Genomic DNA, 113,445 nt, shown 5'->3' on the forward strand with positions numbered 1-113,445 from the left:
GGTCCTGCGCGTCTACCGACCCGGTCACGAGAGCGCGACCTCGCCGGTCGTCGACCAGCTCCGCGGGCTCTACGGCTTCTGGGACCGCAGCGTCCCGCCCGAAGCCCGCCGCCTCCGGCTCCCGCTCGTCCTCGACGCCGGCGTCAGCCACGGCTGCACGTGGACGGTGGACCGGCGGTTCGCGGGGACGTCGCTGGCGGACTGGCTGCCCACGGCCGACGTCGAGGCCCGACGGACCGCGCTGGCCGGCCTGCTCGACGCGGCCGTGGACGTGTCGCGGCTGCCGGCGCCGGTGCCCGGCTTCGCGCGGCTGGTCGGTGACGGGGCGCCGCAGACGTACGGGTCCCTGGTCGAGCTGCTCAACGCGATGCTGGCCGGGCCGACCTCGCGCAGCCGGGACGACCTGGCGCGCGACGTCCCCGACGTCGCCCGCGCGTGGGACCGGCTGCAGGAGGACCTCGCCGGGCGCAGCGTCGTCCCGACCGTGGTGCACGGCGACCTCTGCGCGCCGAACGCGTACGTCGAGCTGGTCGACGGCGTCCCGCACGTCACCGGTCTGGGCGACTTCAGCCCGCACACCCTGCAGGCCGACCCGCTGATGGACCTGACCGGGGCAGTCGCGTTCCTCGAGCTCCTCGCGTACGAGGGGGCCGTCGCCGACAGCGAGTGGCTGCTGGGCCTGGCCGTGCAGCGCCACGGCCCCGAGGTCGCGCGCTGGATCGGCGTCTACCGCCGCTACTTCGGCTTCTACTTCTCCGACACCGCCGAGGCCGACCCGCGCACGTACGCCTGGTGCCTGCGCCAGCTGGACGGGGCGTGACCCGAGCAGGTTGTGCGGGGGCCCGCCCCGTCGCACACTGAACCGCGAACGGCCCTGGCGGTACGAGAGGTGGTCGGCGATGCGCACGGAGGACGTCCGCACGCTGCAGCTCGGCCCGCTGTGGGTGCTGAGCGCACTCGTCGGGACGCACGCGAGCTTCGCCGAGCCCGACCTCGCGGCCTTCTGGGACGCCGTGGTGAGCGAGGGCCTGCGGGCGCCGGCCGAGGCGCGGGTGCTGCTGGGCACGCTGACCGTGGACCGGTCCGGGCTGCTGCTGGACCTGGAGCTGGACGGGCGGTCGGTGGTCTCCGGCCTGCGCGACGTCGTCACGGTCCTGGGCCCGGAGGACCGGGTTGGCGGGTACCGGCGGGCGCTCGTCCGGATCGGCGGGGCCGTGGCCCGGGCACGGGGACCGTACGGGCGCCAGATCAGCAGCGAGGACCTCAACCGCCTGCTGCTCGTCGCGCAGCTGCTGGACTACTCACCCTCGCGGGCCGACGCCGCCTGAGCCGAGCCGGCGCTCAGCGGCAGAAGGCCGCGCGGACGGCGTCAGCGAGCGCCGCGCGGCGGGCGGCGTGCACCGCCTCCGGCTCGTCGGCGGTGGCGGTGAACGTCAGCGAGGACTGCGCCCAGGAGCTGGCCATGCCGATGACGAGGCTGTAGATGTCCAGCGGTTGCATGGTGTCGACGAGGATCCCCTGCGCCTGCGCCATCTCGATGCGGGCCACCACCTGCACGTCCACGCCGCCGACCCGGGCGTACAGGTCGCCGGTCGGCGTGCGTTCCAGCCGGGCCCAGGTCGCGAGCCGGACCAGCACCGGGTCCTGCAGGTAGTAGTCGTAGACGCCCGCGGCGTACTCCGGCAACCGCTCCGGGTCGAACCAGCCGTTGGCCACGTGCGTCTGCACGTAGTGGCCGAAGACCAGGTCGAACAGCGTCTCCTTGTTGCCGAAGTAGTGGTACAGCTGCGCCTTGTTCGTCTGCGCCGTGGCCGCGATCCGGTCGACCCGGCCCCCGGCGAGACCGTGCTCGGCGAACTCCGCCGTGGCCGCCGCCAGGATGCGGGCGCGCGTGGCGTCGGCGTCACGGATCGGCATGCCCCGATCTTAGTTCCAACCAGTCGGTTGATTTCTCCTCGAGGCCGCCCTAGTCTTCTAACTATCCAGTTGGTTAGAGAGGTTCGACGCATGACCATGAACGACATCCGGGGCTTCACCAAGACCTCCACCGCCGACGACGTGCTCGCCGGCATCGACCTCGCCGGCAAGCGCGCGGTCGTGACCGGGGCCGCCAGCGGCATCGGCGTCGAGACGGCCCGCGCGCTGGCCAGGGCGGGTGCGGAGGTGACGATCGCCGTCCGCAACACGGTCAAGGGGCGCGAGGTGGCCGACGACATCGCCGCGAGCGTGCCGGGCACGAGCCCCGCCGTCCGCGTGGCCGAGCTGCACCTCGACGACATCGCCTCGGTCGACGCGTTCGTCGCCGCCTGGTCCGGACCGCTGCACATCCTGGTCAACAACGCCGGGATCATGGACACCCCGCTCGCCTACACGTCCGCCGGCTGGGAGTCGCAGCTCGCGACGAACCACCTCGGCCACTTCGCGCTCGCCACGGGCCTCCACGACGCCCTCGTCGAGGCCGGCTCGGCCCGCGTCGTCTCGGTCGCCTCGAGCGGTCACGGAAGCTCCCCGTTCCACTTCGAGGACCCGTTCTTCGTCCGCCGCGACTACACGCCGAACCTCGGCTACGGGCAGTCCAAGACCGCCAACGTGCTGTTCGCGGTCGAGGCCCAGCGCCGCTGGGGCGGCGAGGGCGTCACGGCGAACGCCCTGATGCCGGGCGGCATCTGGACGGGGCTGCAGAAGCACTGGGACCCCGAGCTGCTCGCGACGCTCAAGCGCGACGCGGTCGACCTGGTCAAGACGACCGAGCAGGGGGCGTCGACGTCGGTGCTGCTGGCCACCGCGCCGGAGCTGGAGGGCTACGGGGGCCGCTACTTCGAGGACAACCGCGAGGCCCGCGTCGTCCCCGAGATCTACGACGTGGTCTACGGCGTGCTGCCGTGGGCCGTCGACCCCGAGGCGGCCGCCCGCCTCTGGGACGTCTCGACCGCGCTGGTCGACGCCGAGCGGGTGCGGCTCGGGCTGGTCGCGGCGCGCTGAGGCGGCTGTCCCGCTCGTGGCCCGCCTCGCTAGGGTGCGGGTCATGAGCGAGGCAACGGCGGCCAGCACCCCTCCGGTCCTGGGGATCGACATCGGCGGCAGCGGGATCAAGGGGGCGCCGGTCGACCTGACCACGGGCGAGTTCGCGGCGGAGCGGCTGCGCATCGACACCCCGGAGAAGTCGACGCCGGAGAACGTGGCGGCCGTCGTGGCCCAGATCGTCGACCACTTCAGCGGCCAGATCGCCTCCGACAGCCCGATCGGCATCACGATCCCCGCGGTCGTCACGCACGGCATCACCCGGTCGGCCGCGAACATCGACAAGTCCTGGATCAACTGCGACGCGGAGAAGATCTTCGAGGACAAGCTCGGTCGCGACATCCTCCTGGTCAACGACGCCGACGCCGCGGGGGTGGCGGAGGTGAAGTACGGCGCCGCCGCCGGGCACCCGGGCCTGGTCGTCCTCACGACGCTGGGCACCGGCATCGGCACGGCGATCCTCTACCGCGGCGTGCTCGTGCCGAACTCCGAGCTCGGGCACCTCGAGATCGACGGCTACGACGCCGAGAAGCGCGCGGCCTCGAGCATCAAGGACAAGGAGGGCCTCTCGTACGCCAAGTGGGCCAAGCGCCTGCAGCGCTACTACGAGACGCTCGAGGCGCTGCTCTGGCCCGACCTGATCGTGGTCGGCGGCGGCGTGAGCAAGGACTCCGACAAGTTCCTGCCGCTGATCGACATCAACGCCGAGATGGTCCCGGCCAAGCTCCGCAACACCGCCGGCATCGTCGGCGCCGCCTGGCTCGCCGCCAACCGCCAGCAGCAGCCGGCGCTGATCCGCGAGGGCACGTCGGAGTCCGCGCTCGTCGAGTGACTCCGCTCAATCCGTAGCCCTCGATCGCCCTCAGGGCGTCCTACGGGGTCGTTCTCGTCATCGAGGGCTACGAAATGAGCAGGTTCAGCCGGCGTCGAGACGTGCTCACGCCTCGCCGGTGACCCCGCCGCCGAGCTCGGCCACGACGTCGAGGTGGCCGAGGTGGCGCGCGTGCTCCTGGAGCACATGCAGGAGCACCCGCTCGAGCGTCGCTGGCGGCTCCCCGTCCCACCGCTCGCTGGGCCGACCGACCTCGTCGAGGTCGTGCCGGCGCACGACGGCGTCGGTGGCCGCGGCCTGGCGACGGAAGTCCGCGAGCACGTCGGCGACGCCCAAGCCCTCGGGCACCGCCCAGCGACCGTCGACCGCGTCGCCGAACGGCTCGTCGACCGCCCGGCCCTCGAAGCCCCACACGAACCAGCGCCGCTCCATGAACGTCAGGTGGCGGACCAGCTCCAGCGGGCTCCAGCCCGACGGGACCCGGGACCGGCGCGCCTCCTCCTCGCTCATCGCCCCGACCCGCCGGATCACGCCGTCGCGGAAGTAGGCGAGGTAGCGGAGATAGACCTCGGTCCGGCTGTCCGCCGCCTGGGTCGGCGCGGGGAATCGCACGCTCACAAGCTCACCCGACGGATGCGGCAGCGGGGGCGTCGACGTCGAGGAACCAGCCGCCGCGCGGGTCGGGCACGAGCTCGCAGGGGCGGTGCTCGGCGACGAGGGCGGCGAGGGCCTTCGGCGTACGCGGGGTGCGGTCGGCCTCGCAGATCCAGCGGGCGACGAGGCCGCGGGTGTGCTTCGCCGCGTGGGAGACGACCGTGCGGCGGCCGGCGACCTCGCTGAACACCCGCACCCCCAGGTACGCCTTCGCCGCGTCGCCCGTCGGGCGCCAGACGGAGGCGTACGACGACGAGCGTCCGTCGACCACGACGCCGTCGCCGGCCAGCTCCGTCATCACCGGTGCGAGGACCGCGCGCCAGCGGGCCGCCACCGTCCCGACGCCCGGGAGCGACGCGGTCATCGGCAGGCGGTAGGGCGCGATCGCGTCGGTCGGGGCCACCGGGCCCCACAGCGCGCTCTGCACGCGGACCCAGCGGTTGGCCCGTCGGCGCCCGGCCGGGGTGAGCGTCGCGTGGTCCAGCGCGGCGTAGAGCACGCCGGTGTAGACGTCGATCGCGCGCCGGGCCGGGGTGGTGCGGAGGCTGACGTTCCGGGCGACCTCGTCCGCCAACCCGGGGCTGAGGCCGAGTGCCTCGGCGGCGCCCGGCCGACCACTGACGTCGGCGAGCGCGTCGAGCAGCTCCTCGCGCACCGGGGCGAGCACCGGGTGCGGCAGCGCGGCCGGGTCGACGGGACGGCCGCGGCGCGCCGGGGCCGCCTTGCCCTCCGAGGGGGGCAGCAGGATGAGCACCCCTACATCCGGTCGAGGGCCTCGATGCCGAGCAGATCGAGCCCGGCGGCGAGGACGCGCTTGGCGGCGCAGCAGAGCGCGAGGCGCGAGTCGCGCACCTCCCCCTCCGAACGCAGCACGGGGCACCGCTCGTAGAAGACGGACAGCGTCCCGGCCAGGTCGTAGAGGTAGGTGCAGAGCTTGTGCGGCTGCAGCGTCGCGGCCACCTCGGCGACCACCTCGCCGTACCCGGACAGCGCCAGCGCGAGCGCCTGCTCCTGCGGTTCCGTCAGCACGGTGACGGACTCGTGCGCGGGCAGCACGCCCTCGGCCTGCGCCCGGGCCAGCACCTGCGTCATGCGGGCGTGGGCGTACTGCAGGTAGGGGCCGGTGTTGCCCGTCGTCTGCACCATGCGCTCGACGTCGAAGACGTAGTCCTTGTTGAGCCCGTTCGACAGGTCGGCGTACTTGATCGCCGCGAGGGCCACCGGCGGTGCGGCGATCTCCTCGGCCATGTCGAGCAGCGTGGACAGGTGCATGGCCTTGCCGTCGCGGGTCTTGTACGGCTTGCCGTCGCTGCCGAGCACCATGCCGTAGCCGACGTGCTGCGCGGAGACGCTGTCGGGCAGCCAGCCGGCCATCCGGCTGACCGCGAACACCTGCGCGAAGTGGTCGCCCTGGCGCACGTCGACGACGTAGACCAGCCGGTCGGCGTGCAGGTCGCGGACGCGGTGCCGCAGCGCGGCGAGGTCGGTGACGTCGTAGCCGTAGCCGCCGTCGCGCTTGCGCAGGATCAGGGGCGCGTTGAAACCGGGCACGAAGACGCAGAGCGCGCCGTCGTCGACGACCGCCACGCCCTTGGCCTTGAGCTCGTCGGCCACGGACCCGAGGACCGCGTTGTAGATCGACTCGCCGGCCAGGTGCTCGTCGGTGAGGAGGAGGTGCAGCCGGGCGTACATGACGTTGTGGCTCGCGAGCGACACGTCGACCAGCTCGCGCCAGATGCGCAGCGTCTCCTCGTCCCCGGACTGCAGCTTGACGACCCGCAGACGAGCCAGGTCGGCGAAGTCGTGGTCGGTCTTGAAGTGGGCGGCGGCCCGCTTGTAGAGGTCCTCGACCTCGTCCAGGTTCAGCGTGGAGGCGTCGACGCGCTCGACCAGGATCTGCTCCACGAGCTGACCGAACTGCGTGCCCCAGTCGCCGAGGTGGTTCTGCGGCAGCACCTCGTGGCCGACGGCGGTCAGGACGCGGTTGAAGCAGTCGCCGATGATCGAGGTCCGCAGGTGGCCGACGTGCATCTGCTTGGCCACGTTGGGCGACGGGTAGTCGATGACGACGCGCTGCGGGTGCTCGGCCCGCTCGACGCCGAGCGTCGGGTCGGCCAGCTGGCCGGTGACGAAGTCGGCGAGCACGGACGAGCGCAGGCGGAAGTTCAGGAAGCCGGGACCGGCGATCTCGACCGGCTCGCACAGGTCGTCGACGTCGAGGCGCGCGACGATGTCGGCCGCGACCTCGCGCGGAGACCGCTTCTCCGCCTTCGCGAGGCGGAGCGCGACGTTCGACTGGAAGTGGCCGAACTCGGGCCGTGTCGCCGCACGCAGCTCCGGCTCGATCCCGGCGACGGCCTGCACGCGGGTGCTCAGCTGGGAGGGAAGAGAAGCCACGGTCACAGATTCTCCCACTCCGGTCGCGCGCGCCCGACCACGATTCCGGCCCGCGTCCGTCAGCCGCGCCCTCCGTGGGCGGCACGGCGGCGGGTCCGGCCGGTGCGTCGGAGGCCTGGCGGGCAGCATGGTCGGGTGCCGCAGCCGCTCCAGCCCTTCCTGCACGACCTCGTCAGCCAGGTCGCCGCGCCCACCCAGGTCTGGTCGACCCCGGACGGCCAGGTGGTGCCGCGGACGGACGGCGCGGCCGGCGTCCTCGGCCTCCTGCACGGCGACGTCCGGCTGCTGAGCGGCATCGAGGTCAGCGTCGACGGCGATCCGGGCGTGCCGGTCGCGCACCGGCGGCGGGCCGACGGCGCCGTGATCTTCACCTCGCTGCTGCGCCGGCTCGACGCGGCGCACGCCCGTACGGGTGACCCGCACGTCCGCCTCGACCGCGTCCGGGTCGTCGCTCCGGGACGGGTCGACGAGGAGCTCGTCGTCGGTTCCACGCTCGACGTCGACGTCGAGGTGCGCGTCGAGGTCCGGCTCACCCCCGACGCCAGCCCGATGGAGACGGTCCGCGTGGGCGGGCCGCTGGTCGCGGTGGACCTCCCGCCGGAGGGCGACGGGTGGAGCTCGGACGGCATCGTCGTCACCGTCCGGGCGCCGCGGTCGACCGTCGGCGTCGAGGACGGGCGCCTCGCGCTGCGCTGGACCGTCACCGTCCCGGCGCACGGTTCCGTGACCGTGGCCTGGTCCGCGGAGGCCGTCGACCCCGCGCCGGTCGTCGTGGCCGCGCCGCCGGACCTCGTCGCCGCCGACGTCCTGCTCGAGCCCGACATCGACCAGCGGCTGGCCGCCTGGCTCGAACGTTCCGTGGCCGACCTGGCCGGCCTCACCATGGCGCTGCCCGACAGCCCCGGTGACGTCTTCTACGCCGCGGGTGCCCCCTGGTACTTCACGCTCTTCGGCCGCGACAGCCTCTGGGCGGCCCGGCTCGCCCTGCCGCTCGGGCTCGACGTCGCGCGCGGCACGCTCCGGGCGCTCGCTCGCCTGCAGGGACGTTCCGAGGACCCGCGCACGGGCGAGCAGCCGGGCAAGATCCCGCACGAGCTGCGGCGGAACGCGTACGAGCTGAACGGCATGTCCCTGCCCCCGCTCTACTACGGCACGGTCGACGCCACCCCGCTGTGGGTCTGCCTGCTGCACGACGCGTGGCGGGCCGGGCTCGACGACGACGTGGTCCGCGCGCTGCTCCCGAACCTCGAGGCCGCCCTCGGCTGGCTCACCGCCCAGGCGGGACCGACGGAGGAGGTCGGTGACGTCGCGGGGTTCGTGCGCTACGTCAGCGCGGGCAGCTCCGGCCTGGCCAACCAGGGCTGGAAGGACAGCGACGACGCGGTGCGGTTCGCGGACGGGACGTACGCCGCGGGCGCGATCGCGCTGTGCGAGGTCCAGGGCTACGCGTACGAGGCCGCGGTGTCCGGCGCGGCGCTGCTCGACGGGTTCGACCGGCCGGGGGGCGACGACCTGCGGGCCTGGGCGCAGGGCCTGGCCGAACGGTTCCGCGCGGCCTTCTGGTGCGGCACGGACACCGACGAGCCCTACCCGGCGCTGGCGGTCGACGGCTCGGGTCGGCGCGTCGACGCGCTGAGCAGCAACATCGGGCACCTGCCCGGCACCGGCCTGCTGAACCTGGAGGAGGAGTGGCGCGTCGCCCAGCGCGTCACGTCGCCGGCGCTCGACTCGGGCTACGGGCTGCGCACGATGTCGACCCGCGACGCCGCGTACGCGCCCCTGAGCTACCACTGCGGCTCGGTCTGGCCCCACGACACCGCGATCGTCGTCGACGGCCTCACCCGCGCGGGGCTCGGCGACGCCGCCGCCGGCCTGGTCGAAGGCCTGCTCGCCGCCTCGGTCGCCTTCGACCAGCGCCTCCCCGAGCTGTGGAGCGGCGAGGGCGCCCCGGTCCCCTACCCCGCCGCCTGCCGCCCCCAGGCCTGGAGCGCCGCCGCGGCCGTCGTCGTGGCCCGCCGGGCGGGGGTGTTCGGCGGCGCAGCCGACGCCGTCGACGCCGGCTGAGGGCTCGCGGGGCGCCGTACCTCTGGCCCCAGGACTTTCACGTTTACGTGAAACTCCCGTACTCACCACGGCAGATCTGCCGTGCTCAGTACCGGTCTTTCACGTTTACGTGAAAGACCTGAGGTCCGGGCCGAGGGCGGGCCCGGGGGTTCAGAAGGCGTACGGGGGCAGCTCGAAGGTGTCGACCGAGGGGGCGAAGACCTTCTCGCCGACCCAGAACGGCAGGGCCGCGGCGACGCGGAGACCCGTTTGGAAGGCGGCGATGCCGACGCGGGAGCGGGGGTTCGCGAGGCGGGGGGTGCCGGGCGGCAGCTTCTGGGCCTGGGCGACGTACGGCCGCAGCACCCGCTCGTACGCCGCGAACGCCTCGCGGTGGTCGTCGTGCGTCGTCAGCTCGCCGGCCAGGATGTACGCGCCGACGAGCGACAGGCTCGTGCCCATGCCGCTGACGGGGGCCGCGCACCAGGCCGCGTCGCCGAGCAGGCCGACCCGGCCGCGGGACCAGGCCGGGGCGAACACCTGGCCGATCGACTCCGAGTAGAGGTCGTCCGCAGCGGCGAAGCCGGTCAGGACCCGTTCGGCCTGCCAGCCCGCGTCGCCGAAGTCGGCGCGCAGCCGCGCGACCAGGTCCGCCGACGAACGGTCCTGCACGCCGGCCCGGTCGCGACCGTCGGTCAGGCGGGTCAGCGTCGCCCGGGTCGTCCCGTGCCGGTCCGGCCTCAGCGTGACGCTGCGGCCGCCGGGCGCGTTGTACCACCGCCACCAGGGCTTGTCCGTGGTCGTGCGGGGGATGGTCCCGTAGGTGATCTGCAGGTTCAGCGAGCGGATCTCGACCTCGTCGCCGAAGACGAGGTCGCGGGTGGACGAGCCGATCCCGTCGGCGGCGACGACCAGGTCGAACGCCTCGTCCGGCCCGTGCTCGAAGGACACCAGGACTTGACCCGCCCCGCCGTCGCGCCCCTCCTGCTCGGCGAGCCCGGTGATCCGGTCGCCGAAGCGGTACTCGGCCGGCCGCTCGCCGGCGAGCGTCTGCCCGACGAGGATCTCGGACAGGTCGCCGCGAAGGATCTCGCGCTCCCCCGTCGCGCCGCCGGACTCGGTCGTGCCGGCCGGGAAGGCGGCGATCACCTGGCCCGCGCGCCCGATGAACTCGGTGCCCTCCTCGCCGGTCGTCGCCGCGACGACGGCCTCGTCGAGGCCCATCCGCCGCACCACCTCGCGGGCGGCGCCGCGGATGTCGATGTTCTGCCCGCCCCGGCGCAGCTCGGGCGCCCGCTCCACCAGCACGACGTCCCAGCCCGCTCGCCGCAGCCAGAAGGCCAGGGCCGGCCCCGCGATGCTCGCCCCGCTGATCAACACTCTGCTCATGCCGGTCACCCTACGTGCAGATCACCAACGTCGTTAGCAATATCCTTGGTAACCTCGGGGACGTGGACGACACCCCACCTCCCGACGCCATTCCTTCCCCGACGGACCGCGCCCGCGAACGGCTCGACGGGACGCCGCTTCGTGACCACGACCTGCGGTCCCGGCTCCAGCAGCTCGGCGTACGCCACCGGCACCTCGAGAAGCGGCTGGCCGGCGCGCTCCGCACCGACGTGAGTGGGCTCGAGGTCATGGACCACCTGATCGCCCTCGGCCCCACGACCCCGTCGACCCTCGCCGCGCGCCTGGGCACCTCCACGGCCGCCATGTCGCTCGTGCTGAACCGCCTCGAGGACGCCGGGCACATCACCCGCGAACGCCACCCCGCCGACGGCCGCAAGCTCGTCGTCACGGCAGCCGCCGCGAGCACCGACCGGGCCTGGGCCCTGATCTCCCCCCAGACCGACGCGATCGACCGCCTGATCGCGGCCTACACGCCCGAGCAGCAGGACCTCGTCGAGGGGTTCCTCGACGCCGTCCTCGCGCTGTACGACGACGCGGAGCGGCGGCTGAGCGCGGAGCGCAACGCCCCCTGAGCCTGTTGGAGGAGCCAACCCGTTCCGGGCCCTTCGACAAGCTCAGGGGGCGTTGGTGCCAGAACGCCCCCTGAGCCTGTCGAAGGGCCTCGAAGAGGTTGGTTTCTGCTCGCTCTGAGGACGAGAGCCAACCCGTTCCGGGCCCTTCGACAAGCTCAGGGGGCGTGGCCGCGCACGGGGTCAGGAGGCGGCGGGGCTGCGCAGGGGCTGGCAGTGGGGGCACCAGTAGCTGCGGCGCTCGACGCCGGCCGGGCCGAACTCCTCCGTCAGGATGCGGGTCCCGCAGCGGCGGCAGTCCTGGCCGGGGCGTTCGAAGACCCAGTGCGACCCGAGGCGGCGGTTGCCGGTGGTGGTCTGCTCGTGGTGGTTCTTGTTGGCCTCGAGCAGCTGCTTGGCCCGGCCGACGACCCGCGCCAGGTCCGGCACGTCGCCGACCGGCGTCCGGGGGTGCACGCCCTGCAGGAACAGCGTCTCGGCGCGGTAGAGGGTGCCGATGCCGGCGAGGTTCCGCTGGTCGAGCAGCGCCTCGCCGACGGTCCGCGCCGGGTCGGCCCGCAGCCGTCGCAGCGCCTCGGCCGCGTCCCAGTCTGCGCCGAGCAGGTCGGGCCCGATGTGTCCGACGACGGTGTCCTCGGCGTCGGTGCGCACCATCTCGGTGACCGGCAGCCGGTAGCCGATCGCGGCCGCCTCCGCGTTCGCCATGAGGACGCGGATCTGCCAGGCCGGCCCGCCGGTCCACTTCTTCCCGGTCGGGTAGACCCGCCAGCCGCCGTCCATCCGCAGGTGCGTGTGCAGGGTCCACCCGTTCGCGAACCGGGTCAGCTGGTGCTTGCCGCGCGAGGCGACCTCGCGCACCTCGACCCCGGTGAAGTCGGTCGTCGCCAGCTGCGGCACCCGCAGCTCGCAGCGCGTCAGCACGCGACCGGCCAGCGCCTTGTTCAGCTGCTGGCACGCCAGCCAGACCGTGTCTCCCTCGGGCATCGGTCCAGTCTGCCGTCCCGCTCCACGTCACCCGGGGGGACGCAGCCCCGCCCGACCCGACAGCGCCCGCAGCATCACCAGCACCCACGTCCGGTACGGCCGCCACGTCTCGCCGACCGCGGCCAGCTCCGCCGGGGTCGGCGGGTGGTCGAGGCCGTACGCCTCCTGCACGACGCCGCGGACAGGCAGCTCCCCGACCACCATCGCGTCGGTGTGGCCGCAGGCCCGGACGACGATCAGCGAGCTGTAGAAGGGCCCGATGCCGGGCAGCCGCTGCAGCCGCTCCTCGGCCTCGGCCTGCGGCAGAGCCCGCAGCTCGCCCACGTCCAGCTCGCCCCGCTGCGCCGCCTCGGCCACGGCGTGGAGCCGGGGAACGCGGTCGGCGGGCAGACCCGGTAGCGATTCGAGGCGGAGCAACGCGCTCGGCGTCGGCACGGCCTCCGTGGCCAGGCCCGCCAGCTGCACCGTCGCCCCGAGCTCCTGGGCGAGCCGACGCCGGACGCCGATGCCCTGGGCGCGGGCCCGGCGGGCGCTCACGATCGACCAGACGGCGGCCTCGTACGGGGAGTAGAAGAGCGCGGGACGGAAGCCGGGCGCGACCGCGTGCACCGGGGCCAGGACGGAGTCGGCCACGCAGAGGGCGTGGAAGGCCGCGCCGTCGTGGTCGACGGACACGACCCGCGCGACCTGGGCCGCGGCGGCGGCGACCTCGGCGTCGGTGAGGGGCTCGTCGCCGTCGACCGACCGGACCGTCAGGTCGAGCCGGTCGCCCTCCTGCCGCGCCTCCACCCCGACCTGGCGCTCGAGGTCGCCGTCCAGGCAGAACGCCATCCGCATCACGCCGTCGAAGGACGCCTCGTCACGGTGACCGAACCCCATCTGCGCGACCTCGCCCAGGTCGTACGGTCCGCTGACCGGCAACGACGTGGTCCGGCCCGTACCTGCGCTCATGACCCGATCCTGCCGCGACCCACTGACAGAAGCGCCTGTCAGGCTGGACCGCATGACGGGGTGGTGGCGGCGGGGTGCGTGGGTGCTGGTCGGCCTGGGGCTCGCCGCCGGTGCGGCCGTGCTCGGCTCGGCCGGCTGGGTCCGCGCCACCGCGGCCGGGCACACGTACGCCGGCGACGACCTCGAGGGCGTGCCCCCGACCCCCGTGGCCCTCGTGCTCGGCGCGCAGGTCTACCCCAGCGGCAGGCCGTCGGCCTTCCTGGCCGGGCGGCTCGACCTGGCGAAGCGCCTCTACGACGCCAGCCTGGTCCGGGTGATCCTGGTGTCGGGCGACAACATGGCGCGCGAGTACAACGAGCCCGACGCCATGCGCCGCTACCTCGTCGACGCCGGCGTGCCGGCGGACAAGGTCGTGGCGGACTACGCCGGCTTCGACACCTACGACTCCTGCTCCCGCGCGCAGCGCATCTTCGGGGTGGAGCGCCTCACCGTCGTGACGCAGGGCTACCACCTGCCCCGGGCGGTGGCGACCTGCCGGGCTCTCGGCCTGGACGCCGTCGGCGTCGGGGACGAGACCGTCCGGGGCGGCGAGGCCTGGCGCCGCGGGGCGCTGCGCGACCAGGTCGCCTGCGTCAAGACGGTCTTCGACGTCGTCACCCGCCGCAACCCGGTGCTCGGCGCACGCGAGACCTCGGTCGACCGCGCCCTCCGGGACTGACCCGACCGCCTGATCGCTGCGAGCGAAAGGGCTTTCGCACGTCTTCTTACCGGTGTAATCATGTAAGCAAAGCAAAGGAGCAAGCATGAACTGGACATCAGGGCACGAGGACGAGGGCCGCCGTCGGGGACGCGGTGCGCGTCCGGGCGGCTGGCAGAACGTCGACCTGCCGCCGGCGGACGACGCGCGGTCGTGGTTCGAGGGCCGGCTGCCGGACGGCTGGTTCAGCGCGGTCGAGGTGACCGTCGACCGCGAGGAGATCACGGTCGTCGGCACGCTGGCCGACGAGACCGCCGACGAGGCGGCCACGCAGGGGCGGATCAGCCGCTTCCGCGAGGAGACGCGGGACGCGCGCATGACCATCGCCGACGAGGCGCAGGCCCGCTACGGGCGCAAGGTCTCGTGGGGCGTGCGGCTCGGCGGCACCGCGGCGCTGTTCACGAACGTGTCGGTGCCGGTGATGACGCGGCTGCGTCAGCCGGAGCGCCGGGTGCTCGACACGCTCGTCGACGCGGGCGTCGCGCGGTCGCGCTCCGAGGCGCTGTCGTGGGCCGTCAAGCTGGTCGGCGAGCACACCGAGAGCTGGCTCTCGGGCCTGCGCACCGCGATGGAAGAGGTCGACAAGCTGCGGTCGCAGGGCCCCGAGCTCTAGCCGCGACCCGGGCGGTGCCGGGACCCCGGCACCCCCGGCCCGCGACGTCTGCTCGATATTGGTGAGCCTGCGCGCGTCCGTACGCGCGCAGGCTTCCCGAGATCGAGCAGACGGCAGGTGGCGAGGCAGATGACCAAGGAGCGCCGGTTCACGCAGGTCGACGTGTTCGCGTCGGAGCTCGGCTACGGCAACCCGGTCGCCGTGGTCCACGACGCGGACGGCCTCGACGATGCGGAGCTGCAGCGGTTCGCGGCGTGGACGAACCTGTCGGAGACGACGTTCCTCCTCCCGCCGACCGCACCGGGCGCCGACTACCGCCTGCGGATCTTCACGCCCAGCCGCGAGCTGCCGTTCGCGGGGCACCCCACGCTGGGCTCCGCCCGGGCGTGGCTCGAGGCGGGCGGGCGGCCCGCCGACCCGGACGTCGTCGTCCAGGAGTGCGGCGCGGGCCTCGTGCGCGTCCGCCGCGACGGCGAGCGCCTCGCCTTCGCCGCCCCGCCGCTGCTGCGCGGCGGACCCGTCGACATGCTCGACGTGGCCGAGATCGCCGAGGCCCTCTGCATCGACCCGATCGAGATCGTCGACGCCCAGTGGGGCGACAACGGCCCCGGCTGGGTCATGGTACTGCTGCCGACCGCCGAGGCCGTGCTCGCGCTGCAGCCGGACGTCCGGCGGATGTCCACCTTCACCGACATCGGGGTGGCGGGGCCGCACCCGGACGGGAGCGAGACCGCGTACGAGGTCCGCGCCTTCTGCGCGCCCGGACCGACCGAGGACCCGGTCACCGGCAGCCTGAACGCCGCCCTCGGCGAGTGGCTGACGCGGACTGGGCGCGCGCCGGACCGCTACGTCGCCGCCCAGGGCACGGCCCTCGGACGCCGGGGCCGCGCGCACGTCCAGCGCGTCGGCGACGACGTCTGGGTCGGTGGGAGCACCGTCGTCGGCATCACCGGCACGGTCGCCCTGGGCTAAGAGGCGCTGGCAGATCGATGCGGATCCGACCGCGACTGCCCGGTCAGATCCACCTCGCTGTCGGGGTTCAGCGCTCGCGGAACCGTGTCTGTGTGGGGGACGACCCCCACGCCCCCGCGGCGGTTCACCTCGCTAGCGCTCGCGGAAGCCTGTCTGTGTGGGGGACGACCCCCACGCCCCCACGGCGGTTCCCCTCGCTAGCGCTCGCGGAACCGGCGGTGCAGCTCGCGGACGCGGGCGGCCAGCTCCTCGTCGGGACCCTCGACCGGGATCCCGGGCGCGACGGTGGTGATCGGCAGGGCCGCCACCGGGGACGGCGGGCCGCCGAGCTCCGCGACCCAGCGCGCCGTCTGGGCGGACGAGGAGGCGTAGACGATCCGGCCGAGGCCCACCCAGGCGTGGGCGGCGGAGCACATCGGGCAGTGCTCGCCGGAGGTGTAGACCGTCGCACCCGTCCGGGCGTCCGGGTCGAGGTGGTCGCCCGCCCACTGCGCGAGCGTCAGCTCCGGGTGGATCGTCGCGTTGCGGTGCACGGCCTCGTTCACCGCCGTCCGGAGCACGGTGCCGGCGGCGTCGACGAGGACGGAACCGAAGGGTTCGTCCCCCGCCTCGAGCGCGGCCTCGGCCAGGTCGACCGCGTGCGTCAGGTGGCGCCGGTCCTGCTCGTCCACGGTGTGCTCCTCGGTGAGCGTCGTCGGGGCAGAAGAACGGGGAAGTCCTGACCGCGCAGTCGCGGTCAGAACTTCCCCGTACGTCCTCGGATCAGGCCCGGTGCTCGCGGTAGTAGCGGATCAGGGCCTGGGTCGAGCCGTCCTGCTTCGCCAGGGCCGCCTCGTCGCCGCCGACGGCCGGCGTGACCTGCTGCGCCAGCTGCTTGCCGAGCTCGACGCCCCACTGGTCGAAGCTGTCGATGCCCCAGACGACTCCCTGGGTGAAGGTGATGTGCTCGTAGAGCGCGATCAGCTGCCCGACCACCGACGGCGTCAGGGACGGCGCCATGATCGAGCTCGTCGGCCGGTTGCCGCTGAACACGCGCGCCGGCACGATCTCCTCCGCCGTCCCCTCGGCACGCACCTCGTCCGCGGTCTTGCCGAACGCCAGCGCGGCGGTCTGCGCGAAGAAGTTCGCGAGGTAGAGCTCCTGGACGTCGGTCTCGCCGTCCTTGAGCGGGTGCGCCGGCGTGGCCACGGTGATGAAGTCGGCCGGGATCACCCGGGTGCCCTGGTGGATCAACTGGTAGAACGCGTGCTGGCCGTTCGTGCCGGGCTCGCCCCAGAACACCTCGCCGGTGTCGGTCGTGACCGGGCTGCCGTCCCAGCGGACGCTCTTGCCGTTCGACTCCATCGTCAGCTGCTGCAGGTAGGCCGCGAAGCGGTGCAGGTACTGCGCGTACGGCAGCACCACGTGGCTCTGGGAGTCGAAGAACCCGTCGTACCAGACGTTCAGGAGACCCATCAGCATCGGGACGTTCTGGGCGGCGGGGGTGTCGCGGAAGTGCACGTCGACGGCGTGGAACCCGGCCAGGAAGTCGGCGAAGTTCTCCCGGCCGATCGCCACGCACACGCTGGTGCCGATGGCGGAGTCGACGGAGTAGCGACCGCCGACCCAGTCCCAGAAGCCGAACGCGTTCTCGGGGTCGATCCCGAACGCGGCGACCTTGTCCAGCGCGGTCGACACGGCGACGAAGTGCTTGGAGACGGCGTCGCGGGCCGCGTCGTCCCCCTCGCCGACGGAGCCCGAGGCGCGCAGGCCGTCGAGCAGCCAGGAGCGCGCCAGCCGCGCGTTGGTCAGGGTCTCCAGCGTGGTGAAGGTCTTGCTCGCGACGATGAACAGCGTCGTCTCGGGGTCGAGGTCGGCCGTGTTCTCGTACACGTCGGTGGGGTCGATGTTGGAGACGAAGCGGCAGGTCAGGCCCGCCTGCACGTACGGCTTGAGGGCCTCGTAGACCATGACCGGCCCGAGGTCGGAACCGCCGATGCCGATGTTGACGACGGTCTCGATGCGCTTGCCCGTGACGCCGACCCACTCGCCGCTGCGGACCTTGTCCGAGAAGGCGTAGACCCGGTCGAGGACCTCGTGGACGTCGGCCACGACGTCCCTGCCGTCGACCTCGAGGTGCTCGTCGCGCGGCATCCGCAGGGCGACGTGCAGCACCGAGCGACCCTCGGTGACGTTGATCTTCTCCCCCGCGAACATCGCGTCGCGCCGCTGCGGCACCCCGGTCTGCTCGGCGAGGTCGACCAGGGCGGCGAGGATCTCGTCGTCGACGAGGTTCTTCGACAGGTCGACGTAGAGGTCGGCCACGGTCCGCGCGAAGCGCGTCGCACGCTCGGGGTCGGCGGCGAACGCGCCGCGCAGGTCGGGCTCGTAGGAGGCCTTCAGCTCCGTCAGCCGGGCCCAGGCGGGGGTGGTGGTGGCATCGACCGGATCGCTCATGAGCGGCAGCCTAGTGAAACGGGCCGGCCGGGCTCGGCGGGGTGCGGGGCGCGGAACGACAGCGGGGCTGCATCGAAGGGCAGCGGCGAAGGGGCAGCGGCGTGCGGCTGGCCCGCCTACGCTTCTCCGACCGGGGAACCACCTGGTCGCCCGCGCGACCTCGACCGAGGAGCCGACACCGTGGTCGCGACCGCCCGCACCTCCCGTCCCGCACGAGCCGCCCTGGGCGCCGTCCTGCTCGTCCTCGCGCTCGCCCTGGTGCTGCCCGCCTGCACCCGGTCCGACACCGCCTCGGCCACGCCGCGGCCACCGGGTGCGGCGCAGGTGCCCGGAGGGATCGAGGACCTCGCCGCGTACGTCCCCGCGAACTCCTGCACGCCGACCACGCGGCCCGGGACCGACCGGCTCGGCAAGCTGCTCGTCGCGACCTACCCGGGCACCTCGTTCGGCGGCGCCCGCTCCTGCCCGGCGTCGCCGAACAGCGAGCACCACGACGGGCGGGCCGTCGACTGGATGAACAGCGTGCGCAAGGCCAAGGAGAAGAAGCAGGCCCAGGCCGTCATCGACTGGCTCTTCGCCGCCGACGAGCAGGGCCGCCCGTACGCCAACGCCCGCCGGCTCGGCGTCATGTACGTGATCTGGGACAACCGGATCTGGGGCGCCTACCGGACCGGCGACGGGTGGCGCGAGTACAACGGCTGCGAGGCGAAGAAGAAGCAGGCGAAGTCGCTCGACGCGGCCTGCCACCGCAACCACATGCACCTGTCGCTGTCGTGGGCGGGCGCCATGGGCCGCACCTCCTACTGGACCGGCGCCGTCGCCCCCACCGACTACGGGCGCTGCCGGCCGGCGGACATGAGCTGGGCGTACGGCTACAGCGAGCCCAACCCGGTGCCGTGCCCCCGGGTCGGCAAGGTGACCGCCCCGAAGGGCGCGTCCAAGACGCTGAAGACGATCGTCACCTACTCGGGCCGGTCGATGAAGCTCGGCAGCCGGTTCGGCGGGGTGAAGGCCGTGCAGAAGGCGATCGGGGCCAAGCAGACCGGCACCTACTCCGCCGCCACGGTCAAGAAGATGAAGGCCTGGCAGCGCGACCACGACCTCGAGGCGACCGGCAGGCTGAGCTACGCCACGTGGCGCGCCCTGCAGCAGGAGCTCGCCCCGTAGCGCCGGCGGGCGTCAGCCATCGGCCAACCTGAACTCCAGGCGCGTCACCCAGCGCGCGGGGTCCGGCTCCTCGACCGGGTTGGTCTCGTACCACTCGAGCCGGCTGGTCCACACGTCCCCGGCGTCGGACGGGTGCGCGTCGAAGCGGAGCCCCTCGGCGGCCGCGTGGTCGAGCAGGTCGCCGGTCACCGCCTCGAGCTCGTCGTACGGACCGACGTGGACGGTCGTCAGGTAGTCGCCCGCCGGCAGCACGTCCGGCTCGACGTGCCCGTCGCCCGGCACCGGGACCGCGACCGGGACCCCCGCCTGGACGACCATGTCGGCAGCCATGTCGATGACGAGGTAGCGCAGGAAGGCGGGGCCGGACGGCGCCTGGCCCCGCGCGGCCAGCCAGTCGACCAGCGGCGGGATCTCGTCCACGACCTCGTTCATCGTCGTCATCGTGACCGTCCGGGTGACGGTCACGGCGTGCTGGGCCGCCCGGTGCCGGACCTCGTAGGTCGGCGTGCTCGTGTCGCTCATGCACGGTGGACCGCCGGTGCGGCCCGGGCTCATCGGGGCGCCCGGCCCGCGACATCTACGGTGAACCCATGGACCCGCGACTGGCGCGTGCACGTCCGGAGTCGGAGCGCCCGTACGCGCCGGGCGAGTCGGAGTTCCGCACGGACCTGGAACGGATCCGCTTCGCGCAGTCCTTCTCGCGCCTGGCCGAGGTCACCCAGGTGGTCAGCGCCGGGGCGACGAACGGCGTGGTCCACAACCGCCTGACCCACACCATCAAGGTCACGGCCGTCGCCCGGGCGATCGCGGTGCGGCTGCTGCGCAGCGAGGACCGCGAGCTGCTGCGGGAGCTCGGCGGGCTCGACCACGTCGTCGTCCAGGCGGCGGCGAACGCGCACGACCTCGGCCACCCGCCCTTCGGGCACCTCGGCGAACGCGCGCTCGACCGCCTCGCCCGCGAGCGGTTCGGGCTGGCCGACGGCTTCGAGGGCAACGCCCAGACGTTCCGGATCCTGACCGAGCTCGAGGTGCACGGACCGGGCGACGAGGGCCTGAACCTCACCGCCGCCGTCCGGGCGGCCGTCCTCAAGTACCCCTGGGCGCGGAACCACTGGCCCGAGCCGCACCCGACCGGCTGGCCCGTCCCGCCCCGCGGCGCCGGCCACGGCCGCAGCGGGACCGGCGCGGCGAAGTTCTCCACCTACCTGATCGACCTGCCGGAGATGCGGGACGCGCTGGCCGCCTTCCCGCACCTGCCGCCGGGGCGTCAGACGCTCGAGTGCTCGGTGATGGACCTGGCCGACGACATCGCCTACTCCCTGCACGACGTGGAGGACTTCCACCGGTCCGGGGTGCTGCAGTTCTCGCCGGTGTCGAGCGAGTTCCGCTCGTGGGAGTCCGAGCTGGACACGTTCACGGCGCTGGACGAGCCGCGCCTCACGCAGATGGGCCGGACCCCGGGCGCCGGCCTCGAACGCCTGCGCCGCCGGCTGCGGAGCCGGGACGCCTGGACCTTCGACGAGGCGACCTTCGCCGCCGCGGTCGCCTCGGTCGGCGACGAGTTCGTCGACGGGGTGCTCGCCGTCCCGTACGACGGGTCGATGGTCAGCGACCGCGCCATCTCCGGCTTCACGTCCCGCTGGATCGACCACCTCGTCACGTCCGTGAGCCCGGACCCCGACCCGCCCGTGCGCTCCGGCTACGTGCGGATGACCACGCGGGCCTGGCACGAGGTCCAGGTGCTGAAGTTCGTGAACTCCTACTTCATCCTCGACCGGCCCGACCTCGCGATGCTGCAGCGCGGGCAGGAACGCACGATCGAGCAGCTGGTCACCGGGTTCGACGAGTGGCTCTCGGACCCGACCGACGCCTCCCGCGCGCCGAGGCGGCTCGTCGACCTGGTGAACGCGGCCGCGTACGGCTACGAGCGGCTCGTCCGCGACCACCCCGACCAGCTCGACGACCGCACCACCGACGCCGACCTCGCCCGGATGGCCCGCGGCCGCGGCATCGCCGACTTCGTCAGCGGCCTCACCGACGCCCAGGCCGTCGCCTTCGCCGCCCGCCTCGCCGGCGGTAGCGGGCTCCTCTGGACGACCGGCGCGCTGTAGCCCACGCCACCGCCGCTCGCGGTACCCGGCGCTCGCCCCTCGCGCCTCAGGACTTTCACGTTTACGTGAAACCCCGGTACTGACCACGGCAGATCTGCCGTGCAGAGCAGCAAACTTCCGTGGTCAGTGGGGGCGGCGGAAGGACTCGCGGCCCGTGGTGGCTGCGCGTCCCCTTGCGCCTCAGGACTTTCACGTTTACGTGAAAGTCCGGTACTGACCACAGCAGATCTGCCGTGCAGAGCAGCAGACTTCCGTGGTCAGTGCGCTCGCGGCAGGACCGGCCTGTACGACCCGCCGCAACTCGGAGCCGGCGCCGCACCACCCAAGAGGACGACGAAGGGCTCCCCTCCGAAGAGGGAAGCCCTGGTCGTCATCGAGCCGTCACCGGCCCGGGCGCGTCAGCGCAGGTCGGAGTAGTTGGCGAGGTGCTCCAGCTCGGTCCGCATGTCGGAGCCCGACGCCGAACGGAACGCACGAGCGAGCTCGCGCTCCCGACGGGTGGTCTCACGGTGGCGACGGATGGCCTGGCCGAGGCTAGTCATGGTCTTGCTTCCTTCCGGATGAAACTTTGATGTGGTCGTCTTGGGCTCGAAAGCCTTCGATATCGAACTGTACCAGATCAACGCTCCTGGGGAGGCTTTATTCCGAGGACCCCACGACCTCCCCGACGGGGGGCGTCCGGGCGCACGACGCAGCACCGCCACGACCTGTGAGGGTCGTGGCGGTGCTGGTTCATGTGGTGCCGCCCCGGCGGCACTGCGCTCCGAGAGGGAGCGGGCGCCCCCCGACAGGGCGCGCTCGTCGGGGCGGTCTCATCCTGCCCGACGCAACGCCTCAAGAGGGGGATTTCCCCCGAACTTTCCAGCATGGCTTCAGATGTAGCCCCCGAAGGAGCCCGGACGACGAACGAGGGCCCGCCCCGGCTGCTGCCCCCAGCGCCGGTGCGGGCCCTCGTCACCGCGGTCGACCCCCGACGACCTGCGGTTCCCCGTGCGGTGGCCCGGACCAGCCGGCCACCTCTTGACGAGCGTCCCCTCCGCCCCTCAAGCTTCCTGCTCCGACGGACGTCCCCACGTCCGTCGTCCCCCTTGCACGGCTCCCGGTCCCCCCTCCGGTCACCTGCCGGACGTCCCCACGTCCGGCGTCGAGCCCCGGTGAGGCCGGCCACACTCCCCCGACGGGTGTACGGCCGACGCTCCCGGGCGTCTGGGTCCTGCGTGGTGGTGCGGTGCGCTCAGCTGGAGCGGGAAGGCCCGGAGCGGTGCCGGAGGCCGTGGAGCGGGACCACCGAACCCTGCGTGGGCAGGGCGGTCGGAGCGGGGCACGAGCCGGCGGAGGGCTGGTCGGAGATGCGCACGGTGCCGAGCGCGCGGACCAGCGAGGCGACGGACGGGACCCTGCGCGGACGGCGGGTGGTCCGCAGCGTCGAGGCGAAGACGATCATCGGGGGCTCCTGACGAGTGGTCGAGGTCGTACGAGCCAGCCCCCGCCTGCTCCCCGGCCCCTCTGGGCTGGTGAGATGAACTCTGCCCAGGCCACCTCGGCGATCGCTCAGGGCCGGCGCCCCGGTTCGCTCAGGAGCAACGAAAGATTGAACCCTGAAGTATTGCCGCCTCAAGAACGGCTCAGGACCCGCTGAACGCCGCACGAGAGGCGGCTGTCACACCCTCAGGCAGGGCGGGGCGGGTGGGAACGGGTGGTGCGGCAGGAGGTCAGGCGGCCTGACCGAAGTCACGGTCGGTGACCGTGACGCCGGCCCGCTCGAGCTCGGCCTCGACGCGGAGGCGCTCGATGTCGCGCTCCATGCCGGTCGTCTCGTCGCGGAGCTCGTGCTCGATCTCGAGCATGGAGCAGGCCTGCATGAGGACCTGGTCGTACGCCAGACGGTTGCCGAGCTGCTGCGCCGCGGAACGGTGCGCGTCGGCCCGGATGACCTCGCGCAGGCGGCGGAGGTCGGCGGCGAGCCGCTCGAGGGGGGCACCGTGGATCCGGCGCAGCGCCTTGAGGGTCCGACGGTGCTCGGCGGCGTTGATCTGGCGCTCACGGAAGTGCGTGATGCTCTCGTCCCACCGACCGGCCAGCAGGTCCCACAGCAGGACGCAGCCGATCGGTACGAGGACCATGATGACGACGGCCAGGGCGCCGAGCACCACCTGGTACGTGTCCATCATGGGCAAACCCTAAGTCTGGTGCGGAGCCGCCACAAGCGGCCGTCGGAGTGAGCCGGCAGCTCTGCACGGCTCATCCAGACTTCGGACCCGACCCCGGCACGGATGCCGCTGGGCGCGGTCCGTAGCAGCCTGGCTGCTCCGGGATGACGGCCCCGGCACCCCGTGCACGGGGCGCGCGATCAGCGCGCGCGGTTGCCGTAGACCGAGACGTGCACGTGGTCGTAGTGGTTGGCCGTGGCGGACCCGCGGTCCGACATCGAGCGCCAGCCCTCGCGGCCGCGCTGCACGGTCCAGATCTTCTGCGAGTAGATGACCTCGCTGACCCCGAGCTCGGACGCGTGCGCCCGGACCCAGCGGGCCATCTCCCACCCGACCTTCGAGTCCGAGATCATGCAGTCCACGGCCTGGCCGGTGGCGTGGAAGCCCCCGCCGCCGCGCGTCCCGCCGAACGAGGTCACCTGCGGGAAGCGGGCGCAGAGCGTGCGGTGCACGAGGACCGCGTCCGGGGTGAGCCCGCTCTCCATCGACGAGCCCTTGCCGCAGGCCGCGTCCGTCACCCCGCCCGTGGTCGCCGGGTCGGGCTTCTTCTTGGAGACGTAGCCGGCGCTGACCCAGCGGCCCTCGCCCTTGAAGACCACCAGGCGGAAGCCGTCGCGCACCGTGGAGGTGGCGCCCAGCTTGGTGCCGGCGGCGACCTCGGCGACGACGTCCGACTTCTTCGAGGGGTCCGTGCGGATGTTCAGCGCGTCCGTCGCCCACAGCGTCGTCGACGCCTTCGCGTCCTCGGCGAGGTCGTCGGCGCTGGGCTTCTTCGGCTTCGCCTTGGGTGCCGCCTTGGCCGGGGCCGCCTTCGCGGGTGCCGGGGAGGCGGTCGGGGTGGGGGTGGCCACGGGCGTCGGGCTGGGCGTACGCACGACGTCGCGGCTCACGGGCTGCTCGCGCACCACGGGCTCGACCGGCGCGCTCGTCGTCGCGGCGGGCACGGCCGACGTCGCGTCCTGACCGGGCACCGCGAAGGCCACCACACCGCTGGTGGCCAGGCCGACCAGGGCGACGGGGACGGCGACGCGGGCCACGCGGACCGCGGCCGACGGACGCAGCGCCCGGCGGGGACGGGGTCGTGACAAGAGTTCCTCCGGGCGTCGTGATCTGATCGTGACCTGCGAAGTGGCGGAGTCTAGGCACAAGGTGGGGGCCCTGCCCAATCGGCGACGGCCTAGCGTGGTCGCGTCCGGGTGGCCGGGCGAGGACAGGACGGGAGAACGACAGGTGACGCGGTACGACGCAGTGGTGATCGGGGCGGGGCAGGCCGGGCCGAGCGTGGCCTTCACCTACGCCGGGCAGGGCAAGCGGGTCGCGGTCGTCGAGATGGCGCAGCCGGGGGGCACGTGCCTCAACCACGGGTGCCGCCCGACCAAGGCGCTGCGGGCCAGCGCCGTGGTGGCGCACTCCGCGCGGCGTGCGGCCGAGTTCGGCGTGCACGTCGGCGAGGTGCGGGTGGACTACGGCCAGGCGATCGGCCGGGTGCACACCCTCATCGACGGCATGCGGGCCTCGCTGCAGCACTCCCTGGACACCACCGAGGGCATCGACTACGTCCACGGGCGGGCCACCCTCGTCGGCGACCCGGAGGGCCGGGAGCACCGGGTCCTCGTGACCACGGACGAGGGCGAGCAGGAACTGACGACGTCCGAGGTCTTCCTCAACGTCGGCACCCGCGCCGCGATCCCCCAGATCGAGGGTCTCGACACCGTGCCCTACCTGACCGAGATCGAGCTGCTGGCGCTGACCGAGCTGCCCGAGCACCTGGTGATCGTGGGCGGCGGCTACATCGGCCTCGAGTTCGGGCAGATGTTCCGGCGCTTCGGCTCGGAGGTGACGATCATCGCCGGCGGCGGGATCGCGGCGCGCGAGGACCCGGACGTCCAGCAGATCCTGGCCGACCTGTTCGAGAGCGAGGGGATCACGATCGTCAGCGGCCGCCCCAGCAGCGTGCGCCGGGACGGGTCCGGGGTCGCGGTGGAGGTGCCCGAGGTGGGCACGGTCACCGGGAGCCACGTGCTGGTCGCGACCGGACGCCGCTCGAACACCGACCTGCTCGGCCCCGACACCGGCCTGGCGATGGACGAGCGCGGCTTCGTCACCACCGACGAGCGCTACGGCAGCTCGGTCCCCGGCGTCGTCGCCCTCGGCGACATGAACGGCCGCGGCGCCTTCACCCACACCTCGTACCAGGACGGCGACATCTACCTGCACCCGCCGCGCACGGTCGCCGGCCGGGTGACGACGTACGCGATGTTCACCGACCCGCCGCTGGGTCGCGTCGGCTGGACCACCCAGCAGGCGCGCGAGTCCGGCCGGAACATCCAGAAGGGCGAGATCGCCATGTCCAGCGTGAGCCGGGCCCGCCTGGAGAGCGAGGAGACCGGCGTCATGCGGGTGCTCGTCGACGTCGACACCGAGGAGATCGTGGGCGCGACGATCCTCGGGCTCCAGGCGGACGACGTCGTGCAGGTGGTCGGCGTCGCCATGCAGGCCGGGGTGCCCTACACCACCGTCCGCGACGCCCTGCCCATCCACCCGACGGTCTCGGAGTTCTTCCCGACGATCCTCGCCGCGCTCGAGCCGCTCGACGACCCCGACGCGGAGCCCGAGGAGGCGGCCGCCACGACGCCGAGCCCCGCCGGCTGAGGCCGGGCCCGACAGGGCCCTAGAGGGCGGCCGGCGCTCGGGGGCTGCGCTTGTACGCGGACACGTAGCGGCTGCCGGCCACCCAGAAGCGCCACGGCACGTCGGCCGCCTGCGACACCCCGACCCGGGGGCCACGGGCGACGTCCGCCGCGGGCACCTCCTCGCCCTCCTCGAGGCGGACCGGGCCGCCGGCGAAGAGGTCGGTCCCGCGGTGCTCGCGGGACAGCCCGAGCGCCTGGGTGAGGCGGCCCGGTCCGCGGGCGAGGTCCCGCTCGGGCGCCCCGTGCCGCCGCTCCCGCGCGATCTCCAGCCCGTCCACGACGCGGCCGGAGCGCACCAGGCACCCGCCCGCGGTGCCGTCGGGCCCGCAGACGACGTTCGCGGCCCAGTGCATGCCGTAGGAGAAGTAGAGGTAGAGGTGCCCGGGCGGACCGAACATCACCTCGTTGCGCGGGGTCGGCCCCCGGAAGGCGTGGGACGCCGGGTCGCGCGGGCCGGCGTACGCCTCGACCTCGGTCACCTCGACGGCCACCTCGTCGTGCCGCAGCACCGCCCCGAGCAGCAGCGGCGCCACCCGCTCGGCGGGTCCGGCGAGGAGGTCGGCGCGGAGCACCACCCGAGCGTAGGGACCCGGGGTCAGGCCCGGCGGTCGCGGGCCCGGACGAGCCGGGGCAGGAGGCCGAGCGCGACGAGGACGACCAGCGCGCCCGCAGCGGCGCCGACGGCGGCACCCCGGCCGGCCACGACGTCGAAGATCAGGACGACCGTGCCGGCCAGGACGAGCGCGACGCCCAGCAGCACGATCCGCAGCAGCACGTCGGACACGGTCACGAGCCGCACCTTGGCGTGGCGACGGAACAGGGCGCGGTGCACGTTGACCGGCGCGAGCGCCAGCGCGGTGGTGAGGACCGCGGTCACGATGAGCCCGAGGTAGAGCCGGTGCTGCCCGGCGGTGAGATCGTCGAACTTCTGCTGGAAGGCGACCGCGAGCAGGAAGCCGGTGAGGATCTGCGTCCCGGTCTGGGTCACGCGCAGCTCCTGGAGCAGCTCGACCCAGTTGCGGTCCATCCGCTGGTTCACGGTCTCGTCGCGGCCGTCGTCCGGGTCCGCGTCGTCGTCCCGCACGGCTCGGCCCGCGCCCGCACCGCGCGCCTGCGACGCGTCCTGGCTCACCGACGACCACCTCCGGCGGCGAGTGTAGGGGCGCCCGGCGCGGCCGTGCGCGGCACCGGCAGACTGCTGCGATGAGCGACCTGCCCGAGACGAACCAGTCCGAGACCAGCGAGGCGGAGGCGACCCGGCCCGACACGAGCACGGAGGACCCGACCAGGACCGAGGACGGCGGAACCGCCCTGGAGCAGGCCGGGGAGGCCATCCGCGAGGCCAAGGACGCCGGTGGCACCGTGGCCGCCAACGAGGACATCACGACGCTGGACGCCCAGCGCGCAGGCGAGTACAGCGAGGACCCGGGCGGGGAGGGCGGTCACCCCTGAGACGGCGAGGGCCGCCGCCCGTCCGATGAGGACGGAGCGGCGGCCCGACGACCGTGCCGGCTGCAGGTCAGCTGCAGGAGCGGGTGTCCTTCGACAGCTCGTACCAGCCGTTCATGTACTGGCTGTAGACCCGTCGCATCGGCTCGAGGTACTTCGCCGAGGCCGCCCGCGTGTCCATCGTGATGACGTGCTCCTCGTTGTAGCGGAGCCCGGCGACCGACATGTTCTGGGTGCCGGTCAGGACGCGACCGAGGTTGCTGTGCTCCGGGCCGATGAGGATCAGCTTGGTGTGCATGGCGACCGTGGTGCAGCGGGTCGGGATGTCGGCCTTCTTGAGGGCCTTGACCACTCCCGGCGAGATCGTGGTGCTGCCGCCCTGGAAGGTCAGCAGCATCGAGATGTCGCAGCCGCGCTTGCGCAGCCGGGTCAGCGAGTTGACCATCTGCTCGGCCTTCGCGTCGGTCAGCTTGAACATCGCGATCCGGATGTTCTTGTCCACGGTGCAGTCGACGTCGTCGAACTGCTGCACGTAGAAGTCGCGGGCGTCCTGCGTCGCCGGCGTGAACGACACCGTCGTGCCCCGGCCGGCGTCGGTGTAGTGCCGGTAGATCGGGTCGACCCAGATGCCGCGCTGCTTGGTCAGCTTCATCGACGCGGGGAAGCCCGAGGCCGACGAGCAGCCCTTCGTCGCGCAGTACTTCATCGCGTCGTAGCGGGCGTCGAACATGTCGAACATCTTGTGGTCGTCGTAGATCAGCGTGGTCTCTTGGTGGTAGTTCCGCAGCTGCGACCGGGCGAAGTTCCCCGACATCGACAGGATCGCCGGGTGCGTGCCGTCACCGGAGTTCGCCCAGGTCGTGTCCGAGATCGACAGGAACTTCTCGTGGTTGATCGCGTACGGCCAGACCTTGGCCTTGTTCACGTTGAAGCAGCCGTTGCTGCAGTAGTAGACCGACGCGATGTCCTGCAGGCGCTTCGAGACCTTGGTCTTCTCGCCGCCCGGCATGATCGAGCCGCCGTCGAGCACGAGGCCCACGGACACGTTGCGGTTCTTCTTGACCCAGTCGAGCGCGTTGTAGACGACCTCGGGGTCGGACTCGGGCCGGTCGCCCTGGGCGGTGCCGTCGATCGTGCCGAGCGCCCGGATGAAGAACATGCCGATCTTGATCTCGGAGTTCTTCGCGGCGCCGCAGATGATCTGCGAGACGTACTTGTAGTAGTCCCAGGGGCGGCTGTCGTCGGGGTTCACGAAGCCGCGACGCTCCATGTCGGCGATGTTGTACCAGGCCTCGTACGGCGCCGGCGTGGCGATCGTGGGGCAGCTGTCGCCGCTCGGCAGGGCGATGTTCCCGTTGCCGTCACGGTCGACGGTGATGGCGCTCGCCGGGCCCACGACCAGGCCGAAGGTCACCGCCAGGGCGCTCAGCAGGACCACCAGGCGCAGCCGCGCCGCACCTCTGGGACGGACGGACCGCCACGCTCGGATCGACACCCTGAAAAACCCTCCGACAGCTCAGCCCCGCGTCACCTGCACCGCTCACGTCGAGACGTCGACGGCGATGCCCAACCGTCGCACCCGCGCGCCGTGACGGGGGGAGCGACGCACCGAACCATACAATGATTTTCCGCCCGGAGGACTGGTCGCGACCGCACCCGCGGCGCCCGGCCGGGCCCGCAACCAGCCTCGGGAGGACCACGTGACGCACCGTCGCACCGACGTCGTCGAGCACAGCTCCCGTCCGACGTCGGCCCGCGCCCTGCGTCTCGGACCCGCCCTGGCGCTGCCGCTCGCGCTGCTCCTCGCCCTGCTGCTGGGCGCCGCGCTCGCCGCGCTGCCGGCCCCCGCCGAGGCGGTCACCCCCGTCGCCTCGGAGCCGCGGTCGAAGCAGAAGGTGTCGCAGGCGCCCGGCGCCGTGACCCTGGCCTTCGAGCGGGACGTGGACCCCAGCGTCGCCAAGGTGGTCGTGATCGGGCCGGGCGGCGACAACGTCACGAGCGGCCCGCTGATCGTCGAGGGCACGAACGTCACCAGCCAGCTGACCGACGACCTCGAGCGGGGCACCTACACCGTGCACTACCGCGTTGACGGGCGCGACGGCGAGCCGGAGGGCGGCGCCTACCAGTTCGCGTACGGCAGCGGCAGCTTCACCGACCTCCCCGACCGCTCCTGGTCCGGCGAGGACGACGAGCCCGCGGTCCTGGCCGGCACGAACCCGAACGGTTCCGAGGCGCCCGACCCGCCCTCGTCGGGCGACAACACCCCGGGCATCGAGGTGACGTCCCAGGCGCCGTCCTCCGACCCGCCCCCGCCGACGGATCCCCCCGCCACGGTGGACGCCCCGACCGGCGCAGCCAGCGACGAGCCGAGCGACGACCCCTCGGAGACGACCGCGGACCCGCCCAGCGCGACCCCGGAGGCCGACGGCGGCAGTGGCGGCGCCCCCTGGATCGTCGGTGGCGTCGTGCTCCTCCTCGCCGTGGCCGGCACCGTGTTCGGCCTGTGGCACAAGAACAAGGAGAGCGGCGCACCCGGTCACGACTGACCGCCGCCGTCGGGGAGAGAAGCGCCGACCCGTTCCGGGCCCTTCGACAGGCTCAGGGGGCGTTTCTCCAGCAGGCACGCCCCTGATCTGGTTCAACGGGCGGGCGCACGCCCCCTGAGCTCGTCGAGGGGAGCGGACCCCGTACGCGTCAGGCCGACGCGGTGTCGCCCCAGCCCTGGTCGTCGAGGGTGTGGAAGAGCTCGGACCAGCGGGCGACGAAGGACTCCTCGCTGAACTCGCGCCGCGGGCGGGCCGCGTTCTCGCTCAGCCGGCGGCGGAGGTTCTCGTCGGTGAGCAGCTCGACGACGCGGCGGGCCATCTGCTGCTGCATCGCGGAGCCGACCAGGAAGCCGTTCACGCCGTCGGCCACGATGTCGGCGGGACCGTACTTCACGTCGTAGCTCACCACCGGGCAGCCGTGGCTGAGGCTCTCGAGCAGCACCAGGCCGAAGCCCTCGAAGCGGCTGGTGAGCAGCGAGCAGGACGCCCGCTCGTAGACCCCCGCCGGGTCCTTCGTGTAGCCGGCGAGGGTGACGTTGTCGCGCAGCCCCTGCTCGTCGATGAGCTGCTGGAGCGCCTCGGCCTCGGGACCCTGCCCGTAGATCTCGAGCCGCGCCTGCGGCAGGACCTTGACCACGTGCCCGAACGCGGCGATCGCGTGCGGGATCCGCTTCTGGCTGTCGAGGCGCGCGAGCATCACCACGAGGTTCGGGTCGCGGTCCTCGAACGGGACCTGCGGCACGGGCGCCACCGGGTGCGGGATGACCGCGAAGTTCGCCTGCTCGCCGTAGACGACCTCGGCGTCCGCGCGCTGCGCGTTGGTGAGGAACACGACGGCGCCGTGGCGGTCGCGGGTGTCGAGCATCGGGCGGTAGGAGGGCCGGACCGCCGAGAGGTCGTCGAAGGGCGGCGCGATGTGCGGGTTGTGCAGCACGTAGACGTGCTTCACGTTCGGCCGCACGTAGGTGAGGGTCTCCCCGTCCGACCGGCGCGACTCCACGGTCAGGAAGGTGTGGTCGTCGCCGATCAGCCGGTCGAGGTAGGACTGGATCAGCTCGACGTTGCTGTTGAGGACCTCGTACGGCGCGCCCCGCTCGTCGAGCATGGTGATCCGCTCGACGCTGCTGGTCCGCGACACCGGGTCGACCCGCAGCCACTTGTTCATGTACGGGGTGCCGTCGGCCCGGTAGAAGATCTCCTGGCGCGGCTTGTTGTGGTGCAGGTCCATGTAGGTCGTGCGGCGGACGGTCCCGTTGTCGTTGAACTCGTCGCGCCGGGTGCGCCCGCGGTTCTCGTTGAACCAGTCCCGCACGATCAGCCGGCCGGCGTGGTCGAAGCGCTGGTAGAGCCGGTAGACGCCCAGCGCGTCGTAGTAGCGGTAGACCTCCTGGTCCGGGTCGCGGATCCAGGGCATGCCGGGCTCGTCGACCGGGTGCTCGACGGGGTCCGCGACGCCGACCGACTGCTCGTCGAAGTAGTCGTGCAGGTTGACGATCTCCACCCCGTCGACCAGCAGGCCGCGCCGGCGCAGGTCCGCGGCGATGTCGTCGACCTCGGAGGAGTAGTTGAGGGTGACGATCACGGAGTCGACGCCGCCGAGCTCCTTGAGCAGCCGGCACTTGTGCAGGATCGACGCGGTCCGGCCGCCGAAGTTGCGCGGGATCGCGCCGACGACGAAGACGTACTTCGCGTCGGGCAGCGGCCGCAGCGCCGGGAGGGGGTCGAGCCGGGGGGCCACGTCCGGCGCCCGCGGCGGCGCGCTGGGCGCCTTCACCACGGCCGGCCTGGGCGCGGGGCTGCTCGAGCCGGAGGCCGCGTCCCACACGCGCCTCGCTCGACGGACGGCCTGCCTGGCCCGGGACTTCAGCACCGCCGCAGCGTATCGCCGGGGCCGCGCTCCCCCGCCCATCCGAGGCGACGGGCCGGGCACGTCGCGCCGTCGGACGGGCCGCGGCATGCCCTAGACTCGCCGCCGTCCGGGCACGCTCTCCACCTTCTTCCCGACGTCCCGACACCGCCGGAGAGCAGCGGCCCGGCCGGGAGGAGATCATGTCCACACGGGTCATCACCTACGGGACCTTCGACCTCTTCCACGAGGGTCACGTCCGTCTCCTGGAGCGCGCGAAGGCGCTCGGGGACCACCTGATCGTCGCGGTGACGACGGAGAACTACGACAGCACGCGCGGCAAGCTCAACGTGTCGCAGTCGCTCATGCAGCGGATCCAGAACGTGCAGAAGAGCGGCCTCGCCGACGAGGTGATCATCGAGGAGTACGAAGGCCAGAAGATCAACGACATCCAGCGCTACGAGATCGACATCTTCGCGATCGGCTCGGACTGGCTGGGCAAGTTCGACTACCTCAACGACTACTGCAAGGTCGTCTACCTCGACCGCACCAAGGGCGTCTCCTCGACGCAGCTGCGCGACGAGACCGGGATCCTGCGGATCGGCGTCCTGGGGTCCGGGCGCATCGCGAACCGGATGGTCGAGGAGGTGCGCTTCGTCTCCGGCGTGAACGTCGAGGGCGTCTGGAGCCGGCAGGTGGCGAGCGCCCAGAAGTTCGCCGACGTCCACGAGCTGCGGGTGGTGGCCGAGACCGTCGCCGAGCTGCTGGCCGAGGTCGACGCCGTCTACATCGCCACCCCGCACGGCACCCACGGCGAGCTCGCCCGGCAGGCGATGGCCGCCGGCAAGCACGTGCTCTGCGAGAAGCCGCTGGCGCTGACCAAGGCCGAGGCCCAGGAGCTGTACGCCCTCGCCGAGCAGCACCAGGTCGTGCTGCTCGAGGCGATCAAGACCGCGTTCGCGCCCGGCTTCCAGCGGATGGTCGCGGTGGCGCGCAGCGGCTCCATCGGTCAGGTGCGGTCGGTGGACGCGACGTTCACCAAGCTGGTCACGTCCGGCCGCGAGCTCGAGGCCCCGGATGGCGGCTCCATCTCCGAGCTCGCCAGCTATCCCCTGGTCGCGATCGTCAAGCTGCTGGGCACCGGCTACACCGACGTCACCAGCTCGTCGCTGCGGCCGGAGGGCAGCGAGGTCGACACCTTCTCGCGCGTCGACCTGACCTTCCCCCACGCGCTGGGCACCGCCCGCGTCGGCCTGGGTGTCAAGGCCGAGGGCGACCTGGTCGTCGCCGGCACGAACGGCTACATCTACGTCCCCGCCCCGTGGTGGAAGACGGAGTACTTCGAGGCGCGCTTCGAGGACCCGGGCGACAACAAGAAGTACTACTACAAGTTCGACGGCGACGGCCTGCGCTACGAGGTGGCCGAGTTCGCCTGGCTGATCCGCAACGAGACCCCGGAGTCGTTCAAGCTGCGGTCGTCCGAGTCGATCACCATCGCCGCCATCATCGAGGCGGCGCGGGCCGACGCCACCGTCCTGCGGTGAGGGCGCGGACCCCCGACCTCGCCCGGGCCCGACGGCTGGCGCGCGAGCGCCTGCGCAAGGCCCTGCTCGAGGCGTCACGCTCGAGCAACCCGTACGTCGCGGGCGGCTACCGGCAGAGCCGGGCCGTCGCGCGCGCCGTCGGGACGCGGCTGACCGGCAAGCAGCTCGGCTGGGTCGCGCACCTGCGCACCGCCCGCTGGACCGGCCCGACCACCTTCGAGATCGGCGGCTGGGCGTACGAGCGCGGCTACGGCCACCTCGACGGCCCGCCGGAGACGCGCGTCTGGCTGGAGCGTGACGGCCGCCGGATGAACGCCGAGGTGGTCCACCGCTACGACCCGGAGGTGAACGCCGCGGCGCCGCCGGCGAGCGAGCACGACTACGGCAACACCGCCTTCACGGCCACCCTCGACCTCGCCCCGCTGCTGGCCGCGGGCGGCGACGGGCCGTGGGTCGCGCACGTCCGGGTGGTCGGCGCGGGCCGCGACCGCACCGGCACCTTCACCTCCCGCTACCGGCTGGGCTCCGTGCGGCACCTCTTCGCCTCGACGCAGCCGGACGACGTCCAGCTCGTCGCGCGCTGGGCCGGCGGGCGGGGCCTGACCCTGCGCCGCCAGCGCCCGGCCGCGCTCGCCCGGTCCGCCGAGGTGGACGGCCGCACCTTCACCGCCCTCGTCACGACCGACGGCCGCACCCTCACGGGAGCGTCGCTACGCACCGACGAGGACGGCGACCGGCAGGAGCGCACGGAGCTGACCTGCACGCCCGAGGGCCACGACGACGCGGGCCGGCCGCTGACGCGCGTCACCGGCCTGGTCCCGCGCACCCGGCCGGGCGTCGTCGACGGCGAGCAGGCGCTCTCGCTCGAGCGCGACCTCTACGCGCACCTCGACGACGGCACCGAGGTCCGCGTGTCGACCGCGCTGGACGACGCGGCGCCGGTGCTCACGCCGGGCTCGACCCTGATCTGCACCGCGTACGGCAACGGCGTGCTGTCCCTCGTCGACGCTCCCGGCCGGGTGCTGGTCGACGAGGTCACGGTCGACGAGCGGCCGCCGGGGCTGCGGTTCCGGGGGCGGTGGGTCCTCGGCGAGGACGTCGCCGAGGGCGACCGGCCGACGCTGGTCTTCACCGGGGCGCGCCAGACGCTGCCGGTGGAGGCGACGTTCGTCGAGACCAGCCGCGGCCAGGGCACGTGGGAGGGCTGGGCCCCGCTGCTCGCCTCCGTCTGGGGACGTCAGCCGCTGCCGCCGCGCGTCGGCGGCTACGTGCTCCGGGCCCGGACGCCCGACGGCGTCGTCCTGCCCGTCTCCAACGTCCCCGCGATCACGCGCCGGACGCCGGAGCTGCACCACCTCGAGGGGTTCCGGCTGCGGCTGCAGTCCGGTGGCGGGCGTTCCGTGCGGTTCAACGTGTCCCCGCCGCGCCGCGACGACGAGGTCGGGTCGTTCCAGCAGCGCCGGCTCGAGCGGCTCTACAGGCGCACGACGTGGAGCCCGCGCAACGCCATCTACCTCGAGAGCTTCTACGGCCGGGCCGCGACCTGCAACCCGTACGCCATCGACCGCGAGATCGCGGCGCGCTACCCCCAGCTCACGCGGTTCTGGGGCGTCGTCGACGCGTCCGTGCCGGTCCCCGAGGGGGCCATCACGGTGGTGCGCGGCACGCGGGAGTGGTGGCACGCGCGGGCGACGTCGCGCTACGTGGTCGCGAACGACTGGCTGCGCCGCACCTTCTCGCCGCAGCCGTTCCAGGTGGTGCTGCAGACGTGGCACGGCTCGATGCTCAAGCGCATCGGGCTGGACCGGTCGGGCCAGCCGAGGTCCAAGATCGAGACGATCCGTCTCGAGCAGTCGAAGTGGGACGTCCTGCTCTCGCAGAACCACCACAGCAGCGTCATCCTGGAGTCGGCGTACGACTGGCACCGCACGCTGTTCGAGGAGGGCTACCCGCGCAACGACCCGCTCACCCCGGGCAGCCCGTACGCCGGCGACGGCGCGGCGATCCGTGAGCGGCTGGGCATCCGCCCCGGGCAGACCGCCGTGCTCTACGCGCCCACGTGGCGCGAGAACATGACCTCGATGGTGACGTTCCTCGACCTCGAGCGGCTCAGCGCCGACCTCGGCGAGGACTACGTCATCCTGCTGCGCGGGCACTCGCGGACGGTCAAGTTCGGCGCGAGCCTCGACGACCTGCCCGGCGTGATCGACGTGACGACCTACCCCGAGGTCACCGACCTGTTCCTGGCCGCGGACGCGATGATCACCGACTACTCGTCGGTGATGTTCGACTACTCCGTGACCCGGCGGCCGATGATCTTCTACGTCCCGGACATGGACGACTACCGCGACTCGCTGCGCGGGGTCTACTTCGACCTCTCCGAGGTGGCGCCCGGCCCCGTGCTCTCCACCCAGGAGGAGGTCACCGCCGCCGTCCTCGACCTCGACCGCGCCGGCGAGCGCTACGCGACCCTCTACGACGCCTGGGTCGAGCGGTTCAACCACCACGACGACGGCCGTTCCGCGGAACGCGTCGTCCGCCGCCTGCTCGCGATCCGCAAGTAAGGGGACTTGCAGAACGCCCCCTGAGCCTGTCGAAGGGCCCCGAAGAGGTTGGCGCCGCGACCTAAGCCCCCTGAACCTGTCGAAGGGCCCCGAAGGGGTTGGCGTCCGCTGATCCACAGCCACGTCCTGATGCGCTCGACCGTCCATAGGCGAGGCAGACCGAGCGGCCGACACGTCCGACCAGCGCGATGCTGCCGCCGTGCCGTACGTCTACCTCCTGCGCTGCTCGGACGACTCGTTGTACGTCGGCAGCACGCGCAACCTCGAGCAGCGGCTGGGCGAGCACGGCTCAGGAGCCGTCGCCGGCTACACGGCGACCCGGCTGCCCGTCGAGCTCGTCTGGGCGCTCGAGACCGAGCGGATGGACGACGCGGCGGAGCTCGAACGCCAGGTCAAGGGCTGGCGGCGGGCGAAACGCGTGGCCCTGATCGAAGGACGACTGGCGGACCTGCCCGCGCTGTCTCGATCGGATGCCAGGCGGTCGTGCTGACGGTGTCGCTCCCTGAGCTCGTCGAAGGGGTGGACCTCAGAGGCCAACCCCTTCGGGGCCCTTCGACAAGCTCAGGGGGCGTCAGCGGTTCACGCCAACCCCTTCGGGGCCCTTCGACAAGCTCAGGGGGCGTTCTTGGTCACCGCGCTAGGGCAGGACCACCGTCGCCCGCTGGAGGTTGTGGTCGGAGGCCTGCTTGCCGACGTACGCGTGGCTGGCGGTCAGGTGGGCGACGTTCTCCCACTCGAGGACCCGGACCTTCTTCGACGTGAAGATGTAGTCGATGTAGGTGCCGTTGGGGCGGCGGCCGTAGTAGTTAGGGCTCGGGAGCGGCTTGAAGTCGTTGAAGCTGCTCAGCGGGGTGTTGATCCGCTTCTCGACCGTCGCGCCCGGAGTGGTGGTCGTCGAGCCCGAGCGGTTGCCCAGCGGCTCGACGTAGCCGTACTGGTCCACGAACACGTCCCACACCGGGTTGTCCTTCACCCCGGACGGGTTCAGCGTGTTCTTGTGCGCGTTCATGTCGCCCGTGATGAAGGTCGGCAGGTGCGACGTGTTGCGCTTGGCGACCTCCTTGGCCAGCGCCTTCGCCTCGCTGACGTGCAGGTTCCAGTTGCTGTCGGGCTCGAGGTGCGCGGTGGCGAAGAAGAACTTCTTGCCGGTGCTGCGCTGGGTGAAGATCGCCCACGCCATGTAGCGGTCGTCCTCCGGGCTGGGCAGCAGCTTGGAGCCCTGCTTGACCAGCGTGACCTGCCCGCGGTCGTAGAGGATCTTCGTGCCCTTCGACGCGCCCTGGTCCTTGTAGACGCACTTCGTCGGGGTCTTGGCCTTCACGCAGTTGTTGCGGTTCGCGTTCGCCAGGCGCCAGTCGCCGCCCAGCCGGTTGCGCAGGTCCTCGAACTGGCTCAGGTCCTGACCCTTGCCGCCCTCCTTGGCCGGCAGCCACGCCTGGCTCGCCTCCTGGATCCCCAGGACGTCGAGCCGCTGGGACTTGACGTCCCGCACGACGTCGGCCCGGCGGTCCCACCACGAGCGCTCGTTCGGGGCGTCGGCCTTGCAGTTGAAGCACTTGATGTTGAACGTGCCGAGCCGCAGCTGGCGCGAGGTCGGCGTCGGCGTGGGCTGCGCGGTGGTCGCCCGGGCCGTCGTGACCTTGACCGCGGCGGAGTAGGGGCTCAGGTTGTCGCCGTCGCTGTTGATGACGCGCACCTTGAACCAGTAGGGCGTCGCCGCCTTCAGCCCGGAGATGGTCCCGGACGTGCCCGTGAACCGCTTGTACGAGGCGCCCGACATCGCGGCGTCGTCCGCCCACTGCACCCGGTAGCGCACGCCCGACCCGCGGCTGCCCCACGTCAGCGCGACGCTGGAGGCCTTGACGCTGGTCCGCGCGAGCCCGCTGGGCGCGGCGTACCCCTTCTTGGTGGTCGCCTTGACGGCCTTGGAGTACGGGCTCAGGTTGGCCCCGTCGGCCGTGATGACGCGGACCTTCACGTAGTAGGCCTGGCCCGCCTTCAGCCCGGTCAGCCCGGTCTTCGTGCCCGTGACCCGCTTGTACTTCGCCTTGCTCATGGAGCTCTTGGTCGAGTACTGCACGCGGTAGCGGGGAGCCCCGGAGACGGCCTTCCACGACACGTCGAGCGTCGTGGTGCCGCTCGCGGCGACCTTGACCGACGACGGGACCGCGGTCGCCGCCTGGGCAGGCAGGACCGTCGTGAGGACGGCGGTGAGGCCGAGGAGCGTCGCCACCACCAGTGCGGTGAGGCGGCGTCTGCTCGGCGGGGTGGGCTGCGGACGTGGGTGGAACTGGGCCATGCTGCTGGGCTCCTCGAATAGAGATGCGTATCCGTCAAGCCCCCCGGTGCCGGAAACCTTAACCAATCGCTCAGGCTTCAGCCACCCCACCTGTCAACAACCGACACACCCTCAGCAGATTCTTTGTTCAACTCCTCAGAATAATTCCCTCCTCTCAGGCCCCTTCCGTCCCGGGCGCGCGTCGTTCCTGGCACCCCTGGGAGCCCTGCGTTGGTAGAGTCCGCAGCGGTTGTAGGTCGAGGAGTGGAGTGGGAACTGTGACGAGCGCGGACGGCACCACCGTCAAGAAGGTGCGGACGAGCCTCGGAGCACTGGTCGCGATCGCCCTGGTCGGCACCGGTCTCACGACCAGCACCGCGACGGCCGACGTGACCAAGCCGAAGGTCGCTGCGGACACCACCACGGGCACGGCCCTCAAGGTGGACTGGACCGACGTCAAGGGCGCGGCGGGCTACCGCGTGCAGTACTCTACGAGCAAGAGCTTCGGCAGCGGCACCACCACGCTGCCCGCCAAGGGCGACCCGGCCATCACGAAGAGCGACACGACGCTCACGGGCCTGTCGACCGGCAAGACCTACTTCGTCCGCGTCGCGGACGTCTCGGACAAGGGCAAGGTCGGTACCTACAGCGCGGCGACCGAGGCGAAGGCGACGTACAAGTTCGACGAGCCGGGCGACCTGTTCCGCAGCAAGGTCGACCGCGACAGCATGACCGTCTCCTGGAAGGCCGTCAGCGGCGCACCGGGCTACACCGTCCGCGTGTACTCCAAGGGCAACCCGACGAAGTACTTCACGACGACGACCAGCTCGGTCAACCTGACCGGCCTCAAGGCCTCGACGACCTACTACATCCGCGCGTACGTGGTGCAGCCCGCCGCCGGGAGCACCGACGAGGTGCGACTGAGCGAGGACTCGCTCGAGGTCATCCAGGCCACCACCAAGTACAAGCTGGCCACCCCGGACGGCCTCAAGGTCACGAGCCAGAGCCCGACCTCGGTGGGGCTCGACTGGACCGGCGTCGCCGGCGCCCCGAAGGACTCGGCGTACAAGGTCTCGTACGCGTACAACTACGCGCAGACCGACCACCAGAAGACGTCCGGCGAGTTCACGGGCACCTCGGGCAAGCTGACCGGTCTCCGGAACGACACCACCTACTTCGCGATCGTCTACCTGGTCGACGCCGACGGCAAGCGCCTGACGGAGTCGAGCGCCCTCGTCACCGCCAAGTCGATCGTGCCCCGCGGGACGATCAGCGGCTCGATCTCCGGCGTCACCGGCAGCGACCTGACCGCCACCGCGTACACGACCTCCGGCGACATGGCCGAGGCCGTGACGGTGGGTTCGGACAACAAGTACTCGCTGAACGTCCGGCCCGGCAACTACAAGGTCCAGCTGCAGTACACCGGCGGCGGGAACAAGGCCTCCGCCTGGGCCCGGTCGGGCAGCGACGGCGGCTGGACGTTCGACGCGGCCTCGACGATCAAGGTCGAGCTCGGCAAGACCACGAACGCCCCCGACGTCGAGATCAAGGACGGCCACGAGGTCAAGGGCAAGGTCGTCACGACCGGCGGCGACCCGATCCGCGACGTCGACCTCACCGCGATCGCCGCGAACGGCGACGAGCGCGACGTCATCTCCCTGACCCGCAGCTCGGCCGGCAAGGACGACGAGGGCGAGTTCTCCCTCGAGGGCCTCGGCAACGGCACCTACTGGATCCGGGCCATCTACTCGGGCGACGGCTTCAAGACCGAGAGCGTGCAGCTCGAGGTGCGCAAGGACCTGGGCGTCAAGGTCGTCCTCGACAACCAGCCGTTCCGGAAGTCCTACAAGGCCTACATCAACGGCAGCGGCAAGGTCGGCAAGACGCTGAGCGTGCACGCCACGGCGTGGCTCGCCGGCTCCTACCCGACGACCCGCGCGTCGCTGAGCTACCAGTGGAAGCGCAACGGCGCGGCCATCAAGGGCGCGACCAAGAAGACCTACAAGCTGGGCAAGGCCGACAAGGGCAAGAAGATCACGATCACCGTGACCGCCAAGCGCTACGGCTACGTCACCGGCTCGACGACCTCGGGCAGCAAGAAGATCTCCTGACGCCGGGAGCGCCGGGCCGGGAGGCCTCGCCCGGCGCTACCGCTTGCGGAGGCTGACGTTCCCGTGGGCGGTGGAGTAGAGCTGGCCGCCCGAGAGCTCGACCCCGCTGGGCCCGTTGAGGCGCAGCCGGCGTACGGAGGAGCCGGCCGTCACCTCGAGGTAGACGTCGGCGACCCGCTCGCCGACGGTCACCGCCAGCGGGTCGAGCGCCCCGTCCAGACGTAGCGTCGCACCCTCCGGACCCGTGGTCGCGTCGACCGTCAGCGGCTGACGCCAGGGCCGGCCGCTGTCCCGGCCCACGAGCAGCCACCGCGCCGTCGGGGCGGGCGGCGGCGTCGGGTCGGTCCAGGTCTCGACGTCCCACGTGACCGTCGCCTCGGCCCCGAGGGCGAACCGGCCGTCCGCGGTGCCCACCTCGAAGGTCGGCACGCGCAGCGACGTGAGGCTGAGCCGCCGGGCGCGGCCGGCCACGGCGGCCCGCTGCACCTCGACCCACCGACGGAACACCTCGGCGTCGGTGAAGGCCGAGAGCCGCTCGCGCGCGTTGTCGCGCAGCTGCCGGACCCGGCGGGGCGGCAGCGCGAGGAAGCGGTCGATCGTGTCGGCCAGGGCCGACACGTCGCCGCCCGGCACGAGGAAGCCGGTCTCGCCGTCGACCAGCAGCTCGTCGGGGCCGTAGCGGATGTCGTACGCGATGGGCACGCAGCCGGCCGCCATGCTCTCGAGCAGGACGAGCGACTGGCCCTCGGTGGTGGACGTCATCAGCGAGAAGGACGCGGCCGCGAAGTGCCGGGCCGCGCCGGGCGCGTAGCCGTGCAGCACCACCTGCCCGGCGCTCCCGGTCGCGGCGACCGTCGCCTCGATCGAGGCGAGGCTCCCGGCGTCCTTGCCGTAGACGTCCAGCCCGAAGTCGGGGGCGCGCCCGCCCCGGGCCTGCACCAGCGCGACGGCCTCGACCGCGTGCTCGATCCGCTTGAGCGGCTTGAGGGTCGCGACGACGACGCCGCGCTCCGGGCGGTCGGGACCGGGCCGGAGCCGGGACAGCAGCGACCGGGGCTGCGCGGGCTCGGGCACGACCGGCGGACCGGCGTTCGGGACGGCGTGGAGGTTCGGGGCGTCACCGAACCGTTCCGCGACGTCGCGGCGCTGCTTGCCGGTGAGGAACACGACCGCGTCGAAGCGGTCCAGGTGCGGGATGATCCGGCGGTGCGCGACGTAGAGGTCGCCGAGGTAGGGGTTCGACGCGTCCGCGAGGTGCGACTCGTGGAAGACGTGGATCGTCGTGGCCCGCGGGTTGCGGTAGCGCGAGAGGAAGCGCGCCGTGCTCTTCGACTCGTTGACGACCACCGCCGGCCCGTCGCCGACGAGGTGGTCGAGCCAGAGGTAGTAGACGTCCCACGTGCTGCCGGCCAGGACGGTCGGAACGCCGTCGGGGCCGAAGAACTGCTGGTAGCGCTTCTTCTCCCCGTCGACCTCGACCGGGAAGTCGCGGGCCAGGAGGCTCCCGTCGGCGCGGAACATCTGCGAGTGCACGAGCTCGCGGTGCTCGTCGTACGTCCGCAGGCACCAGCGGCTGCCCTCCTCCTCCACCGTCGGCACGCCGGTGTCGGCCGCGGGCGGGGTGTGCGGGAGCGTCGCGAGGCGCTCGGTCAGGACACCCTCGGCGTCCCAGGCGCGCAGGTCGCTGAACAGCGTCCGTACGGTCACGCCCTCGGGCAGGCTGCCGCGGCGGGTGAGCCGTTCGGTGATCTCGGCGCTGTCCTGCAGGGCGCTGAAGGTCAGCAGGTCCACGGGCCGGCCGCTGCGCTGCACCTGCTCGCCGACCCGGCGCAGGGTCGCGGTCGTCTGACCCGCGTACTGCTCCGGGACCCACCAGGTGGTCACGAGCTGGCGGGCCGCTGGGAGCTCCTCGGTTGCCACGGCGACACTCTCCCACCGCGGGGCCCCGGCACCGCGGACCGCGTGGCTCCGGTCGTCGTCCGCGTCACCGCGGCGGGTCGAGTAGGTTAGCCGCGCTATGGCTGTGCTGCTGGACCTGACCCCCCTCCGCAGCGCACCCGCCTACCGTCGGCTCTGGCTCGGGCTGAGCGTCTCGAACCTCGGCACCCAGTTCACGGTCACCGCCGTGGGCCTGCAGGTCTACGCGATCACCGGCTCCACCTTCTCCGTCGGCGTGCTCGGCGTCTGCGCGCTCGTGCCCCTGGTCCTGCTCGGCCTCTACGGCGGAGCGCTCGTCGACGTGTACGACCGGCGCAAGGTCGCCCTCGTGGCCTCGATCGGGCTGTGGGTCGTCTCCGGGCTGCTCGCCCTGCAGGCCTGGCTGCACCTCGACTCGGTCGTGCTGCTCTACGCGCTCGTCGCGCTGCAGTCGGCCGGGTTCGCCGTGAACAACCCGGCCCGGTCCGCGATCATCCCGCGCCTCGTCGAGCCGGCGCTGCTGCCCGCCGCGAACGTCCTGCAGACCGTCTCCTGGAACATCGCCTTCGTCGTCGGACCGCTGCTCGGCGCGTTCCTGGTCGCGGGCGGGGACTTCGGGCTGGCGTACACGGTCGACGTCGTGCTCTTCAGCGCGGCGCTCTGGGCGCTGTGGCGGCTGCCGGACCTGCCGCCCGTCGAGGCCGTCGAGGGCGCGCCCACGAAGCGCGGGCTCGCGTCCGTGCTCGAGGGGCTGCGCTACCTCGCCACCCGCCCGAACGTCCGGATGACCTTCCTGGTCGACCTCACGGCCATGATCCTGGCCATGCCGCGGGTGCTCCTCCCGGCCGTCGGGGTGCTCTGGCTCGGCGGCGGCGCGGCCACGACGGGCGAGCTCAGCGCCGCGTTCGCGGTCGGCGCCGTGCTCGCCGGCCTGCTGTCCGGCGGCCTCGTCCGGGTGCGGCACCAGGGCCGGGTCATCGTCGGCTCGATCGTCGTCTTCGGGCTGGCGGTCGCCGCGTTCGGCCTCGTGCTGCTCGGCGTCGGGCCGACCTCGCCCGCGGACGTGGTCGTCCCCGCGCTGGTGCTGTCCTTCGTGTTCCTGGCGCTGGCCGGTGGTGCGGACGCGGTCAGCTCCGTGTTCCGCCAGACGATCCTGCAGGCCGCGACCCCGGACGCCATGCGCGGGCGGCTGCAGGGCGTGTTCATCGTGGTCGTCGCCGGCGGCCCGCGGCTCGGCGACCTCGTGCTCGGTACGGCGGCGGACCGGGTGGGCGAGGCCTGGGCCGCGCTCGGCGGCGGCCTCCTCTGCGTCGTCGTGCTCGTCGTGGTGATCGCCCTGCAGCGGCGCTTCTGGGACTACGACGCGCACGACCCGCAGCCCTGAGGCCGCCGGGTGGCGCGGAGGACGTTGTTAGGGTCGGACGCGTACGTGTGCCACCCAGGCGCCCGAGGCGGGGAGCCAGATGAGTGACATCGGCGGGGTGCTGATCCACCAGCGCCGTCGCGTCGTCGAGATCGTCGACGTGTTCGCCCGGTACGGGTTCACGCAGCTGGCCTCGGTCTTCGGCGCGGCCACCGGCGACGAGCCGTCGCGGATCCCGTTCCACCGGGCCGGGCTCCGGATCGCCGGGCTGGCCGACCCCGAGCTGGTGGCGATGACGACCGGCGAGCGGCTGCGCGCCGCACTGGCCGAGCTCGGCACCACCTGGGTCAAGCTCGGGCAGATGCTGAGCCTGCGGGCCGACCTCGTCGGCGCCGACATCGCGGAGGCGCTCAAGGGGCTGCAGAGCACCGTCCCCGCCGACGCCCCCGGGCTGGCGAGCGCCACCGTCGAGACCGAGCTCGGGCACCCGGTCGCCGTCGTGTTCGCCTCGTTCTCCGACGAGCCGCTGGCCTCGGGTTCCGTGGCCCAGGTGCACGCGGCGACGCTGCACGACGGCACCGAGGTCGTCGTCAAGGTCCTGCACCACGACGCCGACCGCAAGGTCAAGGGCGACATCGAGCTGATGAAGGTGCTCTCCCGGTCCGTCGAGTCCCTCGACCCCGGCCTGGCCCGCTACAACCCCGTGGCCATCGTCGACGAGTTCAGCGACCTGATGAGCGGCGCGGTGGACTTCACCGACGAGCTGGCCAGCCTGCAGCAGATCGGCGCCAACCTCGCGGTCGAGCCGGACATCGTCGTCCCGCACGCCTACCCCGAGCTGTCCACGTCCCGGGTGCTGACGATGACCCGGATCTACGGCGGTCCGGTGGACACCCGCGAGCACCTCGAGGCCTCCGGCTGGACCGTCGAACGGTTCGTCCAGCGGACCAGCGACGTGTTCCTGGCGATGATCTTCCGCGACGGCATGTTCCACGCCGACCCGCACCCCGGCAACTTCCTGATCCCCGACGCGGGGCACCTCGCGATCCTCGACTTCGGCGACGTCGGCTACCTGACGCCGAGCCGCCGTCTCGACTTCCAGGCGCTGCTGCTCGCCATCTCCGAGCGCGACGCGTCCGACTTCACCCACGCCCTGATGGCCGTCACCCGGGCCTCGGTGGAGGTGGACGAGGACGTCGTCCAGGGCGACGTCGAGGAGTGGATGCAGCGCTGGCTCGGCGGCGGCGTGAGCGAGCAGGACCTCGGCCCGGCGCTGGAGAACCTCCTGATCCTGATCCGGGCGGACCACCTGACGTTCCCGTCCGACCTGCTCATGCCGCTGCGCGTGCTGCTGCGCCTGCAGGGCCTCGGGCTCCAGCTCGGCAGCACCGTCCCGCTCGACGACATGCTCCGGCCGTACCTGACGCAGATGCTGGCCGACCGCTACAAGCCGGCCGCCCTGCTCAAGCAGGCCCGTCGCACGCTGCGCAGCTGGGAGCGTCTCCTCGGCCCGCTCCCCGACGAGCTCGCCGGCCTGGCCGTACGGCTGCGCCGCGAGGGCGCCCAGGTCGACGTCAAGGTCCACGACCCCGACGAGGTGATCGACAAGCTCATCGACGGCCTGCTCGCCTCCGCCTCGATCGTCGGCGCCTCGCAGCTCCTCAGCCGCCGTACGCCCCCGACGGTGCAGGACTTCTCCGTCCCGGGCGTCGCCGTCGGCGTCCTCGCCGCCTACACCTGGCGCCGCCTCCAGGTTCGCCGCGACTCCCACAAGCCGCTCCGGAACCGTGTGGTGGGGTTCATCAGCCGCCGCTTCTGACGCTCGCGTACGTCCAGACGCGAGCCGGGGCAGCGCCCGAGCAGTCGGGGTGCGCGAGTGGCGCCACTCGACACGCAACACGCCTCGTGCGCGTACCGGTTGGCGCCACTCGCGCAACCAGGGGTGGGGTGGCGGCCGTAGGTGTGCGCTCCCGCACCTCGACACGCCGCCCCCGCGTGCGGGCGCGCGCACTCGCGTACGAGCCCGCTCCCCGTTGCTGCGCCTGTGTCCTCGAACCCTGAAGCCGCGAAGCCCTGAAGCGCCCAGAACCCTCGAGTGCGTCCGGGCGCCCACCGTGCGCGTGAGTGGCGCCACCCGACACGCGACACGCCGCGTGCGCCTACCGGTTGGCGCCACTCGCGCAACCAGGGGTGGGGTGGCGGCCGCAGGTGTGCGCTCCCGCACCCCGACACGCCGCCCCCTGGTGCGGGAGCGCGCACTCGCGTACGAGCCCGCTCCCCGTTGCTGCGCCTTTGTCCTTCAACCCAGGGGCCGCGAAGCCCTAGGGCGAACCAGACCGCTCGAGCACGTCGCTCAGGCGGCCAGCTCCCGCAGCACCGCCTCGAGGGCGTCGAGGCCGGCGTCGAGCTGGGCCTGGGTGATCACCAGCGGCGGGGCGAGGCGGATGGTCGAGCCGTGGGTGTCCTTGGCCAGGACGTGGCGGCGGGCGAGGGCCTCGCAGACGTCGCGGCCGGTGCCGAGCGCGGGGTCGACGTCGATCCCGGCCCACAGTCCGCGGACGCGGACGGCGACGACGCCGTGCCCGACGAGGCTCTCCAGCCGCTCCCGCAGGTGGTCGCCGAGCCGCAGGGCGCGCTCCTGGAGCTCGCCCGTGGCCAGCATCGCGACGACCTCGTGGCCCACGGCGCAGGCGAGCGGATTCCCGCCGAACGTGCTGCCGTGCTGGCCCGGCTGCAGCACGCCGAGGACGTCCGCGTCCGCGACGACGGCCGAGACGGGCACGATGCCGCCGCCGAGCGCCTTGCCGAGCAGGTAGACGTCGGGAACGACGCCCTCGTGCTGGCAGGCGAGGGTGCGCCCCGTACGCCCGAGCCCGGACTGGATCTCGTCGGCGATGAAGAGGACGTTCTGCTCGCGGGTCACCTCGCGAACCCCGGCCAGGTAGCCGGGCGGCGGGAGGCGCACGCCGGCCTCGCCCTGGATCGGCTCGAGCAGGACGGCCACCGTGTCGTCGGTGATCGCCGCGCGCAGGGCGTCGAGGTCGCCGTACGGGACGGTGACGAAGCCGGGCGTGTACGGTCCGAAGTCGTCGCGCGCGTCGGGGTCGTCCGAGAAGCTGATGATCGTCGTCGTGCGGCCGTGGAAGTTGCCGCCGGCCACGATGATCTGCGCCCGGCCGGCCGGCACGCCCTTGACCCGGTAGCCCCACTTGCGGGCGACCTTGATGCCCGACTCGACGGCCTCGGCGCCCGTGTTCATCGGCAGCACCATCTCCTTGCCGACGAGCGCGGCGAGCGCCGTGGCGAAGGGGGCCAGCTGGTCGTGGTGGAAGGCGCGCGAGGTGAGCGTGACGCGGTCGAGCTGGGCGCGGGCGGCGGCCAGCAGCCGCGGGTGGCCGTGGCCGAAGTTGGTGGCGGAGTACGCGGCGAGGAAGTCCAGGTACTCGACGCCGTCGACGTCGGTGAGCACCGCGCCCTCGCCGCGGGCCACGACGACCTCGAGCGGGTGGTAGTTGTGCGCGACGTGCTCGGCCTCGGCCGCCAGCAGCGCGCCGGCCTCGCCCGACGGCCCGGGGCCATCGAGGGCAGGGGTGTCGAGGACGGGGTGGTCCAGGAGGGTCATCGTGGGTCTCCTTCTGAGGTGGCTCCGGGCGTGCTGGGCGTCGGGCGGATCTCCTGCGTGCAGCACTTGACGCTGCCGCCGCCGAGGACCAGCTCCGACGTGTCGATCTCGACGGGCACGTAGCCCCGGGCCTCGAGGGCGTCGCGCAGGTGCGGGGCGCCGGTGGGCATGAAGACGTGGCGGCCGTCGCCGACGAGGTTGAGGCCGAAGGCGAAGGCGTCCTCGGCGTCGGCGAGCACGGCGTCGGGGAAGCGCTCCGCGAGCACCGCCTGGGCGGCGGCGCTGAAGGCTCCGGGGAAGTAGGCGACCTGGTCGGCCGCGGCGTCGAGGACACCGAGGGCGACGTCGAGGTGGTAGAACCGCGGGTCGACCAGCTCCAGGCTCACGACCTCCCGGCCGGTCAGAGCGGCGAGCTCGGCGTGCGCGGCGACGCTCGTCCGGAAGCCGTGGCCGGCGAGCACCACGGAACCCAGCACCGCGAAGTCACCCTCCGCCTCGTTGACGGCCACGGGCTCGGCCAGGCCGCGCCCGCCGTAGAGCACCCCGGAACGTTCGTGCCACGCCCGGTGCACCGCCGCCTCGGCCGCGCGCTGCGGCGTCGCGAACCGCGCGAGCAGCGTCCGCCCGTCGACCACGGTCGCGCCGTTCGCGGCGAAGACCAGGTCCGGAAGACCCGGCACCGGCTCCAGCAGGTCGACCCGGTGTCCGGCGCGCTCGTACGCGGCGACAAGGTGGGACCACTGCGCGTGCGCGCGGTCGCGGTCGACGGGGACGCGCGGGTCCATCCACGGGTTGATGGCGTAGGTGACGTCGAAGAAGGTCGGCGGGCACATCAGGAAGTGCCGCGGCGAGACCCGCCGCTGCGGGGTCTGCGGCCGGCTCGGCACGGTGGTCGTCACGTGTCCAGGGTATTTCGGTCGAGCCGCAACAGCCGTAGCATGACGTGCGAACTCTGGGGGAGAACGTTGCGTATTGATGACATCGACCGCAAGATCCTTGCGGCTCTCGGCGAGAACGGCCGGGAGAGCTACTCGACCCTGGGTCTCCGGATCGGGCTGAGCACGGCGGCCACGAAACGGCGCGTCGACCGGCTCCGGCAGGACGGCGCGATCCAGCGCTTCACGGCCGAGATCGCCCCGGCCGCGCTCGGGTGGACGATCGAGGCCTTCGTCGAGCTGTACTGCGAGGGCCGGGTCCCGCCGGACCGGATGGCCGAGATGGTCAAGACGATCCCGGAGGTCGTCCAGGCCTGGACCGTCACCGGGGAGTCCGACGGCATCCTCATGGTGCGCGCGCGGGACGCCGGCCACTTCGAGAAGGTGCTCGGGCACATCCGGACCTACCCGGGCGTGAGCCGGACGCGTTCGGCGATCGTCCTCTCCCACCTGTGATCCCCGCCGGGCCCGAGGGCGCAGCGGGATCCGAGGAGGCCGCCGGCTTCGCGCCGCTGGTCCTCCGGCTGCGGGCCGCGGGCTGCGTGTTCGCCGAGGAGGAAGCCGCGCTGATCCTCGAGCAGGCCGAGGCCGTCGGCGGGGGTGCCACCGAGGTCGACCGGCTCGCCACGGCCCGCGCGGGCGGGCTCCCGCTGGAGCAGGTGCTCGGCTGGGCCGCGCTCGCCGGGGTCCGGGTGGCGGTCGAACCGGGCGTGTTCGTGCCGCGGCGGCGTACGGAGCTCATGGTCGCCACCGCCGTCGCTCTCGAGCCGGCGTGGCCGGACGACCACGGCCCGGTCGTGCTGCTGGACCTGTGCTGCGGCTCGGGGGCCGTCGGTGCCGCCGTGGCGCACGGGTTGCGCGCGGCCGGGACGGACGTCGAGATCACGGCCGCCGACGTCGATCCCGTCGCCGTCCGCTGCGCCCGACGGAACCTGCCCGGCGCCCGCGTGCTGGAGAGCGACCTCTTCGCCGGGCTGCCCGCCGACCTCCGGGACCGCGTCGACGTCCTCACCGCGAACGTCCCGTACGTGCCCACCGACGCGCTCGCGCTGATGCCGCGGGAGGCCCGGGAGCACGAGCCGGCCTTCGCGCTGGACGGCGGCGTGGACGGGCTCGAGGTGCTGCGCCGGGTGGCCGCGGAGGCGCCCGCCTGGCTCGCTCCGGGCGGAACGCTGCTGGTGGAGACCAGCGAGCGCCAGATCGACGCCGCGCAGGAGGCGATGGCGGCGGCCGGGTTGACCCCGTCGGTTCGTACGGACGACGACCTGGGAGCGGTGGTCGTGCTGGGGTCTCGCGGCCGACGACGGGCCGGCCCCCGCCGGTAGGCTCGAAGGATGACCGACGCTGCCGGAGACCACGCCCCGACGGAGGCGCGACGGATCCGGTTGACCGACTTCGCGCGCGCCAAGCGGGAGGGCCGCCGCTGGGCGATGCTCACCAGCTACGACCAGTACACCGCCTCGATCTTCGACGCGGCGGGCGTCTGGGCGCTGCTCGTCGGCGACTCCGCCGCCAACAACGTCTTCGGCTACGACACCACGCTGCCGGTGACCGTCGACGAGCTGCTGCCGCTCGTGCGCGCCGTCGCCCGGTCCACCCGGCGGGCCTTCGTCGTCGGCGACCTGCCCTTCGGCTCGTACGAGGACGGCCCCTCCCAGGCGCTGGAGACCTCCATCCGGTTCATGAAGGAGGGCGGCTGCCACGCGGTGAAGTTCGAGGGCGGCGTCCGCGTCGCCGAGCAGATCCGCAAGGTGACGGGCGCCGGCATCCCGGTCATGGCCCACATCGGCTTCACCCCGCAGAGCGAGCACCAGCTCGGCGGCTACCGCGTGCAGGGCCGCGGGACCGGCGCCGAGCAGCTGCTGGCCGACGCGCGCGCCGTGGCCGACGCGGGGGCGTTCGCGGTGGTCATGGAGATGGTCCCGGGCGACCTCGCCGCCCAGGTCACCGCCGAGCTCGACATCCCCACGGTCGGCATCGGCGCCGGGCCGGGCTGCGACGCCCAGGTGCTCGTCTGGCAGGACGCGATGGGGCTGCGCCAGGGCACGATGGCGCGCTTCGTCAAGCAGTACGCCCAGCTCGGCCAGATCCTCGAGCAGGCCGCCGCGACCTACGTCGAGGAGGTGTCGAGCGGCGTGTTCCCGGCCGCCGAGCACACCTTCGGCGACCCCTCCGTCCCCGCCGCCGCCTCCGTCCCTGCCACCACGCCCGCCGACGGCCCGGTCGTCCCGACCGAACCGCCGGCACCCGCCCGCGCATGAAGGTCGCGCGCAGCATCGCCGAGCTCGTCGGGCTCCGCGCCGAGGTGCCGGCCGGGAACCGGGTGGGCTTCGTCGCGACCATGGGGGCCCTGCACGCCGGGCACGCCTCGCTGATCGAGCAGGCGCGGGCGCAGAGCGACACCGTGGTGGTGAGCATCTTCGTCAACCCGCTGCAGTTCGGCCCGGGCGAGGACTACGCCCGCTACCCGCGCCCGCTGGAGGCCGACCTCGACCGGTGCGCCGAGCTCGGCGTGGACCTCGTCTTCGTGCCGTCGGTCGGTGATCTCTACCCGCCGGGTCGCCAGGTCAGCGTGAGCGCCGGGACGATGGGCACCGTGCTCGAGGGGTCCGCGCGTCCCGGCCACTTCGACGGCGTCCTGACCGTCGTGCTCAAGCTCTTCAACCTCGTACGCCCCCAGGTCGCGGTCTTCGGCCGCAAGGACGCGCAGCAGCTGGCGTGCGTGTCCCGGATGGCCGTCGACCTCAACCTCGACGTCCGCGTCGTCGGCGCCCCGACCGTGCGGGAGCCGGACGGGCTCGCGCTGTCGAGCCGCAACGTCTTCCTCTCCCCCGCCGACCGCGGCCTGGCGCTGAGCCTGGTCGGCGCGCTCGAGGGGGCGGCCGCGCAGCCGACCCTGGCGGGCGCCCTCGACGCCGCCTGGGCGGTGCTCGACGAGGCCAGCCTGGAGCCGGGCTTCGAGCTCGACTACCTCGCGGCGGTCAACCCGGAGACGTTCGCCGAGGTGGCCAGCGACCACCCGGGCGACGTCCTGCTCGTGGTCGCGGCAAAGGTCGGCGCGGTGCGCCTCATCGACAACGTGATCCTGCGCCACCCGGAGCCGGTCGTCCCGCTCACCGTCCCCCGGCTGCCCTCCCCGCGCTAGGCGCCTTCCGGCAGCCATGACGGACCTCGAGGACGCGGCCACGGAGCTCTACGCCCTGGCTCCCGAGGACTTCGTGGCGGCACGGACCGCGCGGGTCAAGCAGGCGCGGGCGGCCAAGGACCGGCCGCTGGCCGCCGCGATCGGCGCGCTGCGCAAGCCGACCCGGACGGCCTGGCTCGTGAACCTCCTCGCCCGCGACGACCCCGACGCCGTCGGGTCGCTGCTCGACCTCGGCGACGCGCTGCGGGCGGCCCAGGACCAGAGGGACGGGGCGACGCTGCGGGAGCTCTCGGCCCGCCGGCGCAAGGCGATCGACGCCCTCGTCCGCCGCGGCACCACGCTCGGGCGCGAGGCCGGGCACCCTCCGACCGAGGCGACCCTCAACGAGGTGGCCCAGACCCTGCAGGCCGGGCTCGGCGACCCCGGCGTCGCGGAGCAGGTGCGGGGCGCGCGGCTCGCCGGTGCGGCGGTCTACGGCGGGTTCGGGGGGCCGGCCGAGCCAGGCGCGGCACCCTCCGACGGCGGCGGGGACCTCGCCGCGCTCCTGGCGGCGTCGATGCCCGCCGGGAAGGGCAGGTCCTCCAAGGACAAGGGCAAGGCGTCCGGCCCGAGTGCCGAGGACGAGGAGGCGGAGCGCGTACGCCGGGAGGCCGCGGAACGCCGCGCCGCGCTGGAGCAGGCCCGGGACCAGGCCCGCGAGGCCCTCGACGAGGCGCAGGAGGCGGCGGACCGGGCGACCGAGGAGGCCGACCGCCGGGCCGAGGAGGTCGATCGGCTCAAGGAGGAGCTCGCGCACGCGGAGGACGCGGAGCGGGAGGCGGGCACGGCCGCCCGCGCGGCCCGCGAGGAGGTCCGCAGCCGTCGCGCGGCCGCCGAGGAGGCCGAGGAGGCGTTGCGCGCCGACGCGGGCTGAGGCCCGCGGCGGGCCCGGCGACGACGGGGGTCAGGCCAGCGGGAGCACGTACGCCACGGTGTCGCGCAGCCGGTGCCCCTCGGGGAACCGCGGGTGCGCGAACCGCCCGTGCTCGACCATGCCGAGGCGACGCATGACGGCGAGGGAGCGGACGTTCGCGGGGACGGTCATCGACCAGAGCCGCGGCAGGCCCAGCCCGCGCGCGACGCGCACCGCCTCGGTGGCCGCCTCCGTCGCGTAGCCGTGGCCCCAGGCGGAGCGGGCGAGGCGCCAGCCGACCTCCCACTCCCCCGCGCCGGGCGTCCCGGGGGGCATCGGGTGGAGGCCCGCCCAGCCCAGGAGGGTTCCGTCGGAGCGCCGTTCGACCGCCCACAGGTCCACGCCGCGCTCCGCCCAGCCGGTCCGCAGGGCGTCCATCAGCGCGTCGCTCCCGGCCCGGTCGAGCACGCCCGCCAGGTGCGCCATGACCTCGGGATCGGCGTTCAGGGCGGCGAAGGCCGGGCGGTCGGCGTCGGTCCAGCATCGCAGCCGCAGCCGCGGCGTCAGCACCTCGGCGACCTCGGCGGCGTCCATGGAACCCACCGTAGAGATGGTGTCAGCCCCATATCCTTCGCCCATGATCGAGACCCGCTGCGCCGTCGTGGCCAACCCCACGAAGCTGGACGAACGGGGCGCAGAGCTCGTGCGGCAGCGCCTGGCCGAGGCCGGCTACGCCGAACCCCTCTGGCTCGAGACCAGCGCCGACGACCCGGGCCGGGCGATGACGAAGGAGGCCGTCGAGGCGGGGGTCGACCTCGTGATCGCCGCCGGCGGCGACGGCACGATCCGGGTGGTCGCGGCCGGGCTCGCGGGCACCGACGTGGCCATGGCGATCATCCCGGCCGGCACGGGCAACCTGCTGGCCCGCAACCTCGGGCTCCCGCTCGACGTGGCCGGGGCGCTCGACGTGGCCCTCGGGTCGGACGAGCGCCGCATCGACACCGTGGTCCTGACCGTCGACGGCGGCGAGCCCGACCGGTTCGCCGTGATGGCGGGCACCGGCATCGACGCGATGATCATGGACAACGTCGACGACCGGCTGAAGAAGTTCATCGGGCCGGGCGCCTACTTCATCGCGGCCGGCAAGGCGCTGGGCCGGCTGCCCGTCCCCGTCCGGGTGACGATCGACGGCCACACCCACAAGCGCAAGGCGATCATCACCCTGATCGGCAACTGCGGCGAGCTGACCGGCAACCTCAAGCTGATCCCCGGCGCGCAGCCCGACGACGGCCTGCTCTACCTCTACGTGGCCTTTCCGTCACGGCCCAGCCACTGGTTCAAGGCGCTGCTCCGGCTCGTCACCCGGCGCCCGCGCAAGGACGACCACGTGCGCGTCTGGTCCGGCAGGCACGTCGAGATCCACCTGCAGGAGAAGGACGCGTACGAGCTGGACGGCGACGTCGAGGGCGAGGGGCGGGTCCTCGTGGCCGACGTCGACCCCGGTTCGCTGCGGATCCGGGCGTCCGCGGCGCATCGTGCGGTCGAGGCCGGGGCGAACAACTCCTGACGGACCGTACGCTCGCAGGAGCCCGGCCGAGAAGAAGGAGCACGACGTGCCGCTGACGGTCACGGTCACCGGAGCCTCGGGCTTCGTGGGCTCCCACCTGTGCCAGGCGCTGGTCGAGGCCGGCCACAGCGTCCGCGCGATGACGCGGCACCCCGACACGTACGACGGCGCGGGCGACCCCGTCTACGGCGACGTCTCCGACGCCGACAGCCTCGGCCCGGCGCTGGACGGGGCGGACGCGGCCTACTACCTCGTGCACTCCCTCGACCGCGAGGACTTCGAGGCGGCCGACGCCGAGGCGGCGCGCGACTTCAGCCGGGCGGCGAAGGCGGCCGGCGTGCGCCGCATCGTCTACCTCGGCGGTCTCGGCCGCGAGGACCAGGACCTCTCGCCGCACCTGCGTTCGCGGCGCGAGGTCGAGCACCTGCTCGGCGAGGACGGCGTCCCCGTCACCGTCCTGCGGGCGGCGATCGTCATCGGCCACGGCGGCATCTCCTGGGAGATCACCCGGCAGCTCGTCGACCACCTGCCGGCCATGGTCGTCCCGCACTGGACGACCACGCGGACCCAGCCGATCGCGCTGGCCGACGCCGTCGCCTACCTCGTCGGGGTCCTGGAGCCGTCGGAGGCGGAGGGCCGGACCTTCGAGATCGGCGGCCCGGAGGTGCTCACGTACAAGCAGATGATGCAGCGGGCCTCGATGGTGATCAAGAACCGGCCGCTGCCGATGCTCGCGGTGCCGCTGCTCACCCCGCGGCTGTCGTCGCACTGGCTCGCCTTCGTCACCGACGTCGACACCGAGACGGCCCGGAACCTCATCGACTCGATGAGCAACGAGGTCGTGGTCACCGACGACGCCATCACCCGGGTCGTCCCCCGGCGTCTGCTCGGCTACGACGACGCCGTGCGCGCCGCGATGGCCGAACGCGAGCAGGCCCTCGCCGAGTCGTCCGCCGACTGAGGCGCGGGTGGCCAGCAGGAGCACGGAGGCCCGCGAGGCCCGTGCCGCCAGTCGTCGCGCACGCCTCGCCGAACGGGCCGTGGAGGTCGTCCGTCCCGTCCTGATCGACCGCGTCGAGCGGGACCACCTGCAGACGGACGCGCAGTTCCTGAGGCGGCGCATCGTCGTCGCCGTGACCATCGTGGTCGGTGCGACGCTGCTCGGCCTGTCCTTCTCCACCGAGCCCGGCGACCCGTCCTTCTACCCCCTGACGTTCGCCCTCGCCGCGACCTGGGTCGTCGGCAGCCTCGCCTCCGGGCCGCTGCACCTCGGGCACATCGTGTTCCGCAGCCGCACCCGCCGCCCGATCGTGACGCCGATCGTCGTGGGGCTGCTGCTCGCCGCCGTCTTCGTCGTCGGGGGCCTGATCACCCGCGAGATCCCGCCGCTCGCCCGGTTCACCAACGACGTGCTCGGCTACGCGAAGGCCGGCAGCCTCTGGCTGGTCGTCCTCGTCACCCTGGTCAACGGCGTCGCCGAGGAGCTGTTCTTCCGCGGCGCGCTCTTCGCCGCCATCGGGCGGCGCCACCCGGTCCTGATCTCGACCGGCCTCTACGCCCTCGCCACCGTGGCCGGCGGCAACCCCGTCCTCGTCTTCGCCGCCGTGATCCTCGGCCTCGTCACCGGCCTCCAGCGCCGCGCCGGCGGCGGCGTCCTCGCCCCGATCCTGACCCATGTCACCTGGTCGACCGGCATGCTCCTCGTCCTGCCGCACATCTTCCGCTGAGTCGTACGCGGCTCCGGCCACGGCGTACGTGGCGGTCGGCAGGGCGTGCGTCAGGTGCCGGGCGGGGCGTACGAACCTCAGGACTTTCACGTAAACGTGAAAGACCGGTACTCACCACGGCAGATCTGCCGTGCAAGGCATCAGACTTCCGTGGTCACCGCGGACTTTCACGTTTACGTGAAAGTCCTGGGGCCGGTGGGGCGGGCGCGCGAGGGCACCCGCGCGAGGGGTGAGCGTGCGGCTCACTGACCGCGGTAGCGGGTCTCCTGAACGTTCTTGGTCCGGCTGCGCTGGGCGTTCACGATGATCACCAGGACGATGGTCAGAACGCCGGCGACCATCAGGATGGTGCCGAGGACGTCATCGTCGACGTACGGGATGTTGCCCGTCCACGCGAACTCGAGGATCGCGCCGAGCACGATCAGCACGACGCCCGTCCCGATTCCCATGCGTCCAATCTAGGCGGGACGGGACGTGGGCCCGGTCAGGCCGACTTCTTGGCCGGGGCCTTCTTGGCGGCAGCCTTCTTCGCGGGGGCCTTCTTCTTGGCCGTGCTCTTCTTCGCCGCGGTCTTCTTGTCGGGCTCGTCCTTCGTGTCCTTGGCGGAGGACGACGACGAACCCGCGCGCTTCTGCCGGTTGGCCTCGACGCTGCGACGCAGGGCCTCGACGAGGTCGATCACCTGGCCCTTCTCCGGCGCCTCGCCCTCCTCCTCGCCGAACGTGGCCGCGGTGTCGAGGGCGTCGCCCTGCTCGAGCTTGGCGGCGACGAGCGTCCGCAGCTGCTCCTGGTAGTCGTCGGTGAACGACGCCGGGTCGAAGTCGCTCGACATGTTCTCGACCAGCGACGACGCCATCTTCTTCTCGTTGTCCGACACCTTCGGCGGCTTCTTCACCGCGTCGAAGTCGGCCTCGCGCACCTCGTCGTCCCACAGCAGCGACTGCAGCATCATCACGTCGCCGTACGACCGGAGCGCGCCGAGCCGCGTCTTCTGGCGCAGCGAGAACTGCACCACCGCGGTCCGGTCGGTCTCCTTCAGCGTCTCCAGCAGCAGCGCGTACGCCTTCGCCGCGTTGGCGTCCGGCTCGAGGAAGTAGCTGCGGTCGAAGCGCACCGGGTCGATCTGCTCGGTCGGCACGAACTCCACGACCTCGATCTCCCGGCTGCGCTCGACCGGCAGCGACTTCAGGTCCTCGTCGGTGAGGACGACGGTGGAGCCGCCCTCCTCGTACGCCTTGTCGATGTCGGCGTAGGCGACGACCTTGCCGCAGACCTCGCACTTCCGCTCGTAGCGGATGCGCCCGCCGTCGGCGTCGTGCACCTGGTGGAGGCTCACGTCGTGGTCCTGGGTCGCGCTGTAGAGCTTGACCGGCACGTTCACCAGGCCGAACGTGATCGCTCCGGTCCAGATCGCCCTCATCGCGTGCCTCCCGTCGAGGCCGCCCGGTCAGCGGACGGCGTAATTGCCCTTGTACGGCAGCGCGGCGGTGCCGGCCTTCGCGGAGCGCTGACCCGGGTTCGCCACCCGGCTGCCGTCGGGGTAGATACCCGTCTTCGACGTCGCCAGCACGAAGGTGGCGTGCGCCGCCGCGTCTCCGAGCTCGTAGAGGGCCTTCTCGTTCAGGTTCGTGACGTCGTCGCAGGCGGCGTGGTAGCAGGCGTCGTACGGCGCGTCCGCGGTGCCGCCGAAGATCTTGGCCTCGTCCTCGGTCTTGATCCCCTCGGCGCCGCTGAAGAGCCCGCCGGCCGGGATGCCCGCCGCGATGAACGGCCCGTAGTCCGACCGGCCGTCGAACGCGGTCGGCGCTGTCGCCAGCTCCTGCCCGGCGAAGTAGTCGGTGAAGATCTTCTCGATGCCCGCCGAGCCGGCCGGGCCGGCGTCCGGGGTGTCGGAGCCGTCGCCGTCGTAGACGAACCGTACGTAGTTGGGCGAGCCCACCATGTCGAAGTTGAGGTTGGCGTAGATCGTCGAGAGCTTCTCGGGCGACAGCGAGCTGACGTAGTGCTCCGAGCCGAGCAGGCCCTCCTCCTCGGCGCCCCAGAAGGCGAAGCGCACCTGGCGCTGCAGCTTGCCCTTCTTGGTGTAGCCGAGCTTCTTCATCTGCTCGGCGATCTCCAGGATCGTGGAGCTCCCGCTGCCGTTGTCGTTGATCCCGGGCCCCTCGAGGACCGAGTCCAGGTGGGCGCCGACGACGACCGTGGTGCCGGTCTTCCCCTTCGGGGTGTCCGCGAGGATGTTCTTGGTCTTGAGGGTCTCGGACCGGGTCGACGTGGTGACGCGGACACTCACGGGACCGTCCCCGGCCTCCGCAACGAGCGCGTTCCCGGTCGCGAAGCTGACCCCGACGACGGGGACCTCGACGGGCCCGCCCAGGGTGACCCCGGTCAGCAGCTCGTCGCGACCCGGCTGGCCCTCGTTGAAGATGATCACGGCGTCGTAGCCGGCCGCCGTCGCGTTCGCGACCTTGACCGCGAAGTCGCAGGTGCCGCGCTGCACCAGCGCCACGGCGGGCGTGCTCGGCGCGGTCGTGAAGTCGTCGGCCGCGCAGCCCGAGGCGCTGGAGGGCTCGGGGGTGGGCGGCAGCACCGTCCCGCCGGCGACGGCCAGGGTCCCGGTGACGTCGCCGCTGCCGGAGTAGTCGACGGTCGCCGTCTCGAGCTCGCCGGCCGTCGGGCTGACCTCGCTGAGGGTGGCCGGCGCGAGCTCGGTGTAGAGCGGGAACTCGAACGACTGCGTCTTGACCTTGAGCCCGGCCTTCTTGAGCTTCTTGGTCACGTACTTCACGGACTCGTCGTAGCCCTTCGTGCCCGAGGCCCGGTTGCCCTCGTTCTTGGCCGCGATCGCGTACAGCGCCCGTTCGTGCTGCAGGATCCCGTTCACCGTCACCGCCTCGCGCAGCTTGCTCGAGTCGACGGGGTCGGCGGCGGCGGCGGGCACGGTCGGGGCGACGAGCGCGGCGACGGCCAGGGCGGCCATGGCGGCGGCGGCGGGCTTCTTCACGGAGGGCTCCAGTTCCGGTGGGGCGGACGGTGCCCCGCATCCTGGCAGGGCCCGGAGCCCTTGGGAAGAGGCAGGTGATCACCGATCTGCAGGCCCGGAGCGAAGATCAACAGCCTGGCTAAGCAAGATCAGGTCGACCCCCGGACGCCGAGGACCGCGGCGCGTTACCCTCGCGTATGGCCCGAGCGGCGCCGAGCAGCGCGAAGAGCCAGACCGTCACGGTCGACGGCCGCACCCTCAAGCTCACGAACCTCGACAAGGTCCTCTACCCCGAGACGCAGACCACCAAGGGCGACGTCCTGGCGTACTACGCCGAGGTCGGGCCCACGATGCTGCCGCACCTCTGGCAGCGCCCGGCGACGCGGAAGCGCTGGCCGGACGGCGTCGAGGCCGCGACCGTCTTCTTCGCCAAGGACCTGACGGCGGGCACGCCGGACTGGGTGCGGCGGTTCACGATCCAGCACCGCGACCACGACAACGACTACCCCGTGGTCGACGACGTGGCCACGCTGACCTGGATCGCGCAGCTCGCGGGTCTGGAGATCCACGTGCCGCAGTGGCGCTTCGCCGCGGACGGCACGCCGCAGAACCCCGACCGCCTCGTCCTCGACCTCGACCCGGGCGAGGGCGTGACCCTGGCCGAGGCCGCGGAGGTCGCGCGCTGGGCCCGCGACATCCTGCGCGACATCGGCCACGACCCGGTGCCCGTGACGAGCGGCAGCAAGGGCATCCACCTGTACGCGCCGCTCGACGGCGGCCAGACCCCCGAGCAGGCCACGGCGGTCGCGCGGGAGCTCGCGCTCGCGCTGGAGGCCGACCGGCCCGACCGGGTGATCAGCAGCATGAAGCGGACCGAGCGCGACGGGAAGGTCTTCGTCGACTGGAGCCAGAACAACGGCGCGAAGACGACGATCTCGCCCTACTCGCTGCGCGGCCGGTCGCACCCCTGGGTCGCGGCGCCGAGGACCTGGGAGGAGCTCGAGGACCCCGAACTGGCCCAGCTGACCTACGTGGACGTGCTCGCGCGGGTCGCCGAGCAGGGCGACCTGCTCGCGGCCCTCGCCCCTGATCTCGGCACCGCAGACGCCCCCGGTCCGGACCGGCTCAGCACCTACCGGAGCATGCGCGACGCCCGCCGCACCCCGGAACCCGTGCCCGCCACCCCGCCGACGCCCGCCGCCGGGGACGGCGACCCGATCTTCGTCATCCAGGAGCACCACGCGCGGGCGCTGCACTGGGACTTCCGGCTGGAGCACGACGGCGTCCTGGTCAGCTGGGCCGTGCCCAAGTCGCCGCCGACGGACCCGAAGAGCAACCGGCTGGCGGTGTTGACCGAGGACCACCCGATGGAGTACGCCACCTTCGAGGGCGGGATACCGCACGGCGAGTACGGCGGCGGCCAGGTGACCATCTGGGACTCCGGCACCTACCGCCTGCACAAGTGGCGCGAGGGCAAAGAGGTCATCGTCACCCTGCGCGGCCGGCCCGACGGAGGTCTGGGGCAGGTCCGCCGGTTCGCCCTGATCCACACGGGCGGCGGCAAGAACGCGAAGGGGACCAAGGCCGACCGGAACTGGCTGATGCACCTGATGGAGACCGACCCCGACGACGTGCCCGCCGAGCCCACTTCCTCGACGCCTCCCAAGCCCATCTCCTCCTCCACACCCCCTGGGCCCGCTCCTGTTACGCCCCCTGAGCCTGTCGAAGGGCCTCGCAGAGGTCGGCTCCCCGCCCCGCCCCCTGCCGTCCACGACTGGGCCGACACCGACGCCGACAGCCCTGACGCCTTCCCCGCCGAGGTCGACCCGATGCTGGCGACGCTGACGGACGGCAAGAACTTCGGGCCGGAGGAGGGCTGGGCGTTCGAGATGAAGTGGGACGGCGTCCGGGCCGTGGCCTACCTGGCGGGCGGCCGCGTCCGGCTGCTGAGCCGCAAGGGCCGCGACGAGTCCGCGGCCTACCCCGACGTGGCCGGGCCGCTGTCCCGGCTCGACGTGCGCAACGCCGTCCTCGACGGCGAGATCGTCGTGACCGACGCCTCCGGACGACCCGACTTCGGGCTCCTGCAGAACCGCATCAACCTCAGCCGGGCGAGCGACGTCGAGCGGGCGACGCAGACGTGGCCGGCGCAGCTGATGGTCTTCGACGTCCTCGAGCTCGACGGCGAGCCCCTGCTCTCCCGCCCGTACGCGGAACGGCGCGAGCTCCTCGAGGGCCTGGGGCTCGACGCGCTCGGGGACCGGGTGCACGTGCCGCCGGTCTTCCACAGCGACCTCGAGGCGGCCCGCGAGATCAGCCGGCAGCTCCGGCTGGAGGGCGTGGTGGCCAAGCGGACCGACTCCCCCTACGCGCCCGGGCGGCGCGGGAGGACCTGGCTCAAGATCAAGAACTTCCTCACCCAGGAGGTCGTCGTGGCGGGCTGGCGGCCCGGGCAGGGCGGGCGGAGCGCGACCTTCGGGTCGCTGCTGATGGGCGTCCCCGGCCCGGACGGCCTGCACTACGTCGGCCGGGTCGGCTCGGGCTTCGACGGCGCGACCCTCACCGAGGTCCAGCGCCTCCTGGACGCCCGCGCCACCACGACCACCGCGCTGGTCGACGTCCCGCGCGAGGACGCGCGCGACGCGCACTGGGTGACCCCCGACCTCGTCGGCGAGGTCACCTACGCCGAGCTGACCGGGCCGGGCCGCATGCGGCACCCGGTCTGGCGGGGGCTGCGCCCGGACAAGGACGCCGCCGAGGTGGTCTGGGAACGCCCCTGACGGCAGTGGGGAGGATCTGGCACCGCAGCGGTGCCGGATCGTCCCCGATCAGGTCCAGGCGACGGCGGTGAGGCTGACGCCGCGGTGCGCGGCCAGCCGTTCGGCCTGCTCCTCGACCAGCGCGCGGACCACCGCCCCCACGGGCTCCCAGGCGTCGACCGTCAGCGCCAGCCTCCGGCCGGACGCCTTCGGCCGCCACGTCCCGACCACGTCGACCCCGACCAGCACGGCCCCCGGGCGCCCGATGGTCGGCCACAGCCCCTTGTGCCGGGCGCGGTCGGGCACGACGAGGTCGCGGTCGCGGGCCTGCAGCCACAGGTCGAACGGCCCGAGCAGCCGGACGAGCCCGTCGGTCACCGCCGGTCCCGGGAGGTCGGGCAGCACGGACGCCGGCGCCCCCTCCACCTCCACGGACTCGGCCTCCGCGGGCCAGTGCGCCTTGACCAGGGCCGGCGGCGCCTCCAGGAACGTGGCCGTCGCCGCCGGGGTCGTCGGGCCGCACAGCCGCACGTACGCGTCGACCACCCGCAGGTGCGGCGGCGCCTGGTCGGGGTGGCCGAGCACCGGCGGTCGGTCCCAGCCCGGCACGGGCCGCAGCACCGGGGGCGAGGTGCCGGGCTCCAGCTCGAGCCCGGCGGCCAGGGCGGAGAGCCGGAAGGGCTGCTCGTAGACGTGCTGCGCCTGGCACGGCCCGCACCAGCGCTGGTACTCCTCCGGCAGGCGGGCGTTCAGCGCGCCGGAGACGTCGCCCTTGACCGTCGGCTCCCGAACCAGCTCCCGCATCGCCGCCGCGACGACGCCCATGCCCTCGCGCATCCCGACGCCCACCGCGGCCAGCGGCCGGTGCGCGTCGAGGGTGCGCTTCCGCGCGTCGGCGTCGTCGTACGGGGCGGTGGCGTCGACCACGCCGGGCAGGTCGGCCCGCCGGTAGACGTGCGGCGCCCCGCGCAGGGTCCAGACCAGCGCGAGGTCCGGGCTCTGCGCGAGTGCCGCCGGGCTCTCGACCGGGACGCCGCGGTTGGCCAGCGCCCAGCTCGCGCCGTCCCGGCCGGTGTCCTGCACGCCGAGGTCGAGGACCCGGGCGTCGGACAGCGGGCGCAGCGCGGTCGGCCGGTCGAGCTGCTGGACGGCCAGCCGTCGCGCCAGGGCCTCGTACCGGTCCACCCGACCTCCTCGAGCCGTCCGTCCCGTGCCCGTCAGCCACCCGGCCGACGGGTCCGTCCGACCCTAGCGAGCGCGAGCGGCCCCGTCAGGAGCAGGATGACGTCGTGACTCCCGTCCCCGCCATCGGCCTCTGCTTCACCCCCGACATGGCGCCGGAGACGCTCGTGCACCTGGCGCGCAGCGTCGAGAGCGCGGGCCTGGACGAGCTGTGGGTGTGGGAGGACTGCTTCAAGCAGAGCGGTGTCGCGTCGGCCGCGGTCGCCCTGGCCAGCACCGAGCGGATCCAGGTGGGCATCGGCCTGATGCCGACCCCGCTGCGGAACGTCGCCCTCACCGCCATGGAGGTCGCGACCCTGACCCGGCTGTTCCCCGGGCGGCTGCTGCCGGGCGTCGGGCACGGCGTGCAGGAGTGGATGGCCCAGGCCGGCGTCCGGCCGAAGTCACCGCTCGGGCTCCTCGACGAGTACGCCACGGCGCTGCGGGCGCTGCTGGCGGGCGAGACCGTGACGACCGACGGGACGTACGTCCACCTCGACGGCGTCCGTCTGGACTGGCCCCCGGAGGTCGTGCCGCCCCTGTTCGTCGGCGGCGCCGGCCCGAAGTCGGTCGCGCTGGCGGCACGCCTCGGCGACGCCTACATGGCGCCCTGCGCCTGGACCGATGCGCACGTCGCCGACGTCAGCGCGATCGTGACCGACGTCCGCGGGCCCGGGCACCCTTTCGTCTACAGCGAGATCATCGCCACGGGCCCGGGCGCGCAGGAACGTCTCGACGCCGACCTGCCGCGCTGGGGCGGCGAGCCGGGCCAGGGCATCGGCACGGCCGGCGACGCCGACGCGCTCGTGGCCTCCGTCCGCCGGCTGGCCGGTCTCGGCGTGAACCACCTCGTCTTCCAGCCGACCGCCGACGAGCCGGACCTGGACGGGCTCGTGTCCCTGGTCGGCGAGGTGCGGACCGCGCTGCACGCCGGCTAGGCCGCCGGGGCCGGTTCGTCAGACGGGCCGGACGCGCACCTCGGACCAGCCGCGCAGGACGAACGTCGGCCGCCGGGTCGCCGACACGAGCGCGAGCCGCGGCCACCGGCGCCGCAGGGCCGCCACGGCGACCTGGAGCTCCAGCCGGGCGAGCGGGGCGCCGACGCAGAAGTGGATCCCGGCGCCGAAGGACAGGTGCGGGACCGTCCGCGTGGGGTCGAAGACGTCGGGTTCCGCGAACCGCAGGGGGTCGCGGTTGGCCGCGCCGAGCAGGGCCGCCACCCGTTCGCCCGGCACCAGGTCGACCCCGGCCACGGTGCACGGCCGCACGACCGTCCGCTCGAAGAGCTGCAGCGGGGCGTCGTGGCGCAGCATCTCCTCGACCAGCGGCGCGACCTCGGCCTCGGGCGCACCCGCGCCGAGCCAGGACACCAGCCCGTTGCCGAAGCCGTTGACGCTGGCCTCGTGGCCCGCGTTCAGGAGCAGCACCACGGTCGCCACCAGCTCCGCCTCACTCAGCCGGTCCCCGGCGTCGCGCACCGCGACGAGGTCGCTGACCAGGTCGTCGGCCGGCCGCACGGAACGCTCGCGTGCCAGCCCGACGACGTAGGCGGCGAACGCGTCGGCCGCCGCTCGGGCCGCCGCCTCCGCCTCCGGGCTCGGGTCCAGCTCGTACATCGCGACGATCGCCTGCGACCACGGCCGCAGCAGGTGCCGATCCGCCTCGGGCCAGCCGAGCAGCTCGGCGACGACGAGGACCGGCAGGGGCTCCGCGTAGGCCTCGACCACGTCGAACGACCCCTCCGCGGCCAGGGTCGCGGCGCCGTCGTCGAGCAGCCCCGCGGCGAGCTCCTCGACGCGCGGGCGGAGGCGCTCCACGTGGCCGCGTCCGAAGGCGCTCGCCACCAGCCGGCGCAGCCGGGTGTGGGTCGGCGGCTCCACCTCGAGCAGCGCGTGCTCGTGCAGTGCGTTGAACGTGTCCCACTCCCCCGCCGGCCGACCCGGCCGGGGGACGCGCATCGTGTAGGTGCGGCCGAGGTCGCGGCTGCGGAGCACGTCCTGCACCGCGTCGTACGACGTGGCCAGGCGGGCGCCCAGGCCCTCGTGCCGCGGCAGCGGGCCGAGGCCGCGCACGGCCGCGAGCGCCGGGTACGGATCCGCCCGGAACGCCGGGTCGGTGAGGTCCAGCAGCCCGTCCGCGTCCGCCACCCGCGCTCCTCCCGCCCGTCGGCGGGCCGGTGCCCGACGCGGCGTCGACCGTACGCCCGCGGAAGGGGGATGTTTGACTGGCGGCATGCCGACGGCCATGCAGCTGACGGGCCTGACCAAGGTCTTCGGCGCCAAGCGCGCCGTCGACGGCCTGGACCTCGACGTCCCGGCCGGCTGCCTCTACGGCCTCGTCGGCCCCAACGGGGCGGGCAAGACCACCACGCTCTCCATGGCCACGGGCCTGCTGCGGCCCGACGCCGGGACCGCCCGCGTCCTCGGCCACGACGTCTGGGCCGACCCCGTCGCGGCCAAGGCCCTGATGGGCGTGCTGCCCGACGGGGTCCGGCTCTTCGACCGGCTGAGCGGGCGGGAGCTGCTGGGCTACGTCGGCCGGCTGCGCCGGGTCCCGACCGCCGACATCACGTCCCGGTCCGGGGAGCTGCTCGAAGCGCTGGGACTGACCGCGGACGCCGACACCCTCGTCGCCGACTACTCCGCCGGCATGACCAAGAAGATCGGCCTGGCCTGCGCGCTCGTCCACGCGCCGCGGCTGCTGGTCCTCGACGAACCCTTCGAGGCGGTGGACCCGGTCTCCGGCGAGGGCATCCGCTCGATCCTGCGGAGCTACACGCGCGACGGCGGGACGGTCGTCCTCTCGAGCCACGTGATGGAGCTCGTCGAGAGCCTGTGCGACGAGCTGGCCGTCGTCGCCGAGGGGCGGGTGCTCGCCTCCGGCCCGCTGGACGCGGTGCGCGGCGGCCTCACCCTGCAGCAGCGGTTCCTGGAGCTCGTCGGCTTCCGCGCCGGCGGCGGCGAAGGCCTCTCGTGGTTGCGCTCCTCGTCGGGCTGAAGCTGACGCTGCTGCGCAACAGCCTGCGCCGCAGCGTGTGGCGCACGGTCGGCCTGGTCCTGGGCGCGGTCTACGCGCTGGGGATCGTGGTCGCCGCGTACGCCGGCCTCGTCGCCCTGCGCTGGACCTCCACCACGGTGACCACCCAGGTGACCGTGCTCGCGTACGCCGCCCTGACGCTCGGCTGGCTGCTGCTGTCGCTGCTCGTCTTCGGGGTGGACGAGACGGTCGACCCGGCCCGGTTCGCGCTGCTGCCCGTGCGCGCCCGGGAGCTGGTGCCGGGCCTGCTGGCCGCCGCGCTGGTCGGAGTGCCCGGTGCCGCGACCGTGCTGCTCGCCCTCGGTCTCGTCGTCACCTGGGCGCGGACGCCGGCGCTCGCGGTCGCCGCCCTCGTCGCGGCGGTGCTCGGCACGCTCACGTGCGTGCTGCTGGCGCGGACGGCGACGTCGGCCTTCGCGGCGAGCCTCTCGTCGCGACGGTTCCGCGACCTCGCCGCGGTGCTGCTCGCCGTCGTCGGTGCGGGCCTGGGCGTGGGGATCAACGTGCTCAGCCGTGCGGCGGTCGACAACCTCGACGACCTCGCGGGCGTGCTCGACCGGCTCGTGGCCGTCGCGTCGTGGACGCCCTTCGGGTGGGCGTGGGCGCTGCCCGGCGACGTGGCGCGCGGCGCCTGGGCTCAGGCGGGCCTGCACCTGGTGCTGGCCACCGCCCTCGTCGCCGGCCTGGCCGTGGCCTGGACCCACGTGCTCGGCCGGCGGCTCACCGAGCCGGGGACCGGGGGTTCCGGGTCGGCCACGGTCGGGCGGGCCGCGTGGGTCGAGCGGCTCTACCCGCCCGACGCCGCCGGTGCCGTCGCCGTGCGCTCGCTGCGCTACTGGCGCCGCGACCCGCGCCACCTCGCGACCCTGGCCAGCGCGCTCGTCACGCCGCTCGTCCTGTTCGTGGTGCTCGGCATGAACCCGGACGGCGCCACCCGGCTGACCGTCTTCGTGCCCGCCGTCCTCGCGCTGCTGATCGGCACCAGCGCGGCGCAGGACCTGTCGTTCGACGGCAGCGCGGTCTGGCTCCACATCAGCACCGGCGTCCCGGGGGCGGACGACCGGCGGGGCCGGGTGCTGGCCTCCCTCACCGTCTTCGGACCCCTGCTCGTCGTGATGCACCTGGTGGTCGCCGCGGTCAGCGGCGCCTGGTCGGACCTGCCCGGCGCGGTCGGGCTCAGCGCCGCGCTCACCCTCGGCGGGCTGGGCGTCGGCTCCTGGGTCGGCGCCCTCTGGCAGTGGCCCGGCCCGGCCCCCGGCGAGAACCCCTTTCAGCGCGGCAGCTCGGGCGGCCTCCCCGCGCTGGCGTCGGCGATGACCGTGCTGACGGGGACGTTCGTCGCGGGGCTGCCCGCCCTCGCGCTCGTCGTCCTCGGGGTGCTCGTCGACCCGCTCTACGGCTGGGCGGCGCTGCCCGTGGGCCTGCTCACCGGCCTCGTCCTGCTGCGCGTCGGGATGGTCCAGGGCGGCCGGCTCCTCGACCGCCGCTGGCCCGAGGTGCTGCGCGCGGTGTCCGAGCGCGCGGCCTGAAGGCGAGGACGCCGACCACTGCGTGGCCCTTTGACAGGCTCAGGGGGCGTCTCCGAGGGATGCCCCCTGAGCTCGTCGAAGGGCCTCGGAGAGGTCGGCTCGAACCGCTCAGGCGTACGCGCGGCGCAGGGCGTCGGTGCTCCAGCCGACCGCCCGGCGGGCCGACGGCAGGAACTTCGTCAGGTAGTGCGAGGAGTGCACGTGCCCGTGGGCGCGGTAGGTCTCGACGGGCACGCCGGCGTCACGGAGGCGGGCCGCGTACGCCTCGCCCTCGTCGCGCAGCGGGTCGCAGCCGGCGGTCAGCACCGCGGCGGGCGGCAGGCCCGTGAGGTCGGCGGCCGCGGAGGGTCCGGCGTACGCGTCCGCCAGCCCGGCCGTCCCGCCCGCGAGGTAGTGGCCCCACCCGGTGGCGACGTCCGCGCGGCCGATCCCGAACCCCTCCGCGTACGTGTCCAGCGAGCGCGAGCGCATCGTCGGGTCGAGCATCGGGATCTCGAGCAGCTGCAGCCGCAGCGCCGGACCGGACCGGTCGCGGGCCAGGAGCGCGACGGCCGCGGCGAGCCCGCCGCCGGCGGAGACGCCGCCGACCGACAGGCGCGCGAGGTCCACCCCGAGCGCCCCGGCGTGCTCCGCGACGTGGACGAGCGCGGCGTAGCAGTCCTCGAGCCCGGCCGGGAACGGGTGCTCCGGCGCCAGCCGGTAGTCGACCGAGAACACCTGGCACGGCACCGTCCGCGCGTACCAGGCGCACAGCGGTCCGTAGGACTCGACGCTGCCGGCCCAGTACGACCCGCCGTGGATCAGGACGTGCGCGGGGAGCGCGCCGGAGGCACCGCTCGGGCGGTAGCCGCGCAGCCGGACGACGCCGTCGCCCGTCGGGACCTGGTGGTCCACGACGGTGAGCGGCCCCCGGCCGGCACGGGTGACGTTCGGCATGGAGAGCGGGGACCGCTCCCCGGCTTCCCGGCGCTCGGCCACGGTCGTCGCGCGGGACGGCCGCAACCGCTCCGCGAGCCCGGTGACCGCGAGCGCGGCGCGCAGGACCGGGAGCGGCCGCTCGTCCGACCCGTCCGGCCGGCTTGGCGCGGTGCTCAGTCCCGGACGCTCGCCTTCTCGGCCCCGCGGACGTGCGACACGAGGTGCTCGCCGGGGCAGAGCACGAGCAGCGACTTGAACTCGTACGGGCCGAGCCGCACGCCGAAGCTGTAGAGGTCGTCGACGACGCCGATCTCCTCGTCGGTGAACATGTCGACGAGCACGCTGCCCGGGACCAGCTCCTCCGACCGCACGCCGCCCGAGACCTCCTCGCCCGAGAAGTTCAGGACGGTGATCTGCTCCGCGTCGCTGAGCTGGTGGACCATCACGAGCATCGCCTTGTTGGACACCGGCGGCACGTCGAGCTGGATGCCGGTGGCGATCCCGTAGCGCTTGCGCACGGCGAGGATGTCCCCGAGCTGGCGGGCGAAGGACCGCGGGTCCTCGAGCTGCGACGGCAGGCCGCCGTAGAGCGAGACGCCCTTGGGCATCTGCATCAGCGACTCGGTCGCGTCGGGCCGGTAGTCCATGAGGTCGTACGCCGACCGGTGGATCCAGCGGGTGTCGCCGTCGCCGAGGAGCCGGGCGATCTGGCGCCGGTCCAGGGTCAGCGAACCGACCAGGTCCCAGCCCGACAGCGCGAACACGCCGGGCTGCAGCGCGTTGAAGGCCGCCAGCAGCAGGTGGGCCTGCTTGATCCGCTCGACCTGCTCGTCGGTCAGGTCGGTGATCGAGGTGAAGCCCATGGACGCCGCGATGATCGTCGCCGTCGTGGACGCGATGCCGTTCTGGGTGAACGTCGCGTTGTACGGGCCGGCGTCGCCGGTCAGGTGCTCGAGCAGGTCGCCGCGGATCTTGACCGCCAGGTCGCCGCCCTTGATCGGGGCGCGGTGGTAGGTGAAGACGTCGTCGCGGTGCAGCGTCGCGAAGTGCACCAGCTCGTAGGTCATCTCGTCGTGGTTCTGCAGCGCGTGCACGAGGGAGGCGGGCTCGACGCCCATGTCCTTGGCCAGGTTCAGCGTCAGCCGTACGAACGCGGTGTCCCCCGTGGCCATGGCGTGGTGGTAGGCGGGCCGGTTCACGAAGTCGTACGACAGGTCGGCGCCGCGCTCGGAGGTCGCCTTGATGTCGTCGATCGTGAGGTTGAGCTCCTGGAAGGTGAAGCCGCCGACCTTGCGGACCATGCTGGCGATCAGCTGGTTGGCCGCCTCGGAGAGCGGGTGGCCCTCCGACCAGGCCGGGGAGTCCTCCTGGCTCTTCTCGACGCCGAGGAAGCCGTTGGCGTCGAGCCGCAGCGCGCCGCTGCCGAGGTCGCCGAGCGAGTGCAGGGCGTCCCCGATGACGAGCCGCATGCCGGCGAAGCTCGGGTCGAGCCAGTTGATCGAGGGCTGGCCCTCCTTGAAGTAGTGCAGGTAGACCCAGCGGTGCTCCTGGCCGTCGGGCCCGAGGACCGGCGGCGTGACGCTCCAGTTGGTGTCCTTGACGCCGGGCTCGTAGAAGATCACCCGCTGCAGGCGGCCGATGATGTAGCCCCGCTTGGCCAGCATGGACTCGCCCTCGGTGTCGAGGTTGATCGAGTCGCGGCCCTTGGGGACCTTGGGCAGCAGGTGCCAGTCCTTCTCGTCGATCTCCACCATGTGGTAGATCCCGGGGAAGTCGCCGACCTTCATCTCGGCCAGGCGGAAGTCCGCGCCCTTGCCGGTGTGGCCGGGGACGATGTCGTCGATGATCATGCCGAGGTGCGCCGCGGCGACCTCGGTCATCGTGCGGAACTCGTCCTCGGTGCCGAACGCGTCGTCGATCTGCGTGCTGATCCGGTCGAAGTGCCCGTCGACGCTGGGCGTCGACTCCCAGCCGAGGATGCCGCCGGCCTTCTTGAGCGGGCCGGTGTGCACCCCGTCGATGCCGATCGACTCGAACGCCGCCCAGAGGTCGTCGTCGCCGAGGGTGCCGAGGTAGGAGGTGCCCGGCTTGGTGATCATGGAGATCGGGTACGCCGTGAACCACACCGACGCCTTCTCGATCGCGGCGCGCGGGGCGGGGTTGGCGTACGGGTTCTGCCACATGCTCCCCTGCCCGGAGAACTGCTTGGCGAACTCGTACGCGTCGACGAGCATCGACTGCTCGGTCAGCCACGCGACGTAGTCCGGGTTGTCGCCCTTGGGGCGGCCGGAACGTTCCTTGGGGCGCCGGGGGAAGAGCCCGCGGAGCCGGCCGCGCGGCCGCAGCCGCTGGGGGCGGGCGGGGTAGCGCGCCTCGTCGAAGCTGATCTCGGGCTCGCGCACCTCGCCGTTCGCGTCCGGCGTCCGGGCGTCGGCCGTCTCCTCGGCGTCGGTCTCGGGGCGCGTGTCGGTCATCGATCTCCTGAGGCGTGCGAGGTGTCCGGTGCAGCGGGGTGGAAGGCGCGACGAAGGGCCTCCGCACGTCAAAAGTAGTGCACGCGGCGGACTTCACGGGGGCGGCGTCAGAACGGCGCCGGACGTGGACGGGGACGGGCTCCGACCGGTCCCCGGGCGGCCCCTCGGTCCCCCGCCGCTACTCCGCGGGCGGCGGGTTCTTCAGGGTCGACGCGTGCAGCTTGAAGGGCGCGCCGGTGGGGTCGAGGAGGTCGGCGATCCGCCCGAACGGCGTGTCCTGGGCGCTCATCAGCACCGTCGCCCCGTGCTCCACCGCAGTCCGCTCGGCCGCGTCGGCGTCCTCCACCCCGAGGTAGACCGCCCAGTGGCTCGGCACCGCGTCGGGCAGGAAGCGCGCGGAGTCCATCACCCCCGCGACCTCGGTGCCGTCCACCTTCGCCGTCAGGTAGCGGAAGTCGTCGGAGTCGCCGGTCACCTCGTAGCGCCAGCCGAAGACCGTCGCGTAGAAGTCGCGGCTCGCCCCGAAGCTCTTGCTGTGCACCTCGCTCCACACCACCGAGCCGGGCTCGCCGTGGCGGGTGAACCCCCGGTGCTCGTCCCCCTGCCAGAGCCCGACGACGGCCCCGGCGGGGTCGACGACCACGGCGGTGGACCCGAGCCGGCCGAGCGGCATGGGCGGGGCGAGCACGGTCGCGCCCGCCTCGACAGCCCGGGCCACGGTCGCCTCGACGTCGTCGGTCGCCAGGTAGGTGCTCCAGGTGTCCGGGCTGCCCGAGTCGCCGCTGTTGCGCATCAGGCCGGCGACCACCTCGCCGCCCGAGCGGGCCAGCGTGTAGCCGCCGAGCTCCTCGCCCAGGTCGGTGAGCTCCCAGCCGAGGACGGCCGCGTAGAAGGCGCCGCTGCGCTCCGGGTCGGAGGTGAAGAGGTCGACCCAGCAGGGCGTGCCGGGTGCGAACGGGGTGCTGGGGTTCGTCACCGGGTCACCCTAAGCGCGGGCGGACCCGTGGACGGGAAGGACGAAGCGCCTCCGTGGTCGACGCCCCCGGGGACGGCAAGAGGGTGACGGCTCGCGCCGTCACCCTCCGCGACCCGGGTCCCGAGGTCGCCCTCGTGACCGCTGAGCCGTTGCCGGACCCCCGAGCCCGGGTCCGCTCCCCACAAGCGGGTGCTCCGGGCTGCTGCTGTGGCCCCCCGACCGACAACGGTGCCAGCATCCACCCCGGGGACCTGGCCGTCAAGCGTTTCTGAGGCTTCTCAGGAACTGGACGTCTCCGCCGGCCGGCGGCCCACGAAGAACTCCCGCGGCAGCCGGTCGTCGGTGGTCACCTCGGCGACCGAGCGCGCCTCGAAGCCGGCGTCGGCCAGCACCCGCAGCCAGGTCTCGCGCGGGAAGAGCCCCAGCACGTGGGTGTCGTGGGCCACCCGGACCGAGCCGTCCGGCGAGCGGAGCAGGAAGGCGTACTCGGTGGTCGTCGTCGAGTCCGACGGGTCCGGGTCGGTCGACCAGGACAGGTAGCGCACGCCCCGGCCGTCGGCGGCGTCGCGTCCGCCGTGCTCGGTCCCCGGCTCGAAGTTCTCCGCGATGTCGTCGGGCACGAGCACGGCGACGCCCCCCGGACGGCAGTGCACGTACGCGGTCGCGACCGCCGCGCGCAGGTCGTCCTCGGTCGTCATGTACTCGATGGCGTCGTGCACGAAGACGGCGTCGAAGGTGCGTCCCAGCCGCAGCGTCCGCATGTCGCCGGCGAGGTGCTCGCAGTCGGGGTTGAGCTCGCGCGAGACCGCCAGCATCTGCTCGGACAGGTCCACGAGCGTCATGGCGAAGCGCTGCTGCAGGTGGTGGGCGTTGCTGCCGCCCCCGCTGCCCAGCTCGAGCACCGTCCGGGTCGGCGGCTCGGCCCCGGCCAGGAGCTCCGCGGCGAAGGCCGCCTCCTCGACGTGCTCGTCCGGGGAGGAGATGAGGGGCCACCAGGGCGCGAGGTCGCCGTAGAAGACGCCCCCGCCGACGGCCTCGACGGGCTCGGTCACGCCACGCCCGCCCGGTTGGCCAGGCCCTTGACGTACGCGGCCTGGCCCAGGTGCTGCAGGGCGTCGCCGATGACGCTGACGAGCCGGATCGACGCGGTGACCGGCGGCTTCCAGCTGTCGTCGACCACGCGCGCCAGCTCGGCCGAGCCCTCGCCCGCGTCGATCCGCTCGAGGTAGTCGAGGGTCAGCCGGTGCACGTCGGCGTGGTACCCGGCGAGCAGCTCGCCGCTCGCCCGGACCTCGGCGGCCTCCGCCGCGCTCTGCCCGTAGCCGGTCGCCCACGGCCCGAAGGGCAGCGCGAACCGGTCCCGCCAGCGCGGCCAGACCTGCTCCTCGTCCGCGATCCCGGCGACGTGGTCGTCCTGGATGCGGGTCAGGTGCCAGACCAGCCAGGCGATCGAGTTCGCCTCGTCGTCGGCCCGCCAGGTCGCGAGCTCCGGGCTCAGGCCGTGGGTGAGGCCCTCGACCAGGTCCTTGACCCGCGTGAAGGAGTCGACCAGCAGCTCGCGCACCGGGTCGTGGTTCGTGTCGCTCATAGCTCCTGACCCTAGCCAGCCCACCGCTAGCGTGGCGGCCATGCCCCCGACCCCCGTCACGCCCAAGCCGCCGAGGACCACGACCGTCACGCCGCGGGGGCTGGCCGCGTACGAGCCCGGGCCCCTGGACGACGACCTCGAGTCGGTCGAGCTGGTCGAGGTCGACCTCGGCGACGCCGACCTCGACGGGCGGACCGTGTCGGGCTGCCTGCTGCGCCGGTGCGCCCTCGACGGCGCCGACCTCGGGCGGGCGCGGGTCGTCGAGAGCGTCCTCGAGGGGTGCGAGGCCGCGCACCTGCGGGTGGCGCGGTCCGCGTGGCGCGACGTCGTCGTCGACGCCTGCCGGCTCGGCTCGGTCGAGGCGTACGAGACGGAGTGGCGCGGGGTGCGGTTCGAGGGGACGAAGGTCGACTACCTCAACGCCCGGGCCGGGACGTGGCGCGACGTGGACCTCGCGGGCTGCCGCATCGGGGAGCTCGACCTCACCGACGCGAAAGTCGAGCGCCTCCGGCTCGACGGCTGCACGGTCGGCACGCTGGTCGTCGGCCACGCCCGGCTCACCGACGTCGACCTGCGCGGGGCCCGGATCGACGTCGTCGAGGGCCTCACCGGCCTGGCCGGCAGCTGGCTGACGTCGGAGCAGCTGACGCTCCTCGCGCCCGCCCTCGCCGCCGAGCTGGGCATCCGCATCTCGGGCTGAGCGCACCAACGCCCCCTGAGCTCGTCGAAGGGCCTCGCAGAGGTCGGCTCTTCTCACGAAGGAGAGGAGCCAACCCCTTCGGGGCCCTTCGACAGGCTCAGGGGGCGTTCGGGCCCTTCGACAGGCTCAGGGGGCGTCCGGCCCTTCGACAGGCTCAGGGGGCGTCCGGCCCTTCGACAGGCTCAGGGGGCGTTTCCCCTGATCAAGCTCAGTGCTGGCTGGGCCGGGGCTTCGCCCCCGCGGGGTTCGGGTCGGGGCGGTTGGGGTTGACCTTGGCCCAGACGAGGAAGAGCACGCCGAGGATCAGCATCCCGATGCCGAGCCACAGGTTCATGTTGATCCCCGCCGCCTTGGCCAGCTCGGCCGCGGAGGTGAAGAAGCCGGCGATCGTCAGCATCAGGCCGTAGACGACGAACAGGCCGCCGATCATGATGCGGATGTCGAACAGCTTGGCTGCGGCCGACTGCGTGACCGGGGTCTGCTTCTGCTCGCTCATGAGGTTTCCTCCTGCTCAGGCGAAGACGATGGACAGGACGAGGACGATGCCGAGGGCGGTGAAGCCCAGCAGCTTCGGGGACTCCCACCAGCGTCGCACGTAGCCCTCGTGCGGGTCGCCGGCATCGGGGTCCGGGACGCCCCAGACCAGGCCACGCAGCTCGACCAGCGGCTTCGACTTCGTGGTCAGCGTGACGATCACGGTGACGACGGCGTCGAGGACGAAGGCCATGATGGCCGCGTAGAAGTTGATCATCTGCGCGTTGGCCTCTTTGGTCATGTCCCCGCCGGGGTACATGTGCGACCAGTTCGGGCCGATGAGGAACTGGTAGATCGCGGCGCCCGCCGTACCGGCGACCAGACCCCAGAGGCCGGCCTTGGCGGTCGTGCGCTTCCAGAACATCGCGATGATGAACGTCGCGAAGAGGGGCGCGTTGAAGAAGCCGAACAGCGTCTGGATGTAGACCTGGATGTTGTTGTAGCCCGCCGCGATGAACGCGGTCCCGACGCCGATGACGATGCCGACGATCGTGACGATCCGGCCGACGTTCAGGTAGTAGTGGTCCGGGAAGTTCTTCTTGATGTAGCTCTGCCAGATGTCGTACGTGAAGACCGTGTTGAACGAGCTCACGTTCGCCGCCATGCCGGCCATGAAGGCGGCCAGCAGGCCGGCCAGCGCGACGCCGAGGGCGCCGTTGGGGAGGTAGTGCCCCATCAGCGCCGGGATCGCGTAGTTGTAGTCGGTCTCGCCCTGCGCGTTCTTGAGCATGTCCGGGACGACGGTGATGGCCAGCAGGCCGGGGATGATCGTCAGTGCGGGGATGAAGATCTTCGGGTAGGCGCCGATCAGCGGGGTGCGCTCGGCCGCGGAGAGGTTCTTGGCGGACAGCGCGCGCTGGACCTCGGCGAAGTTCGTGGTCCAGTAGCCGAACGACAGCACGAACCCGAGGCCCATGACGATGCCGATCCAGTCACCGAGCGGGTTGCTCCAGTTCCAGCCGGTGCCCGACCAAGTCGAGAAGAACCGGTCCTGGCCCGGCTGCGAGACGACCTTCTCCTTCAGCCCGTCCCAGCCCCCGACGTCCTTGAGGCCGATGATCACCAGCGGGATCAGGCCCGCGATGATCACGAAGAACTGCAGGACCTCGTTGTAGATCGCGCCGGAGAGGCCGCCGAGGGTGATGTAGGCGAGGACGAAGGCGGCGGAGACGAGGATCGCCAGCCAGGTCGGCCAGCCGAGCAGCGCCTCGATGATGATCGACATGGCGTAGAGGTTCACGCCCGCGTTCAGCACGGCGGCGGCCGCGAAGCTGAGGCCGTTGAAGAGGTGCGCGCCGGTGCCGAAGCGTCGCTTCAGGTACTCGGGGACGCTGCGGACCCGGCTGCCGTAGTAGAACGGCATCATCACGAGGCCGAGGAACACCATGGCCGGCACGGCGCCGATCCAGTAGAAGTGCACGGTCGCGAGGCCGTACTGGGCGCCGTTGGCCGCCATGCCGAGGATCTCGATGGCGCCGAGGTTCGCCGAGATGAAGGCGAGGCCGGTCACCCAGGCCGGCAGCGACCGGCTGGAGAGCAGGAAGTCCTCGCTGGTGGCGACGGCGCGTCTGGCGAGGACCCCGATGGCGATGACGAGGATGAAGTAGATCGCCAAGATCGAGTAGTCGAAGATGTTGGTGTCGAGCCTGCCCATGACGCTCCTTCGCAGCGGTTCCGGCCGAACCTCGCCGGTCACGTTAGACCTGTCCCCCACTGGTCTGCGGGCAGGTCGCCGCGTGACGCGCGGGACGCGTGTGACCCGCCCCGGGCCGCTGGAGCCGATCCGCTAAGTTACTGGCCAGTAACATGGCGGGACCGTCCACGTTCCCGGGACCCCAGGAGTCAGATGTGAGCGCCGTGAGCCACTACCGGTCGAACCTCCGCGACACCGTGTTCACCCTCTTCGAGGTGCTGGGCCGCGAGGAGGTGCTGGGCACCGGGCCGTGGGCCGACCTGGACCGCGAGACGGCCGAGGCGATCCTGTCCGAGCTCGACCACCTGGCCCGGACGAAGCTGGCCGAGACCTTCGCGTCGACGGACCGGCACCCGCCCGTGCTCGACGTCGAGGCCCGTACGGTCAGCGTCGGCGAGCCGTTCAAGAAGACCTACCGGGCGCTGCTCGACTCGGGCGCGTGGGCGCTCGAGCTGCCCGAGGACCTCGGCGGCACGCCCAGCCCGCCGTCGCTGCAGTGGGCCGCGAACGAGCTGCTGCTCGGCGCCAACCCCGCCGCCTACCTCTACGCCGCCGGGCCGAAGATGGCCCAGGTCCTCTGGCGCGAGGGCACCGAGCGGGACCGGCGGCTGGCCCAGCTCATGGTCGAGCGCGAGTGGGCCGCGACGATGGTGCTCACCGAGCCCGAGGCCGGCTCCGACGTCGGGGCGGGACGCACCCGGGCGCTGCCCCAGCCCGACGGCAGCTGGCACGTCGAGGGCGTCAAGCGCTTCATCACGTCGGCCGAGCACGACCTGACCGAGAACATCGTGCACCTCGTCCTCGCCCGCCCGGTCGGCGTCGAGGGCCAGGGCGGACCGGGCACCAAGGGCCTGTCCCTCTTCCTCGTGCCCAAGTGGCGGTTCGACCCGGAGACCGGCGAGCTCGGCGAGCGGAACGGCGTCTTCGTCACCGCGCTCGAGCACAAGATGGGCATCAAGGCGTCGGCGACGGGCGAGCTGGCGTTCGGCACGGACGGCACCCCGGCGGTCGGCTGGCTGCTCGGCGACGTGCACGACGGCATCAAGCAGATGTTCCACATCATCGAGTACGCCCGGATGATGGTCGGCACCAAGGCGATCGCGACCCTGTCGAGCGGCTACCTGAACGCGCTGGCGTACGCGAAGGAGCGGGTGCAGGGCCCGGACCTGACGCGGGCGTCGGACAAGACCGCGCCCCGCGTGACGATCACGCACCACCCGGACGTGCGGCGCTCGCTGATGACGCAGAAGGCCGGCGTCGAGGGCATGCGCGCGCTCGTGCTGTTCACGGCGAGCGTGCAGGACCGGGTGGCGCTGGCCCGGGCCGAGGGGCGCGTCGACGAGGACGCCGTCCGGCTCAACGACCTGCTGCTGCCGGTCGTCAAGGGCTACGGGTCGGAGCGCTCGTGGGTGCTGCTCGGCACGGAGTCGCTGCAGACGTTCGGCGGTTCCGGCTACGTCGAGGACCACCCGCTGGAGCAGTACGTCCGCGACGCCAAGATCGACACCCTCTACGAGGGCACGACGGCGATCCAGGGCCAGGACCTGTTCTTCCGCAAGATCGTCCGGGACCGCGGGCGCGCGCTCGGCGACCTGTCGGCGCAGGTGCAGGGCTGGATCGACTCCGAGGCCGGCAACGGCCGGCTCAAGGAAGAGCGCGAGCTGCTCCAGACCGCGCTGACCGACACGGCCGGCATCGTCGAGACGATGATCGGCCACGCGATGGCGTCGCAGGCGCCCGGGCAGGAGCGCGACGTCTACCTCGTCGGGCTCAACACGACCCGGCTGCTGATGGCGCTCGGCGACGTGGTCTGCGGCTGGCTCCTGCTCCGCGGGGCCGAGGTGGCGCTCGCCCGGCTCGGCGAGGACCAGACCCCGGCGGAGCAGGCGTTCTACGAGGGCAAGGTCGCCGCCGCGCGGTGGTTCGCCCGGACCGTCCTGCCGCGCCTCACCGCCGAACGCATCGCCGCCGAGCGGACCGACCTCTCCGTGATGGACCTTCCCGAGGCCGCCTTCTAGCGGCGCTTCGACGCGATCTCGACGACGAGGCCGGCGTCCGGGAAGACGACGTCCAGGTAGAAGCGGTTGCCGTCGGCCCAGACCGGGTCGAGCGGCGCCACCGGGCACGCGTACGAGGCGTGTCGCACGCCGAGCGGCGCCACCGGTCACACCTCTTCTCGAGCGGTACGCCTTCCCGGTCGCGAGGCCGCAGAGAGCGGGAGGAGGTACCGCTCGCAGGAGAAGGCACCCGATGGGGCCCCTCGTTCAGGCTCTTCTCGTGCCGGGCACGACCAGCTCGGGGTCGACCTGCGTCCGGGTGCCTCAGCGACCTGCGCGGTAGCGGGCCGGGGTGACGCCGACGAGGGCGGAGAAGTCGCGGGTGAAGTGGGCCTGGTCGTACCAGCCGTGGGCGGCGGCGAGGTCGGCCAGGGAGCGGTCGTCGCCGGCGTCGAGCGCAGCGACGACGTCGTGCATGCGGTGGCGGGCGAGGACCCACTTCGGGCCGACGCCGACGTAGCGCGCGAACAGCCGCTGCAGGCGGCGGGTGGAGAGGCCGTGCCGCTCGGTCACCTGGGAGACGCGCACCAGGGTCCGGTCGGCGAGCATCTCGGCGACCAGGGCGAGCACGAGCTCGTGGTCGGGGTCCGGGCCGTGGGCGAGCGGCCGCAGGGCCGCCTCGACGCGCGCCCGGTCGTCCTCCAGCGGTGCGCCCGTGTCGTGCAGCGCGTCGAGCGCCGTCACGACCGCGTCGGGCAGCAGGTCGGCGGCGGCGAGGGTGCGTTCGGCGAGCCGCGAGGCGTCGAGCCCGGCGAGGGCCGCGAGCCCGCCCGGACGGAACCGCACGCCCCACACCCAGCCGCGTCCGGTCGTCTCGACGTCGAACCGCCGGGTGACGGGACCGGTGAGGAGCACCGCCACCGGCGGGGCGCCGACCCGCCGCACGCCCCGCTCGACCGTGAGGTTGCAGGTCGGGTGCGGCAGCACCTGGCTCGGGTAGGTGACGCCGTCGGGCAGGTCCCAGCGCAGCACCCAGTGGTTCTCGACCCAGGGCGCGAGGTCGGGTGCCGGCGGGAGGCGCCGCAGCGCGACGTGCCGCGCGAACTCCTCCGGCCGCAGGATCCCCGCCGTGCCGCCGGTCGTCCCCGTGCCGCCGCTCGTGGCGGCCGCGACGGGCGTCGCGTTTCTCCTATCCCCCACCGGCCGATCCTAGGGACGCTGGACCCATGACGACGCAGCTGAAGATGACGACCCTCGACTGCAGCGACCCGCGCGCGGAGGCGGCCTTCTGGTCGGCGCTGCTCGGCTGGCAGGTGGCGGTCGCGGAGGACGAGTACGCGATGGTCGTGCCGGCCGACGGCGGGGCGATGCTCGGCTTCGGGCGGGTCGAGGACCACCAGCGACCCGGCTGGCCGAACGAGCGCGGCACCAAGCAGTTCCACCTGGACCTGGCCTGCGACGACGTCGCCGCGAGCGAGGAGCAGGCCCTGGCCCTCGGCGCCACCCTCGCGGAACCCCAGCCCGGCGACACGTGGCGCGTGCTGCTCGACCCGGCCGGGCACCCCTTCTGCCTCACCGACGCGTCCCGCTGGTGACCCCGGGGGCGACGCGTACGCCGGCCCGGTCGCCGCCCGTACGCCCGCCGCGCGGCGTCGACCCGGCCGGATGAACCTCCACGACGCATCCTGGAGGGGTACCGGAACGCGTCGACGCCTCCGGCCCTCACCTAGGAGCCCCCGATCGTGCCCACCTCCCGCGTCCCGCGGCTGTCCGCCCTCGCCCTGTCCACGGCCCTCGCCGCGACGGGGATCCTGTCCGCCTGCAGCTCGACGGACGAACGCGTCACCGAGGACGTCTACTGCGCCGACGCCAACGGCAAGGTCATCGACGAGGCCAACTGCGACGACGGCTACCGCGGCGGCTTCCCCGGGTTCATCTGGATCGGCGGCTTCGGGCTCGGGCGTGGGCTCGGCTACCAGCTGCCGGTGAGCCAGCGGACCTCGATGGTCCCCTACAACGACCCGGTCGCGCGCCAGAACGCCGGCCTGCCGCGCACGGGGCGGGTGACCGGTTCGGGCGGGCTCGGCAGCACCGTCACGCGCAGCCGCTCGATGAGCGGCAACCCCGGCGGCACCAAGGCCGGCTCGTCCAAGGGCGGCGGCTTCGGCGGCACCCAGGGCGGGACCGGCAGCTGATGGAACGCCGACCCACCGGTGTCGAGCGCCCCAACTGGCAGGAGGTCGTCGCCGCCCAGGGGCTGACCTACTGGCAGACGCAGCTGCCCGACGGCCGGACCCGCTCCTACTGGAACGAGGGCGCGCACTACGCCTTCTCCGCGGCCGAGATCGAGCAGATGGCCGCGGACACGGCGACGCTGTTCGAGATGTTCGTGGTCGCGGGCGACTTCCTGCTCGCGCACCCCAGCCTCACCGACCAGATGGGCATCCCCCGCTGGACGCTCCCCCGGATCAACGCGACCTGGAACCGTACGCCCGAGTGGGGCAGCGTCTACGGCCGCATCGACGTCGTCTACGGCGGGAACCGGCTCCTCGACCCGATGTGCACCGACCTGCAGGACGGCGTCGACGAGGCGCTGGGCCGGATCCGGCTGTACGAGTTCAACGCCGACACCCCGACCTCGCTGCTCGAGGCGGCCGTCATCCAGTGGGACTGGTTCGACAAGACCCGTCAGGGCGACGACCAGTGGAACGGCATCTACGAGATGCTCGTCGAGGCCTGGCGGCGCAACCTCGCGGAGGCGGAGCAGGCGCTCGGCCATCGGCCCGTCGTGCACTTCGCGTGCACCTGGCAGGACAACCTCCTGCCCGAGCTGGCCCACCTGGTCCCGCCGGAGCAGCGCGCCGGGATCGACCTCGAGGGCTGCTCGTACGAGGACCTGCAGAACCTGCGCGTCATGCAGCAGGCGTGCACCGACGCCGGCTACGAGACGCGCTGGCTCTACGTCGAGCAGATCCACCTCGGCGAGGACGGCCGCTTCTACGACGGCAGCAGCGGCCGCGCCGGCGAGCACCTGGACGTCGTCTTCAAGCTCTACCCCTGGGAGCACATGGTGGCCGAGGAGTTCGGCCCCGCCGTCTTCGAGGACATGGCCCGTCCCGGCGGCACCGTCTGGATCGAGCCGCCGTACAAGATGCTCTGGTCCAACAAGGGCCTGCTCCCGGTCCTGTGGAAGCTCTTCGGTCGCGACCCGGAGAAGAGCAAGCTGCTGATCCCGGCCTGGTTCGAGGGCGAGCAGCCCGAGGGGATGGAGAGCTACGTGCGCAAGCCGATCCTCGGGCGCGAGGGCGCGAACGTCCGCGTGGTCGTCGACGGCCGGACGGTCCTCGACACCCCCGGCCCGTACGGCGACGAGCCGGCGGTCATCCAGCAGTACGCTCCGAGCCCGAACTTCGTGGGCCTGGAGGGTGACAACTTCGCCACGCTCGGGATCTTCGTCGTCGACGGCGAGCCGGCCGGCCTCGACCTCCGGGAGAGCCAGACCGTCGTCGTCGACAACCTGAGCGTGTGCGTGCCGCACGTCGTCCGGGGCTGAGACCTCTCCCCTCGGCGCCCGACCCGTACGAGCCCCCGGAGGACGTCTCGATGCTCGACTACCTGCAGGCCATCGCCATGAGCTGGCCGGCCGCGGCCGTCAGCCTGCTGCTCACCCTCGTCGTCGGCGGGGCGCTCTGGGCCACGCACAACGCCCTGACGCGGTTCGACGACCGCGAGGTGCTGTTCGTGCGGGGCAGCGTCGCCTACCTCGTGCAGCGCAGCTCCCTCGTGCTCGCGTTCGGCATCGCCTCGCTGCCGACCATCACGCGCGGCGAGGACGACCACCCCTGGAACGTCCTGCCGCTGCAGGCCGCGCAGCTCGCCTGGGTGTTCGTCGCGCTGCTCGGCGTGCGCTACCTCGTCGACGCGATCCTGCTGCGGGAGCGCAACACCGAGGAGCTCCTCGACGGCAACGTCGCGCTCGGGGTCGTCGAGGCCGGGTTCTACGTCGGGTTCGGGTTCGTCCTCAACGGCTCGCTGACGGGGTACGCCCCCACCTTCGGCCTCAGCCTGGCCAGCACCGTCGTCTTCGGCCTGCTCGGCCTCGCCGTCGTCGTCGGGGTGTTCTGGCTGCACGAGCTCGTCACGCCGTGGTCGGTGCGCCAGCTGGTCCGCGACCGCAGCCTGACCGCGGGCTTCGAGGCCGGCGGCGTGCTCGCCGCCGTCGGGATCGTCGTCCGCGAGGGGGTCGCCGGCGATTTCACGACCTGGACCGACGGGCTCGTGGCCTTCGCCGCGACCAGCCTGTTCGCGGTCGCGATGCTCTACCTGTTCCGGTGGCTGACCAACCGGCTGATCCTGCGCTCGGCGACGCTCGACCAGATCCAGGACGGGCAGCTCGTGGGCGCGTCGGCGTTCAGCGCCGTGCTGCTGGTCGTCGTCGCGATCTCCGTCGCGACAGTGGTCCGCACCCAGCTCTGAGCGCGGACCCCCGTTCTCCGGCGGCAGGTGTCGGTCAGAAGAGCAGGCCCAGCCCCGGGTCGGTGAGGATCTGGGCGACGGTCGACAGGAACACCGAGCCCTGCTCGCCGTCGACCAGCCGGTGGTCGAAGGACACGGCCAGGGTCGTCACCCAGCGCGGCTCGATCCGCTCGTCACGACCGGCCCCGACGACCCAGGGCCGCCGGGCGATCTGACCGACGCACAGGATGCCGGCCTCGCCCGGGTTGACGATCGGGGTGCCCGCGTCGACGCCGAACGTCCCCACGTTGGTGATCGTGAACGTCCCGCCCGCCATGTCCGACGGCGACGTACGCCCGTCGCGCGCGGTGCTGACCACGGCGTTGATCGCCTGGGCCATCTCGAGCAGCGTCATGGCGTCCGCGCCCTTGAGGTTGGGCACGACAAGCCCGCGAGGGGTCGCCGCGGCGATCCCGAGGTTGACGTAGTGCAGGGTCGCGATCTCCTGGGCGGCCTCGTCCCAGTACGCGTTGAGCTGCGGCACGCGGCTCAGCGCCACGCAGACCGCCTTGGCGACGACGAGCAGCGGGGAGATCTTCACCCCGCGGAACTCCCGCCGGTCGCGGAGCCGCTCGACGAGGTCCATCGTCGCGGTCACGTCGCAGGTGACCCACTCGGTGACGTGCGGCGCCGTGAACGCCGAGCGCACCATCGCGTCGGCCGTCGCCTTGCGGACGCCCTTGATCGGGACGCGCGTCTCCCGTTCCGGGTCGCCCTGGCGGGCCGGGGCGGCCGGCACGACGGGCCGGACCGGGGCCGGGGCAGCAGGGGCCGACGCCGCCGGGGCGGCCGCGGGCTGGGCCGCCCGCTCCACGTCCTCGCGGGTGATCACGCCGCCGGGGCCGCTGCCGGTGAGGGCCGTCAGGTCGACGCCGCGGTCCTTGGCGAGCTTGCGGACGGGCGGCTTGGCCAGCACGGCCGGCCCGCCGCCGAGGAACGGCGCGTCCTCGCGGGCCGGGGACTGCGGCTCGGCGGGGAGCGAGTTCCCGGTGACCGGCGCGGTCGCCGGTACCTGCGCGGCGGCCCGAGCCGGGGTCGGAGCCGCCGGTGCCGGAGCCGCCGGTGCGGCAGGAGCAGGGGCAGCAGCCGCGGGCGCCGAGGCGTGCTCGGGTGCGCCCTTGCGCGGGCGACGGCGGGCCTCGGTGCTGCGCGGGCCGTAGCCCACGAGGTTGGCGACGCGGCCGTCGCCGGCCTCCGCACCACCCTCCGGAACCGTCGCCACGTGGTCGCTGCCGAGCGCCACGGCCGGGCTGGGCACGGGCTCGTCCGCCCCGTCGGAGACGGCGACGATCGGCGCACCGACGTCGACCATCTGGCCCTCGTCGGCGAGCAGCGCCGTGACCGTCCCCGCAAAGGGGCTCGGCAGCTCGACCAGGGACTTGGCCGTCTCGATCTCGACCAGGATGTCGTTGACCTTGACCACGTCCCCGACGGCCACGCGCCAGGTCACGATCTCGGCCTCGACCAGGCCCTCCCCGGGGTCGGGCAGGCGGAACTCGCTCGTCGCCACGTGTGTCCTTACGTCCTGGGTCTCAGTAGGCCAGCGACCGGTCGACCGCGTCGAGGACACGGTCGAGGTCGGGCAGGTAGTCCTCCTCGATGCGGCTCGGGGGGTAGGGCACGTCCATGCCCGCCACCCGCAGCACCGGGGCCTCGAGGGAGTAGAAGCACTCCTCGGTGATCCGCGCGGCGACCTCGCCGCCGAGCCCGACGCTGACCGGCGCCTCGTGCACGACGACCGCGTGCCCCGTCCGGCGCACGGACGCGAAGACCGGGCCCAGGTCGAGCGGCGAGAGCGTCCGCAGGTCGATGACCTCGAGCTCGCGGCCCTCGTCGGTCGCGGCCTCCGCGGCCTCGACGCACGTCTTGACCATCGGCCCGTACGCGATCAGCGTCGCGTCGCGGCCCGGACGGACGACCCGGGAGCGGTGCAGCGGGAGCGGCACCGCGGTCGTGTCGACCTCGGCCTTCTCGTAGTAGCGCCGCTTGGGCTCGAAGAAGATCACCGGGTCGTCGGAGGCGATGGCCTGCTGGATCATCCAGTAGGCGTCGACCGGGTTGGAGCAGGTGACGACCTTGAGCCCCGGCGTGTGCGCGAAGTAGGCCTCGGGCGACTCGCTGTGGTGCTCGATCGCCCCGATGCCGCCGCCGTACGGGATGCGGATGACGATCGGCATCGGCGTCCGGCCCATGGTGCGCCAGCGGATGCGGGCGACCTGGGTGACGATCTGGTCGAAGGCCGGGAAGACGAACCCGTCGAACTGGATCTCGCAGACCGTGCGGTAGCCGCGGACCGCCAGCCCGACCGCGGTGCCGACGATGCCGGACTCGGCGAGCGGGGTGTCCATGACGCGGTGCTCGCCGAAGTCCTTCTGCAGGCCCTCCGTCACGCGGAACACGCCGCCGAGCTTGCCGATGTCCTCGCCGGCCAGCAGGACCTTCGGGTCGTCCTCCATCGCCCGCCGCAGCCCCGCGTTCAGGGCCTTGGCCATGGTCATGGTGCGCACGGGTGCCAGCGCGGTGTCGCTCATCGGGCCTCCTCGAAGCTGTCGGCGTACGCCTGGTGCCGGGCGAGCTGCTCGGTCAGCTCGGGGGACTTCTCCGCGTAGACCCAGTCGAACGTGTCGGCCAGGGACGGCACCGGCAGGGCCAGGCAGTCGCGCCGCAGCTGCGTGGCCAGGGCGTCGCCGTCCGCGTCGACAGCGTCGAAGAACGCCGCGTCGGCTGCACCGGTCCGCTCGAGGTAGGCCCGCACCCGGCTCAGCGGGTCGCGCGCGCGCCAGTGCTCGAGCTCGTCGGCGAGGCGGTACTTCGTCGGGTCGTCGGAGGTGGTGTGCGCGCCCATCCGGTAGGTGTAGGCCTCGATGAACGTCGGCCCGTTGCCCGAGCGGGCCCGGTCCAGCGCCGCCGTCGTCACCGCGTGCACGGCGAGCGCGTCGTTGCCGTCGACCCGGACGCCGGGGAAGCCGAAGCCCGCGGCCCGGCGGTAGAGGGGGGCGCGCGACTGGCGCTCGCTGGGCTCGGAGATGGCCCACTGGTTGTTGGAGCAGAAGAACACGACGGGCGCGTTGAACGACGACGCGAAGACGAGGCCCTCGTTGAGGTCGCCCTGGCTCGAGGCCCCGTCGCCGAAGAAGCAGACGACCGCCGCGTCCCGCTCCGGGTCACCGCTGCCCACCAGCCCGTCCCGCTCCAGGCCCATCCCGTAGCCCGTGGCCTGCACGGCCTGGGTGCCGATGATGATCGAGTACATGTACGTGTTGTGCTCGAGGACGTCCCACGAGCCGGTGTCGACCCCGCGGAACATCGCCAGCAGCCGCAGCGGGTCCACCCCGCGGGTGATCGTCACGCCGTGCTCGCGGTAGGTGGGGAAGGCGTAGTCCTGCGACCGCATCGCGTACGCGGCGCCGATCTGCGCGCCCTCCTGGCCCAGGGAGGAGGGCCACAGGCCGAGCTCGCCCTGGCGCTGCAGGGCGATCGCCTCGGCGTCCACGCGCCGGACCAGCGCCATCCGGGCGTAGAACTCCCGGACCAGCTCGTCGTCGCCGGTGAACGCGTAGTCGGGGTGCTCCACCCGCTCGCCCTCGGGCGTCAGCAGCTGGACGGCCTCCGCGGTCTCGTCCGGGCCGCTCTCGCGCACGTCGCTCACGGTGCTCCTCTCGTCCGTCCGGCACCCGTGGAGGGCGGCGCCGGAGCGGTTCTCGTCAACGTACCGCCGGGTCCGGGGATGGGGAAAACAACTTGCGGTGCCTACTTCCTGCGTCCGGAGGACCGGGCGTCGCGGCCGATGAGTGCGGGGGACGCCGCGGGTCACAGGCACCACGACGACCAGCACGACCGGACGACGACAGAGGAGCACCATGACCGACTACGTGACCAGCCGCCGGGGCGACCGGGTGGCGTACGACCGCTACGGGCCGGTCGGCGGGGGCCCGGCCGTCGTGCTCGTCGCGGGCGCCGGCTCGCTGCGCGGCGACGAGGCGGTCGTGGCGGCGACCGCGCGGCTGGTCGCCGGGGAGGGCGTGGCCGTGCTCGTCCCCGACCGGCTGGGGCGCGGCGAGAGCGCGGCCGAGGGTCGGCTCGACCTCGACCGCGAGGTCGACGCGCTCCGGGCCGTCGTCGACGCCGCGGGCGGGCACGCGGTCCTCTGCGGGCACTCGTCGGGCTGCTCGATCAGCCTGTACGCGACCGCGCAGGGCGTGCCCGTCGACGGGCTGGTGCTGTGGGAGGCGCCCCTGGCCGCCGGCGCCGCGGCCACGAAGGACTGGGTCGACGGGCTCGAGGAGCGCATCGACGCGGGCGAGCTCGAGGCGGCCCAGGAGTGGTACATGAAGGACATGCCGCCGGAGTGGCTGGCCGGCGCCAAGGCGTCCCCGGCCTGGCCGGCGATCTACGCCGGGGTGGTCTCCCTGCGCGCCGACGGCCAGTCCCTGCGCTGGGCGAGCGCCCAGCTGGAGTCGGAGGCGCTGCGCGACCAGGTGGACGTGCCCGTGCTGTCCGTCTACGGCACCTCCACCGTCCCGGTGATGACCGCGGCCGCCGCGCGGATCAGGGCGGTGCTCCCGCAGACCGAGGTCCGCGAGGTGCCGGGCGCGCACCACACCTGGGAGCCGGCGGGCTTCGCCCCGGTGCTCGCCGGCTTCGTCCGGTCCGTCGCCGCCGGTGCGGACCGGGGCGACGGCCGGACAACCGAACCTCAGGCCAGCGCGTAGCCGCCGTCCATCAGCATCTCGGTGCCGACGCAGAAGGCCGCCTCGTCGCTGAGCAGCCAGGCCACGCCCGCGGCCACCTCGGCCGGGGTGGCGAAGCGGGCCACCGGCGTCCGCTCCTTCCACCCCGGGTGCAGGGGGGACGCGCCGGTGAGCAGCGGCGTGTCGACGTAGCCGGGCGAGAGGGCGTTGACCCGGACGCGGCCGGCCCACTCCAGGGCGAGCGACTTCGTCATGGCCACCACGCCGGCCTTGGACGCGTTGTACGCGACCTGGCGCTGGGGGACGTTCACGACGTGCTGGCCCGACATCGAGGCGATCGTCACGATCCGCCCGCCGGTCTCCTGCTCCAGCATCACCCGGCCGAACTCGCGGCAGGACAGGAAGACCCCGGTCAGGTTGACCCCGATGGTCCGCGACCAGACCTCGGTGGTCATGTCCTCGGCCCCGGTGTCGCGCTCGGCGACGCCGGCCGCCGCGACCAGGGCGTCGACCCGGCCGGCGCGCTCCACGACCGTGCGGACGGCCGCGGCCAGCGACTCCTCGGAGGTCACGTCGACCTCGACCGCCTCGCCCACCCCGGGCCGCGTGCCCGGGCGGTCCAGGCTGAACACCCGGGCCCCCCGCTCGGCGAACCAGGTCGCGACCGCGAGGCCGATGCCCCCGGCCGCGCCGGTGACGACGACCACCGCCTCTTCGGGCCAGCTCATGGACGCACCTCTCCCTCGGCCGGGGCCGGCGTCACGACGACGCCCGCTCCCGGGCTCTCCCGCTCGAGATCGACCTCGAAACGGCTGCGGTCGCCGCGGTGCAGCGCGACGAACACCTCGACCGGACGGTCGCCGGACCAGGACGTGCTGCGCAGCACCAGCAGCGGCTCCCCCGGTCGTACGGCCAGCGCCGCGGCGGCCTCGTCGGTGGCGGCCACGGCCTCCACGCTGCGCCGGCCGTGGGTCAGGACGACCCCGTGGCGCGCGAGGAGGGCGTAGAGCGACTGCTCGGCGAAGTCCTCGCCCACGAGGTCGGGCGCGACGTCGGCGGGCAGGTGCGTGGTGGTGAGCACCCACGGCTCGCCGTCGACGTGCCGCAGCCGCTCGAGCACCAGCACCGGGGCCCCCGCCTCCAAGCGCAGGGCGGCGGCGACGTGGCCGTCGGCGGGGACGACCTCCTGGCGCCGGACGACGCTGGTGACCCGGGAGCCGCGCGCGGTCATCTCCTCGTGCAGGCCGGTCAGCCGGTCGACGAGGTGCTCGGAGGTGCGGGGACGGGCGACGAACGTGCCCCGGCCCTTCACCCGCTCGACCACGCCCTCGGTCTCCAGCTCGGCCAGGGCCTGGCGCACCACGCTGCGCGACACCGCGAGCGTCCGGCAGAGCTCGTGGTCGCCCGGCACCCGGCTGCCCGGACCGAGGTCCTCCGCACGCACGCGGGCCAGCAGCAGCTGCTTGACCTGGTGGTAGAGCGGCAGCGGGGACGCCCGGTCGAGGTCCTCCGCACGCACGTCGCGACTGTAGTGCGACGAGGACTTGTCCGTACAGGCCGTTGACGCAGTTGTCCGGACAGGGCTAGGTTCCCGGGGTGACCGTCCCTCCCGCTCCCGACGGGACGCGCCCGGTCGTGCTCGCCACGAGCCGCTCCTTCTCCAGCGGCGACGCGGACCTGCGCGGCGAGCTGGAGGCGGCCGGCTGCGACGTCCGACCCGGCGCCCCCGACCACGACCCCGACGCCCTCGCTCCCCTGCTGGCCGAGGCGGTCTGCTGGATCGCCGGGACCGCCCCCGTGACCGCGGCCCACCTCGACGCCGCCCCCCGCCTGCGCCTCGTCGCGCGCTACGGCGTCGGCGTCGACGCCGTCGACCTCGCGGCCGCGCAGGCCCGCGGCGTCCTCGTCACCAACACCCCCGGCGCGAACACCGGGGCGGTCGCCGACCTCGCCGTCGCCCTGGCGCTCGCCGCCCTGCGCGACGTCGTGCCCGGCGACCGTGGCGTCCGTACGCGGTCCTCCCGCGTCACCCGCGGCCGCGAGCTCGGCAGCCTGACCGTGGGCGTGGTCGGCTTCGGCCGGATCGGCCAGGCGGTCGCCGCCCGGCTCACCGGCTTCGGCAGCCGGGTGCTCGCGTACGACCCGTTCCTCGCCGCCGAGCGCGCGACCGCCCTCGGGGCCGAGGCCGTCGGGCTCGAGGAGCTGGCGGGGCGGAGCGACGTGGTCACGCTGCACGCCCCCGGCGACGCGGTGCTCGTGGACACCGCCCTGCTCGAGCGGTTCCGCCCGGGCACGGTCCTGGTCAACGCGGCCCGCGCGGCCCTCGTCGACGAGCGCGCGGTCGCCGACGCGCTGCGCGCCGGCCGGCTCGGGCGCTACGCCGCGGACGTGCTCGACGACGACGGCCCCGACGCCCCGCTGCTCGCCGACGACCTCGCGGACCGCACGACCTTCACCGCGCACGCCGGCGCCCACACGGTCGAGGCCGTCGACGCCATGGGCCGGGGCGCCGTCGACGCCGTCCTCGCCGTGCTGACCGGGCGCGAGCCCGCCCACCTCGTGACCCCAGGAGGTCCCGCATGACGACGAACACCCGCCCCGACGAGACGTCCACGCCCGGCGGGGACGTCCTGGCGCGCCTCCGCGAGACCGTGGTCGTCGCCGTGCTGCGGGCCCCGTCCGCGCAGGTCGCCGTCTCCGCCGTCGACGCGCTGGTCGCGGGCGGCGTGACGGGCATCGAGGTCACCTACAGCACCCCGGAGGTTCCGGTCGTCCTGCGCGAGGTGCGCGACCGCCACCCCGGCGTGCTGCTGGGCGCCGGCACCGTACGCCGGCCCGAGCACGCCATGGAGGCGGTGGCCGCGGGCGCCGAGTTCCTGGTGAGCCCGGGCAGCCTGCCCGAGCTGACGGGGGTGATGCTGGGCACCGGCGCGACGGTGCTGTGCGGCGCGCTCAGCCCGACGGAGGTGATGGTGGCGCTCGACCTCGGGGTGCACGTCGTCAAGCTCTTCCCCTCCTCCCTCGGCGGCCCCGCCTACCTGAAGGCCCTGCGCGGCCCGTTCCCGGACGTGGACTTCTGCCCGACCGGAGGCGTCGACCCGGGCAACCTCGCCGACTGGCTGGCCGCCGGCGCGGTCGCGGTCGGGGCCGGCGGCGAGCTCTGCCCGGCCCGGGCCCTCGCCGTGGGCGACTGGGCGACGGTCACGGCCTCGGCCCGACGGTTCCGGGCGGCGGCCGACGCGGCGCGCGGGGTGCCGGCGTGAGCGGCGCGGGCGGCGACGGGCTGCGGATGGGCTTCGTCGGGGTGAGCACCGGGGGTTCGTCGATCCTCAAGGTCTTCCCGCTCTGGGCCGACGTGCTGGACCTCCCCACCCGGACGCTCGTCGGGCACGACGTGGCGCTGGACGCACCTCCCGAGCGGTACCGCGAGCTCGTCTCCGCGATCGCCGCGGACCCCGAGGAGCTCGGCGCGCTCGTCACCACGCACAAGGTCGCGGTGCACGACGCCGCGTACGACCTCTTCGACGAGCTCGACGCCGACGCGGAGGCCTTCGGCGAGGTGTCCTGCATCAGCAAGCGCGACGGTCGGCTCGTCGGCAGCGCCAAGGACCCGCTCACGGCCCGGCTGGCGCTCGAGGAGTTCCTGCCGCCCGACCACTTCGCGCGGACCGGCGCCACGGCGCTGGTGCTCGGCAGCGGCGGGGCGGGCACCGCGCTCAGCCAGCAGCTCGGCGTCCGCACGGACCGGCCGGGGGCGGTCGTCTGCACGGCGCTCGACGACCGGTCGCTCGACCACGCCCGCGCGGTCCACGAACGTTCCGGGGTCCCCGCCGGCCTGGTCCGCTACGTCCGGACCGAGGGGTCGGCGGACGTCGGCGCAATCGTCGCGACGCTGCCGCCCGGCAGCCTCGTCGTCAACGCGACCGGGATGGGCAAGGACCGACCCGGGTCCCCGCTGCCGTCCGACTCCCTGCTGCCCGAGGGCGGCTACGTCTGGGACTTCAACTACCGCGGCAGCCTCGAGGTGCTCGCGCAGGCCCTGGCCCAGCAGCAGGAGCGCGGGCTGCACGTCGAGGACGGCTGGCGCTACTTCGTGCACGGCTGGAGCCAGGCGGTGGCCGAGGTGTTCGACGTGCCCATGCCCCCGGAGACCGTCGCCGAGCTCGCGCACGCGGCGGCGGGGACGCGGTGAGCCCGGGGCCCCGTACGGTCCGCACCGTCCTGGGCGAGGTCGACGCCAGCGCGCTCGGGCGCGTCGACTACCACGAGCACCTCTTCCAGCGCAGCCCGCTGCTGCCCGGCGAGGACCTCGACGACGAGACGGCGAGCACGGCCGAGGCCGCGTCGCTGCGGGGCTCCGGCTTCGTCACCATGGTCGACGCGACGCCCACCGGCCTCGGCCGCGACCCGGCCGGTCTGACGCGGATCAGCGCCGCCACCGGCCTGCACGTCGTCGCCACGACCGGCGCCCACCGTGTCGAGCACTACGAAGCGGGCCACTGGCTGCTCGAGGAGCCGGCCGACCGGCTCGCCGAACGCTTCTGCGCCGACGTCACCGAAGGCCTCCCCGCCGAGGACGGGCCGGACCGGGGCCGTCCGGTCCAGCCGGCGGCCTCGGGCCCCGTCCGGGCCGGCGTGGTCAAGGCCGGCGTGGGCTACTGGCGCATCGGCGCGTTCGAGGGCCGGGTGCTGGCGGCGGTGGCCGCGACCTGGCGGCGGACCGGGGCGGCCGTGATGGTGCACCTCGAGCACGGGAGCGCGGGGTTCGAGGTGCTGGCCCGGCTGGCCGCCGACGGCGTGCCCGGCTCGGCCGTCTGCCTCGCGCACGTCGACCGCAACCCGGACCCGGGGCTGCACGCCGAGCTCGCGGCCGCCGGGGCCTACCTGGGCTACGACGGCTGGGCGCGTTCGGTGCGCTGGCCCGACTCGGTGCTGCTGGACTGCCTGCTCGCGGCGGCCGCCCGTGGCGCCGGGCCACGGCTGCTGATCGGGGGCGACGTCGCCCGGGCGAGCCGCTACCGCGCGTACGGCGGCATGCCAGGCCTGGCCCACCTGGGTGAACGGGTGCTGCCTCGGCTCGAGGCCGAGGCGCCGCCCGGGCTGGTCGAGGCGCTGCTGGTGACGAACCCGGCCCGCTGGCTGGCCGGGACGGACGGGACCGGGCCCGACGACGAGCCCGGAGAGGGAGCAGCACGATGATCATCGCCCACGACCTCGGCACGACCGGCGACAAGGCGACGCTGGTGAGCGCGGACGGCCGGCTGCTCGCGGCCTGCACGTCCCCGTACGGCACCGACTTCGGACCGGGCGGCAAGGCCGAGCAGGACCCGGAGGCCTGGTGGACGGCGGTCTGCCACGCCACCCGCGACCTCCTGGCGCGCACCGGCACGCGGCCCGCGGACGTCGAGGCGGTCTCCTTCTCCGGCCAGATGATGGGCGCGGTGCTGCTGGACGCCCACGGCGAGCCCGTCCGCCCGGCGACCATCTGGGCGGACACCCGCTCGGTCGCGCAGAGCGCCACGCTGGTCGAGCGCGTCGGCATGGAGCACGGCTACGCGATCACCGGCCACCGCCTGAACCCGACCTACTCCGCCTCGAAGGTCATGTGGGTCCGCGAGCACGAGCCGGAGGCGTTCGGGCGGGCCGTGACCGTCGTCCAGGCGAAGGACTTCATCGGCCACCGGCTGACCGGCGAGCTCGCCACCGACCCGTCCGACGCGTCGAGCACGAACGCCTTCGACCAGCGCACCGGCCGCTGGTCCGAGGAGATCCTGGCCGCGGCGGAGCTGCCCGCCTCGCTCTTCCCCGAGGTGCGGCCCTCCACGGCCGTGCTCGGCCGGGTCACCCGCGCGGCCGCCGAGGCCACCGGGCTGGCCGAGGGCACCCCGGTCGTGGTCGGCGGCGGGGACGGACCCATGGGCGCGCTCGGCGCCGGGATCGTGGACGCCGCCTCCGGCGCCTACTGCTACCTCGGGTCGTCGTCGTGGGTGTCGGTCGCGTCCGACGCGCCGCTCTACGACCCGGCGATGCGGACGATGACGTTCAACCACGTGCTGCCCGACCGGTTCGTGCCGACGGCCACGATGCAGGCCGGCGGCGCCTCGCTGGAGTGGGTCGTTGAGACGCTGGCCCCGGGCCAGGAGGACCGCTTCCCCCGCCTGCTCGGCGAGGCCGGCGCGGTCGAGGCCTCCGGCGACGGGCTCTACTTCCTCCCGCACCTGCTCGGCGAGCGCTCCCCCTACTGGAACCCGGCCGCGCGCGCCGTGTTCGCGGGCCTGGCCCGCCACCACGGCCCGGCGCACCTCACGCGCGCGGTGCTCGAGGGCGTGGCCTTCAACCTGTGGACCGGGCTGCTCGCGTTCGTCGAGAACGACGTGCCCATCACCTCCGTCGACGCCATCGGCGGCGCGGCCAACTCGCCCGTGGTGCTGTCGGTGCTCGCCGACGTCTGGGGCGTCCCCGTCGTGCGCCGGAACCTGACCGACGAGGCCACCGCCGTCGGCGCCGCCGTCGTCGCCGGGGTCGGGGTGGGCCTGTTCGACGACTTCTCCGTCGCCCAGCGCTTCTCCGCCGAGGTCAGCACCGCGACCCCGGACCCGGACAGGCACGCCCGGCTCACGGACGCGTACGCCCTGTTCATGGAGGCGTACGAGCGGTTGGAGCCCTGGTTCGACAAGCTCTGAGCCGAACGCCCCCTGAGCTCGTCGAAGGGCCTCGAAGAGGTCGGCACCCCTGCAAAAGGCGCCAACCCGTCCCGGGCCCTTCGACAGGCTCAGGGGGCGTTACCGGTCGACGTCCTGCTCCGCGCCGCGGCGGCGGGCGCGGTAGGCGGCGACGTTCGCGCGGTTGCCGCAGTTGCCGGTGTCGCAGTAGCGCTTGGAGGAGTTGCGCGAGAGGTCGACCAGGACGGCCTCGCAGTCGTCGGCGGCGCAGGTCTTGAGGCGGCCGAGGTTGTCGGTGCGGATCAGGTCGAGCAGGCCCATGGCCGACTCGGCGCCGATCCGGTGGGCCAGCGGGGCGTCCTGCTCGGTCATGTGCAGGTGCCAGTCGAGCGCATCGTGCTTGGTGAGGTAGGGCGTGGTGGCGGTGTCGCGCAGGATCGCGTTGACCAGGGAGGCCGCCTCGGCGCGGTCCGCGGCCGACCAGACCGCGCGCAGCCGCTCGCGGATCTCGCGCACGGCCTCGAGCTCGGCGACGGTGCCGAGGCGCTCCCCCGACATGGGCACCACCTCGAGGAAGGCGTCCAGCCCGGCCACGGTCTCGAGCTGGTCCGCCCCGTCCAGGCGCGTGTTCACCAGGCCCGCGGCCTCGGCCAGCGCGCCTTCCGTGTCACCGGTGAACAACATCTTGACTCCTGACAAGCCCGTCGCTTAGTGTCACGAGCGTAGAGCACTTTTGGTCATGACACCATGGCCGACCGACGACGAGGAGCGACCCGTGGCAGCCACCGAGACGGTCAGGCCCCCGGCCGTGACCGCGTCGAGCCACCGCACGACCGGCCTGCTCATCGGCCTCGGGTCCGCGGCGGCGTTCGGGCTCTCGGGCTCCTTCGGCCACGCCCTGCTCGACCTCGGCTGGTCCCCCACCGCCCTGGTGGCCGCCCGGGTCGGCGGCGCGTTCCTCGTCCTGCTCATCCCCTGCCTGCTGCTGCTCCGGCGCACCGGCCTGCCGAACCTCCGCCAGTCGGGCCGCGTCGTCGTCTACGGCGTCGTCGCGGTCGCGGGCTGCCAGCTCTTCTACTTCAGCTCGCTGCAGCACCTCTCGGTCGGCGTCGCGCTGCTGCTGGAGTACCTCGCGCCCGTCGCCCTGATCGGCTGGCGCTGGTCGCGCGGCGAGCGTCCGAGCGCCGCGGTCCTCGCCGGCGCCGGGCTCGCCCTCGTCGGCCTCGCGCTCGTCCTCGACGTCACCCACGGCTTCACCGTCTCGGGCGTCGGGGTCGCGTACGGGCTGGCCGCGATGCTCTGCCTCGCCGCCTACTTCGTGCTGTCCGAGTCCCGCGCGGACGCCTCGGAGCTGCCCCCGCTGGTGCTGCTGACCGGCGGCACCGGGGTCGGCGTCGTCGTGCTGCTCGCGGTCGGCGGCCTCGGCCTGCTGCCGCTGACGGTCGGCTTCGGCACCGCCGACCTCGGCGGCCGGGAGCTGCCGTGGTGGGCCCCGATGGCGCTGCTCGTGCTCGTCTCCGCGGTGCTGGCCTACCTCACCGGGATCATGGCCGTCCGCCGGCTCGGCGGCCCGGTCGCCTCGTTCGTGGCCCTCACCGAGGTGCTGTTCGCGATCGTCTTCGCCGCCGTGCTGGTCAGCCAGATCCCCACCGGCGGCCAGCTGCTGGGCGCCCTGCTCGTGCTCGTCGGCGTGGTCGTCGTCCAGGGCGGCTCGGCGACGGCGCCGCCGTGGGCCGCGGGACGCCTGCTCTACCGGGCGGCGCTCGGCCGCTTCCGCTCTACGATCAGACGGTGAGCCGAGCCGCAGCCCTGCGGACCCCCTCCGGAGCCTCCGGGCTGCTCGTCGCCGGCACGTCCTCCGACGCCGGGAAGTCCCTCGTCGTCACCGGCCTCTGCCGGGCGCTGGTGCGCCGCGGGATCGACGTGGCGCCCTACAAGGCGCAGAACATGAGCAACAACTCCGGCGTCTGCGCCGACGGGTCCGAGATCGGGCGCGCGCAGATCCTGCAGGCCGCGGCCGCCCGCCTCGAACCGACCTCGGCGATGAACCCCGTCCTGCTCAAGCCGGGCACGGACCGCCGGGCCCACGTCGTCGTCCGCGGCCGCGCGTCGGGCGTGCTGGAGGCCGGGCAGTACGCCACCGGACGACGGCACCTCGCGGAGGCCGCGTGGGCGGCGTACGCGGAGCTCGAGGCGAGCCACGACCTGATCGTCTGCGAGGGCGCCGGGTCGCCCGCGGAGATCAACCTGCGGTCCGGCGACTACGTGAACCTCGGCCTGGCGCGGCGGTTCGGGCTGCCCGTCGTCGTGGTCGGCGACATCGACCGGGGCGGCGTCCTGGCGTCCCTGTACGGCACCGTCGCTCTGCTCGAGCCCGAGGACCGGGCACTCGTGCGGACGTTCCTGATCAACAAGTTCCGCGGCGACCCGGACGTGCTGGCCCCCGGGCTGACCGAGATCACCCGCCGGACCGGCGTGCCCTTCGCCGGCGTGCTGCCGTGGCTCGACGGCGTGTGGCTGGACGCCGAGGACTCCCTCGAGGTCGGGGCGTGGCGGCGTTCGGTCCGCGGGGCCGAGACCGGCCGCCTGCGGGTGGCCGTGGTCCGGCTCCCGCGGGTCAGCAACGCCACCGACGTCGAGGCCCTCGCCGCCGAGCCCGGCGTCGAGGTCCTGGTCACCACCGACCCCGAGGTCGTCGCCGGGGCCGACCTCGCCGTGCTCCCGGGCACGCGGGCCACGTTCTCCGACCTGGCCTGGCTGCGCCGCACCGGCGTGGCCGACGCCGTCCTCGACCGCGCTCGCCGCGGTGCGCCGCTGCTCGGGATCTGCGGCGGCTACCAGATGCTCGGCCTGCGCGTGGAGGACCCGGACGGCGTCGAGGCCGACGCCCCCGAGGTCGAGGGCCTCGGGCTGCTGCCCGTGGTCACCGGGTTCGACGCGGAGAAGACGCTCGGCCGCCCCGTCGGCGCGTGGCAGGGTCACGAGGTGCGGGCGTACGAGATCCACCACGGGCGGGCCGACCGCGTCGGTTCGGTCGAGGCCGAGGCCACGCCCTTCCTGGACGGCTGGCGTTCCGGGTCGACGTGGGGCACGGTCTGGCACGGCACGTTCGAGAACGACGGGTTCCGGCGGGCCTGGCTCGCCGAGGTCGCCGCGGCGAGCGGGTCGTCCTGGACCCCGCGGCCCGACGCGCCGGCGTACGGCGCCCGCCGCGAGGCCATGGTGGACGCGCTCGCCGACGCCGTCGAGGAGCACCTCGACGTCGACCTGCTGCTGGCCGGCACCCGCGTCGGCGCGCCGAGCAGGGCGGTCTCGTGAGCGTCCGGGTGCTGGTCGTCGGCATCGGCAGCGGCGACCCCGCGCACCTCACCGGCGAGGCGGTGGCCGCGCTGAACGCGGTCGACGTCTTCCTCGTCGCGGACAAGCGCGCGGCCACCCGCGACCTCGTGACGCTGCGGGCCGAGCTGTGCGCGGCGGTCATCACGCACGGGCGCTACCGCTTCGTCCAGGTGCCCGACCCGGAACGCGGTCCCGACGCCGAGCGCGACAAGGCGGCGTACGCCGCGGCCGTGCGCGACTGGCACGCGGAACGCGCCCGCCGGCACGCCGAGGCGATCACCCGCGAGGTCGGCACCTCCGGCACGGTCGGGATGCTCGTCTGGGGCGACCCCTCGCTCTACGACTCGACGCTGCGCGTCGTGGACCGCGCCGCGGAGCTGCTGGCCGCCGACGGGACCGACCTCGAGGTGACCGTCGTGCCCGGCATCAGCAGCGTCAGCCTGCTGGCCGCCCGGCACCGCACCGGCCTGAACCGCGTCGGTGCCCCTGTCCACATCACCACCGGGCGCCGCCTCCTCGCCGAGTACGACCCGGCCCTCGGCGACGTCGTCGTCATGCTCGACGGCGACCTCGCCTGCGCCGGCCTGGTCGAGGCGCACCCCGACCTGGAGATCTTCTGGGGCGCCCAGCTCGGGCTCCCCGACGAGGCCCTGGTCCACGGCCGGCTGGCCGAGGTGCTGCCCGAGATCCGCGCCCGCCGCGACGCCGTACGCGCCGCCCGCGGGTGGGTCATGGACACCTACCTCCTCCGCCCCACCTGACCCCTCCCCCCTTCCCTCGGCCCCTCCCCCTCTCCCTGGGCCGACCAGTGGTCGCTCCGGGCCTCGTCCAGCGGGTGTCGCTGCTCCGCAGCGACCACTGGTCGCGAGGGGGTGAGGGTGAGGGGGTGAGGGTCAGAGGCGGGTCAGGAAGGCGGTCGCACGCTCGACGAGCAGGTCGGTGGCGGCCGGGTCGTGGTCCGCGCCGCCCTGCTCGGTGAAGAGGTGGCCGCCGCCGGGGTAGAGGAAGAGCTCGGCGTCGGGCACGGTGGCGGCGATGCTGCGGGCGGCGTCGAGGTCGCCCTCCTCGACGAACATCGTGTCCTCCTCCTTGGCGTGCACCTGGACCGGCACGCCCGTCGGCCACGGCGCGTCGAACTCGCTCGGCTCGACCGCGGCGCTGATCAGCAGCGCACCCCGGGCCCCGAGCCGGGTCTGGGCCAGCAGCTGCGCCGGCAGCACCCCCAGCGACACCCCGGCGTAGACGAGCTCGCGCGGCAGCGCCTCGGCGGCGAGCCGACCGCGCTCGATCAGCGTGTCGAAGCCGACCTCCTCGGCGTACGCGCTGCCGTCCTCGCGGTCGCCGAAGACCCGGCCCTCGTAGAGGTCGGGCAGGTGGACCGTGTGGCCCGCCTCCCGGAACCGTGCGGCCAGCGCCTCCATGCCGCGCGTCCGGCCCAGCACGTGGTGGAACATCAGGATCTCGGCCACGCGGTCCTCCTCGTTCGTCGGGAGGAACGACCCTGCCGAACTTTCCTCCGCTTGACCACCCCGGAGGTGGACGGACGGCGGAAAGCTCAGCCGCGGCGGAAGCGGCGGTCGACGAGCAGGCCCAGGGTGACCGCGGCGGCGCCGGCCGCGACCAGGACCCGCCGCTGCCGGTGGCCCTCGTCCCACCGGGCACGCACCGCGCGCCAGTCGTCCGGCGGCACGGCGTCCGGTCGCCAGGCCCGCAGCCGGGCGTTCGCGGGCTCGTTCACGGTCAACGTGACCCGGACGGCCACGGCGACACACGTTGCGGCGACGATCCGGGACACGGCCAGGGCCGGCCGGTGCCCGGCGCCGGCGACCAGCGCGGCGCCGACCGCGGTGGCGGCCGCCGACAGGAACAGCGGCGGCGCGACGCGCGACATCACCCGGTCGACGCGCTGCTGGCCGGCCAGCCAGCCGGCGTAGTCCGGAGCGCTGCGCAGGCGCGCGGTGGGGTCCAGCCCGACGAGGCCGGTGAGCGCGGCGAGGGTGACGAGGTGGGTCGCTTCGACGACGCGGGCCGAGCTGCTCATGCTCCGAGGGTGGACCGCCGGCTCAGCCTCCGCAAGAGCGGAGAGGGGTCAGCCGTGCCCGAGGACGCGCTCGACCTCGACGACGAGCACCACGCGCTCGGGGTTGACGCGGGGCTGGCGGTAGCGCGCGGCGTACCGCTCGACGGCGTCGGCCACGCTCTCCGGGTCGGACTCGACGTGGATCGGCCCCTGGAGCGTCAGCCAGCGCCGGCCGTCGACCTGGCAGAGCGCGGCGACGGCGCCGGGCCGGGCCGCGAGCCGCGCCTTGACCGAACCGCCACCCGTGATCACGCGGGCCAGGCGGGTCTCCGGCTCGTACGTGAAGCCGACCGGGACCACGTGCGGCGTGCCGTCGGCGCGGACGTTGGTGAGCGTGGCGAGGTGGCGTTCCACGAGGAACGTCAGCGTCTCCTCGTCCAGGGCGCCGGGGTCGAGGCTCATGAAGACGCTCCCTGAGCCTGTCGAAGCGGTGTCCTGAGCCTGTCGAAGGGGGCCACGAAGTGGTCAGCGTCTGAAGCAGAGGCGCCAACCTCTGCGAGGCCCTTCGACAGGCTCAGGGGGCGTAGGCGCGAGCAGATCACGAGACCCGGTCCTCGAGGTCGCCCTCGACGTCGAGGTAGACCTGCTGCAGCCGGTCCATGAGCTCCGCGTCCGGCTTCTCCCACAGGCCGCGGTCGGCGGCCTCGCTCAGCTTCTCCACCATCGCGTGCAGCGCCCAGGGGTTGGCGTGGCGCAGGAAGTCCTGGTTCTCCTTGTCGAGCACGTAGGTCTCGGCGAGCGTCGCGTACATCCAGTCCGGCACCACGCCCGTCGTCGCGTCGAACCCGAAGAGGTAGTCGACCGTCGCCGCCAGCTCGAACGCGCCCTTGTAGCCGTGCTTGCGCATCCCGGCGATCCAGCGCGGGTTGACCACCCGCGACCGGAACACCCGCGCGGTCTCCTCGGTCAGCGTCCGCGTGCGGATCGCGTCCGGGGTCGTGCTGTCCCCCACGTACGCCTTGGGGTCCGCGCCCGTCAGCGAGCGCACGGTCGCGACCATGCCCCCGTGGTACTGGAAGTAGTCGTCGGAGTCGGCGATGTCGTGCTCGCGGGTGTCGATGTTCTTGGCCGCGACCGAGATCCGCCGGTAGGTCGACTCCATGTCCTCGCGCGCGCTCACGCCGTCGAGGTCGCGCCCGTACGCGAACCCGCCCCACGCCGTGTAGACCTCGGCCAGGTCGGAGTCGTCGCGCCAGTTCCCCGACTCGATGACCTGCAGGATCCCCGCGCCGTACGAGCCGGGCTTGGACCCGAAGATCCGCGTCGTCGCGCGCCGCTCGTCCCCGTGGGCCGCGCGGTCGGCGTCGGCGTGGCGGCGCACGTAGTTGTCCTCGTGGGCCTCGTCGAGACCGGCGACCAGGCGTACGGCGTCGTCGAGCATCGCCACCACGTGCGGGAACGCGTCGCGGAAGAAGCCGGAGATCCGCACGACCACGTCGATGCGGGGCCGGCCGAGCTCGGCGAGCGGGATGGGTTCCAGCCCGACGACGCGGCGCGAGGCCTCGTCCCAGGTCGGCAGGACGCCGAGCAGGGCGAGGACCTCGGCGATGTCGTCGCCCGAGGTGCGCATCGCCGACGTGCCCCACACCGACAGCCCGACCGAGGCCGGGTACTCGCCGGTCTCGTCGAGGTAGCGCTGCAGCAGCGAGTCGGCCATCGCCTGGCCCGTCGTCCAGGCCAACCGGGACGGCACGGCCTTGGGGTCGACGGAGTAGAAGTTCCGCCCGGTGGGGAGCGTGTTCACGAGGCCGCGCAAGGGCGAGCCCGACGGTCCGGCGGGGACGTAGCCGCCCGCGAGCGCGTGCAGGGTGTTCGTCAGCTCGTCGGTGGTCTTGGCCAGGCGCGGCACGACCTCGCGGCACGCGAAGGCGAGCGAGGCCTCGACCCCGGCCAGCCCGGGGTGGTCGGGCCCGAGCTGCGCGAGCGCGATCCCGCGCGCGCTGTCCTCGACCCAGCCGCCGTCGGCGAGCGCCTGCACGAGGGCCCGCGCCTGCTCCTCGGCCGCGTCGGCCTCGGCCGTGCTCGACTCGTTCTCCTTGAGCCCGAGCGCGACCCGGAGGCCGGGGATGCCGTTGACCTGGTTCGCGAACACCTGGTTGGCGCGCAGCACGGCCAGCACGAGGTTGACCAGGTTGTCGCCCACCGGCGGCTGACCCAGGATGTGCAGCCCGTCGCGGATCTGCACGTCCTTGATCTCGCACAGCCAGCCGTCGACGTGGAGCACGAAGTCGTCGAACGTCTCGTCGTCCGGCTTGTCCTCCAGCCCGAGGTCGTGGTGCATCTCGGCCGCCTGCACGAGCGTCCAGATCTCCCCGCGCAGCGCCGGAGCCTTGGCCGGGTCCATCGCCGACACCGTCGCGTACTCGTCCAGCAGCTGCTCGAGCCGGGCGATGTCGCCGTACGCCTCCGCGCGCGCCATCGGCGGCACGAGGTGGTCGATGACGGTGGCGTGCGCACGGCGCTTGGCCTGCGTGCCCTCGCCCGGGTCGTTCACCAGGAAGGGGTAGATCAGCGGCATCGAGCCGAGCGCCGCGTCGGTGCCGCAGGAGGCGGACATCCCGAGGTTCTTGCCGGGCAGCCACTCGAGGTTGCCGTGCTTGCCGACGTGCACGACCGCGTGCGCACCGAACTCGCGCTCCACCCACCGGTAGACGGCGAGGTAGTGGTGCGTCGGCGCCATGTCGGGGTCGTGGTAGATCGCGATCGGGTTCTCGCCGAAGCCGCGCGGCGGCTGCACGAGGATGACGACGTTGCCGGCCTGCAGGGTCGCGGCGACGATCTCGCCGGCGGGGTCGAGGGTGCGGTCCACGAACAGCTCGCCCGGGGCCTCGCCCCAGGTCCGCGTGACGTGCTCGACGAGGTCGTCCGGCAGGTCCGCGAGCCAGGCCTTGTACTTCGCCGCCGGGATCCGGACTCGCTGCCCGGCGACCTGGTCGCTGGTCAGCCACTCCGGGTCCTGACCGCCGGCGTCGATCAGGGCGTGGATGAGGGCGTTGCCGGCCGTCGTGTCCGGCTCCTCGTCCTCCACCTCGGGCAGGGTCGCGGTGCCCGGGATCTCGCCCGGCTCGCCCAGGTCGTAGCCCTCCTCGCGCAGCGCGCGCAGCAGCCGGATCACCGAGACGGGGGTGTCGAGGCCGACCGCGTTGCCGATCCGCGAGTGCTTGGTCGGGTAGGCCGACAGCACGATGGCGATCTTGCGCTCGCTCGGCGGGACGTGGCGCAGGCGCGCGTGGTTGACCGCGAGGGACGCGACGCGCGCGCAGCGCTCGGGGTCGGGCACGTAGTGCGGCAGCCCGTCGGCGTCGACCTCCTTGAAGGAGAACGGCACCGTGATGATGCGCCCGTCGAACTCCGGCACCGCGACCTGCGTCGCCACGTCGAGCGGCGACAGCCCCTCGTCGGACTCGGCCCAGTCGCTGCGGCTCGTGGTCAGGCACAGGCCCTGCAGGATCGGCACGTCGAGCCCGGCCAGCTTGCGGACGTCCCAGCCCTCGTCCTCCCCGCCCGCCGACGCGTTCGCCGGGCGGGTGCCACCGGCCGCCAGCACGGTCGTGATGAGCGCGTCGTACGTGCCGAGGTGCTCGATCAGGTCGTCCGGCGCGTCGCGCAGGGAGGCGGCGAAGACGGGGACGCCGATGCCGCCGGCCTCGTCGATCGCGTCGGCGAGGGCGGAGACGTACGCGGTGTTCCCGGCCGTGAACTGCGCCCGGTAGAAGAGGATCGCGACGCGCGGGCGTACGGGGAGAACGCCAGAGCCAGCAACGCCCCCTGAGCTTGTCGAAGGGCCTCGAAGAGGTTGGCTCTCACTGCTCAGACGCTGACCACTTCGTGGCCCTTCGACAGGCTCAGGGAGCGTCTGGGGGAGCTCGGGGAGCATGCTCTCGGGGCGCGGGAGGGCGCCCCACTGGGGCTGCTCGACGGGGGCCTCGAACCCTTCGCCGGTCAGCAGGACGGTGTCGGAGAGGAAGGCGTGGAGCTGGCGGAGGTTCTCGGGGCCGCCCTGGGCGAGGTAGCGGTGGGCCTCGGCGCAGGTGCCGATCGGGACCGTCGACTGCTCCATGAGCGCGGCGTCGGGGGCCTGCTCGCCGCCGAGGACGACCATCGGCTTGCCGAACGCGCGGATCCGCTCGAACCCGCCGCACAGGTCGCGGGGCGACCCCAGCACGCGGGCGACGATCAGGTCGGCGGACGCGAAGGCCTCCGCCATCTCCTGGTGCGCCGGGCGCCCCGGGTTGGCGACCACGTAGTCGGCGCCGCTCGCGCGGGCCGTCAGCAGGTCGGTGTCGGAGGTGGAGAGCAGGACGATCCGGGGCACTTCGTCTCCTCGCCGGAGGTCCGCGCCTCCGAGCAGTAGGGAAAGGTCGCGACGCCGGTCAGTCTCTGACTCACCAGCGCCGTGCTCGGGCACGCGGGCTCACAGTGGCGGGACCGTCCCGGAGTCGCACCGGGTTCCTGGGTCCGAGGTCGTCCCGGCAGCCTAGCGGGCGGAGGCGCGGTGACGTCCCTGCGTCGAACCCGGCCCAACGGGGTAGGTGACGCGAACGTGAGCGACACGAAGGACGTACGACGTCAGGCCGGCTGGCTGCCCCCGCAGGACGACCTCGAGGCCTGGCTCGAGGAACGCCAGGAACGCGTCGAGGCCGACCGTGACGACGTCGAGCTGCACCCGGCCGTCGTCGAGCTGCAGGAGCTCCTCGCCTCGGACCCGCTGCTACGCATGTACGTCGAGCGGATGCTCACCGAGGAGCCCCAGGGCAAGCCCTACGGCCGGCGGCACATCCAGGACACCGGCCAGCTGCTCCGGCTGATCGACCAGGTGCTGACCACGGCGCCGGAGTTCAGCGAGAAGGTGATGGTCGCGACCCCGCTGGGCGCGATCTTCGACTGGCCCATGGGCACCACCGCCGGCTTCGCGGCGTTCCGGGAGCCGCGGTTCAACGCGGCGCTCAAGAAGATCCTCAACGCCTGGTGCGTGTTCCTCGACAGCCCCGACTCGCTCTACGTCCTGACCGACGCGGAGGGCGGCTGGATGTCGGAGGAGGCGGTGGAGGCGATCGGGATCGAGCGGTTCGAGCACGACCCGGACGCCGAGCACTGGGGCTTCGACTCCTGGAACGCCTTCTTCACCCGCCGCTTCAAGGAGGGCGAGCGACCGGTCGCCGAGCCCGACGACGACCGGGTGGTCGTCAGCCCGTGCGAGTCGTCGCCGTACGCGATCGGGCGCGACGTGCAGCGCGAGGACAGCTTCTGGATCAAGAGCCAGCCCTACTCGCTGCGGGACCTGCTGGCCCGGGACCCGTCGGTCGACGACTTCGTCGGCGGGACGGTCTGGCAGTCCTACCTGAGCGCCACGAGCTACCACCGCTGGCACAGCCCCGTGGCCGGGACGGTCGTGCGCGCGTTCAACGTCGACGGCACCTACTACTCCGAGGCCGACACGGAGGGGGCCGAGGCGACCGAGCCCTCGAGCTCGCAGGGCTACACGGCCCACGTCGCGACCCGGGCCGTGATCCTGATCGAGGCGGACAACCCGGAGATCGGGCTGGTCGCCTTCGTCCCGATCGGCATGTCGGACGTCTCGTCGTGCCGGATCCACCCACACCTGCAGCCGGGCTACCACCTCGCCAAGGGCGAGGAGCTCGGCTACTTCCAGTTCGGTGGCTCGACGGTCTGCCTGGTGTTCCGGCCCGGGGTCGTCCAGGGCTTCAGCCTCCAGGCGATCCCCGAGCCCGACGACCCCGCCGCACCGGCACCGCCGGTCGTGCAGGTGTGCTCGCCCATCGCCCTCACGCGCTGAACCCGGGCGCCCCCCTGGCGCCCGGGTCCGTCGCCGCCGGTCCGCTGCGGGCTAGCGCCCGAGGGCCTCACCGAGGCTGCCGCCGTATGGGCTCTCGTCGTTGACGTCGACGTCCCGCACCCGGTACGACCGCGCACCGTCGGTCGTGAAGCCGGAGCCCGAGCCGAGGAGCGTGGTGACGCGCCCGCCGCCGTCGTCCTCGCCGGGGGCACCGATCGAGAGGTCGGGCCGGCCGTCACCGTCGACGTCGAGGAGCGAGAGCGACCCGCCGAAGAAGTCGCCCTCCTCCGAGCCGCCCGGGACGCCCGGGGTGTCCTGGTCGTAGGCCGTGTTCCCGCTCGTCGCGAGCCCGTCCGCGCCGCCGCGGATCACGAACACCCGGCCCGCGTCCTCGTCGCCGACCGCCTCGCCGGGCGCGGCCACGACCAGATCGGTGTAGCCGTCGGCGTCCAGGTCGGCACCGGCCACAGAGGCCCCGAAGTAGTCGCCCGACTCCTCGCCGGTGCCGGGCAGGCCGGCGTCCTCCTGGTCGACGTCGGCCGCGCTCGCGGTCGTCGCCGTCCCGGTGCCGGTCAGGGTCACGACCGTGATGCCGCCCGGGTCGGTGGCGGCGCTGTTGTCCGGCACCCCCACGACGACCTCCGGACGGGCCGAACCGGCCACGTTCGCGACCAGCACCGTGCTGGCGCTGCCGAGCGACCTCTCGTGCAGCAGGCGGCGGCAGCCGGTCGGGCCGGCGCTCGTGCCGGCGCAGTAGGAGAGCGACCCGTCGGTGTCGTTGCCGTCGTCGTCGTCGCCCGCGCCCTCCGACACGACCACGACGTCCGCGCGCCCGTCGTCGTCGACGTCGGCCACGGCCAGGGAGGAGCCGAAGTGGTAGTCCTGCTCCTCACCCTGCTGCCCGAGGAAGCGCGTGCTCTTGGAGGTCGTGACGCCCTTCTTCCCGCCGTAGAGGATCGTCACCGACCCGCTGGCCGGGAAGTCGTCGTCGGGGGTGAGGTCGCGCTCGTCGTCCACGGCCCCGACCGCGAGGTCCGGGTAGCCGTCGCCGTTCAGGTCGCCGGCCGCGAGCGCCCCGCCGAAGCCCGCGTAGCGGTACTTGCCCTCCGGCTCGGAGAACTGCTTCGACCGGCTGCCGCTCAGGCCCTTCGACGTGCCGTAGAGCACGGTGACCGCACCCGCGTCCTGCTTGCCCTTGAAGTCCTCGCCGGGCAGCCCGACGGCGAGGTCGGCGTACCCGTCCCCGTCAAAGTCGGCGCTCGCCACGGCCGAGCCGAAGTGGTCACCGTCCTCCGAGCTGCCGGAGACCTTGGAGGTGGACTGCGTGATGACCTGGCCGAGCCGGCCGGAGCCCGACGCGTTCCGCGCGTAGCGGACCACCACCCCGCCGGCCTCGGCGTCCGAACCCCGGTCCAGGGTGGGCGCACCGGCGACCTGGTCGGTCCTGCCGTTCCCGTCGAAGTCGTACGGCTTCGCCGCCGTCGCCGCGTGCGCGGGTGCCGCCGTGAGCGCGAGGGGCACCGCCAGCCCCGCGAGCGCCGCCCACGACCGTGTCCGGACCGATGTCATCTCCGCCTGCTCCTTCGCCGACCTGTCGCTGGCCCGCGCACGTCGCGGGACCGCACCAGGTTCGGCCCGGGCGGGCGTGGTGTCGATGGGGAGGACTCCCCGGTCGGGGTGCAGCGGCGGGGGGTGCGGCGACGGGGTGCGGAGACGGGGCTGCTGCGGGGGCACCGCGACCTCTCGGCCGCGGTGCCCCGTCCTTCAGCTCCCGCAGACGTCCTTCGACGCCAGCAGCGAATAACCTCGTCCTCGTCCTCGTCGCACGGCCCGCTCCTTTGCGGCTGGGGGGGGTATTGACGGTCAGCGTACGAAATGGCCCGCCCACCGTCCCCGGGTTTCTCGCCGTGTCCCCCGTGCGGCCGACAACCCGGTCCCACCGAGCGCGGGGCACGATCGAGGGGTGGACGAGACGTACGACGTGGTCGTGGTCGGCGCGGGCGTGTCCGGCATCGGCGCGGCCTGCCACCTCGCCCGGAGCTGCCCCGACGAGTCCGTGCTGGTCCTGGAGGCCCGGGAGCGCGTGGGCGGCACGTGGGACCTCTTCCGCTACCCCGGCGTCCGGTCCGACTCGAGCATGTTCACCTACGCGTACGACTTCGCGCCCTGGCCGGGACCGACGGCCCTCGCGGAGGGCGCCGACATCCTGGACTACCTGGAGGGCACGGCCCGGGCGTACGGGCTCGACCGCCGGGTGCGCCTCGGCCACCGCGTGGTCCGCGCGGCCTGGTCGAGCGGCGACGAGCGGTGGCGCGTCACGGTCCGGCACGCCGGCGCGGACGGCGGGGAGACGGAGTCGCAGGTCGTCTGCCGCTTCCTGTGGGTGTGCACCGGCTACTACCGCTACGACCACGGGCACCTCCCCGCGCTGGCCGGGCGCGAGGACTTCACGGGCCGGGTGGTGCACCCGCAGGCCTGGCCGGCTGACCTGGACATGGCCGGTCGCGACGTCGTCGTGGTCGGCAGCGGCGCGACGGCCGTGACCCTCGTGCCGGCGCTCGTCGACCGCGGTGCCCGCGTGACGATGCTGCAGCGCTCGCCGAGCTACGTCGCGTCGGTCCCCCGGACCGACCCGGGCCGGCGCGCCCGGCTGCGCGGGGTCGTGACGCAGACGGGGCTCTACGCGCTCAGCCGACGGGCGCCGCGTCTCGTGCGGGCCGGTCTGCTGCGCGACGCCGCCCGCCGGCTCCCCCGCGGCTACGACGTCGCCACCCACTTCACCCCGCGCTACGACCCCTGGGACCAGCGGCTGTGCGTGGCGCCGGACGGTGACCTGTTCGCGGCGATCTCCACCGGCCGGGCGGAGGTCGTCACCGACACGGTCGACCGGCTCGTCGCGGGCGGCGTCCGGACCGAGACCGGCCGGGTGCTGCCCGCGGACGTCGTGGTGACGGCGACGGGGCTCGAGCTGCTGGCGCTGGGCGGGCTCGAGCTCGTCGTCGACGGCGAGGTCGTCGACCCGGCCGGACGGCTCGCCTGGCGCGGCCTGATGCTCGAGGGCGTGCCGAACTGCGCCCTCACCCTCGGCTACAGCGCCGCCTCGTGGACCCTGCGGGCCGACCTGGTCGCCCGGTTCGTCACCCGGCTGCTCGGCACGATGCGGCGCCGGGGGCTGGCGACCGTCACACCGCTCGCCCCCACCCGGCCGCAGCAGCGGCGGCCGCTGCTCGCCCTGCGGGCCGGCTACGTCCTCCGCGACGCGGCCCGGCTGCCGTCCCAGGGCAGCCGGCACCCGTGGGTGGTGCGTCAGGACCCCGTACGCGAACGTCTGTCCTTCGCGCTCCGGCGCCGGACGACGGGCCTGCGGCTGGAGCGCTCGCACGGGGCCGGGAGCGGTGCCCGGTGAGGCGGTACGCCTTCGCCGGCGGCACGGCCGTCGTCACCGGCGCGGGCAGCGGGATCGGCGAGGCCCTCAGCCACGGGCTCGCGGACCGCGGCAGCCACCTCGTGCTCGTCGACCAGCACGCCGACCGGCTCGACCGGGTGGCGGCGGCCGTCCGGGACCGGCACCCCGGTCTGCGCGTCGACGTCGTGGTCGCGGACCTCGCCGACCACGACGCGACGGTGGCGCTGGGCACCCGGCTCGCGGCCGAGCACCCGGAGACGACGCTGCTGGTGAACAACGCCGGCACGACGGTCGGGGGCGAGCTCGCCGAGCTGAGCCTGGCCGAGGTGGACCGGGTGCTCGAGGTCGACCTGCGGGCGGTGGTCTCGCTCACCCACGGCCTGCTGCCCGTCCTGCTCGCCGACCCCGGCGCCCACGTCGTCGTGGTCTCCAGCATCTTCGGGATCTTCGCGGCACCCGGGCAGGTCCCCTACGTGACGGCGAAGTTCGGCGTCCGCGGCTTCGCCGAGGCGCTGCGCCACGAGCTCGCCGGGCGGGTGGGGGTGACCGTCGTCCACCCCGGCGGGATCGCGACCCGGATCGCCGTCGACGCGCCGGTCGCCACCGGGGCGGACCGGGCCGCGTTCGACGTCACCCGCGCGCGCGTCGGCCGCCTGCTGCGGATCACCCCGGCCGACGCGGCCGAGGCGATCCTGCGCGGCGTCGAGCGTCGCCGCGGCCGGGTGCTGATCGGCTGGGTGACCGCGCGGTTCCCGGACCTGCTCGTCCGCGCGCTGCCGGGTGCGTACGGGCGGGTGCTCGGGGCGTTCGCGGGGAGCCCGCTCGACCCGCGTCGGCCCTAGCCGCCGGCGACGCGACGACGACGACGACGATCCGGCACCGCAGCGGTGCCGGGTCGTCCCCGGTGTCCGGACTCAGCCGTGCTCGGCGTACGTGCCCTCCAGGAAGTCGTCGATCAGCGTCGGGCCCTGCGGGCTCCAGCCGAGCGCGACGGCCTTGGCGCCGAGGCTGAACCGCTGGTCGAGCAGCAGCGCGTCGGCGAAGGCCTCGCCGAGCCGGGCCCGGGTGGCCTCCACGGGTTCGGCGACGACGTCGTCCCCCGTCGCCTCGGCGACGTCGCGGACCGTCGGATTCTCGTCGGTCACGCCGAGCACCCGGCCCAGCGCCCGGCCGCTCTCGAGCACGGAGACGTAGAGGACGGCCAGGTCGTCCACGTGCACGACACCCCAGTGCTGGCTGCCGTCACCGAGCAGGACCAGCCGGCCCGAACCGTCGCGCGGCGCGTCGACCAGCAGGCGCGGCAGGCCGCCGTCGTGGCCGTAGACCACGCCGGGGACCACGATCGAGGCGACGAGGTCGGAGTCGAGCACCTCGGCCTCGACGGCCGGGCGCCACGCGGTCAGGGCGGGCGGGTTCAGGGGGCTGTCCTCCCCCAGGCCCTCGCCGCTGCCGTAGATCCACAGGCCGCTCGTGTGCACGTACGGCTTACTGGTGCCGTCGAACGCGTCGACCACGGCGGCGATCACGGCCCGGTCGAAGGCCGGGCTCGACGCGTCGCCGGGCGAGGCGGTGTGGATGGCGCCGTCGACCCCGCGCAGCTGCTCGGCGAGCCACGCGCTGTCGGTCAGGTCGCCCTTCACGGCGGTCGCGCCGGCCGCGGTGACCTGCTCGGCGGCCCGCTCGCTGCGGACCACCGCCGTGACGCTGTGCCCGGCCTTCCGCAGCTCGCTGAGCACGACCGACCCGATGTACCCGGTTCCCCCGGTGAGAAGTACGTCCATGACCCCGATCCTCACCCGCCGCGTCGGAGCCGGCGCACCTGGGTGGCGAGGTGGCCCCGGGCCCGGCGCTGACCGCCCCGCCGCGCGATCGCGTCCTCGAGCAGGGCCAGCACGCGGCGTACGCGGTCGCCGTCCGCCGGCCACCCCCGCCGCCCGCACTCCTCCAGCCACTCGGCCGCGCCGCGGTGCCCGCGCTCGCCGTTGCAGCGGCGGCAGGACGCGACCTCGTTCTCCAGCCAGGACGGCCCGCCCTTGACCCGTGGGACGAGGTGGTCGGTGGTCGGCACGACCTGCGCGCCGAACGTCCGCCCGCACCACACGCACGTCGGCCCGTCGCGCTCGAGCACGACCAGCAGCCGCTGGGCGCGGTCCAGCTGGGCCGGGTGCGGGGCGGGCTCCATGACGGCTCCCATGCTCCGCGCCGCGCCAACCGGGCGACGTAGGTTCGGGCCGTGCCTCTCACTCCCGCCACCCAGGTCCACACGGCCCCGCTTGTCGCCCTCGGGCTGCTCGGCGGCTACGCCGTCGCCCGCGAGACCGGCCTGCGCCCCCTCGGCGGCGTCGTCCTCGCCGCCGCCGGCACGTACGCCGGCCGCACCTGGCTCGCCCGCCGCGGCCCGGCCGTCACCGCCGCGCTGGGCGCGCTCTACGTGCTCGGGTTCGGTGCGTCGCACCCGCTCGCCAAGCGCATCGGCGCCTGGCCCTCGGTCCTGGCCGTCACCGCCGTCGCCACCGGCGCCAGCTGGGCGCTGGTCGACCGCCGCTAGGACTCGCCCATGCAGGAACGCCCCCTGAGCTTGTCGAAGGGCCTCGAAGAGGTTGGCTTCTCGCACGCCGACCACTGCGTGGCCCTTCGACAGGCTCAGGGGGCGTTCGTACGGCTCAGCGAACCGTTCTCGCGGCGCGCAGGGCCCAGAGGACCAGGGGGACCTGGAGCGGGAGGCGGGCGAGCGTGACCACACGGGCGCGCGGCGTACGGGCGGTGGTCGCCATGTGCACGTTGCCCGGGAAGACGGCCACGAAGAGGGCGGCCGTGGCCCGTCCCCCGAACCGCCGGGTCCCCGGAACCGCCACGAGGGCGGCGCAGAGCAGCTCGGCCACGCCGGAGCCGAGGGCCCAGGCGCGCTTGCTGCCCGGGAGCCAGTCCGGCAGGGCCGGGTCGAAGGTGTGCGGACGCACGAGGTGGGCCGCCCCCGTGAACGTCAGCAGCCCGGCGAGGCTCAGGGCGGCGCGGTCGGTGCTCGGGCGCGGGTTCACCGGACCATCCTGCGCGACGGGTCGGACGGTGCCCGCCGCCGCGGTCGCTGGCACAGTGGGCGGATGGCTGGCTGGCTGTTCGTCGACGCCCCGCTCGAAGAGGGCGAGGAGCTGCTGTTCCGACGCGTCTGCACGCTGCGCCGGGGCCGGCGGACCGTCGGCGGCGAGGTGAGCGTGACCGACCGCCGCCTGGTGTTCGTGCCCAACCGCCTCGAGCAGCTCGTCGGCGTCAAGGCCTCCGCCTTCCCGCGGGCGTCGGTCGACCACGTGACCGTCGTCCCGCCGCCGCCGGGCTCGGAACGCTTCGCCGCCCTGCCCCGGACCCCGCGCGCCCGCGCCGAGGTCGAGGTCGACGGCGACCTGCTGGTGCTGCAGCTCGAGGACGCCGCCGCGCTCGCGGGGGTGCTGGGCCACTGAGCGATGACCCGGCGGTGCACGTCCGGGGCGGCTCGGCGTACGGGTCTCATCCGGTCGTTCGCGGGGGTGGCGCGATCGGCGGACGCTCCTACGATGACCAGATGCCCCCGGAACCGCGTGCCGACCGTTGCCCCGGTGTGCTGCGCCCGCACGAGGCCGCCGACGGCGCGATGGTCCGGGTCCGGGTCCCCGGCGGCCAGACGACCGGGACCGCGCTGCGTGACCTGGGCCGGCTGGCGCAGACGTACGGCAGCGGCCTGCTGCAGCTGACCTCCCGCGGCAGCCTGCAGGTCCGGGGCCTGCCCGCGGCGGTCCCCGAACCCTTCGAGGACGCGGTGGGCCGGGCCGGCTTCCTGCCGTCCTCCACCCACGAACGCGTCCGCAACGTCGTCGCCTCGCCCCTCACCGGGCTCGTCGGCGGCCGGGCCGACCTGCGCCCGCTCGTCGCCCGGCTGGACGAGGCGCTGCTCGCCGAGCCGCGGCTGGCCGACCTGCCGGGCCGCTTCCTCTTCGTCCTCGACGACGGTCGCGGCGACGTCGAGGGCATGGGCGGCGACCTCGGCTACCGCGCGCTCGACGCCGGCCGGGGCGAGCTGATCGTCGGCGAGCGCCGCCGCGTCCGGCCCGTCCGCCTGGTCGAGGTGGCCGACACCCTCGTGTCCCTGGCGCTGACGTTCCTGGAGCGCCGGACCGAGGAGTGGCACGTGCGCCAGCTCCCGGAACCGCTCGTCCTGGGCACCGAGACCGCCCTGCCCGACGCGCCGAGCCCGACGCCGACCGGAGTCGTCAAGGAGCACCTCGTGGTCGACGTGCCCCTCGGCCTGCTGAGCCCCGTGCAGGTCGACGCCGTGCACGCCGCGGTCGGCGGCGGGCCGGTCGTCGTCACCCCCTGGCGCAGCCTCGTCCTGCCCGACGCCGCGCCCGCGCGCCGCGACCTGGCGAGCGTCGGCCTCGTGACCGAGCCGGACAACGCGTGGAGCCTGGTCAGCGCCTGCGTCGGGTCGCCCTGGTGCGGCAACGGCCGCGCGGACACCCAGGGACTCGCCGCCTCGCTGGTCCGCGCCGGCGGACCGGGCGGGCGTACGCACCTCAGCGGCTGCGAGCGGCGCTGCGGCGCCCCCGTCGGCCAGCACGTCGACCTCGTCGCGCCCACCCGGGTCGACATCGCCGAGCTCGTCCTCGCCCGTGCCTGACGCCGACGTGACCGCGCTGCCCGCGGCCCCGCCGACGCGGCGCTACGCGTACGAGACCGACCCCGGCTCGATCTACCGCGACTCGTTCGCGACGATCCGCGCCGAGACCGACCTGAGCCGGCTGCGGCCCGACGAGTCCGTCGTCGCCGTGCGGATGATCCACGCCGCGGGCGACACCGGCCTGGTCGACGACCTCGCGTTCCACCCGCGGCTCATCGGGGCCGCGCGCGACGCGCTGCGCGCCGGGGCGCCGGTCCTGACCGACGCGCAGATGATCGCCTCGGGCGTCACGCGGCGTCGGCTGCCCGCCGGCAACGAGGTCCGCTGCCTCCTGCACGACCCGCGGACGACCGGGCTGGCCCGTGCGTGGGGCACCACGCGTTCCGCGGCGGCCGTGTCGCTGTGGGGCGACGAGCTCGAGGGCGCGGTCGTGGCCATCGGCAACGCGCCGACCGCCCTGTTCCACCTGCTCGAGATCGTGGCCGACGGCGGACCCCGCCCCGCCGCGGTGATCGGGATCCCGGTCGGCTTCATCGGCTCGGCCGAGTCCAAGCGGGCCCTCGCCGCCAACCCGTA

Annotated in this window: 105 protein-coding genes and 1 riboswitch (2 of these 106 cut by a window edge); of the genes, 54 read left to right on the top strand and 51 right to left on the bottom strand. The window is 73.5% G+C overall.

The annotated features are described in order from the left end of the window. Positions 1-820, top strand: the 3' portion of a protein-coding gene (locus ABD665_RS09945; RefSeq protein WP_204910798.1) for a PH domain-containing protein. 1,574 nt of this gene lie to the left of the window's left edge; the window shows 820 of its 2,394 coding nt (coding positions 1,575-2,394); its start codon lies off the left edge, out of view; its stop codon occupies positions 818-820. A 79-nt stretch (positions 821-899) separates the two neighbouring features. After that, positions 900-1,328, top strand: coding sequence for a hypothetical protein (locus tag ABD665_RS09950; RefSeq protein WP_204910797.1), 429 nt, complete (start codon positions 900-902; stop codon positions 1,326-1,328). 13 nt (positions 1,329-1,341) lie between these two features. Here the strand turns inward: ABD665_RS09950 and ABD665_RS09955 are convergent, their stop codons facing one another. Further along, positions 1,342-1,917: a TetR/AcrR family transcriptional regulator gene (locus tag ABD665_RS09955; RefSeq protein WP_344742139.1), complete on the bottom strand. Its 576-nt coding sequence runs from the start codon at positions 1,915-1,917 to the stop codon at positions 1,342-1,344. Positions 1,918-2,007: 90 nt separating this feature from the next. Between ABD665_RS09955 and ABD665_RS09960 the strand changes: the two genes are divergently transcribed. Continuing rightward, positions 2,008-2,982 carry an SDR family NAD(P)-dependent oxidoreductase gene (locus ABD665_RS09960; protein ID WP_344742141.1) on the top strand — a complete coding sequence of 325 codons (975 nt, stop codon included), beginning with the start codon at positions 2,008-2,010 and terminating at the stop codon, positions 2,980-2,982. Positions 2,983-3,025: 43 nt separating this feature from the next. Beyond that, entirely contained in the window at positions 3,026-3,853 is an 828-nt protein-coding gene (ppgK, locus tag ABD665_RS09965) for a polyphosphate--glucose phosphotransferase (protein ID WP_204910796.1), read from the top strand. Positions 3,854-3,958: 105 nt separating this feature from the next. On the opposite strand, the gene ABD665_RS09970 is transcribed toward ppgK, so the two are convergent. From ABD665_RS09970 to argS, 3 genes are read right to left on the bottom strand one after another with little or no spacing between them, the layout of a single operon-like run. After that, on the bottom strand, positions 3,959-4,465 hold the full coding sequence (locus ABD665_RS09970; RefSeq protein ID WP_204910795.1) for a mycothiol transferase: 507 nt from the start codon (positions 4,463-4,465) through the stop codon (positions 3,959-3,961). Positions 4,466-4,475: 10 nt separating this feature from the next. Beyond that, positions 4,476-5,261: a peroxide stress protein YaaA gene (locus tag ABD665_RS09975; RefSeq protein ID WP_204910794.1), complete on the bottom strand. Its 786-nt coding sequence runs from the start codon at positions 5,259-5,261 to the stop codon at positions 4,476-4,478. 2 nt (positions 5,262-5,263) lie between these two features. Continuing rightward, on the bottom strand, positions 5,264-6,904 hold the full coding sequence (gene argS, locus ABD665_RS09980) for an arginine--tRNA ligase (RefSeq protein ID WP_344742144.1): 1,641 nt from the start codon (positions 6,902-6,904) through the stop codon (positions 5,264-5,266). 135 nt (positions 6,905-7,039) lie between these two features. Between argS and ABD665_RS09985 the strand changes: the two genes are divergently transcribed. After that, on the top strand, positions 7,040-8,968 hold the full coding sequence (locus tag ABD665_RS09985; RefSeq protein WP_204910793.1) for a glycogen debranching N-terminal domain-containing protein: 1,929 nt from the start codon (positions 7,040-7,042) through the stop codon (positions 8,966-8,968). Positions 8,969-9,118: 150 nt separating this feature from the next. Here the strand turns inward: ABD665_RS09985 and ABD665_RS09990 are convergent, their stop codons facing one another. Continuing rightward, positions 9,119-10,336 carry an FAD-dependent monooxygenase gene (locus ABD665_RS09990; RefSeq protein ID WP_204910792.1) on the bottom strand — a complete coding sequence of 406 codons (1,218 nt, stop codon included), beginning with the start codon at positions 10,334-10,336 and terminating at the stop codon, positions 9,119-9,121. Positions 10,337-10,398: 62 nt separating this feature from the next. Here ABD665_RS09990 and ABD665_RS09995 point away from each other — a divergent pair, with 62 nt between their 5' ends. Then, complete coding sequence (locus ABD665_RS09995; protein WP_204910791.1) at positions 10,399-10,929, top strand: MarR family transcriptional regulator; 531 nt, start codon at positions 10,399-10,401, stop codon at positions 10,927-10,929. Between the two features lie 180 nt (positions 10,930-11,109). Here ABD665_RS09995 and ABD665_RS10000 read toward each other — a convergent pair whose 3' ends face one another. Then, positions 11,110-11,910: an Fpg/Nei family DNA glycosylase gene (locus ABD665_RS10000; protein ID WP_204910790.1), complete on the bottom strand. Its 801-nt coding sequence runs from the start codon at positions 11,908-11,910 to the stop codon at positions 11,110-11,112. Positions 11,911-11,937: 27 nt separating this feature from the next. Then, positions 11,938-12,861: a DNA glycosylase family protein gene (locus ABD665_RS10005; RefSeq protein WP_204910789.1), complete on the bottom strand. Its 924-nt coding sequence runs from the start codon at positions 12,859-12,861 to the stop codon at positions 11,938-11,940. Positions 12,862-12,913: 52 nt separating this feature from the next. Here ABD665_RS10005 and ABD665_RS10010 point away from each other — a divergent pair, with 52 nt between their 5' ends. From ABD665_RS10010 to ABD665_RS10020, 3 genes are all read left to right on the top strand, one after another. Then, a complete protein-coding gene (locus ABD665_RS10010) occupies positions 12,914-13,579 on the top strand; it encodes a SanA/YdcF family protein (protein WP_344742149.1) in 666 nt (221 codons plus the stop codon). A gap of 85 nt (positions 13,580-13,664) precedes the next feature. Beyond that, positions 13,665-14,231 carry a hypothetical protein gene (locus ABD665_RS10015; protein ID WP_344742151.1) on the top strand — a complete coding sequence of 189 codons (567 nt, stop codon included), beginning with the start codon at positions 13,665-13,667 and terminating at the stop codon, positions 14,229-14,231. A 117-nt stretch (positions 14,232-14,348) separates the two neighbouring features. Beyond that, positions 14,349-15,203, top strand: a complete 855-nt coding sequence (locus tag ABD665_RS10020) for a PhzF family phenazine biosynthesis protein (protein ID WP_344742153.1) — start codon at positions 14,349-14,351, stop codon at positions 15,201-15,203. 197 nt (positions 15,204-15,400) lie between these two features. Here the strand turns inward: ABD665_RS10020 and ABD665_RS10025 are convergent, their stop codons facing one another. Then, complete coding sequence (locus ABD665_RS10025; RefSeq protein WP_204910788.1) at positions 15,401-15,874, bottom strand: deaminase; 474 nt, start codon at positions 15,872-15,874, stop codon at positions 15,401-15,403. Positions 15,875-15,965: 91 nt separating this feature from the next. Next, positions 15,966-17,639 (bottom strand): glucose-6-phosphate isomerase, encoded by a 1,674-nt coding sequence (gene pgi, locus ABD665_RS10030; protein ID WP_204910787.1) that lies wholly within the window; start codon positions 17,637-17,639, stop codon positions 15,966-15,968. Between the two features lie 180 nt (positions 17,640-17,819). Between pgi and ABD665_RS10035 the strand changes: the two genes are divergently transcribed. Further along, a complete protein-coding gene (locus ABD665_RS10035; RefSeq protein ID WP_204910786.1) occupies positions 17,820-18,806 on the top strand; it encodes a VldE C-terminal domain-containing protein in 987 nt (328 codons plus the stop codon). 12 nt (positions 18,807-18,818) lie between these two features. Here the strand turns inward: ABD665_RS10035 and ABD665_RS10040 are convergent, their stop codons facing one another. Further along, positions 18,819-19,328, bottom strand: coding sequence for a GyrI-like domain-containing protein (locus ABD665_RS10040; protein ID WP_204910785.1), 510 nt, complete (start codon positions 19,326-19,328; stop codon positions 18,819-18,821). A gap of 68 nt (positions 19,329-19,396) precedes the next feature. Here ABD665_RS10040 and ABD665_RS10045 point away from each other — a divergent pair, with 68 nt between their 5' ends. Then, the gene (locus ABD665_RS10045; protein WP_204910784.1) at positions 19,397-20,917 is read left to right on the top strand and encodes a dGTP triphosphohydrolase; all 1,521 of its coding nucleotides are present in this window, start codon (positions 19,397-19,399) and stop codon (positions 20,915-20,917) included. 398 nt (positions 20,918-21,315) lie between these two features. Here ABD665_RS10045 and ABD665_RS10050 read toward each other — a convergent pair whose 3' ends face one another. The 4 genes from ABD665_RS10050 to ABD665_RS10065 form a co-directional block, all read right to left on the bottom strand. Further along, positions 21,316-21,459, bottom strand: a complete 144-nt coding sequence (locus tag ABD665_RS10050; RefSeq protein WP_204910783.1) for a hypothetical protein — start codon at positions 21,457-21,459, stop codon at positions 21,316-21,318. Positions 21,460-22,151: 692 nt separating this feature from the next. Continuing rightward, the gene (locus ABD665_RS10055; protein WP_204910782.1) at positions 22,152-22,361 is read right to left on the bottom strand and encodes a hypothetical protein; all 210 of its coding nucleotides are present in this window, start codon (positions 22,359-22,361) and stop codon (positions 22,152-22,154) included. Positions 22,362-22,629: 268 nt separating this feature from the next. Beyond that, positions 22,630-23,088: a hypothetical protein gene (locus tag ABD665_RS10060; RefSeq protein ID WP_204910781.1), complete on the bottom strand. Its 459-nt coding sequence runs from the start codon at positions 23,086-23,088 to the stop codon at positions 22,630-22,632. A 179-nt stretch (positions 23,089-23,267) separates the two neighbouring features. Beyond that, complete coding sequence (locus tag ABD665_RS10065) at positions 23,268-24,215, bottom strand: VldE C-terminal domain-containing protein (protein ID WP_204910780.1); 948 nt, start codon at positions 24,213-24,215, stop codon at positions 23,268-23,270. Between the two features lie 142 nt (positions 24,216-24,357). On the opposite strand from ABD665_RS10065, the gene ABD665_RS10070 reads away from it, so the two are divergent. Beyond that, positions 24,358-25,779 carry an FAD-dependent oxidoreductase gene (locus tag ABD665_RS10070; RefSeq protein WP_204910779.1) on the top strand — a complete coding sequence of 474 codons (1,422 nt, stop codon included), beginning with the start codon at positions 24,358-24,360 and terminating at the stop codon, positions 25,777-25,779. 19 nt (positions 25,780-25,798) lie between these two features. Here ABD665_RS10070 and ABD665_RS10075 read toward each other — a convergent pair whose 3' ends face one another. Both ABD665_RS10075 and ABD665_RS10080 read right to left on the bottom strand, forming a co-directional pair. Further along, a complete protein-coding gene (locus tag ABD665_RS10075; RefSeq protein WP_344742160.1) occupies positions 25,799-26,392 on the bottom strand; it encodes a DNA-3-methyladenine glycosylase in 594 nt (197 codons plus the stop codon). Positions 26,393-26,415: 23 nt separating this feature from the next. After that, on the bottom strand, positions 26,416-26,952 hold the full coding sequence (locus ABD665_RS10080; RefSeq protein WP_344742162.1) for a DUF6328 family protein: 537 nt from the start codon (positions 26,950-26,952) through the stop codon (positions 26,416-26,418). 71 nt (positions 26,953-27,023) lie between these two features. Here ABD665_RS10080 and ABD665_RS10085 point away from each other — a divergent pair, with 71 nt between their 5' ends. Then, positions 27,024-27,272, top strand: coding sequence for a hypothetical protein (locus ABD665_RS10085; RefSeq protein ID WP_204910777.1), 249 nt, complete (start codon positions 27,024-27,026; stop codon positions 27,270-27,272). A gap of 67 nt (positions 27,273-27,339) precedes the next feature. Here ABD665_RS10085 and ABD665_RS10090 read toward each other — a convergent pair whose 3' ends face one another. Then, on the bottom strand, positions 27,340-28,764 hold the full coding sequence (locus ABD665_RS10090) for a phospholipase D-like domain-containing protein (RefSeq protein ID WP_204910776.1): 1,425 nt from the start codon (positions 28,762-28,764) through the stop codon (positions 27,340-27,342). Positions 28,765-28,969: 205 nt separating this feature from the next. Here ABD665_RS10090 and ABD665_RS10095 point away from each other — a divergent pair, with 205 nt between their 5' ends. Then, positions 28,970-29,815 (top strand): copper resistance protein CopC, encoded by an 846-nt coding sequence (locus ABD665_RS10095; protein ID WP_204910775.1) that lies wholly within the window; start codon positions 28,970-28,972, stop codon positions 29,813-29,815. Between the two features lie 148 nt (positions 29,816-29,963). On the opposite strand, the gene ABD665_RS10100 is transcribed toward ABD665_RS10095, so the two are convergent. After that, a complete protein-coding gene (locus ABD665_RS10100) occupies positions 29,964-31,685 on the bottom strand; it encodes a glycosyltransferase (protein ID WP_204910774.1) in 1,722 nt (573 codons plus the stop codon). A gap of 179 nt (positions 31,686-31,864) precedes the next feature. Here ABD665_RS10100 and ABD665_RS10105 point away from each other — a divergent pair, with 179 nt between their 5' ends. From ABD665_RS10105 to ABD665_RS10115, 3 genes are all read left to right on the top strand, one after another. Beyond that, positions 31,865-33,205 carry a Gfo/Idh/MocA family oxidoreductase gene (locus tag ABD665_RS10105; RefSeq protein ID WP_204910773.1) on the top strand — a complete coding sequence of 447 codons (1,341 nt, stop codon included), beginning with the start codon at positions 31,865-31,867 and terminating at the stop codon, positions 33,203-33,205. Further along, positions 33,202-35,769 (top strand): CDP-glycerol glycerophosphotransferase family protein, encoded by a 2,568-nt coding sequence (locus tag ABD665_RS10110; protein ID WP_204910772.1) that lies wholly within the window; start codon positions 33,202-33,204, stop codon positions 35,767-35,769. Before ABD665_RS10105 ends, ABD665_RS10110 begins: the two co-directional genes overlap by 4 nt. A 199-nt stretch (positions 35,770-35,968) precedes the next feature. Next, positions 35,969-36,259, top strand: coding sequence for a GIY-YIG nuclease family protein (locus ABD665_RS10115; protein WP_204910771.1), 291 nt, complete (start codon positions 35,969-35,971; stop codon positions 36,257-36,259). Between the two features lie 147 nt (positions 36,260-36,406). Here the strand turns inward: ABD665_RS10115 and ABD665_RS10120 are convergent, their stop codons facing one another. Continuing rightward, on the bottom strand, positions 36,407-38,068 hold the full coding sequence (locus ABD665_RS10120; protein WP_204910770.1) for a fibronectin type III domain-containing protein: 1,662 nt from the start codon (positions 38,066-38,068) through the stop codon (positions 36,407-36,409). A gap of 257 nt (positions 38,069-38,325) precedes the next feature. Here ABD665_RS10120 and ABD665_RS10125 point away from each other — a divergent pair, with 257 nt between their 5' ends. After that, positions 38,326-40,158: a fibronectin type III domain-containing protein gene (locus tag ABD665_RS10125; RefSeq protein ID WP_344742170.1), complete on the top strand. Its 1,833-nt coding sequence runs from the start codon at positions 38,326-38,328 to the stop codon at positions 40,156-40,158. Positions 40,159-40,194: 36 nt separating this feature from the next. On the opposite strand, the gene ABD665_RS10130 is transcribed toward ABD665_RS10125, so the two are convergent. Beyond that, positions 40,195-42,078 (bottom strand): glycosyltransferase, encoded by a 1,884-nt coding sequence (locus ABD665_RS10130; RefSeq protein WP_204910768.1) that lies wholly within the window; start codon positions 42,076-42,078, stop codon positions 40,195-40,197. Positions 42,079-42,175: 97 nt separating this feature from the next. Here ABD665_RS10130 and ABD665_RS10135 point away from each other — a divergent pair, with 97 nt between their 5' ends. Both ABD665_RS10135 and ABD665_RS10140 read left to right on the top strand, forming a co-directional pair. After that, positions 42,176-43,459, top strand: coding sequence for an MFS transporter (locus ABD665_RS10135; RefSeq protein WP_204910767.1), 1,284 nt, complete (start codon positions 42,176-42,178; stop codon positions 43,457-43,459). A 79-nt stretch (positions 43,460-43,538) separates the two neighbouring features. Beyond that, complete coding sequence (locus tag ABD665_RS10140; RefSeq protein WP_204910766.1) at positions 43,539-45,257, top strand: AarF/UbiB family protein; 1,719 nt, start codon at positions 43,539-43,541, stop codon at positions 45,255-45,257. 534 nt (positions 45,258-45,791) lie between these two features. Here the strand turns inward: ABD665_RS10140 and rocD are convergent. Next, a complete protein-coding gene (rocD, locus tag ABD665_RS10145) occupies positions 45,792-47,060 on the bottom strand; it encodes an ornithine--oxo-acid transaminase (RefSeq protein WP_204910765.1) in 1,269 nt (422 codons plus the stop codon). Beyond that, a complete protein-coding gene (gene ddaH / locus ABD665_RS10150; RefSeq protein ID WP_344742176.1) occupies positions 47,057-47,959 on the bottom strand; it encodes a dimethylargininase in 903 nt (300 codons plus the stop codon). The genes rocD and ddaH overlap by 4 nt, the downstream gene beginning before the upstream one ends. A 66-nt stretch (positions 47,960-48,025) precedes the next feature. On the opposite strand from ddaH, the gene ABD665_RS10155 reads away from it, so the two are divergent. From ABD665_RS10155 to ABD665_RS10175, 5 genes are read left to right on the top strand one after another with little or no spacing between them, the layout of a single operon-like run. Then, on the top strand, positions 48,026-48,451 hold the full coding sequence (locus ABD665_RS10155; protein WP_204910764.1) for an Lrp/AsnC ligand binding domain-containing protein: 426 nt from the start codon (positions 48,026-48,028) through the stop codon (positions 48,449-48,451). Next, positions 48,448-49,320 carry a putative protein N(5)-glutamine methyltransferase gene (locus ABD665_RS10160; protein ID WP_344742179.1) on the top strand — a complete coding sequence of 291 codons (873 nt, stop codon included), beginning with the start codon at positions 48,448-48,450 and terminating at the stop codon, positions 49,318-49,320. The genes ABD665_RS10155 and ABD665_RS10160 overlap by 4 nt, the downstream gene beginning before the upstream one ends. A 9-nt stretch (positions 49,321-49,329) precedes the next feature. Beyond that, positions 49,330-50,256 carry a 3-methyl-2-oxobutanoate hydroxymethyltransferase gene (gene panB, locus ABD665_RS10165; protein ID WP_204910763.1) on the top strand — a complete coding sequence of 309 codons (927 nt, stop codon included), beginning with the start codon at positions 49,330-49,332 and terminating at the stop codon, positions 50,254-50,256. Then, positions 50,253-51,140 (top strand): pantoate--beta-alanine ligase, encoded by an 888-nt coding sequence (gene panC, locus ABD665_RS10170; RefSeq protein WP_204910762.1) that lies wholly within the window; start codon positions 50,253-50,255, stop codon positions 51,138-51,140. The genes panB and panC overlap by 4 nt, the downstream gene beginning before the upstream one ends. Before the next feature lie 16 nt (positions 51,141-51,156). Beyond that, positions 51,157-52,053, top strand: coding sequence for a hypothetical protein (locus tag ABD665_RS10175; protein ID WP_204910761.1), 897 nt, complete (start codon positions 51,157-51,159; stop codon positions 52,051-52,053). Between the two features lie 30 nt (positions 52,054-52,083). Here ABD665_RS10175 and ABD665_RS10180 read toward each other — a convergent pair whose 3' ends face one another. Next, on the bottom strand, positions 52,084-52,626 hold the full coding sequence (locus ABD665_RS10180) for a GNAT family N-acetyltransferase (RefSeq protein ID WP_204910760.1): 543 nt from the start codon (positions 52,624-52,626) through the stop codon (positions 52,084-52,086). A 43-nt stretch (positions 52,627-52,669) separates the two neighbouring features. On the opposite strand from ABD665_RS10180, the gene ABD665_RS10185 reads away from it, so the two are divergent. Genes ABD665_RS10185 through ABD665_RS10195 form a run of 3 tightly spaced genes read left to right on the top strand, consistent with a single transcriptional unit; the run spans position 52,670 to position 55,326 of the window. Beyond that, positions 52,670-53,599, top strand: coding sequence for a diacylglycerol kinase family protein (locus ABD665_RS10185; protein WP_204910759.1), 930 nt, complete (start codon positions 52,670-52,672; stop codon positions 53,597-53,599). A gap of 46 nt (positions 53,600-53,645) precedes the next feature. After that, positions 53,646-54,560, top strand: a complete 915-nt coding sequence (locus ABD665_RS10190; RefSeq protein ID WP_344742183.1) for an NAD(P)H-binding protein — start codon at positions 53,646-53,648, stop codon at positions 54,558-54,560. A 7-nt stretch (positions 54,561-54,567) separates the two neighbouring features. Further along, positions 54,568-55,326, top strand: coding sequence for a CPBP family intramembrane glutamic endopeptidase (locus ABD665_RS10195; RefSeq protein ID WP_344742185.1), 759 nt, complete (start codon positions 54,568-54,570; stop codon positions 55,324-55,326). Positions 55,327-55,568: 242 nt separating this feature from the next. Here ABD665_RS10195 and ABD665_RS10200 read toward each other — a convergent pair whose 3' ends face one another. From ABD665_RS10200 to ABD665_RS10210, 3 genes are read right to left on the bottom strand one after another with little or no spacing between them, the layout of a single operon-like run. Next, a complete protein-coding gene (locus ABD665_RS10200; RefSeq protein ID WP_204910758.1) occupies positions 55,569-55,775 on the bottom strand; it encodes a DUF6458 family protein in 207 nt (68 codons plus the stop codon). A gap of 35 nt (positions 55,776-55,810) precedes the next feature. Continuing rightward, on the bottom strand, positions 55,811-56,746 hold the full coding sequence (ku, locus tag ABD665_RS10205) for a non-homologous end joining protein Ku (RefSeq protein WP_204910757.1): 936 nt from the start codon (positions 56,744-56,746) through the stop codon (positions 55,811-55,813). A gap of 27 nt (positions 56,747-56,773) precedes the next feature. After that, complete coding sequence (locus ABD665_RS10210) at positions 56,774-58,327, bottom strand: M28 family peptidase (RefSeq protein ID WP_204910756.1); 1,554 nt, start codon at positions 58,325-58,327, stop codon at positions 56,774-56,776. Positions 58,328-58,503: 176 nt separating this feature from the next. Here ABD665_RS10210 and ABD665_RS10215 point away from each other — a divergent pair, with 176 nt between their 5' ends. After that, positions 58,504-61,086 carry an ATP-dependent DNA ligase gene (locus tag ABD665_RS10215; protein WP_204910755.1) on the top strand — a complete coding sequence of 861 codons (2,583 nt, stop codon included), beginning with the start codon at positions 58,504-58,506 and terminating at the stop codon, positions 61,084-61,086. A gap of 48 nt (positions 61,087-61,134) precedes the next feature. Here the strand turns inward: ABD665_RS10215 and ABD665_RS10220 are convergent, their stop codons facing one another. Then, a complete protein-coding gene (locus ABD665_RS10220) occupies positions 61,135-62,250 on the bottom strand; it encodes a DNA glycosylase AlkZ-like family protein (RefSeq protein WP_204910754.1) in 1,116 nt (371 codons plus the stop codon). Between the two features lie 104 nt (positions 62,251-62,354). Here ABD665_RS10220 and ABD665_RS10225 point away from each other — a divergent pair, with 104 nt between their 5' ends. Further along, positions 62,355-63,224 carry an LLM class flavin-dependent oxidoreductase gene (locus ABD665_RS10225; RefSeq protein WP_204910753.1) on the top strand — a complete coding sequence of 290 codons (870 nt, stop codon included), beginning with the start codon at positions 62,355-62,357 and terminating at the stop codon, positions 63,222-63,224. Positions 63,225-63,242: 18 nt separating this feature from the next. Here the strand turns inward: ABD665_RS10225 and ABD665_RS10230 are convergent, their stop codons facing one another. Next, on the bottom strand, positions 63,243-64,433 hold the full coding sequence (locus ABD665_RS10230; RefSeq protein ID WP_344742190.1) for a cytochrome P450: 1,191 nt from the start codon (positions 64,431-64,433) through the stop codon (positions 63,243-63,245). Between the two features lie 97 nt (positions 64,434-64,530). Between ABD665_RS10230 and ABD665_RS10235 the strand changes: the two genes are divergently transcribed. Continuing rightward, entirely contained in the window at positions 64,531-65,283 is a 753-nt protein-coding gene (locus tag ABD665_RS10235) for an ABC transporter ATP-binding protein (protein WP_344742410.1), read from the top strand. Further along, complete coding sequence (locus ABD665_RS10240) at positions 65,259-66,851, top strand: hypothetical protein (protein WP_204910750.1); 1,593 nt, start codon at positions 65,259-65,261, stop codon at positions 66,849-66,851. Before ABD665_RS10235 ends, ABD665_RS10240 begins: the two co-directional genes overlap by 25 nt. A 108-nt stretch (positions 66,852-66,959) precedes the next feature. Here the strand turns inward: ABD665_RS10240 and ABD665_RS10245 are convergent, their stop codons facing one another. From ABD665_RS10245 to ABD665_RS10265, 5 genes are all read right to left on the bottom strand, one after another. After that, complete coding sequence (locus ABD665_RS10245; RefSeq protein WP_204910749.1) at positions 66,960-67,787, bottom strand: alpha/beta hydrolase fold domain-containing protein; 828 nt, start codon at positions 67,785-67,787, stop codon at positions 66,960-66,962. Positions 67,788-67,942: 155 nt separating this feature from the next. Then, positions 67,943-70,243, bottom strand: a complete 2,301-nt coding sequence (gene treS / locus ABD665_RS10250; RefSeq protein ID WP_204910748.1) for a maltose alpha-D-glucosyltransferase — start codon at positions 70,241-70,243, stop codon at positions 67,943-67,945. Positions 70,244-70,421: 178 nt separating this feature from the next. Then, positions 70,422-71,219, bottom strand: a complete 798-nt coding sequence (locus ABD665_RS10255; RefSeq protein WP_204910747.1) for a VOC family protein — start codon at positions 71,217-71,219, stop codon at positions 70,422-70,424. Positions 71,220-71,497: 278 nt separating this feature from the next. Next, complete coding sequence (locus tag ABD665_RS10260) at positions 71,498-72,271, bottom strand: methyltransferase domain-containing protein (RefSeq protein ID WP_204910746.1); 774 nt, start codon at positions 72,269-72,271, stop codon at positions 71,498-71,500. Beyond that, positions 72,268-72,807, bottom strand: coding sequence for a mycothiol transferase (locus tag ABD665_RS10265; RefSeq protein ID WP_204910745.1), 540 nt, complete (start codon positions 72,805-72,807; stop codon positions 72,268-72,270). The genes ABD665_RS10260 and ABD665_RS10265 overlap by 4 nt, the downstream gene beginning before the upstream one ends. Positions 72,808-72,847: 40 nt before the next feature. Between ABD665_RS10265 and ABD665_RS10270 the strand changes: the two genes are divergently transcribed. Then, positions 72,848-73,507 carry a pentapeptide repeat-containing protein gene (locus ABD665_RS10270; protein ID WP_204910744.1) on the top strand — a complete coding sequence of 220 codons (660 nt, stop codon included), beginning with the start codon at positions 72,848-72,850 and terminating at the stop codon, positions 73,505-73,507. Between the two features lie 208 nt (positions 73,508-73,715). Here ABD665_RS10270 and ABD665_RS10275 read toward each other — a convergent pair whose 3' ends face one another. Both ABD665_RS10275 and ABD665_RS10280 read right to left on the bottom strand, forming a co-directional pair. Next, positions 73,716-74,003, bottom strand: a complete 288-nt coding sequence (locus ABD665_RS10275; RefSeq protein WP_204910743.1) for a hypothetical protein — start codon at positions 74,001-74,003, stop codon at positions 73,716-73,718. Between the two features lie 15 nt (positions 74,004-74,018). Beyond that, positions 74,019-75,695, bottom strand: a complete 1,677-nt coding sequence (locus ABD665_RS10280; protein WP_204910742.1) for a sodium:solute symporter family transporter — start codon at positions 75,693-75,695, stop codon at positions 74,019-74,021. Positions 75,696-75,898: 203 nt separating this feature from the next. Between ABD665_RS10280 and ABD665_RS10285 the strand changes: the two genes are divergently transcribed. Further along, a complete protein-coding gene (locus tag ABD665_RS10285; protein ID WP_204913740.1) occupies positions 75,899-77,752 on the top strand; it encodes an acyl-CoA dehydrogenase C-terminal domain-containing protein in 1,854 nt (617 codons plus the stop codon). On the opposite strand, the gene ABD665_RS10290 is transcribed toward ABD665_RS10285, so the two are convergent. Together ABD665_RS10290 and ABD665_RS10295 are read right to left on the bottom strand one after the other, a co-directional pair. Continuing rightward, positions 77,749-77,895, bottom strand: coding sequence for a hypothetical protein (locus ABD665_RS10290; protein WP_204910741.1), 147 nt, complete (start codon positions 77,893-77,895; stop codon positions 77,749-77,751). The two genes, ABD665_RS10285 and ABD665_RS10290, sit on opposite strands and share 4 nt — an antisense overlap. 160 nt (positions 77,896-78,055) lie before the next feature. Further along, on the bottom strand, positions 78,056-78,931 hold the full coding sequence (locus ABD665_RS10295; protein WP_204910740.1) for a DUF6597 domain-containing transcriptional factor: 876 nt from the start codon (positions 78,929-78,931) through the stop codon (positions 78,056-78,058). 26 nt (positions 78,932-78,957) lie between these two features. Here ABD665_RS10295 and ABD665_RS10300 point away from each other — a divergent pair, with 26 nt between their 5' ends. From ABD665_RS10300 to ABD665_RS10315, 4 genes are all read left to right on the top strand, one after another. Continuing rightward, positions 78,958-79,326: a VOC family protein gene (locus ABD665_RS10300; RefSeq protein ID WP_204910739.1), complete on the top strand. Its 369-nt coding sequence runs from the start codon at positions 78,958-78,960 to the stop codon at positions 79,324-79,326. 147 nt (positions 79,327-79,473) lie between these two features. Continuing rightward, positions 79,474-79,926, top strand: coding sequence for a hypothetical protein (locus ABD665_RS10305; protein ID WP_204910738.1), 453 nt, complete (start codon positions 79,474-79,476; stop codon positions 79,924-79,926). Beyond that, positions 79,926-81,284: a glutathionylspermidine synthase family protein gene (locus ABD665_RS10310; protein ID WP_204910737.1), complete on the top strand. Its 1,359-nt coding sequence runs from the start codon at positions 79,926-79,928 to the stop codon at positions 81,282-81,284. Before ABD665_RS10305 ends, ABD665_RS10310 begins: the two co-directional genes overlap by 1 nt. Before the next feature lie 50 nt (positions 81,285-81,334). Further along, positions 81,335-82,207, top strand: a complete 873-nt coding sequence (locus ABD665_RS10315; RefSeq protein ID WP_204910736.1) for a DUF350 domain-containing protein — start codon at positions 81,335-81,337, stop codon at positions 82,205-82,207. Positions 82,208-82,241: 34 nt separating this feature from the next. On the opposite strand, the gene ABD665_RS10320 is transcribed toward ABD665_RS10315, so the two are convergent. Genes ABD665_RS10320 through pdhA form a run of 3 tightly spaced genes read right to left on the bottom strand, consistent with a single transcriptional unit; the run spans position 82,242 to position 85,895 of the window. Continuing rightward, positions 82,242-83,735, bottom strand: coding sequence for a dihydrolipoamide acetyltransferase family protein (locus tag ABD665_RS10320; RefSeq protein WP_425562155.1), 1,494 nt, complete (start codon positions 83,733-83,735; stop codon positions 82,242-82,244). Between the two features lie 43 nt (positions 83,736-83,778). Beyond that, the gene (locus tag ABD665_RS10325; RefSeq protein ID WP_204910734.1) at positions 83,779-84,777 is read right to left on the bottom strand and encodes a transketolase C-terminal domain-containing protein; all 999 of its coding nucleotides are present in this window, start codon (positions 84,775-84,777) and stop codon (positions 83,779-83,781) included. Then, positions 84,774-85,895 carry a pyruvate dehydrogenase (acetyl-transferring) E1 component subunit alpha gene (gene pdhA, locus ABD665_RS10330; protein ID WP_344742201.1) on the bottom strand — a complete coding sequence of 374 codons (1,122 nt, stop codon included), beginning with the start codon at positions 85,893-85,895 and terminating at the stop codon, positions 84,774-84,776. The genes ABD665_RS10325 and pdhA overlap by 4 nt, the downstream gene beginning before the upstream one ends. 211 nt (positions 85,896-86,106) lie before the next feature. Between pdhA and ABD665_RS10335 the strand changes: the two genes are divergently transcribed. After that, positions 86,107-86,958 (top strand): alpha/beta fold hydrolase, encoded by an 852-nt coding sequence (locus ABD665_RS10335; RefSeq protein WP_204910732.1) that lies wholly within the window; start codon positions 86,107-86,109, stop codon positions 86,956-86,958. On the opposite strand, the gene ABD665_RS10340 is transcribed toward ABD665_RS10335, so the two are convergent. Together ABD665_RS10340 and ABD665_RS10345 are read right to left on the bottom strand one after the other, a co-directional pair. Continuing rightward, complete coding sequence (locus ABD665_RS10340; RefSeq protein WP_204910731.1) at positions 86,943-87,665, bottom strand: SDR family oxidoreductase; 723 nt, start codon at positions 87,663-87,665, stop codon at positions 86,943-86,945. The genes ABD665_RS10335 and ABD665_RS10340 overlap by 16 nt on opposite strands. Then, positions 87,662-88,456, bottom strand: a complete 795-nt coding sequence (locus ABD665_RS10345; protein WP_204910730.1) for a UTRA domain-containing protein — start codon at positions 88,454-88,456, stop codon at positions 87,662-87,664. The genes ABD665_RS10340 and ABD665_RS10345 overlap by 4 nt, the downstream gene beginning before the upstream one ends. A gap of 77 nt (positions 88,457-88,533) precedes the next feature. Between ABD665_RS10345 and ABD665_RS10350 the strand changes: the two genes are divergently transcribed. Genes ABD665_RS10350 through xylB form a run of 5 tightly spaced genes read left to right on the top strand, consistent with a single transcriptional unit; the run spans position 88,534 to position 93,620 of the window. Beyond that, entirely contained in the window at positions 88,534-89,520 is a 987-nt protein-coding gene (locus ABD665_RS10350) for an NAD(P)-dependent oxidoreductase (protein WP_204910729.1), read from the top strand. Further along, on the top strand, positions 89,517-90,200 hold the full coding sequence (locus ABD665_RS10355; RefSeq protein WP_204910728.1) for a bifunctional 4-hydroxy-2-oxoglutarate aldolase/2-dehydro-3-deoxy-phosphogluconate aldolase: 684 nt from the start codon (positions 89,517-89,519) through the stop codon (positions 90,198-90,200). The genes ABD665_RS10350 and ABD665_RS10355 overlap by 4 nt, the downstream gene beginning before the upstream one ends. Next, entirely contained in the window at positions 90,197-91,129 is a 933-nt protein-coding gene (locus ABD665_RS10360; RefSeq protein ID WP_204910727.1) for a hypothetical protein, read from the top strand. The genes ABD665_RS10355 and ABD665_RS10360 overlap by 4 nt, the downstream gene beginning before the upstream one ends. Continuing rightward, entirely contained in the window at positions 91,126-92,136 is a 1,011-nt protein-coding gene (locus ABD665_RS10365; protein ID WP_204910726.1) for a phosphotriesterase family protein, read from the top strand. The genes ABD665_RS10360 and ABD665_RS10365 overlap by 4 nt, the downstream gene beginning before the upstream one ends. Then, the gene (xylB, locus tag ABD665_RS10370) at positions 92,133-93,620 is read left to right on the top strand and encodes a xylulokinase (protein WP_204910725.1); all 1,488 of its coding nucleotides are present in this window, start codon (positions 92,133-92,135) and stop codon (positions 93,618-93,620) included. The genes ABD665_RS10365 and xylB overlap by 4 nt, the downstream gene beginning before the upstream one ends. A 99-nt stretch (positions 93,621-93,719) precedes the next feature. Here xylB and ABD665_RS10375 read toward each other — a convergent pair whose 3' ends face one another. Further along, positions 93,720-94,283, bottom strand: a complete 564-nt coding sequence (locus ABD665_RS10375) for a CGNR zinc finger domain-containing protein (protein ID WP_204910724.1) — start codon at positions 94,281-94,283, stop codon at positions 93,720-93,722. 91 nt (positions 94,284-94,374) lie between these two features. Between ABD665_RS10375 and ABD665_RS10380 the strand changes: the two genes are divergently transcribed. From ABD665_RS10380 to cobF, 3 genes are read left to right on the top strand one after another with little or no spacing between them, the layout of a single operon-like run. Further along, positions 94,375-95,394, top strand: coding sequence for an EamA family transporter (locus ABD665_RS10380; RefSeq protein WP_344742207.1), 1,020 nt, complete (start codon positions 94,375-94,377; stop codon positions 95,392-95,394). Further along, positions 95,391-96,917, top strand: coding sequence for a cobyric acid synthase (locus ABD665_RS10385; RefSeq protein WP_344742209.1), 1,527 nt, complete (start codon positions 95,391-95,393; stop codon positions 96,915-96,917). The genes ABD665_RS10380 and ABD665_RS10385 overlap by 4 nt, the downstream gene beginning before the upstream one ends. Further along, entirely contained in the window at positions 96,914-97,699 is a 786-nt protein-coding gene (gene cobF, locus ABD665_RS10390) for a precorrin-6A synthase (deacetylating) (RefSeq protein ID WP_344742211.1), read from the top strand. The genes ABD665_RS10385 and cobF overlap by 4 nt, the downstream gene beginning before the upstream one ends. 132 nt (positions 97,700-97,831) lie before the next feature. Here cobF and ABD665_RS10395 read toward each other — a convergent pair whose 3' ends face one another. From ABD665_RS10395 to cobN, 4 genes are all read right to left on the bottom strand, one after another. Next, positions 97,832-98,593 (bottom strand): dienelactone hydrolase family protein, encoded by a 762-nt coding sequence (locus tag ABD665_RS10395; RefSeq protein WP_344742213.1) that lies wholly within the window; start codon positions 98,591-98,593, stop codon positions 97,832-97,834. Beyond that, complete coding sequence (locus ABD665_RS10400) at positions 98,494-98,979, bottom strand: anthrone oxygenase family protein (protein ID WP_204910721.1); 486 nt, start codon at positions 98,977-98,979, stop codon at positions 98,494-98,496. The genes ABD665_RS10395 and ABD665_RS10400 overlap by 100 nt, the downstream gene beginning before the upstream one ends. Positions 98,980-99,027: 48 nt before the next feature. After that, positions 99,028-99,420: a TIGR03618 family F420-dependent PPOX class oxidoreductase gene (locus ABD665_RS10405; protein ID WP_204910720.1), complete on the bottom strand. Its 393-nt coding sequence runs from the start codon at positions 99,418-99,420 to the stop codon at positions 99,028-99,030. Positions 99,421-99,556: 136 nt separating this feature from the next. After that, positions 99,557-103,333, bottom strand: coding sequence for a cobaltochelatase subunit CobN (gene cobN, locus ABD665_RS10410; RefSeq protein ID WP_204910719.1), 3,777 nt, complete (start codon positions 103,331-103,333; stop codon positions 99,557-99,559). Positions 103,334-103,392: 59 nt separating this feature from the next. Then, a riboswitch (cobalamin riboswitch) is annotated at positions 103,393-103,473 on the bottom strand. Between the two features lie 88 nt (positions 103,474-103,561). On the opposite strand from cobN, the gene ABD665_RS10415 reads away from it, so the two are divergent. Then, on the top strand, positions 103,562-104,815 hold the full coding sequence (locus ABD665_RS10415) for a phophatidylserine decarboxylase associated domain-containing protein (RefSeq protein WP_204910718.1): 1,254 nt from the start codon (positions 103,562-103,564) through the stop codon (positions 104,813-104,815). 51 nt (positions 104,816-104,866) lie between these two features. Here ABD665_RS10415 and ABD665_RS10420 read toward each other — a convergent pair whose 3' ends face one another. After that, positions 104,867-106,384 (bottom strand): integrin alpha, encoded by a 1,518-nt coding sequence (locus ABD665_RS10420; protein ID WP_204910717.1) that lies wholly within the window; start codon positions 106,382-106,384, stop codon positions 104,867-104,869. 394 nt (positions 106,385-106,778) lie between these two features. On the opposite strand from ABD665_RS10420, the gene ABD665_RS10425 reads away from it, so the two are divergent. Together ABD665_RS10425 and ABD665_RS10430 are read left to right on the top strand one after the other, a co-directional pair. Then, entirely contained in the window at positions 106,779-108,221 is a 1,443-nt protein-coding gene (locus ABD665_RS10425; RefSeq protein WP_204910716.1) for an FAD-dependent oxidoreductase, read from the top strand. Next, a complete protein-coding gene (locus ABD665_RS10430) occupies positions 108,218-109,063 on the top strand; it encodes an SDR family NAD(P)-dependent oxidoreductase (protein ID WP_204910715.1) in 846 nt (281 codons plus the stop codon). The genes ABD665_RS10425 and ABD665_RS10430 overlap by 4 nt, the downstream gene beginning before the upstream one ends. 72 nt (positions 109,064-109,135) lie before the next feature. Here ABD665_RS10430 and ABD665_RS10435 read toward each other — a convergent pair whose 3' ends face one another. Both ABD665_RS10435 and ABD665_RS10440 read right to left on the bottom strand, forming a co-directional pair. After that, positions 109,136-110,002 (bottom strand): NAD-dependent epimerase/dehydratase family protein, encoded by an 867-nt coding sequence (locus ABD665_RS10435; protein ID WP_204910714.1) that lies wholly within the window; start codon positions 110,000-110,002, stop codon positions 109,136-109,138. 11 nt (positions 110,003-110,013) lie between these two features. Beyond that, positions 110,014-110,415, bottom strand: a complete 402-nt coding sequence (locus ABD665_RS10440) for an HNH endonuclease (protein ID WP_204910713.1) — start codon at positions 110,413-110,415, stop codon at positions 110,014-110,016. Positions 110,416-110,454: 39 nt separating this feature from the next. On the opposite strand from ABD665_RS10440, the gene ABD665_RS10445 reads away from it, so the two are divergent. Continuing rightward, positions 110,455-110,769, top strand: a complete 315-nt coding sequence (locus tag ABD665_RS10445; protein ID WP_204910712.1) for a hypothetical protein — start codon at positions 110,455-110,457, stop codon at positions 110,767-110,769. A 115-nt stretch (positions 110,770-110,884) separates the two neighbouring features. On the opposite strand, the gene ABD665_RS10450 is transcribed toward ABD665_RS10445, so the two are convergent. Further along, the gene (locus tag ABD665_RS10450; protein WP_344742222.1) at positions 110,885-111,259 is read right to left on the bottom strand and encodes a DoxX family protein; all 375 of its coding nucleotides are present in this window, start codon (positions 111,257-111,259) and stop codon (positions 110,885-110,887) included. Positions 111,260-111,322: 63 nt separating this feature from the next. Between ABD665_RS10450 and ABD665_RS10455 the strand changes: the two genes are divergently transcribed. The 3 genes from ABD665_RS10455 to ABD665_RS10465 all read left to right on the top strand — a co-directional run. Next, complete coding sequence (locus ABD665_RS10455) at positions 111,323-111,676, top strand: hypothetical protein (protein WP_204910711.1); 354 nt, start codon at positions 111,323-111,325, stop codon at positions 111,674-111,676. Positions 111,677-111,777: 101 nt separating this feature from the next. Next, positions 111,778-112,869 carry a precorrin-3B synthase gene (locus ABD665_RS10460; RefSeq protein ID WP_204910710.1) on the top strand — a complete coding sequence of 364 codons (1,092 nt, stop codon included), beginning with the start codon at positions 111,778-111,780 and terminating at the stop codon, positions 112,867-112,869. Next, positions 112,862-113,445, top strand: the 5' portion of a protein-coding gene (locus tag ABD665_RS10465) for a precorrin-8X methylmutase (protein WP_425562141.1). It continues 97 nt past the right edge of the window; 584 of the gene's 681 nt are visible here — the first part of the coding sequence; its start codon is at positions 112,862-112,864; the stop codon falls past the right edge of the window. Before ABD665_RS10460 ends, ABD665_RS10465 begins: the two co-directional genes overlap by 8 nt.

It is taken from the genome of Microlunatus spumicola (assembly GCF_039536445.1).
Classification (GTDB): Bacteria; Actinomycetota; Actinomycetes; order Propionibacteriales; family Propionibacteriaceae; genus Microlunatus; species Microlunatus spumicola.

What these genes read in the sequence shown, in the direction of transcription:
- ABD665_RS09950 (WP_204910797.1), top strand. Translation starts at nt 900, where the DNA reads ATGCGCACGGAGGACGTCCGCACGCTGCAGCTCGGCCCGCTGTGGGTG.
- ABD665_RS09955 (WP_344742139.1), bottom strand. Translation starts at nt 1,917, where the DNA reads ATGCCGATCCGTGACGCCGACGCCACGCGCGCCCGCATCCTGGCGGCG.
- ABD665_RS09960 (WP_344742141.1), top strand. Translation starts at nt 2,008, where the DNA reads ATGACCATGAACGACATCCGGGGCTTCACCAAGACCTCCACCGCCGAC.
- ppgK (WP_204910796.1), top strand. Translation starts at nt 3,026, where the DNA reads ATGAGCGAGGCAACGGCGGCCAGCACCCCTCCGGTCCTGGGGATCGAC.
- ABD665_RS09990 (WP_204910792.1), bottom strand. Translation starts at nt 10,336, where the DNA reads ATGAGCAGAGTGTTGATCAGCGGGGCGAGCATCGCGGGGCCGGCCCTG.
- ABD665_RS10000 (WP_204910790.1), bottom strand. Translation starts at nt 11,910, where the DNA reads ATGCCCGAGGGAGACACGGTCTGGCTGGCGTGCCAGCAGCTGAACAAG.
- ABD665_RS10005 (WP_204910789.1), bottom strand. Translation starts at nt 12,861, where the DNA reads ATGAGCGCAGGTACGGGCCGGACCACGTCGTTGCCGGTCAGCGGACCG.
- ABD665_RS10010 (WP_344742149.1), top strand. Translation starts at nt 12,914, where the DNA reads ATGACGGGGTGGTGGCGGCGGGGTGCGTGGGTGCTGGTCGGCCTGGGG.
- ABD665_RS10015 (WP_344742151.1), top strand. Translation starts at nt 13,665, where the DNA reads ATGAACTGGACATCAGGGCACGAGGACGAGGGCCGCCGTCGGGGACGC.
- pgi (WP_204910787.1), bottom strand. Translation starts at nt 17,639, where the DNA reads ATGAGCGATCCGGTCGATGCCACCACCACCCCCGCCTGGGCCCGGCTG.
- ABD665_RS10040 (WP_204910785.1), bottom strand. Translation starts at nt 19,328, where the DNA reads ATGAGCGACACGAGCACGCCGACCTACGAGGTCCGGCACCGGGCGGCC.
- ABD665_RS10045 (WP_204910784.1), top strand. Translation starts at nt 19,397, where the DNA reads ATGGACCCGCGACTGGCGCGTGCACGTCCGGAGTCGGAGCGCCCGTAC.
- ABD665_RS10050 (WP_204910783.1), bottom strand. Translation starts at nt 21,459, where the DNA reads ATGACTAGCCTCGGCCAGGCCATCCGTCGCCACCGTGAGACCACCCGT.
- ABD665_RS10055 (WP_204910782.1), bottom strand. Translation starts at nt 22,361, where the DNA reads ATGATCGTCTTCGCCTCGACGCTGCGGACCACCCGCCGTCCGCGCAGG.
- ABD665_RS10060 (WP_204910781.1), bottom strand. Translation starts at nt 23,088, where the DNA reads ATGATGGACACGTACCAGGTGGTGCTCGGCGCCCTGGCCGTCGTCATC.
- ABD665_RS10085 (WP_204910777.1), top strand. Translation starts at nt 27,024, where the DNA reads ATGAGCGACCTGCCCGAGACGAACCAGTCCGAGACCAGCGAGGCGGAG.
- ABD665_RS10105 (WP_204910773.1), top strand. Translation starts at nt 31,865, where the DNA reads ATGTCCACACGGGTCATCACCTACGGGACCTTCGACCTCTTCCACGAG.
- ABD665_RS10120 (WP_204910770.1), bottom strand. Translation starts at nt 38,068, where the DNA reads ATGGCCCAGTTCCACCCACGTCCGCAGCCCACCCCGCCGAGCAGACGC.
- ABD665_RS10135 (WP_204910767.1), top strand. Translation starts at nt 42,176, where the DNA reads ATGGCTGTGCTGCTGGACCTGACCCCCCTCCGCAGCGCACCCGCCTAC.
- ABD665_RS10140 (WP_204910766.1), top strand. Translation starts at nt 43,539, where the DNA reads ATGAGTGACATCGGCGGGGTGCTGATCCACCAGCGCCGTCGCGTCGTC.
- rocD (WP_204910765.1), bottom strand. Translation starts at nt 47,060, where the DNA reads ATGACCCTCCTGGACCACCCCGTCCTCGACACCCCTGCCCTCGATGGC.
- panB (WP_204910763.1), top strand. Translation starts at nt 49,330, where the DNA reads ATGACCGACGCTGCCGGAGACCACGCCCCGACGGAGGCGCGACGGATC.
- panC (WP_204910762.1), top strand. Translation starts at nt 50,253, where the DNA reads ATGAAGGTCGCGCGCAGCATCGCCGAGCTCGTCGGGCTCCGCGCCGAG.
- ABD665_RS10175 (WP_204910761.1), top strand. Translation starts at nt 51,157, where the DNA reads ATGACGGACCTCGAGGACGCGGCCACGGAGCTCTACGCCCTGGCTCCC.
- ABD665_RS10180 (WP_204910760.1), bottom strand. Translation starts at nt 52,626, where the DNA reads ATGGACGCCGCCGAGGTCGCCGAGGTGCTGACGCCGCGGCTGCGGCTG.
- ABD665_RS10185 (WP_204910759.1), top strand. Translation starts at nt 52,670, where the DNA reads ATGATCGAGACCCGCTGCGCCGTCGTGGCCAACCCCACGAAGCTGGAC.
- ABD665_RS10200 (WP_204910758.1), bottom strand. Translation starts at nt 55,775, where the DNA reads ATGGGAATCGGGACGGGCGTCGTGCTGATCGTGCTCGGCGCGATCCTC.
- ku (WP_204910757.1), bottom strand. Translation starts at nt 56,746, where the DNA reads ATGAGGGCGATCTGGACCGGAGCGATCACGTTCGGCCTGGTGAACGTG.
- ABD665_RS10215 (WP_204910755.1), top strand. Translation starts at nt 58,504, where the DNA reads ATGGCCCGAGCGGCGCCGAGCAGCGCGAAGAGCCAGACCGTCACGGTC.
- ABD665_RS10235 (WP_344742410.1), top strand. Translation starts at nt 64,531, where the DNA reads ATGCAGCTGACGGGCCTGACCAAGGTCTTCGGCGCCAAGCGCGCCGTC.
- ABD665_RS10245 (WP_204910749.1), bottom strand. Translation starts at nt 67,787, where the DNA reads ATGCCGAACGTCACCCGTGCCGGCCGGGGGCCGCTCACCGTCGTGGAC.
- treS (WP_204910748.1), bottom strand. Translation starts at nt 70,243, where the DNA reads ATGACCGACACGCGCCCCGAGACCGACGCCGAGGAGACGGCCGACGCC.
- ABD665_RS10265 (WP_204910745.1), bottom strand. Translation starts at nt 72,807, where the DNA reads ATGAGCGACACGAACCACGACCCGGTGCGCGAGCTGCTGGTCGACTCC.
- ABD665_RS10270 (WP_204910744.1), top strand. Translation starts at nt 72,848, where the DNA reads ATGCCCCCGACCCCCGTCACGCCCAAGCCGCCGAGGACCACGACCGTC.
- ABD665_RS10275 (WP_204910743.1), bottom strand. Translation starts at nt 74,003, where the DNA reads ATGAGCGAGCAGAAGCAGACCCCGGTCACGCAGTCGGCCGCAGCCAAG.
- ABD665_RS10280 (WP_204910742.1), bottom strand. Translation starts at nt 75,695, where the DNA reads ATGGGCAGGCTCGACACCAACATCTTCGACTACTCGATCTTGGCGATC.
- ABD665_RS10300 (WP_204910739.1), top strand. Translation starts at nt 78,958, where the DNA reads ATGACGACGCAGCTGAAGATGACGACCCTCGACTGCAGCGACCCGCGC.
- ABD665_RS10310 (WP_204910737.1), top strand. Translation starts at nt 79,926, where the DNA reads ATGGAACGCCGACCCACCGGTGTCGAGCGCCCCAACTGGCAGGAGGTC.
- ABD665_RS10315 (WP_204910736.1), top strand. Translation starts at nt 81,335, where the DNA reads ATGCTCGACTACCTGCAGGCCATCGCCATGAGCTGGCCGGCCGCGGCC.
- ABD665_RS10325 (WP_204910734.1), bottom strand. Translation starts at nt 84,777, where the DNA reads ATGAGCGACACCGCGCTGGCACCCGTGCGCACCATGACCATGGCCAAG.
- ABD665_RS10335 (WP_204910732.1), top strand. Translation starts at nt 86,107, where the DNA reads ATGACCGACTACGTGACCAGCCGCCGGGGCGACCGGGTGGCGTACGAC.
- ABD665_RS10340 (WP_204910731.1), bottom strand. Translation starts at nt 87,665, where the DNA reads ATGAGCTGGCCCGAAGAGGCGGTGGTCGTCGTCACCGGCGCGGCCGGG.
- ABD665_RS10355 (WP_204910728.1), top strand. Translation starts at nt 89,517, where the DNA reads ATGACGACGAACACCCGCCCCGACGAGACGTCCACGCCCGGCGGGGAC.
- xylB (WP_204910725.1), top strand. Translation starts at nt 92,133, where the DNA reads ATGATCATCGCCCACGACCTCGGCACGACCGGCGACAAGGCGACGCTG.
- ABD665_RS10375 (WP_204910724.1), bottom strand. Translation starts at nt 94,283, where the DNA reads ATGTTGTTCACCGGTGACACGGAAGGCGCGCTGGCCGAGGCCGCGGGC.
- ABD665_RS10400 (WP_204910721.1), bottom strand. Translation starts at nt 98,979, where the DNA reads ATGAGCAGCTCGGCCCGCGTCGTCGAAGCGACCCACCTCGTCACCCTC.
- ABD665_RS10405 (WP_204910720.1), bottom strand. Translation starts at nt 99,420, where the DNA reads ATGAGCCTCGACCCCGGCGCCCTGGACGAGGAGACGCTGACGTTCCTC.
- ABD665_RS10420 (WP_204910717.1), bottom strand. Translation starts at nt 106,384, where the DNA reads ATGACATCGGTCCGGACACGGTCGTGGGCGGCGCTCGCGGGGCTGGCG.
- ABD665_RS10435 (WP_204910714.1), bottom strand. Translation starts at nt 110,002, where the DNA reads ATGGACGTACTTCTCACCGGGGGAACCGGGTACATCGGGTCGGTCGTG.
- ABD665_RS10440 (WP_204910713.1), bottom strand. Translation starts at nt 110,415, where the DNA reads ATGGGAGCCGTCATGGAGCCCGCCCCGCACCCGGCCCAGCTGGACCGC.
- ABD665_RS10455 (WP_204910711.1), top strand. Translation starts at nt 111,323, where the DNA reads ATGGCTGGCTGGCTGTTCGTCGACGCCCCGCTCGAAGAGGGCGAGGAG.
- ABD665_RS10460 (WP_204910710.1), top strand. Translation starts at nt 111,778, where the DNA reads ATGCCCCCGGAACCGCGTGCCGACCGTTGCCCCGGTGTGCTGCGCCCG.